This is a genomic window from Methylomonas subterranea (assembly GCF_024505185.1).
GTDB lineage: Bacteria > Pseudomonadota > Gammaproteobacteria > Methylococcales > Methylomonadaceae > Methylomonas > Methylomonas subterranea.
Genome location: NZ_JANIBJ010000020.1, coordinates 1 through 88,584, shown reverse-complemented (window position 1 = coordinate 88,584; position 88,584 = coordinate 1). Strand labels below are relative to the sequence as shown.

At 56.2% G+C, this 88,584-nt stretch carries 80 protein-coding genes and 3 tRNA genes; 50 read left to right on the top strand and 33 right to left on the bottom strand.

Annotated elements, in window-relative coordinates; genetic code table 11:
• Positions 1–58 precede the first annotated feature (58 nt).
• From NP590_RS12070 to NP590_RS12025, 10 genes are all read left to right on the top strand, one after another.
• Entirely contained in the window at positions 59–292 is a 234-nt protein-coding gene (locus tag NP590_RS12070) for a hypothetical protein (RefSeq protein WP_256602658.1), read from the top strand.
• Positions 293–299: 7 nt separating this feature from the next.
• Positions 300–1,070, top strand: a complete 771-nt coding sequence (locus NP590_RS12065; protein WP_256602657.1) for a ZIP family metal transporter — start codon at positions 300–302, stop codon at positions 1,068–1,070.
• A 9-nt stretch (positions 1,071–1,079) separates the two neighbouring features.
• Positions 1,080–1,796, top strand: coding sequence for a DUF1826 domain-containing protein (locus NP590_RS12060; protein WP_256602656.1), 717 nt, complete (start codon positions 1,080–1,082; stop codon positions 1,794–1,796).
• An 85-nt stretch (positions 1,797–1,881) separates the two neighbouring features.
• Positions 1,882–3,534 (top strand): formylmethanofuran dehydrogenase subunit A, encoded by a 1,653-nt coding sequence (locus tag NP590_RS12055; RefSeq protein WP_256602655.1) that lies wholly within the window; start codon positions 1,882–1,884, stop codon positions 3,532–3,534.
• 337 nt (positions 3,535–3,871) lie between these two features.
• Complete coding sequence (gene folE2, locus NP590_RS12050; protein ID WP_256602654.1) at positions 3,872–4,660, top strand: GTP cyclohydrolase FolE2; 789 nt, start codon at positions 3,872–3,874, stop codon at positions 4,658–4,660.
• A gap of 64 nt (positions 4,661–4,724) precedes the next feature.
• Positions 4,725–5,720, top strand: coding sequence for a CobW family GTP-binding protein (locus tag NP590_RS12045; protein ID WP_256602653.1), 996 nt, complete (start codon positions 4,725–4,727; stop codon positions 5,718–5,720).
• Positions 5,721–6,156: 436 nt separating this feature from the next.
• Positions 6,157–6,873, top strand: a complete 717-nt coding sequence (locus NP590_RS12040; protein WP_256602652.1) for a hypothetical protein — start codon at positions 6,157–6,159, stop codon at positions 6,871–6,873.
• Between the two features lie 82 nt (positions 6,874–6,955).
• The gene (locus NP590_RS12035) at positions 6,956–9,148 is read left to right on the top strand and encodes a TonB-dependent receptor (protein ID WP_256602651.1); all 2,193 of its coding nucleotides are present in this window, start codon (positions 6,956–6,958) and stop codon (positions 9,146–9,148) included.
• A gap of 50 nt (positions 9,149–9,198) precedes the next feature.
• Positions 9,199–10,491, top strand: coding sequence for a PKD domain-containing protein (locus tag NP590_RS12030; RefSeq protein ID WP_256602650.1), 1,293 nt, complete (start codon positions 9,199–9,201; stop codon positions 10,489–10,491).
• A gap of 183 nt (positions 10,492–10,674) precedes the next feature.
• Positions 10,675–13,791 (top strand): diguanylate cyclase domain-containing protein, encoded by a 3,117-nt coding sequence (locus tag NP590_RS12025; protein WP_256602648.1) that lies wholly within the window; start codon positions 10,675–10,677, stop codon positions 13,789–13,791.
• Positions 13,792–13,981: 190 nt separating this feature from the next.
• Here NP590_RS12025 and NP590_RS12020 read toward each other — a convergent pair.
• From NP590_RS12020 to csrA, 4 genes are all read right to left on the bottom strand, one after another.
• A tRNA-Asn gene (locus NP590_RS12020) sits at positions 13,982–14,057 on the bottom strand.
• A 26-nt stretch (positions 14,058–14,083) separates the two neighbouring features.
• A tRNA-Arg gene (locus tag NP590_RS12015) sits at positions 14,084–14,160 on the bottom strand.
• A gap of 64 nt (positions 14,161–14,224) precedes the next feature.
• Positions 14,225–14,315, bottom strand: a tRNA-Ser gene (locus tag NP590_RS12010).
• A gap of 8 nt (positions 14,316–14,323) precedes the next feature.
• Positions 14,324–14,515 (bottom strand): carbon storage regulator CsrA, encoded by a 192-nt coding sequence (gene csrA / locus NP590_RS12005; RefSeq protein ID WP_256602647.1) that lies wholly within the window; start codon positions 14,513–14,515, stop codon positions 14,324–14,326.
• 160 nt (positions 14,516–14,675) lie between these two features.
• Between csrA and ylqF the strand changes: the two genes are divergently transcribed.
• The gene (gene ylqF / locus NP590_RS12000) at positions 14,676–15,581 is read left to right on the top strand and encodes a ribosome biogenesis GTPase YlqF (RefSeq protein WP_256602646.1); all 906 of its coding nucleotides are present in this window, start codon (positions 14,676–14,678) and stop codon (positions 15,579–15,581) included.
• On the opposite strand, the gene nadA is transcribed toward ylqF, so the two are convergent.
• From nadA to NP590_RS11980, 4 genes are all read right to left on the bottom strand, one after another.
• Positions 15,582–16,679, bottom strand: a complete 1,098-nt coding sequence (gene nadA / locus NP590_RS11995) for a quinolinate synthase NadA (RefSeq protein WP_256602645.1) — start codon at positions 16,677–16,679, stop codon at positions 15,582–15,584.
• 58 nt (positions 16,680–16,737) lie between these two features.
• A complete protein-coding gene (locus NP590_RS11990; protein ID WP_256602644.1) occupies positions 16,738–17,313 on the bottom strand; it encodes a DUF2780 domain-containing protein in 576 nt (191 codons plus the stop codon).
• A gap of 108 nt (positions 17,314–17,421) precedes the next feature.
• Positions 17,422–19,212, bottom strand: coding sequence for an aspartate--tRNA ligase (gene aspS, locus NP590_RS11985; protein WP_256602643.1), 1,791 nt, complete (start codon positions 19,210–19,212; stop codon positions 17,422–17,424).
• Positions 19,213–19,289: 77 nt separating this feature from the next.
• Positions 19,290–19,565, bottom strand: coding sequence for an FmdB family zinc ribbon protein (locus NP590_RS11980; RefSeq protein ID WP_256602642.1), 276 nt, complete (start codon positions 19,563–19,565; stop codon positions 19,290–19,292).
• Between the two features lie 108 nt (positions 19,566–19,673).
• On the opposite strand from NP590_RS11980, the gene pyrC reads away from it, so the two are divergent.
• The 4 genes from pyrC to NP590_RS11960 all read left to right on the top strand — a co-directional run bounded on the left by pyrC (position 19,674) and on the right by NP590_RS11960 (position 23,742).
• Positions 19,674–20,723, top strand: coding sequence for a dihydroorotase (pyrC, locus tag NP590_RS11975; protein ID WP_256602641.1), 1,050 nt, complete (start codon positions 19,674–19,676; stop codon positions 20,721–20,723).
• A 364-nt stretch (positions 20,724–21,087) separates the two neighbouring features.
• Positions 21,088–22,665, top strand: a complete 1,578-nt coding sequence (locus tag NP590_RS11970) for an ArnT family glycosyltransferase (protein ID WP_256602640.1) — start codon at positions 21,088–21,090, stop codon at positions 22,663–22,665.
• Between the two features lie 73 nt (positions 22,666–22,738).
• Complete coding sequence (locus tag NP590_RS11965; RefSeq protein ID WP_256602637.1) at positions 22,739–23,458, top strand: glycosyltransferase family 2 protein; 720 nt, start codon at positions 22,739–22,741, stop codon at positions 23,456–23,458.
• Positions 23,458–23,742 (top strand): lipid-A-disaccharide synthase N-terminal domain-containing protein, encoded by a 285-nt coding sequence (locus NP590_RS11960; protein ID WP_256602635.1) that lies wholly within the window; start codon positions 23,458–23,460, stop codon positions 23,740–23,742. The genes NP590_RS11965 and NP590_RS11960 overlap by 1 nt, the downstream gene beginning before the upstream one ends.
• Positions 23,743–23,759: 17 nt before the next feature.
• On the opposite strand, the gene NP590_RS11955 is transcribed toward NP590_RS11960, so the two are convergent.
• From NP590_RS11955 to NP590_RS11930, 6 genes are all read right to left on the bottom strand, one after another.
• On the bottom strand, positions 23,760–24,335 hold the full coding sequence (locus NP590_RS11955; RefSeq protein WP_256602634.1) for an alpha-ketoglutarate-dependent dioxygenase AlkB family protein: 576 nt from the start codon (positions 24,333–24,335) through the stop codon (positions 23,760–23,762).
• Positions 24,336–24,346: 11 nt separating this feature from the next.
• Entirely contained in the window at positions 24,347–24,742 is a 396-nt protein-coding gene (locus NP590_RS11950; RefSeq protein ID WP_256602633.1) for a bacteriohemerythrin, read from the bottom strand.
• Positions 24,743–24,766: 24 nt separating this feature from the next.
• The gene (locus NP590_RS11945; protein WP_256602632.1) at positions 24,767–25,387 is read right to left on the bottom strand and encodes a glutathione S-transferase family protein; all 621 of its coding nucleotides are present in this window, start codon (positions 25,385–25,387) and stop codon (positions 24,767–24,769) included.
• Complete coding sequence (locus NP590_RS11940) at positions 25,384–25,845, bottom strand: amine oxidase (protein WP_256602631.1); 462 nt, start codon at positions 25,843–25,845, stop codon at positions 25,384–25,386. The genes NP590_RS11945 and NP590_RS11940 overlap by 4 nt, the downstream gene beginning before the upstream one ends.
• A gap of 156 nt (positions 25,846–26,001) precedes the next feature.
• A complete protein-coding gene (locus NP590_RS11935; RefSeq protein WP_256602627.1) occupies positions 26,002–29,937 on the bottom strand; it encodes an EAL domain-containing protein in 3,936 nt (1,311 codons plus the stop codon).
• Between the two features lie 185 nt (positions 29,938–30,122).
• Positions 30,123–30,758 carry a DUF938 domain-containing protein gene (locus NP590_RS11930; protein ID WP_256602626.1) on the bottom strand — a complete coding sequence of 212 codons (636 nt, stop codon included), beginning with the start codon at positions 30,756–30,758 and terminating at the stop codon, positions 30,123–30,125.
• A 50-nt stretch (positions 30,759–30,808) separates the two neighbouring features.
• Here NP590_RS11930 and NP590_RS11925 point away from each other — a divergent pair, with 50 nt between their 5' ends.
• Positions 30,809–31,969 carry a GNAT family N-acetyltransferase gene (locus NP590_RS11925; RefSeq protein ID WP_256602625.1) on the top strand — a complete coding sequence of 387 codons (1,161 nt, stop codon included), beginning with the start codon at positions 30,809–30,811 and terminating at the stop codon, positions 31,967–31,969.
• A 3-nt stretch (positions 31,970–31,972) separates the two neighbouring features.
• Here the strand turns inward: NP590_RS11925 and NP590_RS11920 are convergent, their stop codons facing one another.
• From NP590_RS11920 to NP590_RS11890, 7 genes are all read right to left on the bottom strand, one after another.
• A complete protein-coding gene (locus NP590_RS11920) occupies positions 31,973–32,920 on the bottom strand; it encodes a hypothetical protein (RefSeq protein ID WP_256602624.1) in 948 nt (315 codons plus the stop codon).
• Between the two features lie 81 nt (positions 32,921–33,001).
• Positions 33,002–35,113 carry a two-component system response regulator gene (locus NP590_RS11915; RefSeq protein WP_256602623.1) on the bottom strand — a complete coding sequence of 704 codons (2,112 nt, stop codon included), beginning with the start codon at positions 35,111–35,113 and terminating at the stop codon, positions 33,002–33,004.
• The gene (locus NP590_RS11910; RefSeq protein ID WP_256602622.1) at positions 35,106–36,686 is read right to left on the bottom strand and encodes a sensor histidine kinase; all 1,581 of its coding nucleotides are present in this window, start codon (positions 36,684–36,686) and stop codon (positions 35,106–35,108) included. The genes NP590_RS11915 and NP590_RS11910 overlap by 8 nt, the downstream gene beginning before the upstream one ends.
• A complete protein-coding gene (locus NP590_RS11905) occupies positions 36,679–37,299 on the bottom strand; it encodes a DUF1638 domain-containing protein (protein WP_256602621.1) in 621 nt (206 codons plus the stop codon). The genes NP590_RS11910 and NP590_RS11905 overlap by 8 nt, the downstream gene beginning before the upstream one ends.
• Positions 37,296–38,324, bottom strand: coding sequence for a uroporphyrinogen decarboxylase family protein (locus NP590_RS11900; RefSeq protein ID WP_256602618.1), 1,029 nt, complete (start codon positions 38,322–38,324; stop codon positions 37,296–37,298). Before NP590_RS11900 ends, NP590_RS11905 begins: the two co-directional genes overlap by 4 nt.
• Positions 38,321–38,989, bottom strand: coding sequence for a cobalamin B12-binding domain-containing protein (locus tag NP590_RS11895; RefSeq protein ID WP_256602617.1), 669 nt, complete (start codon positions 38,987–38,989; stop codon positions 38,321–38,323). Before NP590_RS11895 ends, NP590_RS11900 begins: the two co-directional genes overlap by 4 nt.
• Positions 38,986–40,626, bottom strand: a complete 1,641-nt coding sequence (locus NP590_RS11890) for an ASKHA domain-containing protein (protein WP_256602613.1) — start codon at positions 40,624–40,626, stop codon at positions 38,986–38,988. The genes NP590_RS11895 and NP590_RS11890 overlap by 4 nt, the downstream gene beginning before the upstream one ends.
• Before the next feature lie 348 nt (positions 40,627–40,974).
• Here NP590_RS11890 and NP590_RS11885 point away from each other — a divergent pair, with 348 nt between their 5' ends.
• Positions 40,975–42,264 (top strand): response regulator, encoded by a 1,290-nt coding sequence (locus NP590_RS11885; RefSeq protein ID WP_256602611.1) that lies wholly within the window; start codon positions 40,975–40,977, stop codon positions 42,262–42,264.
• On the opposite strand, the gene NP590_RS11880 is transcribed toward NP590_RS11885, so the two are convergent.
• From NP590_RS11880 to NP590_RS11870, 3 genes are read right to left on the bottom strand one after another with little or no spacing between them, the layout of a single operon-like run.
• Entirely contained in the window at positions 42,261–43,355 is a 1,095-nt protein-coding gene (locus tag NP590_RS11880; RefSeq protein ID WP_256602610.1) for a protein-glutamate methylesterase/protein-glutamine glutaminase, read from the bottom strand. The genes NP590_RS11885 and NP590_RS11880 overlap by 4 nt on opposite strands.
• A gap of 36 nt (positions 43,356–43,391) precedes the next feature.
• Positions 43,392–43,988, bottom strand: a complete 597-nt coding sequence (locus NP590_RS11875; RefSeq protein WP_256602609.1) for a chemotaxis protein CheD — start codon at positions 43,986–43,988, stop codon at positions 43,392–43,394.
• A complete protein-coding gene (locus NP590_RS11870; protein WP_256602608.1) occupies positions 43,985–44,791 on the bottom strand; it encodes a CheR family methyltransferase in 807 nt (268 codons plus the stop codon). Before NP590_RS11870 ends, NP590_RS11875 begins: the two co-directional genes overlap by 4 nt.
• Positions 44,792–44,966: 175 nt before the next feature.
• On the opposite strand from NP590_RS11870, the gene NP590_RS11865 reads away from it, so the two are divergent.
• From NP590_RS11865 to NP590_RS11840, 6 genes are read left to right on the top strand one after another with little or no spacing between them, the layout of a single operon-like run.
• Positions 44,967–46,172 carry a methyl-accepting chemotaxis protein gene (locus NP590_RS11865; RefSeq protein WP_256602607.1) on the top strand — a complete coding sequence of 402 codons (1,206 nt, stop codon included), beginning with the start codon at positions 44,967–44,969 and terminating at the stop codon, positions 46,170–46,172.
• Between the two features lie 24 nt (positions 46,173–46,196).
• Positions 46,197–46,565, top strand: a complete 369-nt coding sequence (locus NP590_RS11860; protein ID WP_256602606.1) for a response regulator — start codon at positions 46,197–46,199, stop codon at positions 46,563–46,565.
• A 27-nt stretch (positions 46,566–46,592) separates the two neighbouring features.
• The gene (locus NP590_RS11855) at positions 46,593–46,925 is read left to right on the top strand and encodes an STAS domain-containing protein (RefSeq protein ID WP_256602605.1); all 333 of its coding nucleotides are present in this window, start codon (positions 46,593–46,595) and stop codon (positions 46,923–46,925) included.
• Positions 46,922–49,108, top strand: a complete 2,187-nt coding sequence (locus NP590_RS11850; RefSeq protein WP_256602604.1) for a chemotaxis protein CheA — start codon at positions 46,922–46,924, stop codon at positions 49,106–49,108. Before NP590_RS11855 ends, NP590_RS11850 begins: the two co-directional genes overlap by 4 nt.
• A gap of 49 nt (positions 49,109–49,157) precedes the next feature.
• Complete coding sequence (locus NP590_RS11845; protein ID WP_256602603.1) at positions 49,158–51,176, top strand: methyl-accepting chemotaxis protein; 2,019 nt, start codon at positions 49,158–49,160, stop codon at positions 51,174–51,176.
• Between the two features lie 18 nt (positions 51,177–51,194).
• A complete protein-coding gene (locus NP590_RS11840; protein WP_256602602.1) occupies positions 51,195–51,755 on the top strand; it encodes a chemotaxis protein CheW in 561 nt (186 codons plus the stop codon).
• Between the two features lie 60 nt (positions 51,756–51,815).
• Here the strand turns inward: NP590_RS11840 and NP590_RS11835 are convergent, their stop codons facing one another.
• Positions 51,816–52,205, bottom strand: coding sequence for a bacteriohemerythrin (locus tag NP590_RS11835; protein ID WP_256602601.1), 390 nt, complete (start codon positions 52,203–52,205; stop codon positions 51,816–51,818).
• A 167-nt stretch (positions 52,206–52,372) separates the two neighbouring features.
• Here NP590_RS11835 and tilS point away from each other — a divergent pair, with 167 nt between their 5' ends.
• The 11 genes from tilS to NP590_RS11780 all read left to right on the top strand — a co-directional run bounded on the left by tilS (position 52,373) and on the right by NP590_RS11780 (position 61,618).
• Positions 52,373–53,701: a tRNA lysidine(34) synthetase TilS gene (gene tilS / locus NP590_RS11830; protein WP_256602600.1), complete on the top strand. Its 1,329-nt coding sequence runs from the start codon at positions 52,373–52,375 to the stop codon at positions 53,699–53,701.
• Positions 53,702–53,734: 33 nt separating this feature from the next.
• Entirely contained in the window at positions 53,735–53,917 is a 183-nt protein-coding gene (locus NP590_RS11825; protein WP_256602599.1) for a hypothetical protein, read from the top strand.
• A 2-nt stretch (positions 53,918–53,919) separates the two neighbouring features.
• Positions 53,920–54,117 carry a hypothetical protein gene (locus NP590_RS11820; RefSeq protein ID WP_256602598.1) on the top strand — a complete coding sequence of 66 codons (198 nt, stop codon included), beginning with the start codon at positions 53,920–53,922 and terminating at the stop codon, positions 54,115–54,117.
• A 112-nt stretch (positions 54,118–54,229) separates the two neighbouring features.
• Positions 54,230–55,867 (top strand): CTP synthase, encoded by a 1,638-nt coding sequence (gene pyrG, locus NP590_RS11815; protein WP_256602597.1) that lies wholly within the window; start codon positions 54,230–54,232, stop codon positions 55,865–55,867.
• Between the two features lie 12 nt (positions 55,868–55,879).
• Positions 55,880–56,713, top strand: a complete 834-nt coding sequence (kdsA, locus tag NP590_RS11810) for a 3-deoxy-8-phosphooctulonate synthase (protein ID WP_256602596.1) — start codon at positions 55,880–55,882, stop codon at positions 56,711–56,713.
• A 30-nt stretch (positions 56,714–56,743) separates the two neighbouring features.
• A complete protein-coding gene (gene eno / locus NP590_RS11805) occupies positions 56,744–58,027 on the top strand; it encodes a phosphopyruvate hydratase (RefSeq protein WP_256602595.1) in 1,284 nt (427 codons plus the stop codon).
• 133 nt (positions 58,028–58,160) lie between these two features.
• Positions 58,161–58,430 carry a septum formation initiator family protein gene (locus NP590_RS11800; RefSeq protein WP_256602659.1) on the top strand — a complete coding sequence of 90 codons (270 nt, stop codon included), beginning with the start codon at positions 58,161–58,163 and terminating at the stop codon, positions 58,428–58,430.
• Positions 58,431–58,433: 3 nt separating this feature from the next.
• Entirely contained in the window at positions 58,434–59,129 is a 696-nt protein-coding gene (gene ispD / locus NP590_RS11795; protein WP_256602594.1) for a 2-C-methyl-D-erythritol 4-phosphate cytidylyltransferase, read from the top strand.
• The gene (gene ispF, locus NP590_RS11790) at positions 59,126–59,599 is read left to right on the top strand and encodes a 2-C-methyl-D-erythritol 2,4-cyclodiphosphate synthase (protein WP_256602593.1); all 474 of its coding nucleotides are present in this window, start codon (positions 59,126–59,128) and stop codon (positions 59,597–59,599) included. The genes ispD and ispF overlap by 4 nt, the downstream gene beginning before the upstream one ends.
• Positions 59,596–60,663 carry a tRNA pseudouridine(13) synthase TruD gene (gene truD / locus NP590_RS11785; RefSeq protein ID WP_256602592.1) on the top strand — a complete coding sequence of 356 codons (1,068 nt, stop codon included), beginning with the start codon at positions 59,596–59,598 and terminating at the stop codon, positions 60,661–60,663. Before ispF ends, truD begins: the two co-directional genes overlap by 4 nt.
• A 205-nt stretch (positions 60,664–60,868) precedes the next feature.
• The gene (locus NP590_RS11780) at positions 60,869–61,618 is read left to right on the top strand and encodes a PEP-CTERM/exosortase system-associated acyltransferase (protein ID WP_256602591.1); all 750 of its coding nucleotides are present in this window, start codon (positions 60,869–60,871) and stop codon (positions 61,616–61,618) included.
• 8 nt (positions 61,619–61,626) lie between these two features.
• Here the strand turns inward: NP590_RS11780 and NP590_RS11775 are convergent, their stop codons facing one another.
• From NP590_RS11775 to NP590_RS11760, 4 genes are read right to left on the bottom strand one after another with little or no spacing between them, the layout of a single operon-like run.
• Positions 61,627–63,570 carry a type VI secretion system Vgr family protein gene (locus NP590_RS11775; protein WP_256602590.1) on the bottom strand — a complete coding sequence of 648 codons (1,944 nt, stop codon included), beginning with the start codon at positions 63,568–63,570 and terminating at the stop codon, positions 61,627–61,629.
• A gap of 41 nt (positions 63,571–63,611) precedes the next feature.
• Complete coding sequence (locus NP590_RS11770) at positions 63,612–63,875, bottom strand: PAAR domain-containing protein (RefSeq protein ID WP_256602589.1); 264 nt, start codon at positions 63,873–63,875, stop codon at positions 63,612–63,614.
• A 29-nt stretch (positions 63,876–63,904) separates the two neighbouring features.
• Complete coding sequence (locus NP590_RS11765; RefSeq protein ID WP_256602588.1) at positions 63,905–64,498, bottom strand: DUF6931 family protein; 594 nt, start codon at positions 64,496–64,498, stop codon at positions 63,905–63,907.
• A 32-nt stretch (positions 64,499–64,530) separates the two neighbouring features.
• On the bottom strand, positions 64,531–65,868 hold the full coding sequence (locus tag NP590_RS11760; RefSeq protein ID WP_256602587.1) for a tetratricopeptide repeat protein: 1,338 nt from the start codon (positions 65,866–65,868) through the stop codon (positions 64,531–64,533).
• Positions 65,869–66,273: 405 nt separating this feature from the next.
• Here NP590_RS11760 and corA point away from each other — a divergent pair, with 405 nt between their 5' ends.
• The gene (gene corA / locus NP590_RS11755) at positions 66,274–67,239 is read left to right on the top strand and encodes a magnesium/cobalt transporter CorA (RefSeq protein ID WP_371927299.1); all 966 of its coding nucleotides are present in this window, start codon (positions 66,274–66,276) and stop codon (positions 67,237–67,239) included.
• A gap of 21 nt (positions 67,240–67,260) precedes the next feature.
• Here corA and NP590_RS11750 read toward each other — a convergent pair whose 3' ends face one another.
• Positions 67,261–69,675: an ABC transporter permease gene (locus tag NP590_RS11750; RefSeq protein WP_256602585.1), complete on the bottom strand. Its 2,415-nt coding sequence runs from the start codon at positions 69,673–69,675 to the stop codon at positions 67,261–67,263.
• Entirely contained in the window at positions 69,676–70,371 is a 696-nt protein-coding gene (locus NP590_RS11745; protein WP_256602584.1) for an ABC transporter ATP-binding protein, read from the bottom strand.
• Between the two features lie 82 nt (positions 70,372–70,453).
• Here NP590_RS11745 and NP590_RS11740 point away from each other — a divergent pair, with 82 nt between their 5' ends.
• Positions 70,454–71,026 (top strand): methyltransferase family protein, encoded by a 573-nt coding sequence (locus tag NP590_RS11740; RefSeq protein WP_256602583.1) that lies wholly within the window; start codon positions 70,454–70,456, stop codon positions 71,024–71,026.
• Between the two features lie 22 nt (positions 71,027–71,048).
• Here NP590_RS11740 and NP590_RS11735 read toward each other — a convergent pair whose 3' ends face one another.
• Positions 71,049–71,411 carry a hypothetical protein gene (locus NP590_RS11735; RefSeq protein ID WP_256602582.1) on the bottom strand — a complete coding sequence of 121 codons (363 nt, stop codon included), beginning with the start codon at positions 71,409–71,411 and terminating at the stop codon, positions 71,049–71,051.
• A 295-nt stretch (positions 71,412–71,706) separates the two neighbouring features.
• On the opposite strand from NP590_RS11735, the gene queF reads away from it, so the two are divergent.
• From queF to NP590_RS11665, 14 genes are all read left to right on the top strand, one after another.
• Complete coding sequence (gene queF, locus NP590_RS11730) at positions 71,707–72,096, top strand: preQ(1) synthase (protein ID WP_256602581.1); 390 nt, start codon at positions 71,707–71,709, stop codon at positions 72,094–72,096.
• Positions 72,097–72,102: 6 nt separating this feature from the next.
• Entirely contained in the window at positions 72,103–72,387 is a 285-nt protein-coding gene (locus NP590_RS11725) for an EscU/YscU/HrcU family type III secretion system export apparatus switch protein (RefSeq protein ID WP_013820506.1), read from the top strand.
• Positions 72,384–73,241, top strand: coding sequence for an archaetidylserine decarboxylase (asd, locus tag NP590_RS11720; protein WP_256602580.1), 858 nt, complete (start codon positions 72,384–72,386; stop codon positions 73,239–73,241). The genes NP590_RS11725 and asd overlap by 4 nt, the downstream gene beginning before the upstream one ends.
• Before the next feature lie 123 nt (positions 73,242–73,364).
• Complete coding sequence (gene yajC, locus NP590_RS11715) at positions 73,365–73,712, top strand: preprotein translocase subunit YajC (RefSeq protein ID WP_256602579.1); 348 nt, start codon at positions 73,365–73,367, stop codon at positions 73,710–73,712.
• A gap of 76 nt (positions 73,713–73,788) precedes the next feature.
• Positions 73,789–75,636: a protein translocase subunit SecD gene (gene secD / locus NP590_RS11710; protein ID WP_256602578.1), complete on the top strand. Its 1,848-nt coding sequence runs from the start codon at positions 73,789–73,791 to the stop codon at positions 75,634–75,636.
• Between the two features lie 53 nt (positions 75,637–75,689).
• Positions 75,690–76,121: a nucleoside-diphosphate kinase gene (ndk, locus tag NP590_RS11705; RefSeq protein WP_256602577.1), complete on the top strand. Its 432-nt coding sequence runs from the start codon at positions 75,690–75,692 to the stop codon at positions 76,119–76,121.
• Positions 76,096–77,211 (top strand): dual-specificity RNA methyltransferase RlmN, encoded by a 1,116-nt coding sequence (rlmN, locus tag NP590_RS11700; protein WP_256602576.1) that lies wholly within the window; start codon positions 76,096–76,098, stop codon positions 77,209–77,211. The genes ndk and rlmN overlap by 26 nt, the downstream gene beginning before the upstream one ends.
• Positions 77,201–77,971, top strand: a complete 771-nt coding sequence (gene pilW, locus NP590_RS11695) for a type IV pilus biogenesis/stability protein PilW (RefSeq protein ID WP_256602575.1) — start codon at positions 77,201–77,203, stop codon at positions 77,969–77,971. Before rlmN ends, pilW begins: the two co-directional genes overlap by 11 nt.
• Positions 77,972–77,982: 11 nt before the next feature.
• The gene (gene hisS, locus NP590_RS11690; protein ID WP_256602574.1) at positions 77,983–79,281 is read left to right on the top strand and encodes a histidine--tRNA ligase; all 1,299 of its coding nucleotides are present in this window, start codon (positions 77,983–77,985) and stop codon (positions 79,279–79,281) included.
• A 19-nt stretch (positions 79,282–79,300) separates the two neighbouring features.
• Positions 79,301–79,963 carry a YfgM family protein gene (locus NP590_RS11685; RefSeq protein ID WP_256602573.1) on the top strand — a complete coding sequence of 221 codons (663 nt, stop codon included), beginning with the start codon at positions 79,301–79,303 and terminating at the stop codon, positions 79,961–79,963.
• A 13-nt stretch (positions 79,964–79,976) separates the two neighbouring features.
• Positions 79,977–81,191, top strand: coding sequence for an outer membrane protein assembly factor BamB (gene bamB, locus NP590_RS11680; protein ID WP_256602572.1), 1,215 nt, complete (start codon positions 79,977–79,979; stop codon positions 81,189–81,191).
• A gap of 5 nt (positions 81,192–81,196) precedes the next feature.
• Positions 81,197–82,588, top strand: coding sequence for a ribosome biogenesis GTPase Der (der, locus tag NP590_RS11675; RefSeq protein ID WP_256602571.1), 1,392 nt, complete (start codon positions 81,197–81,199; stop codon positions 82,586–82,588).
• A 19-nt stretch (positions 82,589–82,607) separates the two neighbouring features.
• Positions 82,608–83,114, top strand: a complete 507-nt coding sequence (gene tpx / locus NP590_RS11670) for a thiol peroxidase (protein WP_256602570.1) — start codon at positions 82,608–82,610, stop codon at positions 83,112–83,114.
• Positions 83,115–83,203: 89 nt separating this feature from the next.
• Positions 83,204–83,929 carry a hypothetical protein gene (locus tag NP590_RS11665; RefSeq protein ID WP_256602569.1) on the top strand — a complete coding sequence of 242 codons (726 nt, stop codon included), beginning with the start codon at positions 83,204–83,206 and terminating at the stop codon, positions 83,927–83,929.
• Positions 83,930–84,348: 419 nt separating this feature from the next.
• On the opposite strand, the gene NP590_RS11660 is transcribed toward NP590_RS11665, so the two are convergent.
• The coding region (locus NP590_RS11660) for a beta strand repeat-containing protein (RefSeq protein WP_256602568.1) at positions 84,349–88,584 on the bottom strand (4,236 nt) is incomplete at its 5' end.

Sequence of the window (88,584 nt, the reverse complement as noted above, 5' to 3'; positions counted from 1 at the left end):
GTCGCATTGCGACGGCGGCATTCTCGGCTGATTATCTCTACACGCGATGGATTAGAACATGGCCGATACCGACACTTACCTGCATCTAATTGGGCTGGAAGTGCTGGCCATCCTGGGCATAACCATGGCTTTGCAGAGTGAAAAAACGGCGAAACGGGCACTGTCCGGGGCATTTTTGCTCGTGCTCGGCATGCTATTGGCCCATTTCGTTTCGCATATCCTGCCCGACCGTTTCGCCTGTTTCGTCTACGGCACGCATCGCGAATACCGATCCTTGCCGCGCCAGTATTAACGCCGCCATGACTATTTATCTCGCCACCATCGCCGCCAGTCTCGCCGTCAGCCTGTGTTCGTTGTCCAGCGCTCTCGCCCTGTGGCTGCCAGCGGCAATGCTGAAAAGGGTCGTGCCGTTTTTGGTCGCCCTGGCCGTCGGCGTGTTGCTCGGCGACGCCTTCATTCATCTGATTCCGGATGCGGTCGCCCGCCACGGCTCGGTCAGCGACGTATGTTTGACCGTGCTGGTCGGCGTGTTCGGCTTTTTCGTGCTGGAGAAACTGGTGCGCTGGCGCCACGACCACAACGTCGATACCCGGCCCGGCGCCGAGATTTTACCGCTGGCGAAAATGAACCTGATCGGCGACGCCATCCACAATTTCGTGGACGGCATTTTGATCGCCGGCAGCTTTTTAGCCGACCCGATATTGGGATGGACCACCACGCTGGCCATTGTCGCCCACGAAGTGCCGCAGGAACTCGGCGACGTCGGCGCCTTGCTGCGCGGCGGCTACCGGCCCCGGCAAGCGGTGCTGTACAACTTCTACTGCTCGCTGAGCGTACTGCCGGGTGCCTTGTTCACACTGCTGCTCGGCCAAGTCGCCGAATCGTCCTTGCTGGTGTTGCTGCCGGTGGCCGCCGGCGGCTTTATCTACATCGCCGCTTCGGATCTGATCCCGGTGTTGCACGAGCGTTCCAGCTTCCGCCATCTCGGCGGCCAAAGCGCCTCGTTCGCGCTCGGCATTGCCTTCATGCAAGGCATCGTCCTGTTCGAACAATCCCTGTTAACCCCTTAAGGAGTTCCCATGTTTTCTCGCGTGCCTCTTGCCCAACCCGCCGCCGCGCCGGCGCTATTTTCCGGCCCATTCCGGTCGCTGGCGATACGTCCCGCCACCAAAACCGTGATTTCCAACCACTTCGCCGATTTGGCGCGGATTTACGAGGACGACGTCAACCTGTGTCTGATCGAGCGGCCGCTGCCGCGCGACATCGAGACCTTCGTATATGCCGCGCTGACCGGCAAGGCCGGCGTGGAGCTCAGTGCCCTGGTCGATCCCGAACGTTACGACTTCGACCGGCTCTGGCCGCAAGCGGCGCAATTGTCCGGTTACCGAGCCTGGCTGGACGACCTGCGACTGCTGACCGCCGCCTTCTGCGAACTGTTCGGCCAGCGCGAGGCCGGCCTGCGCCTGCGCACGCTGGACAAGGCCATGTGCCCGCGCTTCCACGTCGATAGAGTGCCGGCCCGGCTGATTTGTAGCTACGGCGGCATCGGCACCGAATGGCTGCCCGCATACGCTGTTGACCGCACCAAACTGGGCATGGGGGCTTGCGGCCAGCCCGACGACTGTTCCGGCTTGATCCTGGACCCGACCGCAATCCGGCAAATGCCGGCCTACGCGGTAGGCCTGATGAAAGGCGAACATTGGGAAGGCAACGAGGGCCACGGCCTGGTGCACCGCTCGCCGGCCCCGACCGCGGTGCAGCCGCGCCGGCTGTTGTTGACCTTGGATATGTTGTAAAGCGTAGGGTACGCATCGCGTACCTTTTGGCCATCGATTCATCCGAAACTTTGAACATGGTACGCGGTGCGTACCCTACAGACTGATGCTAATTAAACTCCACAACGGCGCGATTTACGATCCCAGCCAAAACCTGCACGGCCAAACCGGCGACCTGTTCATCCGCGACGGCTTGATCGTCGCCGATCCCGGCCCGGGTGCCCGTTTCGACGCGGTCTACGACTTGACCGGCAAGATCGTGATGGCCGGCGCCATCGACATCCACAGTCACATCGCTGGCGGCAACGTCAACACCGCCCGGCTGTTGCTACCGGAGCAGCACCGCAACCACATGGCGCGGCGGCTCAATCATCCGTTTTCCACCGCCAAATGGTCGAGCACCGACACCGGTTACCGCTACGCCCGCATGGGCTACACCACCGTGGTCGAGCCGGCGATGCTGCCGGTCGGCGCCTTGGACGTACACCTGCAAATGGCCGACATTCCGATTCTGGACACCGCCGCGCTGGCGATACTCGGTAATGACGATTTACTGCTGCGCTTGATGCGGGCCAAGGCCGGCCAGAGCCAAATCAACGATTACGTAGCCTGGACCTTGAACGCCACCCGCGCCCTGGGCCTGAAAATCATCAACGCCGGCGGCGCCAACGCCTTTAAAAGCAACGTCCGCCAGTTCGGTTTGGACGATATCGTGCCGGAGTATGGCGTCAGCTCACGGCAAATTTTGCAAACCCTGCAAACCGCCGTGCATCAGCTCGGCGTGCCGCATCCACCGCACGTTCACTGCAACAACCTGGGCATTCCCGGCAACGTCGATACCATCGTCGCCACCATGGAAGCCGCGCAAGGCCTGCCGATGCATCTGGCCCACGTGCAGTTCTACGCCTACGGCACGGAAGGCGCCAAAGGCTTTTCCTCGGCGGCGGCCAAACTGCTGGAAGCCTTCAACCGCCACCCCAACATCAGCATGGACGTCGGCCAAGTGCTGTTCGGCCAGGCCGTGACCATCTCCGGCGACGTCATCGCCCAATATAGCCGCCACGCCGACGCCAGCCCGAGCAAATATGTCATGTGGGACGCCGAAACCGAAGGCTCCGGCGGCGTGGTGCCCTACCGCTACCGCCAAGCCAGCTTCGTCAACACTCTGCAATGGGCGATTGGCCTGGAACTGTTTTTACTGGCCGAGGCGCCGGAGCGGCTGTTTTTCACCACCGACCACCCCAACGGCGCGCCGTTTACCGCCTACCCGGAACTGCTGCGCTTGCTGATGGACGCCGATTACCGACAGGAATGCATGGCCCACCTGAACCAGGAAGCCCTGGCATTGACCTTGCTGCCGAATCTAAAGCGCGAATTGAGCCTGAGCGAAGTCGCCAGCATGACCCGTTCCGCCGCCGCCACGCTGCTGGGCCTCAACGACAGAGGCCATCTGGCGCCGGGCGCCATTGCCGACATCGCCGTTTACCATCCTGGTCAGCGCACCGGCGCTCGTCCCGACTACCGGGCAATGTTTGCCGACGCCGCCTTGCTGTTCAAAAACGGCCGGCTGGTGGTACAAGACGGCGTCGTGATCGAACGGCCGGCCGGCTTGGCCCAGACCGTTACCCCGGTTTACGACGCCGGCATCATCCGTACTGTCAAACAACACTTCGACCGCTTCTACAGCCTGAAACTCGGCCAATACGCGGTCAACGACGCCGACTTCGGCGAACATCCCAGGTTTAAGGTGCATGAATGACGACATTGCGCTACGAAGTAGAGATTTATCATCCCCTCTGCCGCGCCGAGCATCGCAGGGTTTGAGCGGAATAGCCCGAAGGGGCGCGGCAAGGATGCCGCGCGTTTTCCGCGGGGGCTGGGAAGCCCCTTTGGAAAACCCCGTTCAAACCCGAGGAGCGCAGGGAATAAGCGGCAGCGGGGTGGCCTTTTCTTTGGATACTTTCTTTTGGCCACGCAAAAGAAAGTATCTCGGCTGTCGGGCCGAGACCCGACATTAAAAAGCCGTCGCGATAGTGACACAACAATGACAGTCGCCTCGACCAATACACATTAAGCCGTTACAACCAGTAAAAACCATGAACCCCATCGAAGACATCCAGGCCCGCGCCGACAGCCGCCGTATCGCCATCGACAAAGTCGGCATCAAGGACATTCTGCATCCGGTGCGGGTGCAGGATAAAAACGGCGGCGAACAACATACCGTGGCTCGTTTTGATATGTACGTGAATCTGCCGCACGACTTCAAGGGCACCCACATGTCGCGCTTCGTGGAAATCTTGAACGGCCACGACCGGGAGATCAGCATTGCTTCGTTTCCGGTCATGTTGCAGGAAATGCTACAGCGGCTGGAAGCCGAATCCGGCTACATCGACATGCGTTTTCCGTATTTCGTCGAAAAGGCCGCGCCGGTCAGCGGCGTGCGCAGTCTGCTGGATTACCAAGTCGGTTTTATCGGCGAAATCGACGCCCAGGGTTGCCGCACCAAAGTCAAAATCGTGGTGCCGGTGACCAGCTTGTGCCCGTGTTCCAAGGAAATCTCGGAACGCGGCGCCCACAACCAGCGCTCCCACGTCAGCGTCACGGTAGCAACCTCGCAATTCATCTGGATCGAAGATCTGATCGCGCTGGTCGAGGCCGAAGCCTCGTCGCCTATCTACGGCTTGCTGAAGCGGCCGGACGAAAAATACGTCACCGAATACGCTTACGACCACCCGAAATTCGTCGAGGACATGGTGCGCGACGTTGCCGCCCGCCTGGACGCCGAGCCGCGCATCGGCGCCTACACGGTGGAATCGGAAAACTTCGAGTCGATACACAACCACTCGGCTTATGCGCTGGTCGAGCGCCGTAAACCGACGCTATGAATTTCCATGCCTTAATCGTTCGTCCTTGACGACGGACGAGTCATTCCCCCCCAAGGAGACCGCCATGCAAACCGCCCCAAAACTCAACTACCCGGTACCCGTGACGATATTGACCGGCTTTCTCGGCGCCGGCAAAACCACACTGCTGAACCGCATCCTCACCGAACAGCACGGCCGCCGCATCGCGGTGATCGAAAACGAATTCGGCGAAACCGGCATCGACAACGAACTGCTGGTACAAACCGACGAGCAAATCGTCACGATGAACAACGGCTGTATCTGCTGCACCGTGCGCGGCGACCTGGTACGCATCCTGGGCGAATTGTCCGAGCGGCGGGAAAGCGGCGTTATCCACTTCGAACGGGTCATCATAGAAACCACCGGTCTGGCCGATCCGGCGCCGGTGGCGCAAACCTTTTTCATCGAACCCGACATCGCCGAAAATTACAAACTGGACGCCATCGTCACCGTGGTCGACGCGGTGCATGCCCACATGCAATTGCAAGAGCATCACGAAGCGCAAGAACAAGTCGGCTTCGCCGACCGGATTTTGCTGTCCAAAACCGATTTGCAGGAAGCCGAAGTGGTTGCCGACCTGGAAACCCGCTTGCGGGCGATGAACCCCAGGGCGCCGATCAAGCGCGTGCATTTCGGCGCCACCGAGTTGCACGACATACTGGACATCGACGGTTTCAACCTGGACGACATCCTGAAAATCGAGCCGGACTTTCTGCAAGACGTCAGCCACGAACATGAAGACGACATCGGTTCGTTCGTGTTCCGTACCGACCGGGCACTCGATGCGGCCCGCATTCTGGCCTTTCTGGACATCATGGTGCGCGACTACGGCAACGATTTGTTGCGCTACAAAGGCATTCTGAATATCGCCGGCTGCGACAAGCGGGTCATTTATCAAGGCGTGCACATGCTGATGACCCAGGACTTCGGCAGCCCGTGGCCGGACGGCGCGATTAGAGAATCGAATCTGGTATTCATCGGTCGCAACCTGCCCAAGCAAAACATGCTGGAGGCTTTGTCATCCTGCCAGATGTCAGGATGAAGGGCTTCCCGACTTATCTCGTTACCGGATTTCTCTCCGGCAGCGCAACCGCATGCCTGCCGCCGAAGGTAACTATCGGCAATTTCCGATCCGGCCGAATCGAGGTAACTCCGAGATAAACCCGCTATTCGCCGGAAACCCGTTCCCCATTGACTTGACCGACCTGCGACGATTGCAGCGATAGCGTCGAAATACGCCAAGCCTAGGGATATGTGCGGCAATGACCGCAAAGCTTGGAGCATGGTCCGGCGCGCCACTTCGGTAAGGTGCCAGACAATCGATTGTTCTCACCCCAGGCACGCTGTCAATCTGGCCCGTGCCGGGAAAAACTATTGCATCGCAAGCATGAGATGTTATATTGTAACATCGTGACTTGCTTCACACATTCCCCTCGGATCCGGTTTCGCCGGCTTATTAATCGTTATGGAGAAAACCTATGCGTAAATTATGGTTAGCACCCGCGTTGGTGCTGAGTCTTGGCTTCAGTTCCGCCAAGGCATTTGCCGCCGAACAACACGACGGCGACATTCAACCCTGGAAAGCCGTCGACGGCCAAGTCATCGTCAACGGCGAGTGGTTCGAAGCCGATTTCGGCGATTTTGCCGGTGGTTTATATAAAACCAAGAATCCAGGTTTTGACGCCGATACCGATAAGGGCGCCTTCGCCGTCGGCAACTGGTTGTGGTTTTCGGGCTTGAACAGCTTGCAGTACTGGAACGGTTCCGCATGGTTAAACACCGTACCGAACGGTGAATATATCGAACTGACCGACGCCTTGGGCAACAATACCGTCTTCAGCGCCGACGGCGTGCAAAATCCTAACGGTGTCATCGACGCATTCGATTCGGCCGGCGACCTCCATTCGCACCTGGAAATGTCTATTCGCAATGCTTCCAATGCCCTGGGAGGCAGCGTCGGAGCCTATTGGATCACCCTGCAATTGTTCGAAACGCTGCCGGAAAGTACCTCGCCGGTTGCCGCCGCATCCACGCCGTTCCACATCCTGTTCAATCGCGGTCTGGCTCACGTCGATTTCGAACTGGCTGTCGCAGCGGCCAGCGCCGCGCCTGTACCGTTGCCCGGCGCAGTCTGGCTGTTCGTTCCGGCCCTGACCGGCCTGTTGGGTTTCGGCCGCCGCAAACCGGCCGCGTGACACTGGCGCCAAACGCTCGAGCGATGCCGGGTTGAACCAGCCCGGCATCGTTATCGCGGCAGCAAAATTTGTACAAATTACGATGAAACCACACGCATTTTGGATAATGCTGGCGGCAGCCGCCGCAGTGCCGGCCGCGGCGGCGGATGCCGAAACGGAATTGGAAGCCGTGGAAGTCACTGCCGACACGCCGGCCCAGCGCATCACGCCTAATTTCAACTCGATCAAGGGCGACGCGCTTAAATTGCAACAAGCCGACAATCTGGGCCAGACCCTGCAAAACCAGATGGGCGTGGCCAACGCCTCCTTCGGACCCGGCGTCGGCCTACCGGTGATTCGCGGCCTTACCGGTTCGCGGGTCAGGATCATGCAGGACGGCATCGGCAGCCACGATGCGTCGTTTCTGAGCCCCGACCACGCCAACGCCATCGAACCGCTGTTCGCCGAGGAAATCGAGGTGGCGCGCGGCGCCGACATCATACGCTACGGCGGCAATGCCATCGGCGGCATGGTCAATGTCAAGGACGGCCGCATCCCCGAGCGGGTGCCGGAACGCTTGCTGCAAGGCGCGCTGGAACAGCGCTTCGACACCAACGCCGACGGCACCAACGCCGGCTTCAAACTTGATTTGGGCCGGGACCAATTCGCGCTAAAAATCGGCGGATTTCACCGCAACCGCAACGACACCGAAATTCCCGGCGAAGCTATCGCCGCCGACGCGATCCGCGAACAATTCGGCCTGAACAACATCCTGAACGCCCGCGGCACCATCCCCAACACCGACAGCGAGAGCGTCGGCGGTTTTCTGGGCGCCTCCTGGCTGGGCGATCACGGCATGGCCGGTATGTCGGTCGGCCATTTCACCAACCGCTACGGCATTCCGAAAAGCAGCCACGGCGTCGACCCGAGCAATCTCGACGGACTGGAGCTGATTCTGCCCGACATCGACCCGGCCTTGCTGGATCAGTTCGACGATATTCTGGGCCCGCAAGCCCTAAATCCGGACATTCGGATCGACATGCGCCAAACCCGTTACGATTTCAAAAGCGAATGGTACGCACCAATACGCGGTGTCGACAAAGCCGCGTTCCGCTACGGTCTGGTCGATTACAGCCACACTGAACTGGAAGGCCGCCTACCGTTCACCACTTTCGACAACCGGGTCGGCGAGGGCCGCTTCGAAATCGAGCACCACGTTCTGGAACCCTGGTCCGGCACCCTGGGCGCCCAATGGCAGGACCGCTATTTTTCGGCGCTGGGCGTGGAGAGTTTCGTGCCGCCCACCAACGGCGACATGCTAGGCCTGTTCAGCCTGCAAAAACTGGCTTTCGGCCAGTGGCGGTTCGAATTGGGCTTGCGCACCGAACGCAGCCGTATCGACCCGACCGCCACGGAATTAACCTTTCCCTCCCCGCCCGGACAAGTTTCCATTTATCCGGCGGTGGCCTTGCCGGAGTCGCTGAATTTTCGCGCCGATTCGATTTCGCTGGCGGCCAACTGGCAAGCAGCAAAGGCCGCCACGCTCAGCCTGTCGCTGAGCCGGGCCAAACGTTCGCCGGATATTCAGGAATTGCTGGCGTTGGGTCCGCACCTGTCGACCCGTAGCTTCGAGATCGGCAATGTTCGCCTCGGCAACGAAACCGCCAATCTGGCCGACCTGGGCCTGGATTGGCATGGCGAAAGCTTGGCGGCGAGAATCAACGCTTACGCCAACTGGACCGAACAATACATTTACCAGAAGCTGCAGCCCGAGGGCTTTTACAGCTACCACGAAGCCCAGTTCTACCCAGCCTGCGTCAACCTGGTCGAATGCCTGCCGGTCTACGCCTACCACCAGCGCGACGCCTTGTTCCTAGGGTACGAAGCCGAAGCCCAGACCACCCTGGCCGACACCCGCTTCGGCCAATTGAAGCTGACTCTGTTCTCCGATTTCGTCCGCGGCCGATTTATCGACGATGACGTGCCACGCCTGCCGCCGTTGCGGCTGGGCGCGGAAATCGGCTTCGGCGACCAGCGCTGGAACGCCGCTCTGCGTTACACCAGGGGCCAAATGCAAAACCGGCCGGGCAACGACGAGACCGCCACGCCGGGTTACCACTTGCTCAACGCCTCCGCCGACTACCACTGGCGCGGCCTGGAGCCGCTGGATCTGTGGCTGTTTGCCAAGGCCAACAACCTGCTCAACGAAGAAATCCGCGGCTCGGTTTCGTTTCTACGCAATTTCGCGCCGGAGCCGGGCCGCAGCGTCGTGCTCGGTTTCCGCGCCACGTTCTAGCCGTTTTGTTACTTTTCCGTTAACCGGATTACTATCCAGGAGTTAAACCCATGCCTGCTTCGATACAGCGATCACTCTTAACAACCGGCCCATGGCTCCCCGCTCTGCCCCTGCTGTTCGGCCTGTCAAGCCCGGCCCGGGCCGTGCACCTGGACGTGGAAATCTGGGGCGACGGCGACAGTATGGCGGCCGGCTTCTGCCGTACGCCGGGCGCGGTCGGCTGCGATCTGGCGCAATTGGTCGCCGGCCTGAACTTGCCGCCGAATACGCTGCCGATCGAAGGCGCCACCGGCAAAATGGTGTTTTTGAGCGATTTTCGCGACTTTTCCGGCGGACCCAACAAAACCCCGAATCCCGGCTTCCAAGCCGTGCAAAACATGCTGAACCCCGGCGAACTGGTGCGCTACCGAGCCAGCGGCAAACTACGCTATTGGAGCAGTACCGCCGGCGCCTGGGCCGACGCGCCCGGCAACGTCCGCATCAAACTGGCCGGCGGCATCGACCCGGCCATGGTAATCACCGATTACAACCAATGCGGCGGCCAACTGTTTTGTTTCGGGCCGGGCGCCGGCAACCAGGAAAGCTTCACCTTCTTTACCGGTGCCGGCGTCGGCGGCAAAACCGAAATGATCGTCGATGCCGCCAATAACCAGGGCAGCCTGCACACCCATTTAAACTTTTTCCTGGAAAACGCCATCGGCGTGGCCGGCGGCCCGGTCGGCGCCTACCTGGTGGAACTGCAAGTCGCGTCCAATCAGCGCAGCCAAGCTTCCGAGCCGTTCTACGTGCTGTTCAACGCCGGCCTGAGCGCCGCCGATTATTCCGCCGCCTTGCTGGATATGGTCGACACCTTGCCGCCGCCCCCGCCGCCGCAATTGCTGCCGATAGCCAACGCCGGCGCCGACCGCGTGATCCGCCTGAACAGCAGCGTCAGCCTGAACGGCGGCGCCAGCAGCGACCCGCAACCCGGCCCGAGTCCGCTCAGCTACGCCTGGCAGCAAACCCAAGGCCCGGCCGTGACCCTGGTCGGAGCCTCGACCGCGACGCCGAGCTTCCTGCCGCTGAAAACCGGTAATTACACCTTCAAACTGACGGTAAGCGACGGCGCCAATCCGGGTTACGACGAAGTCACCTTCAGCGTGCCGGCCCTGGGCGACATCGATCTGGACGGCGATATCGACCGCATCGACATCGCGCTGATTCTGGCCGCCGCCAGCAAAACCCCGCGGGCCGCCGCCAACGACGTCCGCGACCTGGACGGCAACGGCACGATCAATGTGCGGGACGGCAAATTGGCCCAGTCCCGCTGCACGCTGCGCCTGTGCTACCCGACCAGGCGCTAGCCGCCGTCCTTGCAGCTGTAAATCAAAAAAAAACTCTGAAGGAAAGAATATCGACGACAAGGTTACAAAAGACTTCAAAAGCTGCTAACGTAATGATAAGGCTTGCTTTTTCATAAAAAAGAGCCGGGCGGGCACGCGTACTGAAAAATAACGCCATTTTAATCACCACGTTGGCAGGAATTCATGATAGCCAAAGATGCGCTGAAAGATAAGATCATCATCGTTGCGGAACACAACGATGCCTCCCGCCGCCAGATTGATGCCGCCTTAAAGGATCACGGATACTCCGATATCCGCCATGCCGAAACCGGCGAATCAATTTACCGCACATTGCAATTGTTTTACGATCAGCCCGAAAAAATCGGCTTGATTGTAGTCAACGAAAACCTGCCGCGGTGCCAGCTCGGCGAGATGCGGCGCAATCTTGCCGACGCCGATGACGAGGTAGCTATTCCCTTGCTGGTTATCGGCGACAATAACCTAGAGGTATCCGACTCGCCGGGCAATCCCGGCCGAGCCGATGACGACAGCGGCTTGACGCATAAACTGGCTTCTCCCTTCCACCGACAAGAATTGTTGTTGACGGTCAATTTTTTGCTGAAACTTGCACAACAACGATTACTTCACAACGCGCAAAAGAAACAACTTTTGCTTGAGCTGTCGGCAAGAAACGTCAGCGATGCTCAACTCAAATATCTGGTGGCTCATGACGAACTCACCGGTTTTTTCAATCGCGGCAACTTCGAAAACCGACTCAAGCTGGCGTTAAATCGCTGCCATAAATTGCACCGAAATGCCGCCTTGCTATTTATCGAAGTCGATCGTTTTTGCCTAATCAACGAGTGGAAAGGCTTCGATGTCGGAGCTCGCCTGTTGGTGGAACTGGCCGTTTTGATGCGTAAACTGGCACCGTCCAAAAGCCTGTTCGCTCGGGTCGGCGATAACGAATTTTGTCTGTTTCTGGAAGATATGGATACCGCGCAAGCCCGAATGTTTGCGGAAAATTTCAAAAGGACGGTGGAGAATTACCGCTTCGTTTTCGACGATGCCAATCATCAGGTCACCCTTTCGCTGGGTATATCGACGCCGCGCGACGTCATTTCCTGCGAGCACCCCGGCAAATTAATGCTGTATGCCCGCCAGGCTTGCCAATTCAGCAAAAGCTGCGACCGAAACAAGGTAGGCGTCTATGACCTGCAAAGCAAGGGCATCAAGGAGCGGCAAAACGATATTACCTGGGCGCCTATCGTCGAGCAGGCCTTGCGAGAAAATCTTCTGTTTCTGGTCTTTCAACCGGTGGTTGAGCTGGAAAACGGCGCCATTTCTCATTATGAGGTGCTGCTCAGAATGCGTTACGACGGCAAGACGGTCTTGCCGAATATATTTATCCCGGTGGCGGAACGCATGGGCTTGATGCACGCCGTCGACCTGTGGGTGATTGAAAACGCCATCGACTTCTTAGCGGCCTTGCCGGCGCATAAAGCCTACATTTCTGTGGCGATCAAATTGTCGGCCGGCGCCTGCAAGGAAGTCGAGTTGATTGACATCGTCCGCCACAAATTGGAGCTGAGCTGGGTCAATGCCGCCCGTTTGATGTTTGAAATTGCCGAAAGCGCCGTCATCGAACATCACGACAGCACGCTACACATGGTTAATAAGATCCGCGCCCTGGGTTGCCATACCGCGATGAGAATGAGCGGCGCGGGGTTTAACGGCTACGAATACCTAAAAACGTTTCCGGTCGACTACGTAAAAATCGACGGCCACTTCATCAAACCGCCGACCGGCGACGAAAATCGGCAAATGATGCTGAAGTCCATGGTCGACATGGTTACGCAATTGGGCAAAAAAACCATCTTCGTCTATGTCGAGTCGTCAAGCACCGTCATGCAGTTAAGGGAAATAGGCGTTACGCTGGCTCAAGGTTACATGCTGGGCAAACCGGAAAGCTATCTGCTGGAAGGCACGTCAATTCCGTTTGCGCAATATATGTCCGAAAAGCGGCAGGTGGAAAAAGCCTTGAGCGAAAAGGAAAGCTATCTTCGCGTTTTAATCGATAACATTCCGTTCCTGGTATGGCTCAAGGACACTGAAAGCCGGTTTTTGGCGGTCAATCAGTTATTGGCGCGGCAAATGCGCTGGGGCTGTGCCGAAACCGTAGAGGGTAAAACCGACTTCGACTTTTACCCGCGCGAAAAAGCCCTGAGATACCAATTGGAAGACCAGCAAGTGCTGGCGTCAAGGCAACGAAAAACAATGGAAGAGGAAGTTGTGGATGCTTCCGGCACCCGCCGCTGGAGCGAGATTTTTCTAGCGCCGGTGATAGACAAAAACGGCGAGCCGCTGGGAACGCTTGGTTTTGCACGCGACATTACCGAGCGTAAACGGGTTGAAACCGACCTTCGCATCGCGGCCACCGCCTTTGAATCGCAGGAAGGCATGGTCGTTACCGATGCGGATGCCATCATCATGAAGATCAATCATGCCTTTACCCGCATTACCGGATTTACGGCCGACGAAGCCATCGGCCGCAAAATGAATATTCTGAAATCAGGCATGCACGACGCCGACTTTTATGGCGCAATGTGGGAAAGCATCAATTCCACGGGCAGTTGGCAGGGCGAAATTTGGAATCGGCGCAAGGACGGTGAAATTTGCCCGGTGTGGCAAAGTATTACGGCGGTCAAGGCTGACGATGGCGACGTAACTCACTACGTGGGCACCATGATCGATATCACGGCCCGGAAAGCCATAGAGGAGCAGATGCACCACATCGCTTACCATGACGTGTTGACCAACCTGCCCAACCGGATTTTACTGGCGGATCGTTTGCAACAGGCTCTGGCCCGGGCCAAACGTGAGAATACCAAACTGGCGCTGATGTACATCGATCTGGATAAATTCAAACCGGTAAACGATAACTTTGGCCACGATGTGGGAGATCTTTTGCTGAAAGACGTAGCGGCGCGGCTATCAACCTGCGTAAAACGCGAGTCCGACACTGTCGCACGACTGGGTGGGGATGAATTCGTGGTTTTACTGTCGAATTACGAACAGGAAACCGATCTGTCCAAGGTGGCCAAGAATATGTTGAACACCCTGTCCGAACCGTTCCGGATCGAGGAACACCGGATCAACATTTCATCTAGCATAGGAATTGCCACCTATCCGGCCGATGGCATCGAAGCCGGTTGCCTGATGAAGAGCGCCGACCACGCCATGTATCAGGCCAAGCATGCCGGCCGCAGCTGCTTTAAATTTCACGCCGGCGAAAAACCAACGCGCCTGTCTGAAAAATAAAGCGCGTCGTTGCCATAGGGCGGTGGGTAACGCTTACAACTGCATTCAAACCTTATTTGTCGTTTAGTGCCGTATATTTTTCGATCAAACACGAAATTTTTTCGGATTTGAGTGAAAAACAAAGTGACCATAAAAGTGACCACGCAATAAAAAAGGGCTTAGACATTTCTGCCTAAGCCCTTGATTTATTTGGCTCCCCCGGACGGGCTCGAACCGCCGACCTAGTGATTAACAGTCACCCGCTCTACCGACTGAGCTACAGGGGATTAATTTCGGTATTTTAATACTCAAATGGCGCGCCCGGAGAGATTCGAACTCCCGACCGCACGGTTCGTAGCCGTGTACTCTATCCAGCTGAGCTACGGGCGCTTGTTTGAGCCGCTTATTATGGATTTATTTACTTAATTAGTCAACTACTTTTTACTACTTTTTATGGCGGAGAGAGAGGGATTCGAACCCTCGATGCGCTTTTGGCACATACTCCCTTAGCAGGGGAGCGCCTTCGGCCTCTCGGCCATCTCTCCAAAACTTTTTAAATCTCCGAGGATTTGGATTCAGATTGCTCTTTTTTAATCCTCTCGTAAATCTCTTCTCTATGAACAGAAACATCCTTCGGAGCATTGACACCAATCCGAACTTGATTCCCTTTAACGCCGAGAACGGTGACAGTGACTTCATCACCAATCATCAAGGTCTCCCCCACTCTACGAGTCAAGATAAGCATACCATCTCCCTACATGTCCTAAGCACTTTGTTTCTGAAACAAGCTGAGCTGACAATTTTATTAGCTTTTATAAAAAAAAGAAAGTTTATTTGGCTTTTGTTTAACGATTTAGCCGATTTCCTCCTGTAGAATGACATTTGTTTCGAAAACGAGAGTCAAAATGTTAATACAGTGGTACCCGGGTCATATGCACAAGGCCAGCAAAGAAATCAAGCAAGCTTTGCCGAATATCGATTTACTCATCGAAATACTCGACGCCCGCATTCCGTATAGCAGCCAGAACCCCATGCTGGCACAACTCCGTGACGACAAACCCACCATACGCGTGCTGAGCAAAACCGACTTGGCCGATCCGGAACTTACCCAAAGATGGCAAACCTATTTGGAACTGGAACAAGGCGTAAAAACCCTGGCCGTGACCACTCAGCAACCTGACAAGATCAAGCAAATCATCGACCTGTGCGGCAAGATGCTGCCGGAGAAAACCGAGGCCAACAAAGTGATCTACACCATGATCATGGGCATCCCCAATGTCGGTAAATCCACCATCATAAATGTATTGGCCGGCCGCACGATCGCCAAAACCGGCAACGAACCGGCGGTGACCAAGATGCAGCAACGCATCAATCTGAAAAACAACATCGTCTTGTCGGACACGCCCGGCGTGCTGTGGCCGAACGTGGAAAACCGCAACAGCGGCTATCGTTTGGCCGTGACCGGCGCGATCAAGGACACCGCCTTCCAACACGACGATATAGCTTTATTCGCGCTCGACTATTTTTTGCCGGCATATCCGGAACTATTGCAAAAGCGCTATCAACTGGAAGAGATTCCGAATACCGCAATCGCCGCATTACAGGCCATCGGAAAAAAAAGAGGCTGCTTGCGCACCGGCCAACAAATTGACCTGGATAAAGCCGCCAAACTGTTTTTAACGGAACTGAGAGCCGGCACCTTGGGCCCGATCAGCTTGGAAACTCCGGAGATGATAGCAACCGAAATGGTGGAACTGGCGGCAATCCGCGAGGAAAAAGCGGCTAAAAAAGCCGCCAGAAAACGCAAATAATCAGGACGCCAGCAACATGTTATCAAGAGCTTTCTTGGCCAAAACCACCTGCTCGGCCGGCACGGACACCTGGTTGACCACATGCCCTGCCGCCAGATTCTCCAAAACCCAGGCCAGATGCTGCGGATCGGTGCGGAACATGGTGGAACACATGCTCAGCGTCGGCGCCATGAAATGCACATGTTTGCCTTGGTCGCTAAATTCCTGATTCAGCCGGTTGACCAGATTCAATTCGGTCGCCACCAGCCAGCGGGTATTGGCGGCCGCCTCGCGGACGATTTTTAAAATCATCTCCGTGGAGCCGATGTAATCGGACTTTTGGCACACCTCGAAACAGGCTTCCGGATGTGAAATAACAATGGTTTCCGGATGCTTTTGCTTAAAATTGTCGATTTGCTCTGGCTGAAACGCCTGATGCACCGAGCAATAGCCTTTCCACAAAATGATCTTGGCGTCGCGAATTTGCTGCTCACTCAAGCCACCCATGGGTTTATTGAAATCCCAGGTCACCATTTGTTCCAACGGAATACCCATCCGATACCCCGTGTTACGACCCAGATGCTGATCAGGGAAAAACAGCACCTTTTCGCGTTTGGCGAAACTCCAGTTCAGGATTTTTTCCGCATTGGACGAGGTACAGACAATCCCGCCGTGCTGGCCGCAAAACGCCTTCAAATCGGCGGCCGAGTTGATATAGGTCACCGGCGTAACCGTACTTTCCACATCAAGGATTTGCGCCAATTCGTCCCAGCATTGCTGCACCTTGATTTTATTGGCCATATCGGCCATCGAACAGCCGGCCGCCATATCGGGCAAAATGGCAATCTGTTCAGGCCGCGACAAGATATCGGCCACTTCGGCCATGAAATGCACGCCGCAGAAAACAATGTACTCGGCTTCGGACTGCGCGGCTTCGCGCGACAACTTTAAGGAGTCACCGAAGATATCCGCGTGTTTGAACACTTCGTCGCGCTGATAATGATGCCCCAAGACGATGCAGCGTTTGCCGAGCTTGGCCTTGGCGGCAACGATGCGCGCTTCGCACTCGGCGTCGTCCAGCAGGGCATAATCATGTATGGGCAAAGCGGATGAAATCATATTTAAACCTAGACAAATAAAACGCGTGTTTCGCGCCGGAAAAACTACTGTAACTCGCTCAATACAAGGCGTTTTGCAACAAACTCGTCATGGCGGGTCCGCTTTGACCTTGTACATATTGCAAAACCAGCGGCACAAATTGACCGATCAGTTCGGCCTTCATGCCCAAACTCTGAAACGTAGCGGCCAGTACGGCCAGCCTCCCCAGAGCGCCACCCTGTCCATCGGACATATTCGTGGCGGAGCCCCAGATCACTCGCGACGACGACTGCGTAGGCACCGCCGCCAAATAGCGGTCCATGCCCGGCAGACTGCCGCTCAATTGGATAAAATCGCTGGGGTTCATGCGCTGTTGCGCCAGCGAGAAAATCGAACCAGCCCCGCCCATGGCTTGTTGCGAATCGACGCCCAAGCGTCCGACCAGCATACTCACCAAAGCCGAATCGGCCATATAACCATTATCCGCCTCTGCGGCTTGACCAGTTACGCCCCACGGCGAGTCCTCGGCCTGTTTATCAAGCGGCGCCTGGGGCTCGCCAGAGGCCCAATTCTGATTGATTGGTTGCCGCGCGGGCGCGCAGCCGACCGCCAAAACCATCGCGCCGATCAAGGCAAAAGACATAGCGTATTTCATAGCGGCCACCTGTAAAAAAACCAACCAAAACCCGCGCGGGACTGCCCGATCAAGGTGGACAACAATACGCGGCCAACCCTTATTGGTAAAGCCGCGCCATTTTCGACATCAATCCTGTTTCTCTTCCTTACCGGCCGGCTTCCGCAAGCGAATACCCAACTCTTTCAATTGCTCGTCGCTCACCAATGCCGGCGCGTTGAACAATGGGCAAGCGGCCGTCTGGGTTTTCGGGAAGGCTATGACATCGCGAATGGAACCGGCCCCGGTCATCAGCATCACCAGCCGGTCCAGTCCGAAAGCGATACCGCCGTGCGGTGGCGCACCGTATTTCAAGGCATCCAGCAGGAAGCCGAATTTCTCCCGCGCTTCCTCGTGCCCGATACCCAAAATGGCGAAGACGATTTGCTGCATCTCGGTGCGATTGATCCGGATGGAACCGCCGCCGACTTCGGTACCGTTCAATACCAAATCATAGGCGCGCGACAAGGCACGACCCGGATCGGCCTTCAGCTCTTCCACCGAGCAACTCGGTGCGGTAAACGGATGGTGAATGGCGGTAAAACGTTGCGCCTTGTCGTCCCAGGCAAACATCGGAAAATCCACCACCCACAACGGTTTCCAGTCGCCGGTCAGCAAATTGCGGTCCAGACCCAGTTTGACCCGCAAGGCGCCCATGGCTTCGTTGACGATATGAGCCTTGTCGGCGCCGAAGAAAATCAGATCGCCGTTTTGGGCGCCGACTTTGGTCATCACCTTGGCCCAAACCTCATCCGGAGCGAATTTGACGATGGGCGATTGCAGGCCCTCGACGCCGGCCGCCAGATCGTTGACTTTGATATAAGCCAAGCCCTTGGCTCCGTATATGCCGACGAACTTGGTCAATTCATCGATGACGCTACGACTCATTTCGCCGCCCTCCGGCACGCGCATCGCCACAACACGGCCGTGCGGATCGTTGGCGGGACCGGAAAAAACCTTGAAATCCACTTCGCGCATTTCGTCGGCGATATCGACCAATTCCAGCGGAATCCGCAGGTCGGGACGATCGGAACCATAGCGGCGCATGGCTTCCGCGTAACTCATCACCGGAAATTTATCGCCCAGATCGACATCGATGATGTCCTTGAACAGGCGGCGGATCATTTCTTCCATCACCGCCATAATCTCCCGCTCGTTCATGAACGAGGTCTCTATATCCAGCTGCGTGAACTCGGGCTGGCGGTCGGCGCGCAAGTCTTCATCGCGGAAGCAACGCACCACCTGATAGTATCGCTCCATGCCGGCCACCATCAGCAACTGTTTATAGAGCTGCGGCGATTGCGGCAAGGCGAAGAATGAATTCGGATGGGTTCGGCTGGGTACAATGTAATCGCGGGCGCCTTCCGGAGTGGCCTTGGTCAAATACGGCGTTTCAATTTCAAAAAATTCGTTGTCGTCCAGATATTGGCGCAAATGGCGGGTTACGTCGCGCCGCACCTTCATGCGCTGCTGCATGACGGTGCGGCGCAAGTCGATATAGCGGAAGCGCAAACGGGTTTCCTCGTTGACTTCGATCTCGCTCTCCAACGGAAACGGCGGCGTTTCCGCTTCGTTCAATACCTCGATATGTTTGCCCAGCACCTCGATTTCCCCGGTTGCCATGTTGGCATTATGCGTACCTTCCGGACGATCCCTTACCACCCCTTCAATGCGCAGCACATATTCGCTACGCACGCTTTCGGCTATGGCAAAGCTTTCCGCCAGATCGGGATCGAACACCACCTGCACCAGTCCGGCGCGATCGCGCAGATCGATAAAGATGACACCGCCATGATCGCGACGGCGGTGTACCCAGCCGCACAAGGCGACGGTTTGACCAAGATGTTGGGTGTTCAATTCTCCACACTTGTGGCTACGCATAGTTGTTCTCGGGTTAATCTGAATAAAAAGGAAGGGGCACCGGATTGCCGCTCGCAATCCGGCCTTATCGATATGAATTAATGACAGGCGCAGCTGTTGCCGCAACCGCCACCGCTAGCGCTGGAGGAGCTGGTGGAACCGGAACTTTCGCCGGCAACATTTTTCTTGTTGCCGCTTTTGAAATCGGTTTCGTACCAGCCGCTGCCTTTCAGACGAAAACCGGCGGCGGAAATTTTCTTTTTCAACTCCGCCTCATTACAGGCCGGACAAACCACCAACGGCTCGGCGCCCAATTTTTGCAGGGCTTCATGCTCATGGCCGCAGGCATTGCATTGATATTCATAAATGGGCATAGCGACTCCAAAAAAATCAAAAACAGGTCGGTTATTGGGCCGATGCTTGAATTGTTCAAGGCCCTTGGTGTTAAAATTACGTGCATTTTAATCGAAATCAGCGCGAAAATGGACAAATTGACAGACCGATTGACGATCACTCAACCCGACGACTGGCATTTGCACGCGCGCAGCGGGTCGATCCTACAAACGGTGATCGCCCACACAGCCAGACAATTCGGCCGGGCCATTATCATGCCCAACCTGAAACCTCCGGTCACCACAGTAACCCAGGCCTTGGCCTACAGGGCCGAGATACTCTCGGCATTACCGGAAAACACTTCATTTCAGCCCCTGATGACGCTGTATTTGACCGGCAATACGTCGGTGGAAGAAGTCAAAAAGGCCGCCAAAGCGGAACATGTGCACGCCTTCAAACTATATCCGGCCGGCGCCACCACCAACTCCGACGCGGGGGTTGCCGATATCGAAGCCGCCTACCCGCTCTTCGCCGCCATGGAAAAATTCGCGCTGCCCTTGTTGGTGCATGGCGAAGTCACCAACCCGGAATACGATATTTTCGATCGGGAGAAAATTTTTATCGATACCCAATTGGACCGTATGGTCCGGGAGTTCCCCGACCTACGCATTGTCGTGGAACACGCGACCACCCGGGAGGCCGTGCAATTCGTCGAATCGGCCGGCCACCGAATAGGTGCCACCCTTACGCCGCAACATTTGCTTTACAACCGCAACGCCATTCTGGCCGGCGGCATTCGGCCGCATTTTTATTGCTTGCCGATTTTGAAGCGGGAACATCACCGCCAAGCCCTGTTAAAAGCTGCCACCAGTGGCAACCCCAAGTTTTTCCTCGGCACCGACAGCGCGCCGCACACGACATCGTCAAAAGAAAACGCTTGCGGCTGCGCCGGCTGTTACAGCGCGCATGCCGCGCTGGAATTATATGCGGAAGCCTTCGAACAAGCCGGCGCGTTGGATAAACTAGAAGGCTTCGCCAGCTTTCACGGCGCCGATTTCTACGGCTTGCCCAGAAACAAACAAACCGTCAGCCTGATAAAGCGGGCCTGGACAGTACCCAAGCAATACGGCGAGCAAGATCATGGCATCACCCCGTTAAAAGCCGGCGAACAATTGGCTTGGCAACAATTGACGGACTGAGCTGTGCCGGGCCGGTTCATTACAACCGCACAGCTGTGCATATAAACCAATAGCCGCCGCATATCGGGCATTATTTCGAAACGAAAAAAACCAATCCTCGGCTACCCGCGCTTCGGAAAGCGCTCCACCCACTGACAATACCTGACATGGCACTAAATTAGCTTATAAATTCCACGTTTTTTTAGTAACTGTTCAGCGATTGCGAAGTGTAGGGCGGAAAGCCCCGCGCATCCACCATGATTGCCGGATGCGCCTTGCTTATCCGGCCCGTGTTTGATTTACGCTGTTTTGACTGAATAATTACGTTTTTAATTCGCCCCGGCTGAAGCAAGCTCGGCCTTGTATCGCTCCCCTTCCAACCACCATGCAAAAAGACTTAGTTTACCGCTGGGGGATTTTCCCCCTCTGGCTGTTACTGACCACTACCATCTTTTTTCGCAATCCCGTCCCCATCGACGAAACGCGCTACCTCAGCGTTGCCTGGGAAATGTGGTTGCGCGGCGATTTCCTGGTGCCCTATTTGAACGGCCACACCTATAGCCACAAACCGCCGCTACTGTTTTGGCTGTTCGAAAGCGGCTGGGCAATTTTTGGTGTAAACGAATGGTGGCCGCGCCTGGTCGGCCCAATCTGCGCCTTGCTGAACTTGCTTATGACCCGTCACCTGGCCTTCAGGATTTGGCCGGATCAACCCATGGCCGCGCTAAAAGCCCCCTGGATATTGCTGGCCACCCTGCTATGGACTCTGTTCGCCAGTTCCACCATGTTCGACACCCTGCTCACCTGCTGCGTGCTGTTGGGCATGCTCGGCCTTATCGACGCGATTCGGGGTAATTCGCTCAAGGGTTGGAGCTTTTTCGCTCTGTCCATCGGCTTGGGCTTGCTGGCCAAGGGGCCGGTAATTTTTCTGCATCTATTGCCGACCGCGCTATTGGTGTTTGTTTGGGCCAAACCCGACTATCGATTCAGCAAACTCTGGCCGGCTTGTCTGGCCTTGGCGTTGTTGGCCGGTTGCGCAATCGCCTTGACTTGGGCCTTGCCCGCCGCCTTGGCCGGCGGCGCGGAATACGCCGACGCCATCCTGTGGCATCAAACCGCGGACCGCACCCTGGGCACCAAGATTCATGCCCGCCCGTTTCCCTGGTATTTATATTTTTTGCCGCTGATAACCTTTCCCTGGATCGCTTGGCCGCGTCTGTGGCAAAGCCTCCGCGCAACCCGCATCGGCGGCGATGTTGGCTTAAGATTCAGCCTTACCTGGCTGGCGGCATCGTTTTTAGTATTTTCCCTCTTGCCCAGCAAGCAATTGCATTACCTGATGCCCATGCTGCCCGCCCTTGCCCTGTTCTGCGCCCGCTTGCTGCCGCATGAAGAGCCGGAACGGCGCGTGTTTGCCGACTGGCTGCCGGCCGCCCTGATAAGCCTGACCGGCCTGTTTCTGATTCTGTTGCCGCGCGTACCCGGTTTAAGCGCATTGAATTGGGTACAACAGGTTGAACCCGGCTGGGGTCTGAGCGTAATGGCCATCGGCTTGCTGCTGAGCGTTGTTGCCGTCCGCTACCGGCGACTTCCGGTCGCGGCCCTGTCCACCGGAATGGTTACCGCCATTTTTATCGGCTTCATATTTTTCTTTCGATATACCGGCCTGCAATACAATCTCCGGCCCGCCGCCGACATGCTGAAACAGTTGAATCAACAACAAATCCCGACCGCTTTTGTCGGCGACTACCAAGGCCAGCTGCATTTTCTGGGTCGCATCACCCAGCCCCTGGAAGTCATAGAACATCGGCAAGTCGCCGATTGGGCCGGACGACACCCCAACGGTTACCTGATCTATCTGGAAAAAACCAAACCGGCCCGGGCTGATTACCTTCAACCGCATCGGGAATTTTGGCTGTTTTTCAAGACAGCCGCGGAAGTCTTGTCCGCCGATCCGGCATAAGCCTAAGAATGGGACTGGGTTTTGGTTTAAAATTCAGCCCCTTAAATTTTGTCCACTTTTAACATCTTGATACATGAAAATTTCGGTCGTGGTTCCGGTTCATAACGAAACGGATAATGTAGGAACCCTCATTGCGGAAATTCATCAAGCCCTGAGCACTCGGGAAGCTTATGAAATGCTATTTGTCGATGACGGCAGCACGGATGACACCTTGCTGAAATTAAAGGAAGCCATGCAGACCTTTCCCGCCCTGCGGGTCTTGCGGCATCAGAACAGTTGCGGACAAAGCCGCGCCATTTACAGCGGCGTCGTGGCGGCGCAATACGACTGGATTGCCACATTGGACGGCGACGGCCAAAACGACCCCGCCGACATTCCCAAGCTGATTGCGGCCCTGAGCGAACGGAATTCGGACAAACTCTGGATGCTGGCCGGCCATAGACACCAACGCCACGACACCGGCTGGCGGCGGTTTTCCTCGAAATTCGCCAATGCTATCCGGCAGGCCTTTTTGCGCGACCAAACCCCGGATTCCGGCTGCGGCTTAAAACTGTTCCGCCGCGACAAGTTTTTGGCCCTGCCGTATTTCGATCATATTCACCGCTTCCTGCCGGCCATGATAATCATGGCCGGCGGCGAAGTCATTTCGGTCAAGGTCAATCACCGCCCGCGCGGCCACGGCCGGTCCAAATATGGCACCCTGGACAGGCTGCTGGCGGGTGTCGTGGATTTATTGGGCGTGATCTGGCTGAGGAAACGCCACAGCCTGCCCATCGTCAGCGAGGTGAGATAATGGATGCCGATACCGTCTGGTTGATTGTCGGCTTTTTCGGCCAAGCCCTGTTTTCGGGGCGGTTTCTGGTGCAGTGGCTGGCCAGCGAACGACAAAAAAAGAGCGTAATCCCGGTGATGTTCTGGTATTTCAGCATACTCGGCGGCTCCACCCTGTTGATTTACTCCATCCACAAGCAGGACCCGGTTTTCATCGCCGGCCAGGCCGGCGGCTTGTTGATCTACGCCCGCAATCTGTATTTCGTGCTTAAACACTCCAAACGGGAACAAACCAATCCCACCTGACGCTCATGCAACCGGCATCAGGCTGTCGGCCTGCCGACCCGGCGAAAGGTTAAATTAATCCGCTGCCCCGTGATCCGGCCATCCCGCGGCACGCTGTGCAGCCAGTGGCTTTGAAATGCCGGCTTCATCAACAGCAGGCTGCCGCGCGGCAGGACCAAACCGCCTGTTTCCCCACTGATTTTGTGCCGAAACAGCAGCGGCCGGGCGGCTCCGAAACTCAGCGAGGCAATGGCCGGCGAATCGGCCAGCTCCGGTTCGTCGTCGGCGTGCCAGCCGACGAAATCGTCGCCGTTGCGGTAATAATTCACCAAGACCGAATTAAACCGGCAATCCAGGCGCTGTTCCACGTCGGCGCGGATTTGCAGTAGCGGCTCCGTCCAGGGCCGGGTATGCAGCAGATTATTGCTATAGCTGTAGCGAACACCGGCATCGGCATGCCAGGTTTGCAGCCGGGGCAAGACGAACTGACGCCCGGCAAAGGCATAACGGTTATCCGGCCAGTCATGCGCTTGCAGAAAATGCTCAAGCAGGCTTTTACTGGAAACGGCATCGTAAAAGTTTTCGATCAACTCCAGTTCCGGGCAATGCATCATGCCGCGCAACCTTAGCGGCCATTGCCCGCCTGGATATGCGCCGCCAAGGCGCTGTCCATGGTGGCCAGATGCAGTAAAAACCATTGCGGCAGCCGCTCCCTGACAAAAGAACGCCCGAAGGCCAGCATGCCCTTGTCTACCCGGCTTTTGAATTGCTTGAACTCGCCCAATACCCGCTGGTGCTCGCCGGCGTGTTCGGCTTCGGCGGGAAACCGGCTATCCCGCATCAATTGGTTTTCCATGGCAAAATGTTGTTCTGTATGTTCGAACAAATGTTGAAACAGCCCCGGAAACTCGTCGTTGCCGGCGGCGTCCAGTTGATTGAGCAGACTGACGAAGGTCTGGTGATCTTGATCGATGGCCGGCAGGCTCACCCGTTTGAGAGCGCCGGGGTCAATTAATGTCATGCATTGCCTCTTGGTTAAATCGCATTAAGTCAGTCTATAGCCCTCTTCCATTAACACCCGCTTCACCACCGGCCGCGAACACATCAAGCGGTAATGGGCCAAACAATGCTCCGGCAAGGGAATATTGGATTTGTCGGCCCAAAACTCCACATAAAACAGGGCAGCGTCGGCGATGCCGAAACCGCCCACCGCATAGCCCCCGGCCGACAGCCGGCAGTTTACAATATTAAAGGCCTCCCGCACGATACTTAAGCCCTGGGCCTTGACTGCCTCATAATCGGCGGGGTTGGGGGTGAATTTTTCGCTGGTGAATATCCTGGCAAAGCCCTGCCCATGCAAAGTACCGACCACATAATCGACCAGTTCCAGCGCGCGGCTATCGCCTTCCGCATCGCCGGGCAGCAATTGCGCCTTGGGATACGTTCGGGCCAGCCAATAGGCAATGGCGGCAAATTCGGTCAGCGCGCTGCCGTCGTTTCGCAGCAGGACGGGAATGGTAGCCTTGGGATTGATGGCCAAGTATTCCGGCGTGTGCTGATCACCGGCCATCAAATTCACCAAGTGCGCCTCGAAAACCAGATCCAGCTCTTCCAGCAGAATATGAATACCGGTCGAGCAGGAGCCAGGGGTCATATACAGTTTCATGCGCATTCCAGAAAATAGCCGTTGGCGTTTAGGGCAAACTCCCGCCACAGCTCGGCAATCTGGCTTTTGACCTGATTGACGTAATCACGGCTCGGTTTGTGTTCGTCCGGAAAATTGGACAAGGCGCAGGAAGTTCTATGCTTGTCCACCACGAACAGCAAAAACCCGTCGACAAAACCGTCGAACAGCGGCAGTAACCGCCGGGTCAGCGCCGACATGCCGCGCTCGCGGGGGATATCGGCTGTCTGAAACGGCAAAGCTTTCAATCGCTCCAAGGCCAAGCCATAGGTTTCAGTCAATACCGCCAGTACATTGCGCTGAAAACAGCCGTCCCATTGCTGCTTGGACAAATCGTTGGCCAACCGGCGTTGATAGTCGCTTTTCATGCGGCTTTTACATTGATCAAGGTAGGCTTGAAATTGCTCCAGGCTGGCATCGTTGATGGGTTCGGGCGGCATGTTCGCTATCTCATTCACAAGGACTGCCAATACGCATTCAATATTAAGGCCAACCCGACCAGTTGCCTTTTAAGTCATTGATATTCGGTAATCCGGCCGCATGCCGCTTGTCGTAAAACCGACAAGCGGCCGGCTATTGTCGGGCGGGGATGCCATTCATTCCGCCGCGCTGTTTGAACCCCCGTTCCCGCCATGATCCAATAGCATCTTCAACTGTAGCAGCAAGGCGTCGCGCAGACCGTGAAACTCATCCAGCCCCGCCAATACGTCTTGGTCTCGCCCCTGGATCTTCAGCTTGCCAAGTTCCGCCGCCAATTCATGCAACTGTCGATGCAATACCATGATTGCCCGACGGACCGACGGCGAACCACGTTCCGCCATGCCGCCGCCATCCAGCCAGACGCCAAAGCGGCACTGGTGACGGTTCAAGTCCGGCGGGCTGACATTCTCGTCCCGAAGCGATGCCTCGAACGCCATGACCCATGCGCGAAGTTCGGCACCGGCATACAGTATCGGCAAATCGGCGCGGCTTAGCCGATCTTGGCCTATCCAGCGCGTATCGGGCGCCCAGGCGGCTAGCCAGCGGGGCAGTTCGTCCGCCGGCATGGGACGGGCAATACCGTAGCCCTGGGCTACTTCACAGCCGAGTTTCAACAGCATTTCCCCATGCTCCGGATTTTCCACCCCCTCGGCGACGGCATGCCGGCGAAACGCGGTCGCCAAGCCCAGCACACCTTCCAAAATAGCCAGATTTTCGGGGTCGTCCAGCATGTCCCGCACGAAACTCTGGTCAATTTTGAGCGTATCGGCCGACAGGCGCTTCAGATAGGTCAGAGAGGAGTAGCCGGTACCGAAATCGTCCAGCGCGAAGCTTACGCCCAGGTCGCGACAGTCTTCCATTACCCGGCAAACCTGAGCCAAATCCGCCAGCGCGCTGGTTTCCAGCACTTCCAACTCCAGTGCCCAGGGAGCAATCGGCGCGTGCGCCGCCAGTAGCGCGCGTAGACGTTCGACGAAATTGACTTGCTGCAGTTGGCGAGCCCCGACATTGACGCTGACCGAAACATCCAGCCCGGCCTTGCGCCAGCGTTCCAACTGAGTCAGCGCGGTATCGATGACCCACTCGCCCAGTTCGACGGCCAACGCATGATCCTCTATTACCGGCAAAAACACCGCCGGCGGCAAAAGCCCTCGCTCGGGGTGCAGCCAACGTATCAAGGCCTCGACCCCGATAAGCCTACCGTCGCGCATATTCACCTTGGGCTGGTAATACAGCACAAACTCGCGTTCCGCCAAGGCCCGCCGGATGCGCTCCAGACTTTCATGATGTCCGCGGGCCAGCCTGTCTTGCTCGGTATCGAACAGATGGTAATTATTTTTGCCGGCCAGTTTGGCCCGGTACATGGCTTGATCGGCTTGGCGCAGCAGATGATCGGCGTCCACGAGCTCGTCCTGGGGATAAAAGGTAACGCCGACGCTGGCCGACACCTGAAGGGACAAGCCATCCAAATGCACGGGTTCGGCCGCCGCGCTCAGCAGCCGAGCCAGCACCGGCAGGCCGGCTCCGCTGTCCGACAGGTCGAGCAAAACGGCAACGAATTCGTCGCCGCCCAGACGGGCCAGGGTATCGCCTTCACGCAAGGCTTGCTTCATGTGCTTGGAGACGATCATCAGCAATTGGTCGCCGGCATCGTGACCATAGGTGTCGTTGACGGCCTTAAAGCCGTCCAGGTCGATATAGGCCACCGCCAATTGCTGTCCCCGCCGCTCGGCCTGCGCCATGGCTTGAGACAGACGATCGGCCAGCATCACGCGGTTAGGCAGACCGGTGAGCGCATCGTAATGCGCGATGCGTTCCAGATATTGCTCGTGCTCCTTGAGCCCGCTTATGTCGGTGGAAATACCCAGGAGACCGCAAATCGTTTTGCTGTCTTCGTTTTGGTAAATTGGCGTCTTGATTTCCAAATAGACGCGGCGCGCGCCTCCGGCATGGACGACGGCAACTTCTTCCGTGGTTTTTTCGCCCTTGAAAACACGAGCATCAATCTCCCGCAGTTGCTTGACCGTTTCCGGCGGGAAAAACCGGCTATCGTCGCTACCGGCCAATTCTTCGGCCGAACAGCCGAACAACTCCAGGGTTAAGCGATTGGCATAAACGTAGCGGGATTGAGTGTCCTTCATGTAGATGTAGGAAGACACGTAATCCAGCGCCTTGCGGAAGCGTTGGGTTTCCGTGTGCGCCGCTCTCAAAGACAGCTCGGCCTGCTTGCGCGCGGTGATGTCGGCCGCCACGCCGTGGAGTCTGCTAATGGCCCCACCCCCATTGTGGAACGCCTCGCCGCGCGCCAGTATCCAACCCTGTGTACCATCCGGACGGATCATCTCAAGTTCTAATTCGTAGGGAACACCCGATTCTTTTGTCTCGGATATGGCGGCGCTTAAACGAAGCCAGCTATCGGGGGTAAACAGACGGGCTTGATCCGGATAATCGGGCACGGGCAAATCGGGATTTAAACCGAATATCCGGTAAAGCTCCGCCGACCAAAAAACCCGGTTTGTGGTCAGATCCAGTTGCCAGCTGCCCATGCGGGCGATGCGCTGGGCTTCTTGCAATTCCGCCTGACTTTGCCTTAAGGTCACTTCCAGCGCTTTACGCTCGGTGATATCCGCATGCGTGCCTATCATCCGCAGAGGCCTGCCTTCGTCATCGCGGCTAACCACCATGCCGCGAGTCAGTATCCAGCGCCAACCGCCGTCCTTGTGCCTGAAACGGTATTCGCGCGCAAAAAGTCCGACCCTGCCTTCCAGGCAGGCTTGCAGGGCGCTCAAAGTTTCAGAGAGCTCATCGGGGTGGAGACGGCTCCGCCATTCATGCAGGCCGTCACCGATTTCCTCCTCGGCATAACCGAGCATTTCTTTCCAGCGTTTGGAAAAAAAGACTTGGTTGTTTGTCAGATTCCAGTCCCAAACCCCATCGCCGGGACCTTCCAGCGCGAATCGCCAGCGAAATTCGCTTTCCGTCAGCAAGGCCTCGCGACTTACGATCTCCCTGGTTAAATTGCCGGCTATGCGGGCGGCATTGGCTTGGGTGCTGAAGATCGATCGCATAAGGCCGAACAACAGGCCGCTGAGTACCAAACCGCCAAACAGCGTAGCCCATGCCGGGGCATAGCTTATATCGTAGGAAGTACCGAGCCGCTCGAATACCAGCAGCCACCGATGCCCGTTGAAATCGATGGTGCGCTGCTGCCTAAGCAGTACGCGCCCGCCCGCCGCCATGTCCATCTTGCTGGCGAACAGCAAGCTGGCGGGCGTCTCCTCCAAGCCATCATGGATTTGTAGGCGGACAGTCTGGCCTTGACGCGATTCCCAGTCGCCCAGAATTCCGGTCATCAAATCGTGCATGCGGTAGGGACTGTAAACCCATCCGATCAAGGCTGCCCGTTTTTGCTCCACGCTGTCGCGCGCCATGTTGTGTCGATAGACGGGCAAATACATCAAGGAGCCGGCTTGCACTTCGGCACCGGTTTCCTGCACCAGTTCGACCTTGCCGGACAGCGCCGCCGCGCCCGAGTCCCGCGCCTGTTCCATGGCCGCGCGCCGCACCGGCTCGGAGAACATGTCGTATCCGAACGCACGCAAATTTCGCTCGCGGAACGGTTCGAGGTAAATGATGGAGGTGTAGACCGCGCGATCGCCCGGCGGACGCACGCTATATTCCGGAAACCCTTCGCCGCGAATACGGGCGATGTGATCCGCCAGTTGCTCCGGCTGGATAACTTGCGCAAAACCGATGCCTTGCACGCCGGGAATCACATCCCCAGCCCGCAAGGTTTCCGCATAGGCGCGCCACTCATGGCGAGTCACGGCGGATGATGCATCGAAAAGCGCAACGCCGCCGCGCAGCACCAAGGCATGGGCCGCCAGACGTTCCTGGATTTTCAAGCCGACTTGGTCGCAGGTAAAGGAAAATTGCCTAACCGCGTCCTGCTCAATACTCCGAGCGACCTGAATGCCGGTAAAAGCGGTGGCTATAAGCCCGCAGCCGAGCAGTGCCCAAGCGAGCAAGGATTGCCTGATGGTTTTTTTCATTAATGGGGAAACTGGCTGGATCACGTTTGTGATAATTGGCGCGTCACTATAGCAAACTCGAGGGTCGTTGCCACTGAGCGAATAGCGACAGCCGCGCTGCTGTCGGCTGCTTGCGATCGTCGCTTTATGGCCGAATCTACTTGGTCGAAACGGAATTCCCGCGCATCATATGCAGCGGTTCAAACTCAGCCACCGAACCCGACCGCATGGTTGCGGCGCCGGGTTTGGCGTTGAAAGACCAGCAAGCGATTGTTGGCGGGCATGGCATGATCGGCCAACAACTCCAGGCCGATGGCCGACGCCAGCCCACGTATCCGTTCGAAGTGCTTGATGCAGCTGTGCGGATTTTGCTGTTTCAACCATTGGTCGAAACGGGCGTTACTGTCGCTGGTGTAGCCGCCCCGGTAGTTGAACGGGCCGTAGATACACACTCGCGCATCCAGCGCCAAATACCGCGCCAGGCGTTCGAACAAAAGCTCAACCTCCCTCAGACTCATGATGTGCAGGGTATTGGCGGTAAACAAGGCGTCCACGCTGTCGCACGGCCAATCCGCATCGGCCACGTCCAGCATCAACGGCGCTTGCAAATTGGACAATCCTGCCTCCCCCAACCACAGGCGTATGCCGGCGATATTGCCCGCCCGGTCGGTCGGCTGCCAAGTCAGATGCGGCAAATGTTGAGCAAAATGACAGGCATGCTGACCGGTGCCGCTGCCGATTTCCCACACGGTGGCGGGTTTATCGAACACCTGTTTGAGGATGTCCAAAATCGCTTGTTTGTTGTTTTCGCAGGCCTGGGAAAAGGGTTTTTCGGTCGTCATGGGTATGGAATTAATGTTATCTTGCTGATTTGACTGTACTGTTTTTCGTCATGGAAGTAAAACAAATCCACAGCCTGAGCCAAATCGACGCCTCGGACTGGAATCGGCTGGCCGGCGTCGATTATCCGTTTCTGCGACATGAATTTTTGTCGGCGCTGGAACAAAGCGGCTCGGTTTGCCCGCAAACCGGCTGGTCGGCCCGACACCTGCTGGTCGAGGATGCACACGGCTTGCTGGCTATTCTGCCGATGTATGAAAAACGGCATTCCTGGGGCGAATATGTCTTCGACCAGGCCTGGGCCGATGCCTACCGCCGGCACGGCCTGGATTATTACCCCAAATGGCTCACCGCCATCCCGTTTACCCCGTGCCAGGGGCCGCGCCTGGCGTTAAGGCCGACAGCCGATGCCGGCGCCGCGATGCGGATTTTACTGGACTTTATTCAACAATCTGCGGCGCAAAACGCCGTCTCGTCGTGGCATTGCCTGTTTCCGCGCCAAACCCAACTGGCCCAATTACAACAGAGCGGACTGAGCATACGCAGCGGCGTGCAATTTCAGTGGTTCAACCGCGGCTACGGTGATTTTGCCGACTATTTGCAAACCCTGAGTGCCGGCAAACGCAAAATGATCAAGCGCGAACGCCGCAAGGTGGCGGAACAAGGCATAGAGATGTTGCGCATCCCCGGCCCGCAAATCACCGAAGCGCAATGGCGGGCGTTTTACCGGTTTTACTCGCAGACCTATTTAAAAAGACGCGGCCAACCGTATTTGAATCCGGACTTTTTTCAGCGCATCGCTGCCGCCATGGCCGAACAATGCCTGCTGATCCTGGCGGTAAAAGATCAGGCTTACGTCGGCGCGGCCTTGAGTTTTGTCGGCGAGGATTGTCTGTACGGCCGCTACTGGGGTTGCCAGGAAGAATACAACGCCCTGCATTTCGAAGCCTGCTATTACCAAGGTCTGGATTATTGCATCGAACACGGACTCCAACGCTTCGACTCCGGCGCCCAGGGCGAACACAAGATTTCCAGAGGCTTCGAACCGGTCACCACTTATTCGGCGCACTGGATCAAACACCCGGCCTTTGCCCAAGTCATAGACGACTTCGTCAAACGCGAGCAGGTCGGCGTGCGGCAATACCGGGAAGCCGCCGCCGGCTATCTGCCCTTCAAACAAGACGCTTCGAATAAACCGGAGCCGGCGGCATAGATGTCAAGCCGATTTTTTCCGGCTCCCGCGCCAAAAATAAAACAGGCCGCCCCCGACCAGAACCGCCAGCGCGGCCATCATGAAGCGCGGCTCCGCCACCTTGACGCTACGATTTTCATCCTTGAATTTAAATTTCACCAACACGCCCAGGCTGGGATCGCTGACCTCGATATGCAGCGACTTGGCCGCCAAATTGCTTAATTGCACTTCGCTACCGTCGAAGGGCTTGTTGTTGCGTTTATCCTTATTGATGATATGCGGCACCAGCGTGGTTTCGCTCAATTGGGCCTGCATCAGTTGCGCGGCGATTTCCGCCTCCAACTCCTTGCTGGTCTTGCCGTCGGTTTTGATGCGCATCGGCTCTTGTTGGTCGATACGGATTTCGATGTTACCGGTTGAAGCCGTCTGGGCCTTTCTGGCGGTGAAGCCATCCAGATAATCCACATCGGCGGCATACACCAGATCGATGGCAAGCTGAACCCCGGCGGCGTTGAAGTTTTTACCCCGCAAATCGAAACCCATGGCTTGATTGCTGTAATCCCGAAATACCGCCGAGGTCAATGCATAACCGGCTTTGTTAGCGATATCCAGTTCAGGCTCGTCCCCCGGCTGAGTGACGCTAACGCCGCGCCATCTCGGGTCCAATTGAATCATGCCGTCTTTTACGGCGGTGACCAGCTTTTTGGCAATCCGTCCCGGCGAGGCCTCGCCGTCGATTTTATCGGGATTCAAAAAACTCATGCCGGTCACCCGGTATAACTCTTCATCGTCCAGCCGCCACTCCAGGGTATAGGAAAACAGGGAGTCGCCGGCCTTTTTGGGCATGCCGGCATGCAGGCGCAAGCTGTCGCGCTCAGCCGGGGTGGCGGCGGCAACAGCGGTATCGACCGGCACAATGCCACCCAGCATTGCAAACCAGACAGAGAGGAGAATGGGCGTGGTCGACTTCATTGCGGTTTCCGATATCAAAGCGGCGAGATTATCACAGCATGGCGGATAAGGGAAAACGACAGGCTTTCGCGGCAGGTGCCGCTACTCGGTCGTCCAATCCGCAACCGGTTGCCAACTGGACAACCAGTTGGGTAAAGCCTCGGCCGGCATCGGCCGGGCAATGGCAAACCCCTGCGCGTTTTCGCAACCCAGGGCCAGCAACTTCAAGCCGTGTTCAATGGTTTCAACCCCTTCGGCAATGACATTACGGCCAAATGTCCGGGTCAGGCTGATGATGCCGGTCACTATCGCCAAATCCTCCGTATCGCTCAGCATGTCGATGACAAAGGATTTATCGATCTTCAGGATGTGGGCCGGCAACACTTTCAAATAGGTCAACGAGGCGTAGCCGGTGCCGAAGTCGTCCAAGGCAAAATTAACCCCCAGTTTTTGGCAGGCCCGCATCACATTCGAAACCCGCTCGATGTCCTCCAAGGCTGCGGTTTCCAGGATTTCCAGCTCCAGGCAGTCGGGCCGCAGTTCAGGGTATTGCGCCAATTGCTCCGCCAATTCGGCGGCAAAGTTGGCCTGCAGCAAATGACAGGGGGCGATATTGATGCTGACCGTCAGCAGAATCCCCATTTGCTGCCATTCCCGCAAATAATGTAGCGCTTGGCTCAACACCCATTTACCGATGGCCACTTCCAGTTCGGTATCCGAAATCGCCGGCAAAAACGCCGCCGGCGGCAACAAACCGCGCTCGGGGTCTTGCCAACGGATCAGGGCTTCGACGCCGAACACCTCGCCCCGCCGCATATTGATTTTGGGTTGAAAATACAGCACGAACTCATGCTCTTGCAGCGCCAGTTCGATGCGGGCAAAGGTTTTCCCCTGCTCCAGCGCCAACCGGTCCAGATGCGGATCGAACAATTGGTAACGGTTTTTTCCGCGCTGCTTGGCAACATACATGGCCTGGTCGGCATGGCGGATCAGGGTTTCCGCATCGGTAAAATCGTTCGGATACAGCGTAAAGCCCACGCTGGCGGACACCGAAACATGATGACCGGAAACGATGGAGGTCTCCACCAGTCTGGCCAAAAGCCGGTCCAAAACCGCCTGACACTCCCTGCCGTCATTGATATCCAGTAACACCAGCACAAATTCGTCGCCGCCGATACGCGCCAGGGTGTCTCCCGCGCGTAGACAGCCCTTGATGCGACGGGTGACTTCTATCAGCAATTGGTCGCCGGTTTCATGTCCGAAGCAGTCGTTGATCGGTTTGAAGCCGTCCAGATCCAGATAGCAAACCGCCATCAGATTTTTCGCCCGCTGAGCGTGCACGATGGCTTGGTCGATCCGGTCCGTCAGCAACACCCGGTTGGGCACCCCGGTCAGGGCGTCGAAATGGGCGATGCGCTCCAGGTTGTATTGCTGATTTTTAAGCAAGGTGATGTCGGCAAAAATACCTATGAAATGGTGAATGGCGCCGCTTTCGTCCTTGACCGTGGAAATAGAGGTCAGCGCGGCGTAGATTTCACCGCGCTTGTTACGATTCCAGATTTCACCGCTCCAATGATTCTCGGTGAGCAGGCAGTGCCACATGTTCCGGTAAAAGTCCATCGACTGCCGACCCGATTTCAGCACCCTGGGAGTTTGACCGCGAATGTCGTCCAGCTGGTAACCGGTGATGCGGGTAAAAGCCCCGTTGACGTTGATGATGCGGTTTTCGGCGTCGGTAATCACAATACCGTCGTGGCTAAAGGCAAAAACGCTGGCCGCCAGCCGCAGCGAAGCCTCGCGGCTTTGCAGTTCCTTGCGCATCTGCTCGCGTTCCAGTTGATAACGAATACGCAGGCGGGCCGTTTCGATGTTGACCGGCTTGATCAAAAAATCCGCCGCGCCCAGCGACAAACCTTGCACCTCGGCATCCATTTCGTTCAGCGCGGTGACAAATATGATGGGTATATCGCGCAGAGCGGGATTTTGCTTGAATTGCCGGCAGGTTTCATAGCCGTCCATGTCCGGCATCATCACATCAAGCAAGACCAAATCGGGCGGAGTTTCCTCATTGGCCAACTCCAAGCCCTTGGCGCCCGAGGTGGCTATCTGGATAATGTAATCTTCCTGCAAGGCTTGGCCCAATAAGGCGATATTGACCGGGGTATCATCGATGATCAGAATTTTGGGGCGTTCCTTCGCGATTGGATCAACCATCACAAGCCCCCATAAATTTGCGCAATTGCGTGAGTTGGCTGTGCGCGTCCTCGAAACGCATGGCGTTTATCAGCTCGCCCAAGGGCTCGAAGCGACCGGCAAGGGCGCTGCCGCGCAACTTTGTTTGCACGATTTTGAATTGATTGATGGCGTTAAACATGTTTTTTTTCAGCAATAGACTTAATTCTTCGATATCGGCTTCAATACCTTCGGGTAGGCAAGTATCCGGCATTTCCGGGTCCGAGCCTCCCGCCATTTCATGCGGATAGACCGCGGACGCCCCAGCCGGGGACTCCGCCTGTTCCGGCCGTGCGACCGAAGTTGGCTCGGCAACGGCGCAAACCACCCGAAACCAAAAGCGCGCGCCCTGACCCGCCTGGCTTTCGACACCGACCTGCCCCCGCATCAATTCGGCAAAACGCAAAACCAGGGACAAGCCCAGGCCGGTGCCTTCATGCCGCCGATTGGCGCCGCTATCGACCTGATTGAAGGGCTTGAACAGCAGATGCTGTTTTTCCCTGGCTATCCCCAAGCCGGTGTCGGTGACGGAAAACTCCAGCACGCATGTGGTTTCACCGCTTTCCACTTCGCGCGCTACCAGATCAATGCTGCCTTGTTCGGTAAATTTGATGGCGTTACTCATCAAATTGGACAGCATCTGTTTGATGCGCAACTTATCCAACAAATACAGTTTCGCCGCCGGCCCGCGCCAAACCGCGTCGACGCGCAAGTCCTTGTGCTGGGCGCTGCCGTGGAACAAGGCCAGCACATCTTGCAACAGCTGCTGCGGGCTGGCCGGCGAGACGTTCAACTCCAGCCGGTTGGCCTCGATTTTGGCCAAATCCAAAATATCGCTCAACAAGGTCAGCAAGGTATTGCCCGAAGTCAAAATGGTTTTGGCATAATCGCGGCGTTGCTCGTCGCTACAGACAGGAGCGGACAACAACTGCGCCATGCCCAGGATGCCGTTCAGCGGCGTGCGGATTTCATGCGACATGGTGGCCAGAAAATTGGATTTGGCTTTATTGGCGCTTTCCGCTTTGCGGGTTTGGATTTTGTTATCCAGAATCAGCGCGATATGCGAGAAAAAAGGCGTCAGATAGTTGCGCATTTGCGCCGAGCCCAACAGGTCGGACATTTTCACCGCGCCCAGAAATTTGCCCGCGACGGTCAGTGGCATCACCCAGGTACAGGCAACCGCGGCGATGTTTTCCCTTAACAATGTGTGCTGCAAATCGGTCGATTCCTCCACCAGACCGTGATGTTGGAACACGTTGGCGATCAAGTCGTCGTCTATGCCTTCCAGTACTCGCCGTTCGCCGCTCAGCAGGTTGGCATAGTGAATTTCATCTTCATCCAGATAGTAAATTTCCACATTGGTACCGCCCAGACTACCGCACAGGGCCGACATCAGACTTTCCAAAAAACTGTCTACTCCGGACACTGGATTCAACAATTCAACCAGATGCAGCACCAGATAAAGATTGGCCTTGTCTTCCGACAGCTTGCGTACCCGGTTTTCCAGACGCTGTACCCGGTCTTGCAAGGCTTGGACAAGGTCCGCTTCAGTCATGCTGGGCCAGACGCTGGGCAATGGCTTCGCCGATGACCCGCTCCAGATGATCCAGCTCGACATCCAGCCATTGCAGGGGCAGGTCGACGAAGCGGGCAGCGCTTTCCGCCGCCTCGGTAAAGTCGCCGTTGCAGGGGGTTCTGAGCGCCAGCATGTATTTGTGGCCGCTGTGAAATATTTCCCGCACCACGCTGACGTTATTGCCGAAGCAGGCGGTGATCATGGGCTGCCAGGTCAGCGCCCAATCCTCCAGCAAAAAGTAAGCGCCTTTTTCCAGTTCTTGCATGAAACGTTCATAGCCCAGCAGCATGACCACGCAATTCTGCCCACGGGTGCGGCAGGTGTGGTGCTCTTCCAGGTAACGTTCCATCAAGGGATGACAACTGCCGTAAAGCACCAGGGTTTTTTCGCCGAGCTTTTCCCGCTCGTCCAGGGCTTGATTGAGTTCGGTCGACAAGCGGTTGAAGTAGTTGTGCAGGGCCGAGTCCAAAAAATGGGTATGCAGATTCCAGTGATTTTTCTCGATCAGGCGCTCGACTTCCTTGCGCAGGATGCCGCAACCGACCATGGTCAGGGGCGGCGGATTTTCCGGCTGTAAGGCGTATGTTTTCATGGCAGTTGTCCGAATTCGAAGGCGGCATCCAGCATGGCGCGAATGTTGGCTTCCGGCACCGCCATCGGCATGACCCCGTTGCCGAATAAAAAATGCCCGCCGGGTTTGCCGATATCGACGATTCGGCGCACTTCCGCGCGGACTTCCCCGGCGCTCCAGTGAATCATTTTGATATCGTCGATGACACCGCAAGTCAGACCCCGAGTATTGATCAGTCGCTTGGCCTGGGCCAGATCGGCCAGCGGGCTGATGTAATGCGATCGAATGCCCAGTTGCTCGATAACCGGCTCTATCACGTCATTGAAAGGCGCCATGCCGCAGTAATACACCAGATCGTCCGTGCCTCCCAACGCCAAGTCGCGCCGCATCCAGGGCATGACGATATCGGCGATGACTTTTTTATTGACGAAGTACGGCGAGCCGAAGGGCGAGGAATAGACCAGCACATTGGCGCCGGCCGCGCGCAAGGCGGCGATGTGTTGTTGCACGTAATCCGCGCATTTTCGCAATAACTCGTCGCGTAAATCGGCGGGCCCCAGCAAAAACAATTCCATCCATTTATCCATGCCCATCAAAATGGCGGGCAAAGTGGTGGAAGCCGTGACATAGGCGCAAATCGGATGGCTGGCGCCGACTTCACCGCGCAAGACGGCCAGGCAATCGGCGATGGATTGCCAGGCGGGATGTTGCGTGATGTCGTTGGGCACTTCGAAGCTAGCGATGTCGTCCCAGCTTTTGATGACAAAATCGGCCACATTGGGGACCCCGTCGTCGGCAAACAAAATCTCCTTGCACCCCAGCAGCTCGGCCTCCTTGCCGACATAATGCAAGCACCAGACATTGTCGTATCCGTAACGCTTTTGCATGCGCAATTGCGCTTCGGCCACGCAGGCACCATCGGCAAAATACGCCTTGGGATGCAGCTTCATTTCCTTGGCGCCGTGATCGAACAAATTACAGAAAACCGGAATCCGCGGCGCGGCGGCTCCGGTCAGGGCGGCATGCAGAATTTGGCGGGGAGTCATGTCTTGGCCTCGTTGATCAGTCGCACTATCACCTTGGCGGCAGTCACCCCATCCGGGGCCCAAGCGTCGGCGCCCACCTTACGGTACAGTTCGGGGTCGAAGCGGTAAGGTGCGCCGCCAACGGCGAGTTTTATCCTGCCTTCCAGGCCACGCTCTTTCAGCAAGGCCCTGACTTTGATACTGCCGTTTTCGCCGGTTGCGGTGTGTACCATCATGGCGGACACGGCTATCACCTGGGCATCGTTGGCGACGGCGGCCTCCACGAATTGCTCGGCGCCGACGTTGATGCCCAAATCGATCACCTCGACCATCAACGACTTCAAACAACCGCTGACGATACGTTTTCCCAGGGAATGCAAGTCTCCCGAAGCCGCGCCGATGACCACTTTGCCGATGATTTGCGGCGGGGAACTAAATTTTTCCAGCATTTTTTCGGTGACATCGGCGGCAATTTGCGCGGTCATGAAATGCTGGGCCAAATTGGAATCCGGGTCTTTTTCTATCCTGTCCATCATGGATTCGACCGCCGGAATCACCAATTCGAATACGATATCTTCCGGGCTGAAACCGTCGCTCAAGGCTTGATTGACCACGGCCAGAGCCGCCGGCCTGTCCGTCTCGAAAACGGCTTCGTTATATGCCTGAATATAGTTTGCCAGTGTCATTCAGCCACCTGCATGGCTAGCGGTTGTAAGCGAAGATTTTCGATAAAAAGCGCTTCGTATTCACGCATGTCTCCAAGATTGATGACCGTGGCCCGCCGACGGATTTGCTCGCATCGATCCATGGCATCCGGACTTAACAGCAGTTCCTGACAGCCCGCTAAACTGGCGTCGCTGAATCGCTTGATCCTGTCCTCGGCGATTTCAGGCAATAGACCGACCCGCATGGCATGATGCGGATCGAGATGTTGGCCCAAGCTACCGCAAATCCACAAGGTTGCAAGATCGGCCGGCGCTAAACCCGCCATATTCAGCAATTGTGCCATGGCGGCCGCGCTGGCGGCTTTGGCGCGTTGAAAAATATCGATGTCGCTCGCAAAAATAGCCGAATGTCGGCAATTACTTACAAAACAAAAACCGGTTTCCGGCTGCGGTTGAACAAAACGGCCGGAAGGTTTTAACAATTTTTCTTGCAGCAGCAAGGTGACGGCGTCGATAAAGCCGCTGGCACAAAAACCACGCACAGCGCTGTTGGTGATGGTTTCCAACTGCCACTGTTGGCCCGATTTACTGACTTTATAAATGGCGCCGGCTTCCGCCGCCAGTCCATTGCGCATCCCCACGCCTTCAAAGGCCGGCCCGCCGGGCACCGAGGAAACCCAAACGGTTTGACCATCCCACACGGCAATTTCGGTATTGGTGCCTAAATCCGCCAGCATGCATGGCCCCGGCCGCCGGATCATGTCGGTGCTCAACAGATCGGCCAACAGGTCGGAACCGACAAACCCCGCCAAGGGTTGCGATATGCCGATTTCGGCATGCGGCATGCGCCATTCACGGCGCCAGTCATTCGCATCATCGGGCTGGAATACCAGGTTTTTCCGCCAATTCTCCAGTTCATACAAGGCGTTACCGTTGCTGCCGCAGACCAGAGCCAGCATCACGCTGTTACCCACGATCCACACCTGGCCGATATCGGCAAGAATGGGCGTAATCTCCCCCATATCGCGGCTTAAAATATCGCGGACGCCATCGATGATGGCCAGACGGGCCTCGCGGCACAGGCGCTGCTGGTCTTGCATGCGCAGACGGTTTGCATCCAGGCGCGTCAACACATCGGCACCGAAGGCAACTTGCGGGTTGATGCCCATGCGGGCGCCAATCAACCGGCCCGTTTGCCGGTTCCATAACGATAAGCGAATATGCGTGGTCCCCAAATCGACGGCCAGACCATACGGATAGCGCATCTCGCCGGCGATTTCCACCCATGCGGGCGGGCGAGAGATTTGCGACAGACTTTTCCACCGCGAAGCCGGCGCCGGGTTTTCCAGATACAAGACCCCGGAGCCGCGCGCCTGCAGTTGGCAGGCCAGACGCACACCGTTGGCTAAATCTTCCGGCAGCAGCTTTTGGCGTTCCGCCAGCGTTGCCGGGTTAAACTGGCCGGATAAAACCTTGATCAGGCAAGCGCCGCAACTGCCCAGGCCGCCGCAGGCGGCGCGGACTCGCAATTCGGTCAGATCCAGCGCCTCGCGCACGGAGGTCGTTTCAGAAACGGAAATTTTTATTTCGGCCGCGTCGCTGCGTATCGCCAGGCTGTGCCGGGTTTCAAGCGCGGCAGTCATCGAATCGTTTGGCATACTTTCCCTAATTCTACTTTGTCACATTTAAAAACCGCCGTCATACCCGCCTGGATTCCGGCAATCCCTGCCGGAATGACGAATTCCTTTAAGAATCTGACAAAGTAGAACTAACCTTCGAAAACTAAAACCTTTACCATACCGTTGGCCGACGCGAATGCATGCTTGATGCCGTTGACGGCATTAAAAGATTGTGTACGCTCCCAGTTCCCGGCAAAATAAAATCCCTTGCATGATGTCAGACATTGGCAGGGCATGAAAGCTTTATATGACATACGGTCGGATTGGTATTTTTTGTAATCCATCTCTTACTTTATACGGCATCGAACTTGAAACCGGAACGCAATCATGACGATTGATACCCCTAAAACGGAACTTCTCGGCACTATCCTGTTGGTGGACGATGACAGTATCAATCTGACCGTGTTCGGGCAATGCTTGATGTCCGACTATTCGGTACTGGCGGCAACTTCCGGCCCTAGAGCCTTGGAGATTGCCCACGCCACCCCCCAGCCGGATCTGATTTTATTGGACATCATGATGCCCGGCATGGATGGCTATGAAGTCATGAACAAGCTGAAGGAAAGCCCGCAAACAAGAGACATTCCGGTCATTTTTGTCACGGCCTTGACTTCGGACCTGGACGAATCGCGCGGCTTCGAACTGGGCGCGGTGGATTACATTTATAAGCCCTGCAATCTGGCGACTTTGTCGGCCCGGGTCGGCACCCAAATCGAACTCAAGAAGGCCCGCGACAGGCTACGGGATCAAAATAGCTTTCTGGAAGCGGATCTGCAAAGAAGACTAAGGGAAAATCAACTGATTCAGTTGGAGTTGCTGGAAAACGAGAAGCTGGCGGCAATCGGCCAACTGGCGGCCGGCATAGCCCATGAAATCAATAATCCGCTGGGATTTATCTATTCCAATTTCAATACTTTACAGAACTATAACCGGGAAATTTTCGAACTGCTGGATGCTTATGAATGCTACGTTGGCGAAACAGACAACCTCCCGGAACTACTGGAAAAAATACAGCGCCTGAAGGTGGAAAAGGAACTCGACTTTTTGCGGCGCGACATGAAAGAACTGTTGCTCGAATGCCGCGATGGCCTGACCAGGGTACGCGACATCATTCAAAATCTGCGGCAGTTTGCCGACGGCAATGACAGCGAATGGCAACTGACCGATATCAACAATGCCCTGGAAGTTACGCTGGGCATCTTTGCCCACGGCATGAATGGCGCTTTAAAAATTCACAAGGATTTTGCCGACATCCCTCCCATTCAATGCCTGCCGGCCCGGCTGAACCAGGTTTTTTTGAGTTTGTTGGTCAATGCCTCGCAAGCCATCGAGACCGCCGGCGACATCTTTGTACGCACCGGCCATGACCAGCAACAGATTTGGGTGGAAATCACCGACACCGGCCACGGCATTGCGCCGGAACATTTGCCGCACGTATTCGAACCGTTCTTTTCCACTCACCCGCTGGGCAAGAGCATCGGCTTGGGCCTGTCAACCTCGCAAAGTATCGTGGGTGCTCATCATGGCAAGATTGAGGTCTCGAGTACGCCAAACCAGGGTACTACATTCACCGTCCGCCTGCCGGTTCGACAAGAGACGGGCAACCAAGCCGTTTAAGCTTTCAGCAGTTTGGCCCGACTGGGCGCGCGGATAATCAGCTCCGGAATGGCGGACAAGGAAAATTCCGCGTCGGTGGCGCCCAGTTTCACCGCCTCCTTGGGCATGCCGTATACCACGCAACTGGCTTCATCCTGCGCCACGGTCAAGGCGCCGGTGTCGTGCAATTCCTTCAAACCGCGCGCACCGTCATCGCCCATGCCGGTCATGATGATGCCTATGGCATTTTTACCGGCGGCTTGGGCGGTGGAACGAAACAACACATCCACGGAGGGTCTATGTCTGCTTACCAAGGGACCGTCCTTGATTTCCACCCGGTACTGCGCGCCGCTGCGCCGCAGCAGCATGTGCTTGCCGCCGGGCGCAATCAACGCCAAGCCGGGTATCACCCGATCGTTCTGCTCGGCTTCCTTGATGCTGATTTGCGCCAAACTGTCCAGCCGCTTGGCGAAAGCCGCCGTAAAGGCCTCCGGCATGTGTTGCACAATGACGATGCCGGGCACGGTTCTAGGCAAGCGGGTCAGCACATATTCCAGAGCCTGGGTCCCTCCGGTTGAGGTGCCTATCGCAATCACTCTATCGGTGGTTTCGGACATCGGCGCCAAACCGCTGGGCATAATCACCGGGTCCGCGTTCAATTTGGGCTTGACATCCAAGGGTTGCGCGGCGGCGGTCGGCATTTTCTTGATCCGGGCGTGCGAAGCGGCCTTGATGGCGTCGGCCAACAAGGTTCTGGAATCCTGCAAGAAGCCTTTCAGGTTGACGGTGGGCTTGGTGATGATATCCACCGCGCCGGCGCTCATGGCCTGCATGGTCACTTCCGCGCCCTTCGCGGTCAGGGTGGAACAAATCACCACCGGCGTCGGCCTTTCCTGCATCAGTTTCTTTAGAAAGGTGATGCCATCCATGCGCGGCATTTCGATATCCAGCACAATTACGTCCGGCCAATCGCTTTCCATGCGCTTCAAGGCAAACAAGGGATCGGGCGCGACACCGATGACAGTGATACCGTGAATTTCACTTAATAGCGCGGTCAGCACTTGTCTGACCACGGCGGAATCGTCAACGATGAATACTTTTATATCCGGCATGTCGTTTGTCCAGGATTGATTGGCATGAGATTGTGTTTACCAGAATTCGGCGGTACTTTTGCGTTGCTGATGTTGCGCGATATTGATGCGCCAATAGCGGCGCTCCTGTTTTTCCAGCAAACGCTCTTGCGATTCGCCGATTCTTTTGACGAATACGGCATAATCGGTACCGACAAAATGTACAGTTCTACCGTGTATACCCCCTAAACTGGCACTGATCAGCGGAATTTTTTCGTTAGCCAAAAACGCCTTGATGAACGCCACGTTGACATCGCCCACGGTTTGTTCGTTTTGCCTGTCTTCCCGCAATCTCAATACATTGGCTCCACCAAAACATTTGGCTTTCAAATTTGCCCGATTGGCGCCGCGCTTCATCATGTCGTTGATAAGCAGTTCCATCGCGTAAATGCCGTAGCGACCTTCCTCGGATTGTATGACGGATATGCCCCGCGGATAATCCCGATACGCCAGCAGAAAATGATTCATGCCGAAAATCCCGCCGACGGGGTCGTAAAGGCAAGCCGCCACGCACGAACCCAACAGAGTCGAGATCACCACGGGTTTGCTACTGACGTAGTATTCGCCCGGGTCGACCATAATCCGCCGCAGATCGTTAAACTGTAATGTATTCATCCCTTACGATAGATGGAAGGTTTCACCATCGTCAGTTCATCGGTCACCCGATGCAGACTTTCAGAGTGGCTGACAATAAAATAACCACCCGGTGTTAACGCGGCGGCCAAACGTTCGACGACTTGTTTTTTGAAATCCTGGTCGAAATAGATCAACACATTGCGTAAAAAAATCACGTCAAACCGCCCCAAACCGGGCGGCGGTGGCGATTTGAGATTAACTTGTTCGAACCTGACCTTGGCACGGATTTTTTTATCCACTCTAAAAAAGCCCGCCCGCGCCCGCACGCCTTTCAGACAGTATTTTTCCAGGAAACCCGGATCCATATGGTCCAGCCTGTCCAATGGGTAAACGCCTTGCCGAGCCACCTCTATCACCCGCGTATTCAGATCGGAGCCAAACACCTCCCAATTACGCGTGCCCATGTTCTCCGCAAGCACCATGGCCAGACTGTAGGCCTCCTCTCCGGTGGAACTGGCGGCACTCCAGACTCTGAACACATCACCGCGCCAAGCCGGCAGAATCACATCCTTAAAAAATTCGAAATGCCCGGGCTCCCGAAAAAAGTAGGTTTCGTTGGTGGTCAGGATATTCACCATCGTTTGAAACTCGTCCGGATAATCGCGCTGCGTCAATAAATTGAAGTAGTCCCGATAGCTGGACAAGCCATGGTAATCCAATCTTTTCGCCAAGCGGCTCGCCACCATGACCTGTTTTTCCGGACCCAGCGATATACCGGCATGATTGTAAATCAAGCGCCGAAAGTCATCGAACTCTTCGGGCGTAATTGTGGAAATGCTCAAAAAACCTCTCTAAAAACAAAACAAAACCGGCATTCTAGTCAATCAATTATATTGAATACTTTCGATGCGCCAGCAATTTTTGGAACCGCGCCGTCAATGGGCCATCAATGGGTTGAACGCGCGCTGAAAACCATCTACTATCAAGCCATAATCTCAAAATCCCAATGGAATCTTCATGTCTCGCACAGACAGTCCGACTACACAGTCAAAAACCGGCTTCTACCTGTTACCGACCTGCTTCGGTTTATTTTGCGGTTTGGTGCTGATATCCATGACGGGGCCCACCCTGGTCAGCGCCGCGATCAGCGTATTTTTCGGAATGGCCGGCTTCGTGCTGGGCGGCATGTTTTCAAACAAACAACAACAAGCCCTGCAAGCCAACGATCAAAAATGGCAACTCGACGAAGAAGCCAAGTTGCGCGATGTACATACTTATATCACCGAGTTGGAACGCTTGTTCATACAGGTCGTACCGATTTTACTGCGTCAGGTTCAAACTTCCCGCAGTCACACCGAACAGGAAATTACCGTGCTGACCGATCGATTCGCCGTGATGGTCGAGCGCTTGGGCAGTATCATTTCCGGCACCGGACACGGCGAGGATGGCCGCAGTATCGACAGTATCTTTGCCGAGAGCCGAACCGCCCTGACCGCCGTTTTAAAAGGTCTGCGCGAAATTCAAAATGTCGAGCATGCGGTAACCGAGGAAGTACGCAAACTATCCGCCCACACCTATCAACTGGACGCCATGGCCAAGGAAGTGCGTAAAGTGGCGGAGCAAATCAATTTGTTGGCCTTGAATGCGGCGATTGAAGCCGCCAGAGCCGGTGAAAACGGACGCGGATTTGCCGTGGTTGCCGACGAGGTGAGAAAGCTGGCCGGTTTTTCCTCTTCCACCGGCGAAAAAATCAGTTCGGCAATTGCCGAAATCAACGCCGCCATGGCCAGCACCTTGAAAATGTCGGAAATGTCCGGCAACAGCGAAGACAAAACCATACATGACGCGGAAAAAAGCATACAGACAGCCTTGGGCGATTTGCAATCCGCCTTGAAGGTTTTCAAAGACGATGCCGACATGCTGAGGGCCAACAGCTCCGAAATTCGCGACGAGATTTATACGGTATTGACCGCATTCCAGTTCCAGGACCGGGTCAGCCAAATGTTGTCGCATGTGGAAAACAATCTGCTCGGTTTACAGGCGACGGTTGAAAAAAGCCGGCAAGCGGGCACGCAACGGCATGCCGACACGCTGGATGTAGGCAAGACCCTGGCGAGCATGGAGTTGAATTACACCATGCCGGAAGAACATCTAAACCACATTTCGTCCAGCGCGGTCAGTCGCGCCGAACTGGGCCAGGATAACGACTTAACCTTTTTTTAACTTCCAAACCGCAAAGAGATACCCATGGCGAAAACCATCATGATAGTCGACGACTCAGCCTCGATACGGCAGGTTGTAACCATTGCCTTGAAGGGAGCGGGCTATGACGTCATTGAAGCCTGCGACGGCAAGGACGCATTGAGCAAGCTCACCGGCCAAAAGATCAATCTGATCATCACCGATGTCAACATGCCCAACATGGATGGCATTACCTTTGTACAGGAAGCCAAAAAACTGGCCGCCTATAAATTTACCCCGATGATGATGCTTACCACGGAAGCCGCGGCCGATAAAAAGCAGGCCGGTAAGGACGCGGGCGCCAAAGCCTGGCTAACCAAGCCTTTTCAGGCACCGACACTGCTCGACGCCGTTTCCAAGCTGGTCTTGCCCTGATCCTCCTTACCATGGTGGGAGAATGATGTGTCCATCGAAGTCAAGCAGTTGAAAAAGGCCGTCGCCAATCTTGTCGTCGCCGGCGAGATGACGATTTATACCGCGCTGGAGCAAAAGACGGTGTTTTCCAAATGCCTGGACCACAACAAGGAGCTTCAAATAGATCTTTCGGCCGTCTCCGAAATCGACAGCGCGGGTTTGCAATTGTTACTTTTGCTAAAACGGGAAGCCAACCAGAGGCATATCAAACTCAGCCTGATCAATCACAGTCAAGCCGTGGTGGAGGTTTTTGAACTGCTCAATTTGGGCAATCACTTCGGCGACCCTATCGTTCTATCCGCCAACTGGAAATCCACATGAGCGATTTCGATTCGGCCTTAAAAATTTTTGCTCAGGAAGCCGAACAACTATTGCAGGACATGGAAAGCGCCTTGTTGACGCTGGAAACAGATCCCAACGATGGCGAAACCATCAACAGCCTGTTTCGCGCCATGCACACCATCAAGGGATCGGCGGGTTTATTCGGCTTCAACCCGATAGTTGCGTTCACGCATGAAGCCGAATCGGTGCTGGATAAAGTGCGAAATGGCGAACAAGCCATCGACGCCGGCCTGATATCGGTATTGCTGGACAGCAAGGACCACACCGCCAAACTGGTCGAACATTGTTTGAACTGCCCAGACGCAGCATTACCGGACGAGCTGGCGGCCACCAGTTCAAGTCTGATACAGCGCCTGACCGGAAAATCGCCGGCTCACACGCTGCAGTCCACCGATATCCCTTCCCCGTTGCTTAGCGAAGGCGGCGGCAATATGTCGCTGGACGACAGCTGGTTGATCTCGCTGGATTTTAAATACGATGCGTTGCGCAATGGCATGGACCCCCTGTCTTTCCTGCGTTATTTAAAAACCCTGGGGGAAATCAAGGACATTTTGACTTTCTTCCCGGACATGCCGCAAGACGCCGAAATGAATCCGGAGAGCTGTTATTTACACTTTAAAATCGCTTTTAACAGCGACGCCAGCAAGCAAACCATCGAAGCGGTTTTCGAATTTGCCGCCGACGATTGCGACATCAAAATCCTGCCGCCCAATTCCAAAGTCAACGATTACTTGCAACTGTTGGATGCGCTGGACGAGGATCACGTCAGCCGCTTGGGCGATATGCTGCTACAGATCGGCGCCTTAACGGCCAATGACGTCACCCATGCCTTGAACCGTCAAGCACGCGCCCGCCAGACCGACATGGAACCGGTCAAACCCATAGGCGAGATCCTAATAGAACAACAGGTCGTGCAACAACCCGTGGTCGATCAGGCGCTAAAAAAACAAGAGCAAACCAAACAAAAAGTCGCCGCCGAAAGCAATTATATTCGGGTCGATGCCGGCAAGCTCGGCCATCTGATCAACCTGGTCGGCGAACTGGTCATATCCAGCGCGGCGATGAACCTGATTGTCGACCGCCATGGCTTAAGCGATGCCGGCGACGTGGCCGCCAGCATGAACAGCCTCGTCAACGCCATACGCGATACCGCCCTGGAGTTGCGCATGGTGCAAATCGGCGAAACCTTCTCCCGCTTTCGCCGGGTGGTACGCGACGTCAGCAATGAATTGGGCAAGGAGATCGAGCTAAAGATATACGGCGGCGAAACCGAACTGGACAAAACGGTCGTGGAAAAAATCAACGACCCGCTGACGCATTTAATTCGCAATTCGCTGGATCACGGCATAGAAAGCCCGGAGCAACGTCTGGCGGCCGGCAAACCGGCCCAAGGTAGCGTGCAACTGAATGCCTATCACGAATCCGGCCATATCGTGATTCAAATTGCCGACGACGGCGCCGGACTCGATAGCGAAAAAATCGTCGCCAAAGCCATTGCCAACGGCTTGATCAAGCCCGATCACGGCCTGTCTCAACAGGAAATTTACAACCTGATCTTCGCCGCCGGCCTCAGCACCAAGGAACAAGCCACCAATTTATCCGGCCGCGGCGTCGGCATGGATGTGGTGAAAAAAAATATCGAGGCTCTGCGCGGCTCGGTCAGCATAGCCAGCTTTCCCGGCGAAGGCACCACCATCAGCATCAAGCTACCCCTAACGCTGGCGATTATCGACGGCTTCATGGTGGGCGCCAATGAAGTGCGTTACATCATTCCATTGAACATGGTCGACGAATGCATCGAAATGGACGCGCGTGAATGCGAAATCAACGAGACCGAGCACTACATCAACCTGCGCGGACATGCCCTGCCTTATTTGCGGCTGGGCGATTATTTCCATGACCCCAAAACGGAAAGCGCGAAAAAGCGCGAAAGCGTCGTGGTGGTCAAATTCGGCCAGGACAAGGCCGGCCTGGTGGTGGATGCCTTGCACGGCGAACATCAAACAGTCATCAAACCGCTAGGTAAATTGTTCGAAAAACTCAAATGCATTACCGGTGCCACGGTATTGGGCGACGGCAATGTAGCCCTGATTTTAGACGTACAGGGCTTGATAGAAACGGCTATCACCAGGCGCAAAAGAACTGCCGCCCCGCCGGCCTGATATCCGCTTGCCGCAGGCAACGTAATTAAAATAAAAAAGGAACGAGTTCATGAACATCAACGACTACAAAATCAAAACCAAAATTCTGACGGGGGCGATGCTGCTGGTCGCCATCACCATAGCGTTCGGCCTGCTGGCCAGAATTTACATCGGCAACGTATCGGATGCCTTGTTCGACATTACCGACAACAACGGCAAATCGGTCGAATACGCCACCGGCGTAGAGCGGATGGCGCTTTCGACCATCATGGAGGAGAAAAACTACCTGCTATATGAAAAAGATGAAATTCATCAACGCGCCGAGGACAACGTGGCAAAACTGCTGGGCTTTCTGGATAAAGTCGATCAGGTTGCCAAGACATTTAACAACAACGAACTGTTGAACCAATCCAAGACTGCCCGCGAAGGTACCGAGAAATACGCGGAAAAATACCGAGCCGGGGTGGCGGCGCTAAAAGCCAATAAGGCGGCCGTGGAAGAAATGACCTTGAAGGGCGGTATCGTGGCCAATGCCGCCGATGCGTTTTTGAACCGGCAGGTGACACTTTATCAGGACGCCATGAAACGCGGCGCATCGGCGCAGGAATTGGATGCCTTCGTGCAGCGCTACATCGGCGCAACCAAAATCTACGTCAAGGCCATGGAGATCATGCGGGCCGAAAAGGAGGAAGTGAATTACAAGGACAGGGTCGCTTGGCACAAAATGCAAATCTGGTTGCCCGAGCTGTTGAAAAATTACGATGACCTGGAAAAGATCGTCAGCTCCGAGGAGGCCTTGCGCCTGATTGGCGAAGCCCGCAGCGCCACCAGGGAATATCAGCAATCCGCGCAAGCCTGGATCAAAAACGACGATGAATTAAAACTCATCTTGAAAGACATGGCGGAGTTGGGCGACAACGTCATCAAACAGGCTCAGACCGCCGAAGAGGCGGGTTTCGCGCAATTGGGCGTGGCCCGGACAAATGCCGAAACCCTGGTGAGCGAAGCCAACAAAATCATCATCGGCACCATTTTGGCGGCCTTGATTTTAGGTATCATCATTGCCATTTTCCTGGCCAATCTGATCACGGCACCGATCACCTTGGGGGTTAAATTCGCCAAATCCCTGGCCGAAGGCGATCTGACGGCGAAGCTGGACGTGCATGGCAAGGATGAAATCGGCCAATTGGCCCAGGCCTTGATCGGTATGCGCGACCAATTGAGCCGGGTGGTCGAACAAGTCCGTTCCAATTCGGACACCCTGAGCAGCGCTTCGCAGCAGGTCAGTTCAACCGCCCAGGCCATGAGCCAGATGGCCACCGAACAGGCGTCCAGCGTGGAGGAAACCACTTCCTCCATCGAACAATTGAATGCGTCGGTGCAACAAAATACCGAAAACGCCCACGTGACCGAGCAAATGGCGACCAAATCGGCCGGTGAGGCCCGCGACGGCGGCGAAGCGGTCAATGAAACCGTAACGGCCATGAAACACATCGCCAAAAAAATCGGCCAAATCGAGGACATTGCCTATAAAACCAACCTGTTGTCATTGAACGCGGCCATTGAGGCGGCTTCCGCCGGCGAGCACGGCAAGGGTTTTGCCGTGGTGGCGGCCGAAGTCCGCAAGTTGGCGGAAAGCAGCCGGATCACCGCCGAGGAAATCAACGAGTTGGCTACCAACAGCGTGGCCATCGCGGAAAAAGCCGGGCAATTGATTTCCACCGTGGTGCCCAACATCGTCAAAACCGCCGATCTGGTGCAGGAGATAAACGCCGCCTCCATCGAACAATCCAGCGGCATCAATCAAATCAACGAAGCCATGCGGCAACTGGATAAAGCCACCCAGCAAAACGCGGCCAGCGCCGAGGAATTGGCCGCCACCGCCGAAGAGCTCAATGGGCAAGCCACCCAGTTGCAACATGCGGTGGGCTTTTTTAAACTGGATGCCGGCAACTCAAAAAACCCGGGGTCCGGCAATTTTCGCTCGCCTCGTCCGCCGGCCAAGGCCGCTCAGAGCAAACCCAGGACTTCCGCCGCAAGCATGGGCAACTCATTGGATTTCGATGATGCCGACTTCGAGCGCTTCTAAATTCGCGAGGACAAGACCATGAGCAACCTGATTCGTAAGGAAAGTGCCGGCAATGCCTTGGCCGTGCAAGAGCAAGTCGGGCAATATTTGACCTTTTTGGTCGACAAGGAAAGCTTCGCCGTCAGCATACTCGATGTGAAGGAAATCATCGAAATAGCCAATATCACCCACGTGCCGTTAACGCCCGATTATATCCACGGCGTTATCAATCTGCGCGGCAACGTGGTGCCGGTTATCGATCTTTGCGCCAGACTTAAACACCATCCCGCCGAGGTGAGCAAGCGCAGTTGCATCGTATTGGTTGAAGTGGAGGTAGCGGAAGGCACGCAACATATCGGCATGCTGGTGGATGAAGTGCGGGAAATTCTGGAAATCCCGCCGACCAATATCCAGCCGGCTCCGGATTTCGGCACCGACATACGCACGGATTTCATACGGGCCATGGCGCGGGTGGATGAAGTTTTCATCATACTGCTGGCCATCAACAAGGTCTTGTCGCTGGAAGAGCTATCGCAATTGGGCCGGATAGCCGATGCTCAAGCCGGCCACACCGGCGAGCAAGCCGCTCTCATCAATTGAACCGGAGACGGCAGCGCGCCTTGCCCGGGCGCGGTGCCGACGAACTCTGAAAGGGAAGAGCTAGGCCTTGCCGGCTTTCAGTTCGCGAACGAATTTCATATCCTCTTCCAGGATATGAACCAACACCCAACTGTCGACAAAGCTTTGTATTTCGGAAATAGCCCATTGTTTTGTCTGAACTTTTTTACTGATGTCTATCAGCCTGTCCAACATTTTATTATGACTTTCCACATGTGCCGCATAGTCGGAAAAACCAGTCTGTTTCATGTATTGTTCTTCATATTGAAAATGCTCCCTGACATGTTGGTAAAAAAGCATCAGCAGCCGCGTAATCTCATCCTGATCGCTTACATCCGCGAGTTGATTGGCCAATTGAAACAAATTCCGATGCTGCTCATCAATGATTTCATGACCTGTTTTGTATTCATCTTTCCAAGTAAACTTACTCATTGCCCTACCTTCCAATATCTGAATTGCCCGCCATTGGGTCGGGCCCGCGCTTTACAATCAGGCCGAATTGATTTAATAACCGCATAAATCCTGCTGAAACTGTTCCAATAATATCACCGCTGATCCGGCGCGGCTTTACCCGCTCCGGCTTTTTTTATTTTTCCGACATGTCCGCACTTCACTACCAATCCATTGCCGCTCTGATTCCACCAGCAAGTGGAAAGTTTTACATAGCCTACAGCGGCGGTTTAGACTCGCATGTACTGCTACATCTGTGTGCAACTCAAGCGGTTTTGCGGCCCCATCTTGTCGCGGTGTATGTCAATCACGGCTTGCAGGCGCGGGCATGGGCATGGGCAGAGCATTGCCGACGGCAGTGCGCGCTATTGGATGTCGATTTCGTCAGTCTGACAGTCGATGCCAAACCCGCCGGCGGCGAAAGTCCTGAAGCCGCCGCCCGCGAGGCCCGCTACCGGGCCCTGCGGAAATTGATACGCCCCGGAGATGTATTGCTGTTTGCCCAACACCGGGAAGACCAGATGGAAACCGTGCTACTGCAACTGTTTCGCGGTGCCGGTATTCAAGGGCTGGCGGCCATGCCGCCAGCGACGCCCTTCGGCGGCGGCAGCCTGGCAAGACCCTTGCTGCAGACCGCCAAATCGGCCATCCGCGAATACGCGCGCGTGCATGGCTTGAATTGGATAGAAGACCCCAGCAATCTGAGCAACGACTTCGACCGCAACTTTCTACGCAACGAGGTGTTGCCCTTATTGAAACAGCGCTGGCCGTCCCTGGATAAAACCGTGTCGCGTAGCGCGGATCATTGCGGCGAGGCTTCGACATTGTTGAACCGCCGCTACGAAGCGCGGCTCGATCACGTGGCCGGGGGCGACCACAACGCCTTGGCCTTGGACAAGCTGCCGACGGTCGACGCAGCCGAACTGAACTGGCTGCTGCGACAATGGCTGGTCCGGCAGGGTTTAAAACCGCCCAGCCAGGCTGTGCTGAACGCCATCAAGCAACAATTCATCCAAACCGGTGGCAACGCCAACCCACATTTATGCACTCAGAGCCACGTATTGAAAAAATACCGGCAAACCCTGTATTGCCTGCCGGAAACACTTTTTACCGCGTTGCCCCACGAGCTGATTTGGCCGGCCAACGACAACAAGGTACAACTGCCCAACCATGGCATGTTATCGTTAACGGCCGCCGACTCGGGCATCAGCCAAGCGCTTTGGCGCAACAGCCGGGTCAGCTTGAAGCCGCGCGGCGGCGCGGAAAAACTCAAGCTACCGAACCGGGCCGGTCGCCACGATTTAAAAAAGCTGTTTCAGGAAGCCGGAGTCCCGCCCTGGGAAAGACAGGCCAGACCGCTGATTTACCTGAACGATCGCCTGGCCGGCGTGGCTGGTTTATGGATAGACGAATGGGCCTGGGCACAAATCGACGACGGCTGTTACCGCATCGCTTGGCAGTCGCCGCAAAGCGTGTGATGATTGTCGGCGGGCAACCTTGGGAGCTACGCGATGGAACTACTACATTCCGCTATCATCGGCATGATGATCGTGATACCGACTATCCTGATCTACAAAAAAGCCGGGCTTAATCCGTCATGGGCCGCCCTGGTATTCGTGCCCATATTAGGTTTACTGGCCGTCTTCATACAGCTATGTTTCCAGCGCTGGCCCAATAGCCGTCGGGAGCGTTAAGCATGACATTGTTCTTTATTGCCTTGCCCGCTTATATTTTGTTTTGCTTGTGGTTGGCTTACCGCATCCTGCAAAAAGCCGGATTCGATGGACGCTGGAGCCTGGTTCTACTGCTACCGGTAGTCAATATCATCATGATCTGGGTGTTCGCCTTCAGCCGCTGGCCCAATCTGCAAGCCGGCGTCCGGCAGGATTTATAAAACCGCCGCACCATTCCCGCTCGGAATTAAACCGGCATCCCAAACTCAAAACTGCTAAAATTGGCGACTTTTCCGACCCCTTGCTATTCGCTAAACAGGGCGCATAACATTCATGACAAAATTCATCTTTATCACCGGCGGCGTGGTGTCATCCCTGGGAAAAGGCATCGCCGCTTCGTCCCTGGCGGCAATTCTCGAAGACCGCGGCCTCAAAGTCACCATCACCAAGCTGGACCCTTACATCAACGTCGATCCGGGCACCATGAGCCCGTTTCAGCATGGTGAAGTATTCGTCACCGAAGACGGCGCCGAAACCGACCTGGATTTAGGCCATTACGAACGGTTTTTAAAAACCACCATGGCCAAGAAAAACAATTTCACCACCGGTCAGGTTTACGAACAAGTCTTGCGCAACGAGCGCAAGGGCGAGTACCTGGGCGCCACAGTGCAGGTCATCCCGCATATCACCGACGAAATCAAGCGCCGGGTGTTTGCCAGCGCCGAAGGCAAGGACGTGGCGTTGATCGAAGTCGGTGGCACGGTCGGTGATATCGAATCCCTGCCCTTCCTGGAAACCATTCGCCAGATGGGCGTGGAACTGGGCCACGACCGGGCCTTGTTCATCCATTTGACCCTGGTGCCCTACATCAAATCGGCCGGCGAACTAAAAACCAAGCCTACCCAGCATTCGGTCAAGGAATTGCGCACCATAGGTATTCAGCCGGACATTTTGATCTGCCGTTCCGAACAGCCGATTCCGGCCAGCGAACGCAAGAAAATCGCCCTGTTCACCAATGTGGCGGAAAACGCCGTCATTTCCGCTATAGACGCCGATACCATTTACCGCATCCCGTTACTGCTGCGCGAACAGGGTCTGGACGATATCGTCGTCAAACAGTTACGTCTGGACGTACCCGCCGCTGATCTGACCTCTTGGGAAAAAGTGGTCGACGGCCTGACCCATCCAACCGACGAAGTGAATATCGCCATCGTCGGCAAATACGTCGACCACACCGATGCCTACAAATCCCTGAACGAAGCCTTGATTCACGCCGGCATCCACACCCGGCACAAGGTGCAAATCACCTATATTGACTCCGAAACCATCGAAGCCGAAGGTACCTCGCAACTCAAGGATGTCGACGCGATTCTGGTGCCGGGCGGTTTCGGCGAGCGCGGCGTGGAAGGCAAAATTTCCACCGTGCGCTTCGCCCGCGAAAATAAAATTCCGTATCTGGGCATCTGCCTGGGCATGCAATCGGCGGTGATCGAATTCGCCCGTAACGTGGTCGGCCTGGAAGGCGCGCACAGCACCGAATTTTTACCGAAAAGTCCGCACCCGGTGATCGGTTTGATCACCGAATGGATGGACGAAGCCGGCGAAGTGGTCACCCGCGACGAAGATTCCGATTTGGGCGGCACCATGCGCCTGGGCGCGCAAAAATGCCGCCTGAAAACGGAATCGCTGGCTTTCGAGTTGTATCAAAAAGACGTCATTACCGAACGCCATCGCCATCGTTACGAATTCAACAACCAGTACCTGAAACAGCTGGAAGCAGCCGGCATGCGCTTTTCCGGCAAGTCGCTGGACGGCCGTCTGGTGGAAATCGTCGAATTGCCGGACCACCCCTGGTTTCTGGCTTGCCAATTCCACCCGGAATTTACCTCGACGCCGCGTAACGGCCATGCGCTGTTCTCCGGTTTCGTCGAAGCAGCCGCCAGACACAAACAGCCTCAAGCCCAGCAATAATCAAGGTAAACCATGCAATTATGTCATTTTGAAGCCGGACTGGACCGGCCGTTATTTCTTATAGCCGGCACCTGTGTGATCGAAAGCGAGCAAATGTCGCTGGATACCGCCGGCACCTTAAAGGAAATCGCCGACCAGCTTAACATTCCGTTTATCTACAAATCCTCCTTCGACAAAGCCAATCGCTCGTCTATGAGCAGCTTTCGCGGCCTCGGGCTGGAGACCGGTTTGCGGATTCTGGAAAAGGTCAAACAACAGATCGGCGTGCCGGTGTTGACCGACGTGCACGAAGACACTCCTCTGGCGGAAGTCGCCAGCGTGGTCGACGTGATGCAAACCCCGGCCTTTCTGTGCCGGCAAACCAATTTCATCCAAAGCGTGGCCTCCCACGGCATTCCGGTCAACATCAAAAAGGGCCAGTTCATGGCGCCCTGGGATATGGGCAATGTGGTTGCCAAAGCCAAGGCTACCGGCAACGACAAGATCATGGTCTGCGAGCGCGGCGTATCGTTTGGCTATAATAATTTAGTCTCGGATATGCGCTCGCTGGCGGTGATGCGCGACACCGGTTGCCCGGTGGTATTCGACGCCACCCATTCCGTGCAATTGCCGGGCGGCCAGGGCAACTGCTCCGGCGGCCAACGCGAACATGTGCCGGTGCTGGCCCGGGCCGCCGTGGCGGTCGGTATCGCCGGCCTGTTCATGGAGTCGCACCCGAAACCGGACGAAGCGCTCAGCGACGGCCCCAACTCCTGGCCGCTGCACCGCATGAAAGAATTACTGGAAATGCTGGTAACCATAGACCGGACTGTTAAATCCGGCAGCTTGATTGAAACCACTTTATAAACACTTGAAAATCAAACCAAAGGCAAGCTAATGGCAAGAATAGTAGATGTAAAAGCAAGAGAAGTTTTGGATTCGCGCGGCAATCCGACCGTTGAAGCGGAAGTGTATTTGTCCTCCGGCATCGTCGGCAGCGCCATGGTGCCGTCCGGCGCCTCCACCGGCGAACGCGAAGCCATTGAATTGCGCGACGGCGACAAAGCCCGCTATTTGGGCAAAGGCGTATTGAACGCGGTAAACTTCGTCAACACCGAAATCCGCGAAGCGGTAGTCGGTATGGACGCCGACAACCAAGCCGCGCTGGACCAAAAAATGATAGACCTGGACGGCACCGCCAGCAAAAGCCGCTTGGGCGCCAACGCCATTTTGGGCGTATCCATGGCCGCAGCCCGCGCCGCCGCGCAAGAAGCCGGCGTACCGCTGTACAAATTCCTGAACAAATCCGGCGAATTCATCATGCCGGTACCGATGATGAACATCATCAACGGCGGTTCGCACGCGGACAACAGCGTCGATTTGCAGGAATTCATGATTCTGCCGGTAGGCGCGCCGACTTTCCGCGAAGCCATCCGTTATGGCGCGGAAGTATTCCATAACCTGGCCAAAGTATTGAAAAGCCGCGGTCTGGCCACGACTGTCGGCGACGAAGGCGGTTTCGCGCCTAACCTGTCTTCCAACGAAGAAGCTATCGAAGTGATTCTGGAAGCCATCGAAAAAGCCGGCTACAAAGCGGGCGAAGATATTTACCTGGGCATGGACGCGGCGGCTTCCGAGTATTTCAAAGACGGCAAATATGTGTTGGCCGCCGAAGGCCGCAGCTTCGACTCTGCGGAAATGATCGACTTCCTGGCCGCTTGGGTGGACAAATACCCCATCATCTCCATCGAAGACGGCCTGGACGAAAACGACTGGGACGGCTGGAAACTGCAAACCGAAAAACTGGGCGGCAAAATCCAATTGGTCGGCGATGATTTGTTCGTGACCAACCCTGCCATCCTGAAAGAAGGCATCGACAAAGGCATCGCCAACTCCATCCTGATTAAAGTCAACCAAATCGGCACCTTGACCGAAACCTTGGCCGCTATCGATATGGCTGGCGCGGCGGGTTACAGCGCGGTGGTTTCCCACCGTTCCGGCGAAACCGAAGACACCACCATTGCCGACCTGGTGGTCGCTACCGGCACCGGCCAAATCAAAACCGGTTCCTTGAGCCGTTCCGACCGGGTCGCCAAATACAACCGTCTGATGAAAATCGAAGACGAGTTGGGCGACAAAGCCAAATACGCCGGCCGTAGCGCGTTCAAAATGCTGAAATAAAAAGCGTAGCGTGGGTTTACCCAAAAGGGCATAAAAGGCGTTAGCCGTAACCCAATACGTCGACTGTTGTGTTGGGTTACGTCCTTCGCTAACGCTCCGGACTAACCCAACCTACACATTTAGAGAAGTCGCCATTAAACACATCCTCATCCTCATCATCGCACTGATTATCCACTTCCAGTACCGGTTGTGGCTGGGTGATGCCAGCGTTTCGCAAATCAACACCTACCGGCAACAACTGGATGAGTTGAACAAGGAAGTGCAGGAAAAGAAAGACCGCAACGACGCGCTATATGCCGAGGTGCTGGATTTGCGCCGCGGCTTGGAAACCATAGAAGAACGCGCCCGCTACGATCTGGGCATGATCAAGGAAAACGAAACTTTTTTTCAAGTGCTTGAATAGCGCATGAACCAATCATTCAAATGCTGGGCCGTGGTGCCCGCGGCCGGCGTCGGCAAACGCATGCAGGCCGACCGCCCCAAACAATACCTGCCGCTGGCCGGCAAAACCGTCATCGAGCACACCCTGAGCCGATTATTGCAATCCGGCGCCTTTCAGTCCGTGGCGGTGGCAATTTCGCTTGAAGATCCCTATTGGCCTGAGCTGGAAATTTCCCGACACCCGCAAATCATCACCGCCCCCGGCGGCAGGGAACGCGCGGACTCGGTGCTGTCCGCCTTAAAATCCCTGCAAGACAATGCGGCGGAAGATGACTGGGTTTTGGTGCACGATGCCGCCCGCCCCTGTTTGACAGCCGACGACATTCATCTGCAAATCGAGACGTTAAAAGACGACGCAGTGGGCGGCATTCTGGCCTTGTCCTCGCACGACACCTTGAAACACGTGGACGGCAATAGCATTACCGCCACCATAGACCGCAAGCACGTCTGGCGGGCGCTGACCCCGCAAATGTTCAAATACGGCATGCTGCGCGACGCCTTGCAGCAAACCGAAGGCAATCCGGCCATTACCGACGAAGCCAGTGCGCTGGAGTTGCTGGGCTTTCAACCGAAAATCGTCGAAGGCCGCCCCGACAACATCAAAATCACCCGCCCGGAAGATCTGGCCCTGGCGCAATTTTATATGGAGCAACAAGCATGATCCGAGTCGGCCAAGGTTACGACGTCCACCGTTTCAACGACGGCGACCACATCATTCTGGGTGGGGTGACCATTCCTTACGAAAAAGGCCTGGAAGCCCATTCCGACGGCGACGTGGTGTTGCACGCCCTGGCCGACGCCATCCTGGGCGCGGCGGCCTTGGGCGATATCGGCAAACACTTTCCGGACACCGACCCCAACTTCAAGGGCGCCGACAGCCGGGTATTGCTGCGCCATGTGTATACAATCGTGCAGGAAAAAGGCTACAAGCTGGTGAACGCCGACATCACCATCATCGCCCAGGCGCCGAAAATGCTGCCGCACGTACCGGACATGCGCGCCAACATCGCCGCCGATTTGCAGGTCGATATCGACTTCATCAACGTCAAGGCCACCACCACCGAAAAGCTGGGTTTCGAAGGCCGCAAGGAAGGCATAGCGGTGCAGGCTGTCGTACTCATCGAAAAGTGAGCGACTTTTCAATACCGGTTTGGCCGCATGCCTACGGCGGCCCCGTCGCCACCGGCGACATTAAAGCCGAGCCAGAGGATTTCGTGGTCGAGGAAATCCTGTCCTTCATACCGGAAGGCAGCGGCGAGCACGTATTTTTGCACATCGAGAAAATCGGCGAAAACACCGAATATGTCGCCCGCCTGCTGGCCAGGCATGCCGGCGTCCGGCAGCGCGACATCGGTTACGCCGGCCTGAAAGACCGCCACGGCCGCACCCGGCAGTGGTTTAGCGTCTGGCTGCCTACGCCCAAACAGGCACTGGGCCCGGATCAACAACCCCTACCCGGCAAGCCTGAACCGGATTGGCGGGCCTTGGAAAATACACAGCTCAAAATACTGCAAGTCATTCGGCACGCCCGCAAACTCCGCCGTGGCGTTTTGTCCGGCAACCGCTTTGAGATAGTGCTTCGCAACTGGCAAGGCAATCGGGAGGTGGCCGAGCAACAGCTGCGACAAATTCAAACCCAAGGTTTTCCGAATTATTTCGGCGAGCAGCGCTTCGGCCACCAGGGCCGCAACGTCGAAAAAGCCCTGGCCATGTTTGCCGGCGACAGAGTCAAACGCGAACAACGCTCAATCTATTTGTCCGCCGCCCGCTCGTTTTTGTTCAACCAGATACTGGCCGAGCGCTTATATACCGGCACATGGAATTGCGGCTTAGCGGGCGAAGTCTGCAAGTTACAGGGTAGTAACAGCCAGTTTGTGGCCGCCAGCATCGATCAAACCCTGATGGAGCGCATGCGGCAAGGCGAGACTCACCCCACCGGAGCATTATGGGGCAAGGGAATCTGCGCCGCGGGGGGCGAGGTATTGGCATTGGAACAACGCATAGTCAGCCGCTACCCGAGTTTGGCCGACGGCCTGCTGAAAGCCGAACTGGAACAGGATCGCCGCGCCTTGCGCGTGATTCCGGAAGACCTGAACTGGCAATTTGAAAAAGACAGTCTCCTGCTACGTTTCGGTTTGCCGGCCGGCAGCTATGCGACGGCTTTATTACGCGAAATTGTGCAAACCAGCGGCTAGCATGCACGCCATGGCGGCTTTCCCAAAACTAAGACCGCCGATGTAATTACATCTGTTTTTCACATAATTTTAATTTAATCTTAAGCTTAGGCTTACATCCGTAGTAAAAGATATGGTCTAGAATTGTTTGGAAACGTAATTTCAGCGATCTGTCGTTGATAAATTTAAGTGATGGACTAATTTCAATACCCCATGGAGTTTTACATTGGCTTCCGAAAAACAATCATTCGATAATTGTTTTGAAGTTTTCCTGGCGGACACACCGGAAAGCAGACAAATACATTTCAACCTTAGATATCAGGTCTATTGCGAGGAAATGGGGTTTGAAGACAAGACGCAATACCCCGACGAAATGGAATCCGATGAGTGGGACGACAAAGCCGTTCATTTTTTGGTCCGGCACAAACTTTCCGGCCATTGGCTGGGCGGCCTGCGTCTGGTTTATAACGAAAACGGCCCACTACCGTTTGAAAGGCACAGCACATCGCATCAGCATATAAGCCCCGGTCAACGCAAGATATCGGTGGAAATGTCCCGATTGTGCGTGATCAAGGAAGCAAGGCGCTTCTCATCCAAGCGTTTTGCCCCCTACGGCTTGCCGGATCAGGAAATAGCCGCCGAAAACGACAAAGTCAGGTCGTTTTATAATTTCAAAAATCAAACCCGCAGCATGATATGGGGACTGTTTAAAGCCGCCGTCGACTACTCGGCGGAAAAACACCTGGATTACTGGTACTTTATCGTGGCGCCCGCGCTGGCCTACTTTATAAAACGGGAAGGATTCGAACTCTCGCAAATCGGCGAACCCTGCGATCACAAGGGCGTGCGGATACCTTACAAAATCGCTGTCAAAAACATTCTGCAAAATCCCTTGTGGCAAACCGATTATAAAAACGATTTTTATGTCTACTCGGAAGTCTTCAAGGCGCGCGCCGGCAAGCAAAAAATGGCCTGAACCATGGCTTAATTGATCATCACCACGCCACCCTTCAGAGTGAGCATGGCATCGCCACTGACGGTGGTAGTCAGGCCCTTGAGATCGGTTGTGGTCTGGCCTTCTATCTTGATCATCAGGCCCTTGATGGTTACCCCCGACTGATCGATTTTTACGCTGTTCTGCCCGACCTTCAACTCTATCGACTGCATGGCTTCCTCGGTGATTTTTCCCGAGTCGACCTTCACGGTGCGATTACCCATCGCTACCGTAATCTCGTCATTACCTTGCTTTATTTCCGCCGTTCTGTTACCGGTTTTGACGGTAAGCGCGTCATTGCCCTGATCCAACGTAACGGTGCGATTGTTATAAATATCGACCGTCTGATCGCCCGGGTCTTTTTTATCGAAACCTATGGTATGCACATCGTCGTTTTCGACGACCCTGGTAAAGTTTTTCTCGGCATGAATATATAGTTCTTCCTCGCCTTTTTTGTCTTCAAAGCGAATTTCGTTGAAATTATCCGCCGAACCTTCCTTGCTGCTGCGCGACTTGATACCGCTTTGAGTTTTATTGGCGTCCAGTTCGTAAGGCGGCATTTGGTCGGCGTTATACACCCGCCCGGTGATGATGGGACGATCCGGATTTCCTTCCAGGAAATCCACGATCACTTCCTGCCCTATGCGCGGAATATGAATCGCACCCCAGTTTTTGCCGGCCCATACCTGGGCAACCCGCACCCAACAGGAACTGTTTTCGTCGTTATTGCCTTCGCGATCCCAATGAAACTGCACCTTGACCCTGCCGTACTTATCGGTGGTAATCTCGTCGCCCGACTTACCGACCACGATGGCGGTTTGCACGCCCTGTACCACCGGGATGCGACTGACTCTCGGCGCGCGGTAATCGAAACTGCTGCGTATGACCGAATAGCGGCATTGATAGGGTTCCGCGCTGTCGGCGATTCCGAAAGAGTGATAGCCGTTGACTTGAAGCTGAATCTGGCTGGAAACCACGATATGCTCCTTGTTTTGATCCGCGCGCGGATACTGGCTCAGCTCGAATTTATTCCCGGTGGCCAGACCGCGAGTATTACCCGACGCGGCGATAAACTCAAACCCGGCCCGCATCTCCTGCATTCTGACCTTGGCGTAATGATCGCCGTCGGCGGTTTTGATGTAATCACCGGGGTAATCGTAAACTTCCTTGCTGTCTTCATCATGCCCGCCCGGCTTGCTGGAGGTGGTTTTTAATTCGGCCTTGGGCTTCTCGAAGTCGAAATCGTCGTGCACGTAAGTCCCGCTTTGGATTTCCTCGCTGACCCGCCATTCATAGATATGCTCCTTGTTGCGGCGACCCTGATTTTCCGGCGGAAAATAAGGAATGGTCTGTTTGGCGGGTTCCGCGTGGCCGGAAGCGTCGTCGCACAACACCATGGTGTGCCTGCCATCGGCGTGCTTGAAGTAATAGTAGATACCCTCGACCTCCATCAAGCGGCTGATGAAATTAAAATCGCTTTCCCGGTACTGCACGCAATATTCGCGCGGCTCATAGGTAGCGGCCAACTTGTTTTCCAAATCGGTGTATCCGTGCTCGGTCAGCAATTTCTTCACGATATCCGGAACCGAAACATTGGAAAAAATTCTGCAGTTGCCGGTTCTGGACAATAACCAGGGCTTGGGTCGCAAGGTGGCCCGGTAATAATTCAACCGACCCAGCGTCCCGAACAGACTGATGCGCGTCACGATGCCGTGCACGGAGCGGTGCCCGCCGCCGTCCAGATACAGCTTTACCGTCATTCCGGTGCCGAGCAGGCCTTTCAGATCGATGTCATTTTTTTCGCTGAGTAACTCTAGTTCATATTCATACAACCGACTCATATGCTCGGTGCCGGTCATCCGATACAACAACAAATCAGTCTCCCCCAGCGAGGTGGTTACCGACGCTATCCGGTCAACTTGGGATAAAGCCATGATTGAAGTCCTATAGTCCGCTTAATATTCGAGTAACGTTTTCAACCGCCGATCAAGACCGTCGGATAACCCAGTACAATCACACCCCCATGGGCGGTCTGATCCCCCATTCTGGCTGCGGGCAAGCCACCGATCAAAACCGTTGCCGAACCCTTGGCGATCACATCGGGCGGCCCGACACAAACCGCCATATCCGTGGCTCTGGCGGCCGGCAGGCTGCCGATCAGCGTGGTTACCGCTCCCGGCGGCAAAATCGGCCCACCCACATGCGGCACCGGCCCGTTAAACATCGGGCAAACGTGCATATCCGAAATTCTTGCCGCTGGCTGACCCATCACTGCCCTCCATTGCCGGCTGGCCAAAGCCGGCCATTGCCGCCATTGGCTATATCGATGCCCTGTTCCAGAAAAAACAGGTATTTATCATTGGCCTGTTCAGGCCGGCTTTGCACCGCCGCCAACATCACCGCGCCGGCTACCGCCTTGGCGGTCAAATTATCCGCCGGCGGCACGGCCGGCACGTTTTCCGGCGCCATGCTACCCTCGCTCCAGAATGCCGCCATCCCGGCCCAGGCGGCGGGGTTTTCGAACTTGGCCAATTCGGCGGCATGATAGGCTTGCCGCCGATTGGCCTCGTTGGGTTTATACACCCAGGCCTCGGCGGCCTCCACGGCTTGCAGCAGTTGTTGCCCGGCATGTTCGGCAAGACAGCCCCTGGCGCTCAGGCAGGCCCACCAAACCGCTTCGCGTTTCGGCAAGGCCCTGGCCAAAAAACGCACCGCGTCCGGATACAGTTGTTGCTGAATCAGACTACGCAAAAAATCGACCGGAACCGGATCGGTCGCCAGACAGGCTTGAGCAGCCTGATCCAGTTCTATGTCCTGGCAAACGAGCGCCGCCTTCGGGGCTAAAACTTTATTTAGAGACACAAAATCAACCATATGTTTCCCACTGGTTAGCTTTACTGATTCATAACTTTACGGGCGACCACCAAAAATCCGTCAACCGGCACTCCGCCCTCATAGCGTAACATGACTTTTTCCAACCCAGCCGGCGTAAGGCCGGCGGACACCAACACATCCCTTATGTAGGCTTCGGAGTGACTGAAGCGCCCATGCGGCTGTATTTTGAAGCCTTGCTCGAGATCGGCCTCGGATCGTTCCAGGGTAAACACGAAATGGCCGCCGGGCAATAGGGCTGTCCGCGCCGCGCGGCATACCTCCGTCAAATCGCCGAAGTAAACCAAGGTATCGGCGGAAACGATCACGTCGGGCACCAGAGAATAGGAGGCCACGCATTCGGTCAATTCGGCTTGCAGCAGTTGGTCGTAACATTCGCGCTTTTGGGCTTTTTCCAGCATTTTGGCCGACAAATCAACCCCAACCATATGCTTGGCGTAAGGTTTCAGCAAGGGACCGCAGAGCCCGGTTCCGCAACCGGCATCGAGAATTTCCAGACCGCGCCCCGTTTGCTTAAAGACCTCACCTACCGCATCCGCAACCAAAAACGGCGCTTTATATTCCAGGCGCTTCAGCACCATATCGAAGCTGTCGGCAAAATCGTCGAAGGTCTGAATGATGTATTCATCGCTGGCGCGCGGAAGATCAAATTCGCCGGTGTAGGCATGCAGCCGATGCAGGGCCAGCGGATTTTCCGGATCGTGTTCCAGCCACTCCCTGACCAATCCGATGGCGTCCTCGGCATTGCCCTGCAGACACATCGCCGCGCACAGATTTTCGTAATTTTCGGGGTTGTAGGGTTTCAGCTTGATGACCCACCGATAGGCCTCTATACACTGCCCGAACTGGCCCAGTTTTTTGTAGGCGTTACCCAGGTTGCGATAAAACTCGGCATTTTCCGGCATCAGCGCGATCGCCTTGGCAAAAGCCGCTATCGCATCCTCCAAGCGGGCCAACTGACTTAAAACCACGCCAAAATTATTAAAAGCCGCCGCATTGGCGGGATTCAAATCCAGCGCCCGCTCGTAACTAAGCGCCGCCTGTTCGAAGTCCTCCAGCCGATTATAAATATTACCCAAATTATTGTGGGCATCCGAATATTCGGGAGCTTCCGCAATCGCCTCGCGGATCAAATCGATTGCTCGCCGATTGTCGCCCTTTTGGTGCATCAGCAAACCCAAAAAATGCAGGGCCTCCGGACACTTGGGAAACTGCCCGAGAATAGTGCCGTACAATTCCTCGGCATCGTCCAATTCCCGCGCCTGATGCAGGCTGATGGCCAAGCCTAGTGCATAATCCAAATCCAGCGCTTGTACAGCCGGCTCAACACTGCTCGTCATGAGACTCGCCCCGGCGCGCTTGAATGCACGGCATCGATACGAAAAGTGAACGCAATGCCGTCAGCGGCAAGCGTGTTCTCCAATTTTTTACTTTCAGAGCAAGAGTTTTCGAAAAACATATTGAGTTCCGCCAAGAATTCGCCAAATGAGCCGCGGGTAATTTCGCAGCATAACTATAGCCCTAAAATGCCGGTATCGGCTGGTAGATTAAGCAATTTGCCATAAAGCTTAAACCGCTGCATGATGATGCGGCAAATTTGGCCGGCGTTTTGCCGAGCTTGCTTCGAACGGTAGCACCCCGGCAACGCTTATCCGGCTTAAGCCGCTTTATACCCCGACTGTTGCCCTTACTTAAAACATACTCAACCCTGGAGGCGAGCGTTGCCAAACGCCACCGATAACAACATGATCATGAAAGGCGTCGCGTATCTTCACGGGGTCGGCGTGGGAGACGTCGGTATAGACGACATCAGCGAGGCGATTAGACAACCCGATCATTTCATCTGGCTGGGTCTGCGCGAACCGGATGCGGATTTACTGACCACCATACAACACACCTTCGGTTTACATGAATTGGCCGTGGAAGATGCCCGTTCCGCGCACCAGAGGCCCAAGCTGGAAGAATACGGCGACTCGCTGTTTATTGTGTTGCATACCGCCTCGTTGGAAAATGAGGGCGTCGCCTTCGGCGAAACTCATTTTTTCGTCGGCAACCATTTTCTGGTGACGGTGCGCCACGGCGCCTCAATGAGCCACGGTAAAGTCAGAGCCCGTTGCGAGGCCGCGCCCCACCAACTGGCCAAGGGTCCTGGATTTGCGCTGTATGCCATCATGGACTTTATTGTCGACAATTACGTACCGGTATTGGACGGTCTGCAAACCCGCTTCGACAGCCTGGAATCGGCGATATTCACCAACCATCCCAGCCGGGAAACCATGGAGGGTCTTTACCAACTGAAACGCGAATTGATCCGGATGCAGGGCGTCATCATACCGGTCATCGATATCTGCAACGTATTGATGCATTCTCGCGAAATCAATATCCCCAAGGATGTGCGCCTGTATTTTCGGGACATCGCCGACCATGTAAGCCGCATCGACCGCGCCATGGAGGGCATGCGGGAAATGCTGATCGCCGCCATGCAGGTGCATTTGACCTTTGAGACCGTCAGACAAAACGAAGTGGTAAAACGACTGGCCGGCTGGGGCGCCATTCTGGCCATCCCCACCATGTTGTTCAGCTGGTACGGCATGAACTTCAGGCACATGCCGGAACTGGAATGGGTATACAGCTATCCGTTGGTGGTGGGAGGCGTGTCGATCGGCAGTTTGTTGCTGTATTGGCGCTTGCGACGGGCGGGATGGTTATAACTTGGACAACACGCAATACGCCTAATGCCCCAGGCAATCCCTGATGCTCATATTGGCCGCCGCGCGGGCCGGCCAATAGGCGGCAACCGCCGCCAGCGGCAGCACGATAAGCAGCCAATAGCCGACCGCCCAGGCATCAAAGCTGAAATCCAGCTTCAGTCCCAACATGGTCTCGCCCAAGCTATCGGCGACCGGTCGGGCGGCAAAATAGGCCAACGGCAGACTGAGCAACCAAGCGACCATGCCGTGCAACAGTCCTTCCAGCACAAACAGGCGGGAGATCACTCCGCCCGACGCACCGATTGCCCGCAATACGCCAATCTCGCGGGTGCGCTGCAAGACACTGATCGCCAATGCGCCCGACAAACCGATGCCGCCCACCACCGCTATCATGCAAGCCAGGCCAAGCAACATGCCTATCACCGGCTTGAACTGATTGGCGGCAAATTGACGCTGCCGCAGCTTTGCCACCGTGCCGTAAACATCCAGCGGGATGCCATTGTCCTGAAACCGTTGCTTTAACGCCGCCAAATAGTCGGCTTCTTCAGTCAGGCTGCTTTTGTCGGCATCCAGCAAGGCAAATGACACGGCATCTTGACGATCAGTGAGCGCCCGCAAGGTTTCCACCGGTGCGTAAACCGGTTCGATAGCATAATCACTGCCCGCCAGCCAGCGATAAATACCGATGATTTGCCAACTTTGCCGCAATGGACCCAGACCAACACCGACCTGATCGCCGGCTCGCAGCCCATTCATCGCGGCGGTATCCGCGCTAATCAGCATCACCCGCCGACCAGCGTCGGCTTGAGTGAACCAACGGCCGGACTCGATTAAGGGCTGGTACAACTCCCCCGCCACCGGTAGCGCCAGCAGTTGCAAGCCCAAACTGCCTTTTTGTTGCAAAGCTTTACCCTCATGAGAAATTTCCAGCGGATAGCGTTGCCAAAATTCGATTTTTTGCGTGCCGCTTACCGCGTTGGCAATCGCCGTGACGCGAGACTGCTCTTGCTCGCCGCTAAAGCCCAAGCGCACACTATAGCGGCTGCGAGCCATTTCATTGTCCAGCGTCAGGTGCAACGAGGCGATCAGACTCATCAACACCAAAAACATCGCCCCGGCAATGATCAGGACGCTTTGCGTCAACAACAAACGGCCCTTACGGCGAAACAGATTGCCCAGTGCCGCCGCATTCAAAGTGGACAAATAGCGGGCGCCGACCCGATCCAGCCAAACATCGAAACGGCTGCCGCCAAAATCCGCCCTCAAGCCGTAACTGGCCAACGCCTCCCGCACGTTCATATTCGCCCCGCGCAGAATCGGGCCCAATGCCGCGAACATCGGCACCAGCACACCGCCAACCGTCATTAGCAACACAGCCTTGCCGGAATACGAAAAACCGCCGCACTCGATATTAAACAGACCCAGCAACCGACAGGAACTCAGGTAAGCGGCAGCCAAACCGCAAGGCGCGGCCAGTGCAACGGCACACACGGCCAGCAACAGCGTCTCCACCAAATACAGTTTGGCTATGCTCAGGCGTTTGGCGCCCAGTGCTTTCATCACCCCAATCTGATCGGTTTGCTGGGTAATATGGGCTGCCACGGTGTTCAGTATCAATACGCTGGCCAGCAACAGAGATACCAAGGCCATCAGCTTCAAAACCCCATTGACTCCGGCCATGAACGGCCGCCCCCAATGCCGATCCGGGTCCTGCAACAGCGTGGCGTTAACGGCAATCCCCCGCTCGATCAACAGTTGTCGAATATCCAATGCCACGGCCCGCGCTTGCTCGGCTCTAAACGGCGGCCGGATCCGCACCAGCAGCTGCCGAAAACTGTGCTCGGGCACGCCAAACCATTTGGCGTCGCCGGTATCGGCAAAAAAATGCATCTGCCCGCCAAACTTGGGTGGTTTGATAAATGGATGACGCACGACGCCTTGCAGCGTTAGTTGATGATTGCCGGTGACTGTTTCAAACTCGATTCGAGCCTCCAGGCCGATACCGCTGGCCCTGGCCGACAAATTTTCGATAGCCACGCCGCCCGCCGCCGGCCATTGACCGGCTTGCAACAGCGTTTTATCGAAGCGCTGCGCCGTATAATCCGGTCTGATCATCAAGGTAGCCAACTGCCATTCAGCCTCGCCGACCGGCCGAAACCGCACCGTTACCGGCGTCATTCCCTCCACGGCCAATACCCCCGGCAACGCTGCAATTTTGCCTAGCAGCGAATTGTCCGCATCGCTACGCAATATCATGCTGATATGCGAGGGTTGCGATTGCCGGTGCGCGCTGTCCATTCGGCCGAGCTGTAAATCGATCATGCCGAACAAGGTGCCGACGCAAAACACCCCGGCGGCGATACTGATCACCGCTAGAACGCTACGGGATTTGCCAAGCCATAAATCGGCCCGGACTTTATGCCACAGCGTATGCATTTATCCCGCCACCGCCGGAGTATCGGCATGAATCCGCCCGCAACGAATCTCCAGTTTGCGGCTGGCGGCAGCGGCCAAGGTTTCATTGTGCGTAACCATCACCAGGGTCTTGCCTTGATCCCGCAAATGCGCAAACAAGTCAAACACGTCATCCGCGGTGGCGGCATCCAGGTTGCCGGTGGGTTCGTCGGCCACAATCAGCGGAGGATCGTTGGCCAAGGCTCGGGCAATCGCCGCCCGCTGCTGCTGCCCGCCGGAAACCTGGCTGGGCAAACGATGGCACGCATCGGCCAAGCCAACCCGTTCCAACAGTTGCATGGCCTGTTGTCGCCGTTGCGTCTTGGACAGTTTGCCGAGAAAATCCATCGGCAGCATGACGTTTTGCAATAAGTTCAGGCTTGGCAGCAATTGAAAAAACTGAAACACAATGCCGAGATTGGCACCTCGCCATAAGCTGAGTCTTTCATTGCTTAAATTTTGCAAAGCCGCGCCGTTTACTATCACCTGTCCGCTGCTGGGATGGTCGATGCCGGTCAACAGATTCAACAAAGTGGACTTGCCGTTGCCGGACGGCCCGACGATGGCGACGAATTCGCCCGGGACAACCTCAAAATTGATATCGTGCAACACGGTCTGAGAAATGCCGGCCAGCGGGTAATCCTTATACACCTGTTTCAGTTCGATGATCTTTTTCATGACGGCCGGGCAAATTGCGGTATGTTACAGCAAGCGCCCGCCGCCGGCTGGCCGCATTCTGATATTGAACAGGGAGATTGATATGACATCCGCGCGCCTCGTCTGGCTGGTATTGTGCCTGGGTTGGGTAGCGGCGGAAATTCGGCTGGCCCGGCAAACCCGCCGGAACGGACAAAATATCGTGACCGGCGAACGCCGGACACAGAATTGGTTATGGCTGAGCATTCTGACGGGGCTGGGTTTGGCTTTGCTATTCAAACAACTTGCCTGGTTTCCGCTGCCGCCGTCTTATTTGCCCAGACAACTGCTGGCACTAGCGGCATTCGGCGGCGGACTAAGCCTGAGATTTTGGGCCGTGCAACACCTGGGCCGGTTTTTTACCACTCATGTCACTATCCAGCAGCGGCATCGATTGATTACCAGCGGCCCTTACCGCGCGATTCGCCACCCCGCCTACACAGGTTTGCTGCTGGCGCTGACGGCGGCCGGTTGGGCAATGGGCGATTTTCTGGCCTTATTGTGCCTGACCCTGCCGGTTTTTTGGGGCTTCCGGTTGCGGATCGATATCGAGGAGGGAATGCTGCGGGAACGCTTCGGCGATAGCTATCGCGAGTATTGCCGAAACAGTTGGCGCTTGCTGCCCTGGCTTTATTGAACCAGGACAGCGCGTTTATCGATCAAGCCGCCAGAGCGTTTGCCACTCGGGTAGGAGAAGCATTGGCAACGGCCTCTTTTGCCTGAGCGGGATTGCTTCGGATGGCTGAAATGATGCTGCTGGCCGTTTCCTGGGCCTTTTGGCGATCCAGAATCTGCGTCTGATTGGCGGCCTGCTTGACGGAAGCGGTATTGGATAGCTGCAGGCCCTCGGTGGAAATGGTGGCGCTATCCTGGGCCACGCTATTGTCTTTATCTCCGTCGCGTTGCGTCGGCGCCTTGTCCCTTTGGCGCGCCAAGGCTTCCACGTCCTGACTGCCGTCCGTTGCGGAACCGCGACCGACGGTCATGTTTTTTTGACTTGAATTTAATGCGCTAATGTCCACATCGACCTCCCATGGAAACATTGATACTGTCAATTGATACTACGGCCCGATTCTACCTTAAATAAAAAAATGTCCGCCGATATTTTTTGCAATTTCCGGCTTGGTAGGCATTCCGCTTACATAATCCGCCAAGGCCCCGCAACCGCTGTTTTCGGTCGCGGCACTTCCGGCCCGGACTAGCCCGCGCTGAAGAATTAGCATTTTTCCGCCCGTAGAGCTGATAAAATTCCGCGTCCGCATGTGGCGGAGAACATTTTCCAAGGCTTGGACGCTTTAAACCAACCAAAAACCTGCAATGACTACACAACCCAGCTCGGATCTGACCACTTTCGAAAACCCCCGCCCGGCACGCGATTTCACCATACGCATAGACATCCCAGAATTTACCTGCCTATGCCCGATGACCGGCCAGCCCGACTTTGCCAAACTGGTGCTCGAATATGTGCCGGACAAACTGTGCGTGGAATTGAAATCGCTGAAGCTTTACATGTGGACTTTCCGCGAGCGCGGCGCCTTTCACGAAGCCGTTACCAATGAAATTCTGGATCATATCGTGGCGGCGATTTCGCCCAACTTCATGCGTCTGCGCGCGGAGTTTAATGTGCGCGGCGGCATCTACACCACGGTAATCGCCGAACACCGCAACCCGGACTGGCTGGCGCCGACGCCGGTCAACCTGCCCTGAGCGACCGTGAGCGGCCGAACCTTTTACAACAGCGACATTGCCGTCGCCCTGAAATACGACGGCAAAAACGCGCCCAAGGTCACCGCCAAGGGCGAAGGCTTTACCGCTCAGCAAATTTTGGCTATAGCCGAAAAACACGGCGTGCCGCTGCAAAACGAACCCGAGCTGGCGCGCATTCTGGCCCAAGTACCGCTGGGCGACGAAATCCCGCAACAATTGTATATCGCCGTCGCCGAAGTGATCGCCTTCGCCTACTTCATCAGCGGAAAAACCCCCGACTCCGAATCATGACCTTAAAAGAACTATTTACCGTCACGCCCCAATACGCACTCCCCCATCACGCGTTGTCGGGACTGATGTCCGGACTGACTCACAGTAAAAATACGCTTTGGAAAAACCTGTTCATCAAGCTGATTATCCGCCTTTACGGCGTCAACATGGATGAAGCCAATGTGCGGGAGCTTGACCGATACGCCAGCTTCAATGAATTTTTTACCCGCGAATTAAAACCCGGCGTCCGCCCGATTGCGACGGCGAGCGACGCCATCGCCTGCCCCGCCGACGGCGCCGTCAGTCAAGCCGGCCCCATCGAAAACGGCCGGATATTTCAGGCCAAGGGCCACGACTATAGCGCGGTGGAATTGCTGGGCGGCGATATAGAACGCGCCAAGGCCTTCGAAAACGGTTCCTTCGCCACCATCTACCTGTCGCCCAAGGATTACCATCGCCTGCACATGCCGCTGACCGGCACATTAAGGGAAATGGTACATATTCCGGGCCGCCTGTTCAGCGTCAACAATACCACCGTCAACGCCGTGCCCAATTTATTTGCCCGCAATGAGCGCGTGGCCTGTATTTTCGACACCGAAGCCGGTCCGATGGCGCTGGTATTGGTGGGGGCGATTTTCGTTTCCAGCGTGGAAACGGTTTGGCACGGAGTGGTCACCCCACCCAGCATCGATAGCGTCCGTGCCTGGAATTATTCCGACCACGCCCCCATATTGGAAAAGGGTGCGGAAATGGGCCGCTTCAACATGGGTTCCACCATCATCGTTCTCTTCGGCAAGGACAAAACAGCCTGGATCGACGACCTGACGGCCGGCAGGCCGGTGAAACTGGGTGAGCGGATAGGTCGTTGTTTTTGATAATAACTCCAAAATCAAGCCGATATGCGATAACCGCCCCGACTGTGGCATAATGCCCGACTTTCCGGTCCGGCACCGGACATTCAATTACAACATCACGATAATAATTTTAAGAGGATGACAATGAGCTTTTTTATCTCCGACGCCATGGCCCAGGCCGCGCCAGCTACCTCGCAACCCGGTTTCGAAGGCATGCTGTTTCCATTGGGTATTTTGGTTTTCTTTTATTTTTTGTTCATCCGCCCGCAATCCAAGCGCAACAAGGAACAAAAACAAATGTTGGCGGCGCTGGGCAAGGGCTCCGAAGTGGTGACAACCGGCGGCATTCTCGGCAAAGTGGCCGACCTGGACGACAATTTCGTCAAGCTGGAAGTGGCCGACAACAGTTTCATCCAAGTACAACGTCACGCCATTGCCAACATGATGCCCAAGGGCACCTACAAAACCTTGAACAAAAAACCGCGGGACTAAAGCCTCCCGAACTCCGGCATCCATCACTTTCGACCCTAAGGTAACAGCGCAGTTGTCTCTGCTTTAACGGAAACCCATGCAAAATCACTTCCCGCTTTGGAAAAACATTCTGGTACTGACCGTTCTGGTTTTCGCCCTGGTATATGCCCTGCCGAATCTATTCGGCAACGACCCGGCGGTGCAATTGGCTTCCAGCAATTCGACTCCGCTGCAACAGGCGCAAGCCGATGAAGTGGCCGCCGCGCTCAAGGACGCCGGCTTTAGCGCCAAGGCCTTCGACTTCAAGGACGGCAAGATACTGGTTCGTTTCAACAACACCGACGAACAAATGAAGGCCGCCGACCTGCTCGGCAACAAAATGTCCAAGCAAGCCACCGTGGCGCTGAATCTGGCCCCGGCCACTCCCGGCTGGCTGGCCGCCTTGGGCGCGGAACCGATGTATCTGGGTCTGGACTTGCGCGGCGGGGTACATTTTTTGCTGGAAGTGGATATGGATGCCGCGCTGAAACAGGCGGACGAACGCTACAATAACGACATCCGCGGTGCCTTCAGAGACGCCAAGGTGCGTTATCAGTCCGTGTCCAAGGAAGCCAACGGCATCAAGGTGGTGCTGCCCGACGAGGAAAACCGGGTAGCGGCCGCGGCCGTGTTGAACAAGGATTTCCGCAATCTGGACCTGGCCGAAAGCGGCCTCAATGAATTTTTATTGACCTTGCCGGAACGGGAAATCGTCGCCATCAAAAAATCGGCGCTGGATCAAAACATCACTACTCTGCGCAACCGGGTCAACGAACTGGGCGTCGCGGAACCCATCATTCAGCAACAGGGCAGTAACCGCATTGTAGTGCAATTGCCCGGCGTACAGGACACCGCCCGCGCCAAGGAGTTGCTGGGCACCACCGCCACGCTGGAATACCGCCTGGTGGACGTGGAACACGACGTCAAAGCGGCGCTGGAAGGCCGCGTGCCGGTCGGCAGCCGCCTGTATTACGACAAAAACGGTGCGCCGATATTGCTGAAGCGCTCGGTCATCGTCACCGGCGACCAGATTACCGACGCATCTTCAGGCCTGGACCAGGACGGTCAGGCCGCCGTCTTCATCACCCTGGACGGCGTGGGCGCCAAAAAAATGGGCAAACTGACCCAGGAAAATATCGGCAAGCCGATGGCTGTGGTGTTTATCGAGTACAAATCCGAGAGTCGGGTGGTCGACGGCCAAAAAGTACAACACAAGGAAAAAGTCGAAAAAGTCATCAGCGTCGCCACCATCCGCGATTCCTTCAGCAAACGCTTCCAAACCACCGGTCTGGACAGCCCTCAAGAAGCCCGTACCCTGGCCTTGTTGTTACGGGCCGGCGCATTGGCCGCGCCGGTCGAGATCGTCGAGGAACGTACCGTCGGTCCCAGCCTGGGTCAGGAAAACATCGACCAGGGCATGATGTCCATCAACATCGGCTTCCTGCTGGTGGTGGTGTTTATGGTGATCTATTACCGCGCCTTCGGCCTGATTGCCAACTTTGCATTGATTTTCAACGTGGTATTGCTGATAGCCATCCTGTCGCTGCTGCAAGCCACCCTGACCCTGCCCGGCATGGCCGGCATCGTGTTGACCGTCGGCATGGCGGTGGACGCCAACGTCCTGATCAACGAACGCATACGCGAGGAATTGCGCAACGGCAACAGCCCGCAAGCCAGCATTTTTGTCGGCTATGAAAAAGCCTTTCACACCATTCTGGACTCCAACGTCACCACCCTGCTGGTGGCCTTGTTGCTATTTGGCTTCGGTACCGGCCCGGTGAAAGGTTTTGCGGTGGTCTTGTGCCTGGGCATCCTGACCTCGATGTTTACCGCCATTACCGGCACCCGCATGCTGGTGAACTGGCTCTACGGCGACAACCGCCGGATCGAAAAACTGTCGATCTAGGCAAATTCATCATTCAACGACTTTTATCACCCACCTTACCTGGAGTTTAAACAATGGCAATTGAACGTACTTTCTCTATCATCAAGCCGGATGCGGTTGCAAAAAACGTGATTGGAGAAATTGTCAGCCGTTTCGAAAAAAATGGCTTGCGCGTGGTCGCCAGCAAAATGCTGCAACTGAGCCAAGAACAAGCCGAAGGCTTTTATGCCGAACATAAGGAACGCGGTTTCTTCAAGGATCTGGTCAGCTTCATGACTTCCGGCCCGGTCGTGGTGCAAGTGCTGGAAGGCGAAAATGCGGTCCTGAAAAATCGCGAACTGATGGGCGCCACCAATCCCAAGGAAGCCGCGCCCGGCACCATTCGCGCCGACTTCGCGGTCAGCATCGACGAAAACGCCGTACACGGTTCCGATGCACCGGAATCCGCCGCGCGCGAAATCGCTTACTTCTTCTCCGCCGATGAACTCTGCGACCGCATCCGCTAAACCGGCGACTATCAATCTGCTGGATTTCGACAGAAAAGACCTGCAGGCCTTTTTTGTCGGTCTGGGGGAAAAGCCGTTTCGCGCCACCCAGTTGCTGAAATGGATTTATCAGGAAGGCGTGGTCGATTTCGACGACATGACCAACCTGAGCAAGTCCCTACGCACCTATCTCAAGGAAAACTGCTGTATCCGCACCCCGGAAATCGTCGCCGAACAACTGGCGTCGGACGGCACTTGCAAGTGGGCCATGCAGACCCATTGCGGCAACAAGGTGGAAACCGTCTACATCCCCGAGGAACGCCGGGCCACGCTGTGCATTTCCTCGCAAGTCGGTTGCGCCTTGGCCTGCAGCTTTTGTTCCACCGCTCAGCAAGGCTTCAACCGCAACTTGAGCACGGCGGAAGTCATCGGCCAGCTGTATCTGGCCCAGCAACGCCTGGGCAGCGAACGCCGCATCACCAACGTGGTGATGATGGGCATGGGCGAGCCGCTGTTAAATTTCGATAACGTGGTCGCGGCGATGAATCTGATGATGGACGATTTTGCCTACGGCCTATCCAAGCGCCGCGTCACCATCAGCACTTCCGGCGTGGTGCCGGCCATGAATCGTTTGAACGAAGTCTGCGATGTCAGCATGGCGGTTTCCCTGCACGCGCCCAACGACGAATTGCGCAACCAACTGGTCCCCATCAACATCAAGTACCCGTTGGCGGAGTTGATGGACGCCTGCCGCGCTTACGCCCAAAACGGCCCGCGCAAACACATCACATTTGAATATGTGATGCTGGACGGCATTAACGACAGTCCGGAAGATGCCAGAACCCTGGTAAAACTGCTGAAAAGCGTGCCGTCAAAGGTAAATTTGATCCCGTTCAATCCGTTCCCGCAATCGCCATACCGCTGCTCGGCAACGGCAAGCATACTGAGATTTCGCGACATCTTGCATAACGCCGGCATCGTCACCACCATCCGCAAAACCCGCGGCGAAGATATCGACGCCGCCTGCGGACAACTGGTCGGTCAGGTTCAGGACAAAAGCCGCCGGCATCTGAAACTGCAAGCCGCAAGGACCACGCCCCATGCCATTTAGCCTCGGCTCGCGAGTCGCGGGCATCGCGGCTGCCAGCATTGTTATCGGTGCCTGCGGCCTGCTGCCCAACTTCGGCGGCGACGGCATGAGCGACCGGGAAAAAGCCAACCTGAACTTGCAAATGGGCGTGCGTTATATGGAATTGAACATGCTGGACGTGGCCAGGGAAAAACTGGATATTGCATACGATCTGGACTCCGGCAACGCGGAAATACTTAACGCGCTGGCGGTATTTTACGAACGCATCAAGGACGACGAACGCGCCGAGGATTATTACCAAACGGCGAAAGGCAAGGATCCCGACAATTACAGCATCAAAAACAATTACGGGCGTTTTTTATGCGAGCGCGGCAAGTACGAAAAAGGCATGGCCATGCTGCGGGAAGCGCTGGATTCGGCCATGAATCAAAGACCCTGGCAGACCTTGAGCAATCTCGGCGTCTGTCTGGTGCAACAGAACGATACGGCCAATGGCGAAGAGTATCTACGTCGCGCGCTGCAAGCCAACCCGGAATATCCGCCCGCGCTGCAGGAGATGCTGAAAATCAGCTATAACAATCAACAATATATGTCAGCGCGGGCTTTTTTGGAACGTTATCTGGCGATTGCCAAACACTCGCCGGAAACCCTCTGGTACGGTTTTCAAACCGAACGGGCCCTGGGCAACCAGCAGGCGGCGGAAAACTACAAGGAACAATTAATCGTCACATTTCCAACCTCGCCCGAGGCTGTAAAAGTTAAAACCGCGATCAGCAAATAATCCGGACACACATGGCAAAACAACCACAGGCCATTCAGGCCATCCGCGGAATGCACGACATTCTGCCCGAACAATCCCCTTACTGGCAGTGGCTGGAACAAAACGCCAGACAAACCTTGGCCGCATACGGATATCAGGAAATCCGCCTGCCCATCGTGGAAAAAACCGAACTGTTCAAGCGCTCGATAGGTGAAGTGACCGATATCGTCGAAAAGGAAATGTACACCTTCGACGACAGAAACGGCGATTCGTTGACCCTGCGCCCCGAAGGCACCGCCGGCTGCCTGCGCGCCTGCCTGGAGCACGGCCTGCTGCATAACCAGAGCCACCGTTTGTGGTACTACGGGCCGATGTTTCGCCACGAGCGCCCGCAGAAAGGCCGTTACCGGCAGTTTTATCAACTCGGCGTGGAAACCTACGGCATGCCCGGCCCGGATATCGATGCGGAAATGATATTGCTGACCGACCGTTTGTGGAAAAAACTCGGCATCCGCGACAAAGTCGAACTGCAGCTTAATTCGCTGGGCACCAGCGAGGAACGCGCCGCCTATCGCGGCGTGCTGGTCGAATATTTCAAGCGGCACATCGATGTGCTGGACGAGGACAGCCTGCGCCGGCTGGAAACCAATCCGCTGCGCATCCTGGACAGCAAAAACCCGGACATGCAATTGATGTTGCGGGATGCCCCGGTATTGCTGGATCATTTGGGCGAAGACAGTCTGTTACATTTCAACAGCCTGAAAGGCATGCTGGACGATTTGGGCATTGCCTACAGCCTGAATACCCGTCTGGTGCGCGGTCTGGATTATTACGGCAAAACGGTATTCGAATGGGTCACCGACGAACTCGGCGCCCAGGGCACCATTTGCGCCGGCGGCCGTTACGACGGGCTGATCGAACAGCTGGGCGGCAAGGCCAACCACGCCATCGGCTTTGCCATGGGCATGGAACGCATCCTGGCGCTGGTCGAACAATTGGAAACCGTTTCCATCGAAGCGGGCGTGGACGTCTACCTGATCCGGGTCGGCGAGGCGGCCGAAAAGGCCGGTCTGTTGCTGAGCGAGCAACTGCGGGATCAAATCGACGGTTTGAAATTACAAGTCAATTGCGGCGGCGGCAGTTTCAAAAGCCAATTTAAAAAAGCCGACAAGTCCGGCGCGGCATTTGCGATTATCATAGGCGACGACGAGGCCCGGCGCGGCGAAGCGGCGTTAAAATCACTGCGGGTGGAACAGGCACAAACCACCTTGAATCATGCCGAGTTGCTGGAAACATTGAAAGCCTGGCACCGCAACAAACCCATTGCATAACCATTAACCGGAAAACACCGTGGCTATTTACGATACCGAAGAAGAACAAGTCGAACAGTTAAAAAAATGGTGGGAAGCCAATAACACTTCCCTGATTGCCGGGGTCTTCACCGCCATTTTGCTGGTAACCGGCTGGAATTTCTGGCAAAACCATCAATTGGAGCAACGCAGCGAGGCCTCGCGGCTGTATCAAAACCTGCTGGCGGCCGCCGCCAAAAACGAATCGGCCTCGGTGGAAAAACTGGCCGATCAATTGGCCGTCGAGCACGGCTCGCAGGCCTACGCGCACTTTGCCGGCTTGGCGAAAGCCAAAACCAAAGTCGATGCCGGCGATCTGGAAGCAGCCAAGGCCATTTTGCAACAACAAGTACGGAACGACAGCGACGAGGCCTTGCAGCACGTGGCCCGGCTGCGTTTGATACAACTGCTGCTGGCGAGCGGCCAGTACGAGGAAGGCTTGAAACTGATCGCGGCGGTCGACCCGGCCAAAGCCGAAGGTTTTGCCGCCAGCTACGATGAACTGGAGGGCGACCTGTATGTGGCCCTGGATAGGCTGGACGAAGCTCGCACCGCCTATCAAAACGCCGTCAGGACCGGTCAGGCCACCGCATTTACCCAATTCAAACTGGACGACATTGCCGCGCCCGCCTTCAACCCGGCCGCTGCGAATTTGCCGCAATAACGCGCTTGAACCCATGTTGACTCCCCTGCCCCTGCCGTTCCGCGCTGCCCCGCTATTGTTTGCCGGCCTGCTTTTGCTTTCCGGATGCGCCGGGCTGGACGCAGGCCGCGAGATGCTTTCCGGCCTGTCCGACAGTATTTTCGGCGAAGACGACAGCGCCGACCCGCCGGCGGCCTTGCAGGAATATCAAGCCGAGGTGCAAATCGATGTACTCTGGAAGGAGTCCGTGGGCGATGGCGCCGACAAGCAATATCTGAAACTGATTCCCAGCGTGCAGTCCGACCGGATTTATGCCGCCGACCGCAAGGGCAGCTTGCAGGCCAGAAACCTGGCGAACGGTGATCTGGTGTGGGGAACTAATACCGATTTTGCCTTTTCCGCCGGCCCCGGCCTGGGCAGACGCGTGGTGGTCATGGGCTGTACATCCGGCGAAGTGATAGCGTTCGATATCGGCACCGGCGAGCAATTATGGCTGACCAATGTGCCCAGCGAAGTACAGGCCGTGCCCGTGATAGCCAAGGATGTCGTGATAGTGCGCACCACGGACGGCAAGGTGATCGGCCTCAGGGAAGCGGACGGCGCGCAGCTATGGGTTTCCGAATCCAGCGTGCCCGCCTTGAGCATACGCGGCGCCGGTGCTCCCATCGTGATAGACAATGCCGCCATCGTCGGTTCGGCCAACGGCAAGATGCAGGCCTTGCAACTCAACGACGGCAAAAGTCTTTGGGAGGCCACCATCGCCATGCCTACCGGCCGCTCGGAAGTCGAACGTCTGGTGGATTTGGACGTCGATCCGCTGCATAACCGCGGCGCCATCTTCGTGTCCAGTTTCAACGGCGGCACCAGTTCGGTATCGGAGGTGGACGGCGACATCATCTGGCGCAATCCCGAGATTTCTTCCTACACGGGCATCAGCGCCGATTACCGCTACCTTTACATCAGCGACACCAAAAGCGAGGTGTCGCAACTGGACCAACGCAACGGCGCCTCGTTGTGGAAACAAAAAGATTTGCACAACCGCCAATTGACCGCGGCCGTGGTCTACGACAATTATGTCGTGGTCGGCGACTTCGAGGGCTGGGTGCACTGGCTGTCCGTCAGCGACGGCAGGCAGCTCGGCCGCATCCAGGTTGCAAATTCGCCGATCGAAGCCAAACCGGTCATCGTCGACGGAACTGTATACATTTACGCAAAAAATGGCACCCTCGCGGCCCTAAGAGCGAGATAAACACTATGCTTCCAGTCATCGCCTTGGTTGGCCGACCCAATGTCGGCAAATCCACCCTTTTCAATTATTTGACCCGCAGCCGCGAGGCGCTGGTGGCCGACTATCCCGGCCTGACCCGGGATCGGCAATACGGCCGCGTCAAGCGCGGCGAACGCGACTGTCTGGTGGTCGATACCGGCGGTATCACCGACGATCAGGCCGGTATCGACGTCTTCGCCAAAAAACAGGTGGAAATTGCGCTGCGGGAAGCCGACGTGGTGTTCTTCATGGTCGACGCCCGCGACGGCATCAATGCCTCGGACGAAGCCATCGCCGACATGCTGCGCAAATTGGGCAAGCCTGTGGTGTTGGTGGTGAACAAAATCGACGGCATCGACAGCAATACCGTCACCCACGATTTTTACAGTCTGGCACTGGGCGAGCCGGTGCCGATTGCCGCCTCGCACGGCCGCAATGTGCATGAGTTATTGGGCCGCATCGACGAGCTGATCCCGGCGCAGGAAGACGAGTTTGAAGAACAGGACCCCGGCATCGCCATCGCCGTGGTCGGCCGGCCCAATGTCGGCAAATCCACCCTGGTCAACCGCCTGCTGGGCGAAGAACGGGTGGTGGTGTTCGATGAAGCCGGCACCACCCGCGACAGTATTTATATTCCCTTCGAACGTAACGGGCAAAAATTTACCTTGATCGATACCGCCGGCATGCGCCGGCGGGCCAAGGTGTCGCTGACCGTGGAAAAATTCAGCATCATCAAATCGCTGCAGGCCATCGAAAAGGCCCATGTGGTGATTTATCTGATCGACGCCCGCGAAGGTGTCACCGATCAGGACGCGCATATTCTGGGGCTGGTACTGGAAGCCGGCCGGGCCTTGATTATCGGCCTGAACAAATGGGACGGCCTGGACGCCGAACACCGGGCTTTCGTCAAAAAGCAGATCGAAATCAAATTACCCTTCCTGGATTTCGCCGAAAAGCACCCGATTTCCGCGCTGCACGGCAGCGGGGTCGGCAAGCTGTTCGACGTGGTACACAGCCTGTACGATGCAGCGATGATAGACATGTCAACGCCGGTGTTGACGCGGATTCTCAACGATGCCGTCGCCGCGCACCAACCGCCCCTGGTCGGCGGCCGCCGCATCAAGCTGAAATACGCCCACCAGGGCGGCCGCAATCCGCCGGTGGTGGTGATACACGGCGTGCAGACCGACTCGCTGCCCGGTGCCTACAAACGGTTTTTGATGAACTATTACCGGGAACAATTGCAATTAAAAGGCACCCCGGTACGCTTGGTATTCAAGTCGCCGGAGAACCCGTTTCAGGGACAGAGAAATACCTTGAGCGACAGGCAGATGAAGAAACGCAAACGCCTGATCGATTTCACCAAGCGCAAAAAATAATTTATCCGGGAGCGTAAGCATGGCCACCATCACCTTTCAAGGCAAACCCATCAACACTATAGGCGAACTGCCCGCGGTCGGCGGCCAAGCGCCCGACTTCAAGCTCACCAACCGCAAAATGCAGGACGTGGGTTTGGCCGAATTTGCCGGCAAGCGCAAGGTGATGAATATCGTGCCCAGTCTGGATACCCCGACCTGTGCCACCTCGACCCGCAAATTCAACGAAAAGGCTTCTCATCTGGATAACACGGTAGTACTGGCGATTTCCGCCGACCTGCCCTTCGCCCAGGCCCGCTTTTGCGAAATCGAAGGCATCAAACACGTCATCGCCTTGTCCTCGTTCCGCTCCACATTCGCCCACGATTATGGCGTGGAATTGCTGGACAGCATTCTGGCCGGACTGACCGCCCGGGCCATCGTAATCATCGATGAAAACGACCGGGTCATTTACACCCAACTGGTCGGGGAAATCGCCGACGAACCCGATTACGCCGGCGCGCTGGCGGTACTCGCCCATAAGGATTGAGCCGAACAATTCCGCGTCCACAACCATCGATCTAACTACGTAGCGATATGCACGGCCACACCAGCCATTGCCGAGGCTGCGGATGCGCATTGTCTACGCTGCAACGCATTCGCGGCCTGTGCGACAACCCGGAGTGCCGCCGCAAGGATGTCGGCTTCCAACAAGAGCGCCGGCGCGGGACGACAATGGAACTCATCCGCCATCGCCTGCCTGCCTCGTGGCCGGCAAACGCCGCCGTGGCCGTTCTACCTCGCAATTCCCGTCAATTGGTTCCAATAGACGTCACGCGCGTCGAGGCCTTGCGGCAACATCTGGAACGGATAGTAATCGAAGCCGAAGCATTGCCGGACGCAGAATGCGAGAGCAAGGAAACCTCGGCCACAACTCATGGCGTGGAGCCCCAACAGGCGGAGATGCCGGCACTGGCCGCGGCTTGCGGACTGTGCGCCGGCCATTGCTGCGCGACGGGCGGCGATTCGGCCTGGCTTGAACCCACCACCATCCGCCGGCTGCAAAGGCAACTTCCGCCATTGGCCGCTCCCCGCATCATAGGGCATTATCTCGACTATGTGCCCGAAACCGGCTACCAAGACAGCTGCATTTATCACGCCGAAAATGGCTGCCGACTGCCTCGCCAGCTGCGCTCTAACGTTTGCAATCAATACCTTTGCAAGGGTTTGGCCGAAATCGTGCAAGGCCTGGAGGGCAGCGCGGAACCGTGCGTGACCGCCACGGTAATCGGCGTGTCGCCGGTCAGCGTGGCATTGATCGATGCCCTGGGCGTTTTGGATATAATCGAATCCACGGGCGGCTGAAGGCCTTAGGATTCCGCCCAAAATAACTTCCGCATTCTATTCCCGCCGTAGGCTGTCGTAAAAGCCAATCAGTCCCTTCTCCTTTATGCCCCGTGGGTGCGGCGGGAGAGGGGACTTCTTATGACAACCTCCACCGGGGGGGGTTAGGCTGAGGGATATATACAGCGAAGTTATTAGGAACGGAATCCTTAATGATTAACAGGCTAATAGATTGATTTTTTTCGCTTTTACTCTAATAAGAGCTCTTTTTAGGTTTACGCGCGTTCTTTGTGGTTAAGCCCTATGCTCAGGCTTAAGCGGCGCAAGCCCTAAATAAACCTTGACAAACTCAAACACCAATAAGCTTGGGACAAAAAAAAACGGGGCCAGTCGATAAATGGACTGGCCCCGTAAACCGGGTTTATAACCCTCTGAGAAGTCTAACCGACAACGAAAACATCCCCACCAGCCTGCAAGGTCAGTTCTGTCACTCCGGTCAAGGTGATCGATTCCACTGCGTCATGCACATCGTTGTAAAACGTCAGCACGCCGTCGTTAAAGCCCCATTCGCCCACGGTATCCACGTCGACCGCCGCTTGAGAGCCACCGGTCAAGGCGCTGATCAGATTCGAGCCGTCGATATTGATGCTGTCACCTCCCGCCAAGCCGTTGATGGTAGTGCCTCCATTTTGCTCGGCCGCCAGGATGAAGGTTTCCGTCGCAGTTCCAGCGGTAATGACATGATCGCCCGAACCGCCCAGAATGACGCTGGTCACGCCGGAATTGTCCAGATTGATGGTCACGGCATCCGCACCGGCACCCAGTATCAGCTTGCCGCTACCGTTCGCCGCGTCTATCTCGCCTAACTGGCCGGCACTGGCATTGTCGGTGACGGTCGTGTCTATGCCGTCAAAAACATATCCACCGGTATTGTTTACAAGACTTAGAGCCGTATCGACGACACCCGTATAGTTTACATCGGCGCCGCCATTGGCCGCATCGATTGCGGTCAATTGGGCGATGGTCGCCGTTCCTATCACGGTGGTATCGATACCGATACGCAGATAACCGCCGGTATTGGTTGCCAGATTAGCCGCGGTATCCGCGATGGCCGAATAGGTCAGCTCGCCGGTACCGTTCGCGCCGTCGATAGTCGTCAACTGGGCTATCGTCGCGGCATCGGTCACGGTTGCGGCTATTCCATTAATCAGGTAACCACCAGCATTGGACGCCAGATTCGTAGCGCTATCGGTGATGGCCGAGTAGGTTAACGTGCCGCTACCGTTCAGCCCATCGATGGTCGCCAACTGAGCCATGGTTGCCGCACCGCTCACGCTGACGTTGACGCCATTGACGATGTAGCCGCCGACATTTGCCGCCAGATTGGCCGCGGTGTCATTTACAGCGGTGGCACTCACGGTGCCGACATTGGCTCTGGCGTCCAGCGTTCTCAATTGCAACAGCGTCGCGGAATCGCTTACCGTCACCTGTCCTCCCGCTTTCACATACCCTCCCGCATTGGCGGTCAAATTGGCCAGCGTATCGTTCACTCCGGCATAGGTAAAGGCTGCGCCGCCGTTGGCCTTATCGATGGCGTTTAACTGGGCGATACTCGCCGCATTGGTTACCGTTACGGCCTTACCCGCCAAACGCGACAGATTGGCAGCCAAATTAGCCTGAGTATCAATCAGCCCGCCGTAAGTCAGCGTGCCGTTACCATTAGCCGCATCGATAGCATCCAACTGGCCAATGGTCGCCGCCGTGGTCACCGTGACGTTCTTGCCGGCAAACACATAACCGCCGGCGTTGGTGGCAAGATTGGCCGCCGTGTCGGTTATTGCGCTGTAAGCCAACTTGCCGCCGCCGTTGTTAGCGTCTATCGTGGCCAGCTGCGCAATGGTCGCCGCATTAGTCACGGTAATATTTTTACCAGGCACAACGTAAGACGAACCAGCGAGGTTAGCGGCTGTATCGGTAAGCGCGGTATAAGTCAGTTTATTATTGCCATTCATGCTGTCGATCGCAAATATCTGGGCAACGGTCGGCGCCGTCGCCCCCATGCCATCGGTCACAACCACGTCTGCAATCCCGGTACCCGCAGCACCTCCCTGCACATACTTGATAGCATTCGCCGTCTTCACGCCTGTCTTGCTAGCAAGGTTTGCAGCAGTATCCTGCACCGTGTCATAGATCACATTGCCCTTTGCATCAGCGGCAAGCAATTGCGCCAGCGTGGCACCATCGGAGAAAGTCATCTCTAAACCCGCAGCGGGCTTGGTGATGCCAACCGCCGCGGCAACCGCCGCAATATCCGCCGAAGAACCGGTAATCGCCGTCACCAGTCTGGCATCGACTGCCACCGTGGTGGCTGCGTCGATTTTAAGCAGATCCGCTGCCGCCGCGCTTCCAGCCGCCACTTTGACTCTATAAGCATTCCCGGTTCCCGTCAGCGTCGCCAGATTGGCTGCGCTATCATCGGCAAGCGTCGCGGTAATCACGCCGGTGGTTTTGGCGTCGAGAGCGTTTAACGCGCTCAAATCGCTAACCGTATCGGTCACTGTAATCTTGTAGGCATTGCCGGTTCCGGTCAACGCCGCCAAATTAGCGAGCGTGTCGCTGATCGTGGCCGTGATGACGCCCGAAGTTTTGTCCTGCAGATCATTCAACTGAGCCACCGTTGCGGTGCCCGTTACCGTCAGGTTATACGCGTTGACGTCATCGTCGCTTAAACCGCTAATCAAGGCGGAGGCGCTACCCGCCGCCACCGTTGCCGTTACCACGCCGTCCGTGCCGTCTATGATGGCCAAGTCGGCCAGCGATGCTATTCCGGACACGGTGACATCGTAATCCGTCCCTAAATCAAGGCCGCTGGAGGCAATGGCCTTCTTGATGTCCGCCGCCGTGCCGATGATGGCGGTGATGGCGTTAGCATCTACAAGCGCAGTAGTCTTGGCGTCGATGGCATTGAGATGGGCCGCTGCCGCCGAACCGGCGGCCAGCGTCACCGACACATCAACCGCCTTGCTGATCGTTGTTACATTCATTACAGCGAAGACCTCCGCCGCCGAACCGGTCAGTTCGGTCACCGCTCTGGCGTCGACCACCGCCGTGGTATTGGCATCAATGAGGCTCAAGTCGCTGGCGGCAGCCGAACCGGCGTCCACGACGACCTTCACGGCGGCGGCAGTATCGATGGTCGTGGCGCTGATGACGGTGGCGATATCGGCGGCCGTACCGGTAAGCGCGGTGATCGCGTTGGCCTTGACCGCAATCGTGGTTACCGTATCGATAGCCATCAGATCAGCCGCCGCCGCTGAACCAGTCACAGTCACGGTATAGGCGTTGCCCGTACCGGTCAAACCGGCCAAATCGGCCGCCGTACCGCTGATTGCAGCCGTGACCATGCCGTCGCCATTGTTGCTGTCGACATAATTCAACTGAGCAACCGTTGGCGTGCCGGTCACCGTCACGTCAGGATTCAGCGCCAATAAATCATCCACACCAACTTGAGTCGTCGTTCCCGCCGTAAAGAAGTTGCCCACGGAATCGGTAAGCCCGCCCGCCAGCGTTAGCTCGGTGCCACCGCTGAACGCTGTAGCGATGGCGCCTGCTTGAGCCACTGTCGCCGAATCTTCGACGTTGACGGAAACCGCCATGGCCAGTGCCGCGGCATTGCCGGGGAGCAAAAGGTTGGCCACGACGTCGGTGATGATGCTGGGCAGACCCGAGGCGGTGGCTTCCGCCGCGCTGACCGGGGTGGCTAGCGTCACTGTGCCATCCCCATTAGCGGCATCGATGGCAGCCAGTTGTTCCTGCGTGGCGCCGGCCAGAATCACATTAGGCTGCTGAGCCAGCAGCGCTTCGACTCCAGCCGCGAACGTAAGCCCCTCGGTAAAGAAGTTGCTCGCGGTATCGCCGATACCCAATGTCAGCGTCAACGTGCCGTTACCATTCATTGCGTCAAACGCCAAGGCCTGTTGCAGCGTTACCGCATTGGACACCGTGCTATTGAAATTGGCCGGCGCCAGAATACCCGCATCATCGATAGCAGTCATGAGCGATTCGAACTGTGCCGCCGTACCGGTAATGCCCGTGACAGCAGTCGCGTCAACCGCAACAGTCGTCTTGGCATCCAGGGAGAGTAACTGGCTGGCGGTTACGGCTTGCGCTGAAAGCGTCATGCTGTATTCATTACCGGTCCCGGTCAGGGTCAACAAGGTCTCAACGTCGCCTTCGCTGACGTCCGCGAATATGAAACCGGTCGTAATCGCGGCCAGCGCATTCAACTCCGCTACCGACGCTCCGCCGTTGACAACAGGATTTGCCGTTGCGGCGATGACCTTGCTGGACGGCGTGATCAAAGCGGCGGTCAATTCTTCTATCGTGCCGCTGATATCGACCGCATTCGACACGGTCACCGTGCCGCTGGTTGCCGAGCCGATAGCGCTCAGATCGGTAGCATCAAGGTCGCTGCCCTCGGCATCGGAGATCGTGACCGTGGCCGTGGCCGCAGTGACTTTAGTGTCTGCCGTGACCAACGCCGCGGTGACTTCGGCTAAGCTGCCGCTAATCGCAACCGCGTTGGATACCGTAACTGTCCCGGTCGTTGCACCGCCAATGGCGCTGAGGGTGGTGGCATCAATGGAGGTCGCAGCCGGGTCGCTGATGGTGGCATC

Excerpts from the sequence above, each read along its gene's own strand:
- secD (WP_256602578.1), top strand. The coding sequence starts at position 73,789 with ATGCAAAATCACTTCCCGCTTTGGAAAAACATTCTGGTACTGACCGTT.
- NP590_RS11745 (WP_256602584.1), bottom strand. The coding sequence starts at position 70,371 with ATGAAAAAGATCATCGAACTGAAACAGGTGTATAAGGATTACCCGCTG.
- NP590_RS11865 (WP_256602607.1), top strand. The coding sequence starts at position 44,967 with ATGTCTCGCACAGACAGTCCGACTACACAGTCAAAAACCGGCTTCTAC.
- NP590_RS11990 (WP_256602644.1), bottom strand. The coding sequence starts at position 17,313 with ATGAAATACGCTATGTCTTTTGCCTTGATCGGCGCGATGGTTTTGGCG.
- NP590_RS11750 (WP_256602585.1), bottom strand. The coding sequence starts at position 69,675 with ATGCATACGCTGTGGCATAAAGTCCGGGCCGATTTATGGCTTGGCAAA.
- ndk (WP_256602577.1), top strand. The coding sequence starts at position 75,690 with ATGGCAATTGAACGTACTTTCTCTATCATCAAGCCGGATGCGGTTGCA.
- pyrC (WP_256602641.1), top strand. The coding sequence starts at position 19,674 with ATGGACAAATTGACAGACCGATTGACGATCACTCAACCCGACGACTGG.
- NP590_RS11740 (WP_256602583.1), top strand. The coding sequence starts at position 70,454 with ATGACATCCGCGCGCCTCGTCTGGCTGGTATTGTGCCTGGGTTGGGTA.
- NP590_RS11875 (WP_256602609.1), bottom strand. The coding sequence starts at position 43,988 with ATGAATACATTACAGTTTAACGATCTGCGGCGGATTATGGTCGACCCG.
- nadA (WP_256602645.1), bottom strand. The coding sequence starts at position 16,679 with ATGATTTCATCCGCTTTGCCCATACATGATTATGCCCTGCTGGACGAC.
- NP590_RS11915 (WP_256602623.1), bottom strand. The coding sequence starts at position 35,113 with ATGGTTGATCCAATCGCGAAGGAACGCCCCAAAATTCTGATCATCGAT.
- NP590_RS11825 (WP_256602599.1), top strand. The coding sequence starts at position 53,735 with ATGGAACTACTACATTCCGCTATCATCGGCATGATGATCGTGATACCG.
- NP590_RS11890 (WP_256602613.1), bottom strand. The coding sequence starts at position 40,626 with ATGCCAAACGATTCGATGACTGCCGCGCTTGAAACCCGGCACAGCCTG.
- NP590_RS11885 (WP_256602611.1), top strand. The coding sequence starts at position 40,975 with ATGACGATTGATACCCCTAAAACGGAACTTCTCGGCACTATCCTGTTG.
- NP590_RS12035 (WP_256602651.1), top strand. The coding sequence starts at position 6,956 with ATGAAACCACACGCATTTTGGATAATGCTGGCGGCAGCCGCCGCAGTG.
- asd (WP_256602580.1), top strand. The coding sequence starts at position 72,384 with ATGACCTTAAAAGAACTATTTACCGTCACGCCCCAATACGCACTCCCC.
- NP590_RS11980 (WP_256602642.1), bottom strand. The coding sequence starts at position 19,565 with ATGCCCATTTATGAATATCAATGCAATGCCTGCGGCCATGAGCATGAA.
- der (WP_256602571.1), top strand. The coding sequence starts at position 81,197 with ATGCTTCCAGTCATCGCCTTGGTTGGCCGACCCAATGTCGGCAAATCC.
- NP590_RS11940 (WP_256602631.1), bottom strand. The coding sequence starts at position 25,845 with ATGCCGCCCGAACCCATCAACGATGCCAGCCTGGAGCAATTTCAAGCC.
- NP590_RS11900 (WP_256602618.1), bottom strand. The coding sequence starts at position 38,324 with ATGACTCCCCGCCAAATTCTGCATGCCGCCCTGACCGGAGCCGCCGCG.
- NP590_RS12045 (WP_256602653.1), top strand. The coding sequence starts at position 4,725 with ATGCAAACCGCCCCAAAACTCAACTACCCGGTACCCGTGACGATATTG.
- kdsA (WP_256602596.1), top strand. The coding sequence starts at position 55,880 with ATGCAATTATGTCATTTTGAAGCCGGACTGGACCGGCCGTTATTTCTT.
- NP590_RS12065 (WP_256602657.1), top strand. The coding sequence starts at position 300 with ATGACTATTTATCTCGCCACCATCGCCGCCAGTCTCGCCGTCAGCCTG.
- NP590_RS12025 (WP_256602648.1), top strand. The coding sequence starts at position 10,675 with ATGATAGCCAAAGATGCGCTGAAAGATAAGATCATCATCGTTGCGGAA.
- tilS (WP_256602600.1), top strand. The coding sequence starts at position 52,373 with ATGTCCGCACTTCACTACCAATCCATTGCCGCTCTGATTCCACCAGCA.
- NP590_RS11840 (WP_256602602.1), top strand. The coding sequence starts at position 51,195 with ATGAGCAACCTGATTCGTAAGGAAAGTGCCGGCAATGCCTTGGCCGTG.
- eno (WP_256602595.1), top strand. The coding sequence starts at position 56,744 with ATGGCAAGAATAGTAGATGTAAAAGCAAGAGAAGTTTTGGATTCGCGC.
- pyrG (WP_256602597.1), top strand. The coding sequence starts at position 54,230 with ATGACAAAATTCATCTTTATCACCGGCGGCGTGGTGTCATCCCTGGGA.
- hisS (WP_256602574.1), top strand. The coding sequence starts at position 77,983 with ATGGCAAAACAACCACAGGCCATTCAGGCCATCCGCGGAATGCACGAC.
- NP590_RS11880 (WP_256602610.1), bottom strand. The coding sequence starts at position 43,355 with ATGCCGGATATAAAAGTATTCATCGTTGACGATTCCGCCGTGGTCAGA.
- ispF (WP_256602593.1), top strand. The coding sequence starts at position 59,126 with ATGATCCGAGTCGGCCAAGGTTACGACGTCCACCGTTTCAACGACGGC.
- ylqF (WP_256602646.1), top strand. The coding sequence starts at position 14,676 with ATGTTAATACAGTGGTACCCGGGTCATATGCACAAGGCCAGCAAAGAA.
- NP590_RS11860 (WP_256602606.1), top strand. The coding sequence starts at position 46,197 with ATGGCGAAAACCATCATGATAGTCGACGACTCAGCCTCGATACGGCAG.
- corA (WP_371927299.1), top strand. The coding sequence starts at position 66,274 with ATGATCATGAAAGGCGTCGCGTATCTTCACGGGGTCGGCGTGGGAGAC.
- NP590_RS11970 (WP_256602640.1), top strand. The coding sequence starts at position 21,088 with ATGCAAAAAGACTTAGTTTACCGCTGGGGGATTTTCCCCCTCTGGCTG.
- NP590_RS12040 (WP_256602652.1), top strand. The coding sequence starts at position 6,157 with ATGCGTAAATTATGGTTAGCACCCGCGTTGGTGCTGAGTCTTGGCTTC.
- rlmN (WP_256602576.1), top strand. The coding sequence starts at position 76,096 with ATGAACTCTGCGACCGCATCCGCTAAACCGGCGACTATCAATCTGCTG.
- NP590_RS11775 (WP_256602590.1), bottom strand. The coding sequence starts at position 63,570 with ATGGCTTTATCCCAAGTTGACCGGATAGCGTCGGTAACCACCTCGCTG.
- NP590_RS11770 (WP_256602589.1), bottom strand. The coding sequence starts at position 63,875 with ATGCACGTTTGCCCGATGTTTAACGGGCCGGTGCCGCATGTGGGTGGG.
- NP590_RS11905 (WP_256602621.1), bottom strand. The coding sequence starts at position 37,299 with ATGAAAACATACGCCTTACAGCCGGAAAATCCGCCGCCCCTGACCATG.
- NP590_RS11910 (WP_256602622.1), bottom strand. The coding sequence starts at position 36,686 with ATGACTGAAGCGGACCTTGTCCAAGCCTTGCAAGACCGGGTACAGCGT.
- NP590_RS11955 (WP_256602634.1), bottom strand. The coding sequence starts at position 24,335 with ATGATGCATTGCCCGGAACTGGAGTTGATCGAAAACTTTTACGATGCC.
- NP590_RS11845 (WP_256602603.1), top strand. The coding sequence starts at position 49,158 with ATGAACATCAACGACTACAAAATCAAAACCAAAATTCTGACGGGGGCG.
- NP590_RS11935 (WP_256602627.1), bottom strand. The coding sequence starts at position 29,937 with ATGAAAAAAACCATCAGGCAATCCTTGCTCGCTTGGGCACTGCTCGGC.
- NP590_RS11950 (WP_256602633.1), bottom strand. The coding sequence starts at position 24,742 with ATGACATTAATTGACCCCGGCGCTCTCAAACGGGTGAGCCTGCCGGCC.
- folE2 (WP_256602654.1), top strand. The coding sequence starts at position 3,872 with ATGAACCCCATCGAAGACATCCAGGCCCGCGCCGACAGCCGCCGTATC.
- NP590_RS11820 (WP_256602598.1), top strand. The coding sequence starts at position 53,920 with ATGACATTGTTCTTTATTGCCTTGCCCGCTTATATTTTGTTTTGCTTG.
- csrA (WP_256602647.1), bottom strand. The coding sequence starts at position 14,515 with ATGCTTATCTTGACTCGTAGAGTGGGGGAGACCTTGATGATTGGTGAT.
- NP590_RS12030 (WP_256602650.1), top strand. The coding sequence starts at position 9,199 with ATGCCTGCTTCGATACAGCGATCACTCTTAACAACCGGCCCATGGCTC.
- NP590_RS11945 (WP_256602632.1), bottom strand. The coding sequence starts at position 25,387 with ATGAAACTGTATATGACCCCTGGCTCCTGCTCGACCGGTATTCATATT.
- ispD (WP_256602594.1), top strand. The coding sequence starts at position 58,434 with ATGAACCAATCATTCAAATGCTGGGCCGTGGTGCCCGCGGCCGGCGTC.
- NP590_RS11930 (WP_256602626.1), bottom strand. The coding sequence starts at position 30,758 with ATGACGACCGAAAAACCCTTTTCCCAGGCCTGCGAAAACAACAAACAA.
- pilW (WP_256602575.1), top strand. The coding sequence starts at position 77,201 with ATGCCATTTAGCCTCGGCTCGCGAGTCGCGGGCATCGCGGCTGCCAGC.
- NP590_RS12070 (WP_256602658.1), top strand. The coding sequence starts at position 59 with ATGGCCGATACCGACACTTACCTGCATCTAATTGGGCTGGAAGTGCTG.
- NP590_RS11850 (WP_256602604.1), top strand. The coding sequence starts at position 46,922 with ATGAGCGATTTCGATTCGGCCTTAAAAATTTTTGCTCAGGAAGCCGAA.
- NP590_RS11960 (WP_256602635.1), top strand. The coding sequence starts at position 23,458 with ATGGATGCCGATACCGTCTGGTTGATTGTCGGCTTTTTCGGCCAAGCC.
- queF (WP_256602581.1), top strand. The coding sequence starts at position 71,707 with ATGACTACACAACCCAGCTCGGATCTGACCACTTTCGAAAACCCCCGC.
- yajC (WP_256602579.1), top strand. The coding sequence starts at position 73,365 with ATGAGCTTTTTTATCTCCGACGCCATGGCCCAGGCCGCGCCAGCTACC.
- NP590_RS11760 (WP_256602587.1), bottom strand. The coding sequence starts at position 65,868 with ATGACGAGCAGTGTTGAGCCGGCTGTACAAGCGCTGGATTTGGATTAT.
- NP590_RS11965 (WP_256602637.1), top strand. The coding sequence starts at position 22,739 with ATGAAAATTTCGGTCGTGGTTCCGGTTCATAACGAAACGGATAATGTA.
- NP590_RS11920 (WP_256602624.1), bottom strand. The coding sequence starts at position 32,920 with ATGAAGTCGACCACGCCCATTCTCCTCTCTGTCTGGTTTGCAATGCTG.
- NP590_RS12055 (WP_256602655.1), top strand. The coding sequence starts at position 1,882 with ATGCTAATTAAACTCCACAACGGCGCGATTTACGATCCCAGCCAAAAC.
- tpx (WP_256602570.1), top strand. The coding sequence starts at position 82,608 with ATGGCCACCATCACCTTTCAAGGCAAACCCATCAACACTATAGGCGAA.
- NP590_RS12060 (WP_256602656.1), top strand. The coding sequence starts at position 1,080 with ATGTTTTCTCGCGTGCCTCTTGCCCAACCCGCCGCCGCGCCGGCGCTA.
- NP590_RS11925 (WP_256602625.1), top strand. The coding sequence starts at position 30,809 with ATGGAAGTAAAACAAATCCACAGCCTGAGCCAAATCGACGCCTCGGAC.
- bamB (WP_256602572.1), top strand. The coding sequence starts at position 79,977 with ATGTTGACTCCCCTGCCCCTGCCGTTCCGCGCTGCCCCGCTATTGTTT.
- NP590_RS11835 (WP_256602601.1), bottom strand. The coding sequence starts at position 52,205 with ATGAGTAAGTTTACTTGGAAAGATGAATACAAAACAGGTCATGAAATC.
- NP590_RS11895 (WP_256602617.1), bottom strand. The coding sequence starts at position 38,989 with ATGACACTGGCAAACTATATTCAGGCATATAACGAAGCCGTTTTCGAG.
- aspS (WP_256602643.1), bottom strand. The coding sequence starts at position 19,212 with ATGCGTAGCCACAAGTGTGGAGAATTGAACACCCAACATCTTGGTCAA.